Raw genomic sequence first — 111,582 nt, forward strand, 5'->3', positions numbered from 1 at the left:
GCTCCGAGCGGATACCCATGGAATAGCCGATGATCAGCATCCGCATCATCAGTTCTGGATCAATCGAGGGGCGACCTGTGGTGCTGTAAAAAGGCTTCAACTGCGCTCGAACGCTGTCCAGTTCGAGATGGCGGTCAATCCCGCGCAGCAGGTGTTCGGCGGGGACGTGGTCATCGATACAGAAATCGTAGAAGAGCTGCGCCGGAGCCGCCTGACATCCCATCATCGCTCAATCCTCCGCAAATCAATGCGGCGATTGAATCATGACAACGCAGCACCGACAACGCCGAGTTTTTCAACAGTATCGGCGCGAAGCGAACGACCGCTTTCGGCGCCGAAAGCTGAAGCAGGAACCTGATCTGTTGGCCGACTTGTGCGAGATACCCTCCACGTCGCACTAATTAGGAATTTGCGCGAACCAAGGACCTTACGGAGAAACGACGCCAAGCGTTTTATTGAAGAATGCTGCAATATCGGAATTCATGCTCTGATGGAGCGCGATACGATCGACCCCCTCATGATCGATACATAGGGCCGGCATCGCTCGGCCCAAGTCAGGCGAACATGGTGCTAAAAACGTGAAGTGTCCGGCATCGGGGATGACCTCCAACATAGTCTCTCCCTCCAGGTCACGTACCAACTCCGTCGCATTAGCGTCGGGGGACAGTTCTTCATCTTTGTCCCCAACAAAAATTAGAAATGGTGCTTTGATGAGCTCCAATTCGTCAGAAGAGAATACGACGCTCAGGGGTGCGAGCAGTACGAAAGACCGAATTCGTGGATCGGCGGTCGGCTTAAGTTCGGGATGATCGACCCTTATCTTTCCCCTCGCCTCACAAACATGATGGTCGCCTGGCCGCTTGCCGCAATAATCCTCAAGGCGACTAAGGGTCGGTTTAGCTCCAGCGAGGATCAAACCAGTGGTTCCTCCAGCCGAAAACCCGACAAACCCTATACGGTTGGCATCAATATGAGGTGCAAGCACATTGTCTTTGAGAGCCGACGTCAATGCAGCCGACCCCTGTAATGGCCGGCCGTAGATCGAACTCGAAGCACCAACTCGGCTTGTATCCTGAAAATTGTCGCCCGGATGTGTCACGCTTATAACGATGTACCCGTGCTGTGCGAGGGCAGAGGCAAGATCATGATGTCCCCACATGCTGCCCATGTTTCCATGCGACAACAGGATCAACGGATATCGACCCTCCCCAATTGAAGACGACTTCGACGCAGCAACCTGATAGGGGCCAATCTTGGTGACTTTCGAGCGATCGGAGCTGGGAAAGAACGCCACCGCTTCCATTGAAGCTTGGTCAACAGGATCGGCGACTTCAAGTTTTTTGATCCCCACCCCTACGCCTTCGGCATTTGCACTTGCACAGAAAACGAAAAAGAGCACCGCGGAGATGAAGTTCAGAAACATATTGCTTTATCCGAAAAGGGGAGGTCCTGACCAGCACGAGAGAACGACGAATGTCTATCGCGAACGTCCCGAAACTTGCAAAACCTTCCCGGGTGCGAAACAGGTAACCTGCCGTTCGGTCGAGGCTGCAACACCTTTAAACTAGAATCCCAGTGATGAAGCCGGTTGGCCATTTCGCTGAAGCGCCATTTGCAGTCACCGGCTAAAGCATTTCCATGATTTCGTCGCTGTCGATGACCCTAGCAAAATCGGACTCTAGATGTGCCATTGTAACGTCAAAAATCGTTCGAGCAGGCAAATCATAATCAGGCATGTCGAACCCTATGACGGCATCACGGGCAACGATCATTTCGAACCCAAGATCAGAACCGGCCCGAACGGTTGTGTTCACGCAGTAACCAGCAACCGCACCCGTTACAACGATTGTCCCAATGCGGTTTTCCCGCAAATATTTTTCCATTTCTGTGGACGCAAAGGCAGACGATGTGCTTTTGACGAAAATGGGATCGTCAGCAAAAGGCTGGAGGGCTGGCATGGCTTGTTGCGCCGGGCATCCTTTGTGCATCGGAGATGCAGGGTTCAGCTCGTGATGGTGAACATGGATCACCTTTTTACCGGCATCCCGGAATTTTTTAGCGAGGTCGGCGATCTTGGCGGCGGCATTGCCGTTCACGTGGTCACGCCCGGCGTCGAGGCGGTCTTGGATGAGCATTTGCATATCTATGACAATAAGAGCTTTTTCCAAAATTGTGATCCTGTGAGGCTTTCAGAACTATGGCGATGCCTACCACTCGTTGCGACGCCTGCAAAGGGCCATCTCTGAACCCTACAGAAACTCCCGAGTTTTAACAGGCATGTTAATTGACCTTCGCAACCTTCAACGTCAGCGAATGCGCGACAGTGCGTTCATATGCGCTGGGAGAATTGCGTGCTTCGCGAACGGAATCCGAAAACACCACCGTTATTATGGGCAAGGCCTCTTCCCAGGGCTTGTTTTTCGATTCAGGCAATGGCAGACCGAAATTCCGGCATCCAATTTAGGGAGAACACAATGCCGGATTCTACTACTCTTATCCTATTCGCCACCGCTGCGCTTGTTTTGACCGCTACGCCAGGCCCGGACATGTTGCTAATTGCGTCACGCAGCGTCAGCCAGAGCCGAATGGCTGGCCTCCTTACATATTTCGGAATAGCGGCTGGCACCTATTGTCATGCAGCTGCCGCAGCATTTGGCCTTGCTCAACTTCTTGAAACTGTTCCTGCGGCGTACGAGCTGGTGAGATGGGCTGGATGCGTCTACTTGCTCTATCTGGCAATCAAAACGCTGCGCGGCAAAGCATTGGCCGATCTTTCCACAAAGACTGTCGCAGCCATATCGCAGGTCCGCATTTTTCTAGAAGGTCTTGCGACTAATCTTCTTAACCCGAAAATGGCCCTTTTCGTTCTTGCGCTGTTTCCCCAGTTCACAGGACCGGAGAACGGATCTATCCTCATGCAAATGCTTGTCTTGGCGACCATCCTCAATGTTGTGGGGTTCGTCGTAAATGGAACAGTTATCCTGCTTGTCGCACAAGTAAGGGTCGGAGTGAAACTCGCTCCAAGGTTTGTTCGACTGCCCAACTATTTCCTCGCCACCGTGTTTGCTGCGCTCGCCTCGCGGCTGGCATTCGGCGGACGGGGCTAACCTGGACTCAAGGGCTATCTCGGATAGAGCGGCAGGCTAAGGACAGTCCGTGTAAAGCACGCTTGACACGGACTGATTGCTCGATATGTAAAGGAAGCTTTACAGGAGACCATCATGACCAGAACGCGTTTTTTCGTGGAATTCGGCGCCAGTATGACCTCGTATGTGGTCATATTAATCGCGTCGGTCTTTCTTCTTGGCAGCGGCACGGTGACGGGCCCATGGGCAACGATTGTTTCGCTAATCCCAATGTTGCCAGCGCTCTTCGTGGTGATTGTTGTAATGCGCCAACTAAGAGCATCCGACGAATTGCAGCAACGCATCCAACTGGAGGCTCTGTCGTTGGCCTTCGCCGGTACGGCATTAATCACCTTCAGCTACGGTTTTCTGGAAAATGTCGGATACCCAAAGCTATCGATGTTTTACGTTTGGCCGCTGATGGCGTCACTCTGGATCATCGGCTGCCTTCTCAGCAGCCGACGATTCAGATGAGAAACCGTTTAAGGGCCCTGCGTCTCGAAAAGGGTTGGTCGCAGGGGGAGCTGGCCACTCAGCTTGGTGTCTCCCGCCAGACCGTCAACGCGATTGAAAACGAACGATACGACCCGAGCCTGCCGCTCGCTTTCGTAATTGCAAAGCTCTTGGACAAGTCAATCGAAGAGATTTTCCAAGGGTGATACGTGTGATTGCCCCGAGCCTTATTGACCCTCGAGAAGTGTTCGAGCTGTCTAGGGGCGGTATGAACGGTCTCGTCGCTTCGGTAGCGGCGGCTTTTGCTGCCGATCCCTACTGCGGCGACGTTTTCGGGCCATACGTCGCGAGAGGCTGCTGACCTGCAATATTCTTCAAGACGGGGCGAGTAGGCGCCTGCCATATGGTTCGAAAACGTCGAGCCAGAGATATGACCCTACAGTTTCGCTACGCCCTGAAATCCGATCCTGATTTCCGCAACTTCGCTCTCCTTCGTTCGACAGGCCGTTGCAAATGCCGCGCCGCTTCAATCGCGCATTTCATGTAATGGCCAGGACAAATCAAGCATATCAACGTGTAATCAATGCACATTAAAATGTGGACGAAATGCTTTTAGTAAACTTACTTTCATCGATCAGCCGGCGATTTCGTTTCTCGGCTAAATCTCGCGATGTAAACGAACTAAACGACTACGAACTGGCAGATATCGGTGTCGAGCCCAGAGAGGCGTATGAGCATCGATGGGGTAATTTCCTATCTGGTGATCCCTACCGCCTCATACATAAGGAAAATCAGACGCATAAAAGGCGCTGATTTCCGCTTCAAATGTAAGATCACGTGACGAGATCAAGATGAGCCGATTCAAAGACAAACGTATCCTTATAACGGGTGGCACTAACGGTATGGGTCTCGCCGGAACTCGGCGTGTCATCGCCGAATGCTGGAGCTCGCGGCACTTTCTCCGCATCTCGTTCATGCAGCATCGGTTGTCGTAACATCATTGAGCTCGTCCTACGAAGGTGCGGCGGCAAAACCAAAGGGGCCGTGTTGCGATAGTAATATCATGGGCTACCGCGCTTGCACCACGGGGCATCCGGGTGAACACCCTAAATCCCCGGGCCGATTGAGACCAATTTACGCAGTTACCTCTTAGAAGACGCACGAAGACGTTTCGAGGCGTTCGTCATTGATCAGGTTGCTCTTGGCCGTGTTGGCACGGCCGGAGAGGCGGCCGCGTCGCGCTATTCCTTCTATCGTCGGACTCTTCCTACGTCGCAGGCAGCCAATATGCCGTCGATGGCGGGCTCATCATGCAGTGACGGTAGAAGATAAAAAACTGATCACCAACTAAGGTTGGAGTAGTTCATAGCGCGGCGGCACACCAACGCGGAGCTATGGTTTAAGTCGCCATTTAGCTCTAGTAGTCGGCCTGATGATACCAGGAAAATTCCAGATAGCCCGTTGTGGAATGAAAGGCGTTGCTGCGGTTTCGGCCGACACGTCCCATGCGTTTGGCCGACATACCCATGACCAATTCGGGATTGGCGTTATCCTGCGCGGTGCGCAGCAGTCGACGAGCGGTCGGGGCATGGTTGAAGCTGAGGCCGGCGATGTTATCACGGTTAATCCAGGCGAGGTGCATGACGGTTTACCCCTCGGACAGAAAGGGCGGGCATGGCGAATGCTTTATTTCGACCCTGCTATCATCGCTAGCCCTGTACGCGAGCTGACGGAAGGTCGCACGAGCAGCGCAGAGCTTTCATACCCCGCCATTCGCGAGCCAGCATCGGCGACATGTTTCCTTTCGCTCTTTCGTGCGATGACAGATATGGAGAGCGGCAACAGCGATATCGAAGTCCAGGAAAATCTGCTTCTGCTGCTTTCTCGCCTTATCGAACGGCGCGACCAAGAGCCACTGGGCGCACCTATAGCGGTTGACCTTGCGCGCGAGCGTATCAACGACGATCCGACCGCGCCGCTATCACTGCGCGAGTTAGCCGCAATCGGTGGGATCAGCCAGTTCCAACTTGTTCGTGGCTTCTCTAAGGTAACTGGCCTCACGCCGCACGCCTATCTTGTCCAGCGCAGGCTCCAACTAGCACGACGTATGATCGCGGATGGAGCGGCTCTTACTAATGCGGCGTTGGCATCCGGGTTCGCAGATCAGAGCCACATGACGCGGCTTTTCACCCGCACCTACGGCATATCGCCCGGCCTGTATGCTGCTGCCATCCGCTAACCTGCAATATTCTTCAAGACGGGGCGAGTAGGCGCCTGCCATATGGTTCGAAAACGTCGAGCCAGAGATATGACCCTACAGTTTCAGTACGCCCCTGAAATCCGATCCCGGTTTCCGCAACTACGCTCTCGCACGATTCTTGTCGACGGCATGGATGCGAGTACTGATCCTTCCGCCGAGATTGCTCACCTAAAAGCAATTGCCAACAAGAGGCTTGCCATCGCCAACGAAGGCGAGCTTCCCGAGATAAAGGCATGGCGACGTGCATTCGCTGAGATGGGCCTTAAGCCGACACAGTACCGCTGTGCCTCGGAGGCGCTGTTGAGGCGCTATCGGAAGGAAGGTACATTTCCCACACTTCATCCTCTCATTGACCTCTGCAACGCGGCCTCGCTCGCATTCGCTATTCCTGTCGCAGTGTTCGACAGAAGCAAGATCGTGGGCAAGATGACCGTTCGGCTCGCACACGGCAACGAAACCTATGAGACATTCTCCGGCGATATCGAGCATCCAGAACCTGGCGAAGTCATATTCGCTGACGAAGATGCCCGAGCCCATGCTCGCCGCTGGACGAACCGTCAAAGCGGTTGGTCGGCCGTTCGCGCAAATACTGCGCAGGCCATGATCGTCACAGAAGCCCTGCACGAAACTGGTCATGACGACATTGCTGCTCTCGTTTCCTTACTCCTTGTGGCAATGCCCACGCTTTGGCCAGCCGCTAAGGTGGCAGAAATGGAAGTCCTATGACATTGGAATTTGTGCTGACGTCGTTGGTAATTGCCGCATCACCCGGTACCGGCGCGATCTACACAGTAGCCGCAGGTCTTTCGGGTGGCCCGCGCGCCAGCCTCGTAGCCGCCCTCGGATGCACCTTTGGCATCGTCCCGCATATGCTGGCTGCGATCAGTGGCTTAGCTGCCCTGATGTACACAAGCGCGCTAGCCTTCCACATGCTCAAATATGTGGGAGTCGCCTATCTGCTTTACATGGCTTGGACAATGTTCAAAAATCGCGGAATTTTGAACTTAAACGATGAGTCCAGTGGCAAGAGCGTCCGGGAGGTAATCGTCTCTGCAATCCTTATCAACTTGCTAAACCCCAAGCTCTCGATCTTTTTCTTTGCGTTCTTGCCGCAATTCGTGCGGCCCGACGACGTGGCACCGATGCGCAGTATGTTGGTATTAAGCCTCGTCTTCATGGCGATGACCTTCGTGACCTTTGCTGCGTATGGAGCGTTCGCTGCTACCGTTCGGCAGCACGTTATCTCCAGTGTGTCCGTGCAGGGATGGATGCGGCGTGGATTTGCGGCGTCGTTTGCCGGTCTTGCCGCGCAGCTTGCATTCACTCAAAGATGACGTGCTAGTTTCTAAATTCGAGGCGACCGCTGAACAACCCATCAGGGCACCCCGCCTCGCTCATGACTTGGGACGATCCTACAGAGGTGTCTCCGAAATCGCCGCAGGTGCTGAACGCGATCTCGCCCCCTTATTGAGCGGGTCGATAAAGCTGGATCAATATCAGGATATTTTGCAATGCTGGAACAAATACGGGGAGAAATCGATCGTCTGGATGAGCAACTCGTCGAATTGCTCGCCAAGCGTCGTATGCTGGTCCATGCAGCAGGCATGGCCAAAACCCAGTTATCCGAGGTCGATGCACCAACTAGGGTTGAACGCGTCATAGATCGTGTAAGGACTCTGGCGGACGGCTTCGGCCTAGAACCAAGGGTTGCCGAAGCTACTTTTCGCGCGATGATAAGGGAATTCATCGAGGTAGAGCGAGAGCTGTTCGTGCGAAAAGCTTCGAACAGCGAGCAGTAGATGAGTGACATCGATAAGGGTAGAAGTTGATTGGTTTATCCTAACCAGCCCGATTAGGCTCGCTGCATTTTGAGAGAATAGTTTTCTTCGCAACTAAAATCCGTTACTGAACCGAACAATCGCTCGCCAACGGAGCAGATATTTAAATTAAAATTTACTCATTTAGGCCAGCATAAACCTACATGGTTTTGGGGGTTTCTATGCTGTCAATGAAGATCCGCACTCTTCTACCAGTGCTGTTTATTTCGCTGTTGTTGATGGTGATCGCGCTAGGTGCAATCGCTATCAACTCGCTCAGTAGTATCAACAAGCAGGTCTCGCTGCTTGGTGACACTCAGGCGAAGGCAACGGGCGTCATGTCAGCATCAAGGAAACGCTATCAGGGATCAACAGTATTTACTCCCAGCATCTGCTTTCCGTTTCTTTGGATGATTTGAAGCGTCTAGAGAGCGACCTTCAGCAGAGAATAGCCGCTGCCCAGTCGCTGGTCGCTGATTTCAAACGGATGCCGGCAGCTCTAGACGAGCAGCAGGCCCTGACCAGTCTCGATGAGAGCATGGCTAGGTTTCTTGCTGACGGGCAAAAATTCATTTCGATTTCCACCATTGGAGCCAAGACGACAGCGCTCGACCTTTACAACGGCCAGATGAAGGTCGGGCTGGCGCAGTCGGAAACGACCCTAAACGGGATGATCGAGCGTAATCGGAAAGCATCGGAGATCGCACTCCTGTCGGCCGGCACGGAATACCAGAACACGTTGATTCTGACTGGGTCTATGATCGCGGTTGCCTGCCTGATCGCGCTTGCAGCTTCAGTCGTTGCAGTCACACGCGTTGCGCGTCCTATCGCACGGTTGCAGGACAGCATGTCCATCCTTGCAGCGGGTAATAGCGATCACCAGGTACCATTCCGCGACCGTGGGGATGAAATCGGCGACATGGCAAGAGCTGTGGAGGTCTTCCGCGAAAACGCGATCGACCGTGAGCGGCTCGAACACCAGAGCGCTGCGGACCGCGATCTCACGGAAACAGAACGGCGGGAAAACGAGCAACGCAGAGCCATTCAAGCTGCGGACACGAAATTGGTTGTTGCGGAACTTGCGCGCGGTCTTGGCCGACTGGCGGACGGAGATGCGACAGTACGGATCGAGCGCCCCTTCAACGGAGAGTTCGACCCGATCCGGATCGATTTCAACGCGGCAGTCTCCAAGCTCGACGAAGCGCTCACTGTCGTGAGCCGCAATGCTCAAGTCATCAATTCTGGCTCCGAAGAAATTCGCTCCGCTGTAGATCAACTGTCCAAACGGACAGAGCAGCAGGCGGCGTCGGTTGAAGAAACCGCCGCTGCTCTGGAGGAGATTAGCACGACTATGCACGATGCTACGAAGCGAGCCGAAGAAGCCGGGGTTATTGTAGAAGCAACCCGGAAGGGCGCGGAACGATCAAGCGATATTGTACACAAGGCCGTGGAGGCGATGGGTTCGATTGAGCAATCGTCTGCTGAAATCAGCAACATCCTCGGTCTTATCGACGACATTGCATTCCAGACGAACCTCCTGGCGCTTAACGCAGGTGTAGAAGCTGCGCGCGCGGGTGAAGCGGGCAAAGGTTTTGCAGTTGTCGCTCAAGAGGTTCGCGAACTCGCGCAACGCTCAGCGCAGGCCGCAAAAGACATTAAGAGGCTTATCTCATCGTCCCAGCAACATGTCGAAGCCGGCGTGAGCCTTGTTGGCGACGCCGGTGAGGCCTTGAAAGGTATTGCGCGGGAAGTGGTTGGCATCAGCCATCACGTAACAGCGATCATCGAGGCCTCGCGCGAGCAATCCGTGGGCGTCCGTGAGGTGAGCAAAGCGATCAATTCAATTGACCATGGTACGCAGGAAAATGCCGCGATGGTCGAGGAATCCTCTGCCGCCACCCATGCATTGGCAGCAGAAGTTGAAAGCCTGTTCAGGCTCATCGGGCAATTTAAGACCGGTGCCGGGATGAGTGTCCACGCAGGTATGCCCCAACGGGTCATCCCGGTAAGCGGGCAGAAAATGAAACTACAACAGGCTTTCGTTGATCAGCCCCGTAGGGCTGCAGGTGCAGGGGGTTGGAGTGAATTTTAAACTCAACCCCGCCACCTTGGACAATGAGGGCACATCATGACCATGCGAATTCTTTTGGCAAGTTTGATAACGGCAGCCGTCGCAAGCCCGTCGATTGCTGAAACGCTCACAATCGCTACCGTAAACAACGGTGACATGATCCGCATGCAAAAGCTGTCTGCGGATTTCAGCAAGAAGCATCCTGATATCAAGCTGAATTGGGTGACGCTTGAGGAAGCAGATCTCAGACAACAGGTGACGATCGACATCGCCACCAAAGGTGGAAAGTTCGACGTTTTGACCATCGGGACTTACGAAGTCCCGATCTGGGCGAGCGAGGGCTGGTTGTTGCCTCTGGATGATCTCGGCTCCGAGTACGACGCTGAAGACATCCTGCCCGCGATACGAAACGGCCTCACCCACAAGCAGTCTCTTTTCGCCGTTCCGTTCTACGGTGAAAGCTCAATGGTCATGTACCGTCAGGACCTTATGGCTAAGGCGGGGCTTTCAATGCCCTCGGCGCCCACGTGGAAGTTCATCGAAGAAGCCGCGGTCAAAATGACAGACCGCGCAAACGGAGTGAACGGAATATGCCTGCGAGGAAAGGCCGGGTGGGGTGAGAACATGGCTTTCCTGACAGCCACAGCCAATTCGTTCGGGGCGCGGTGGTTTGATGAAAAGTGGCAGCCGCAGTTCGATCATCCGACATGGAAGCAGACGTTGAACTTCTACGTCGATTTGATGAAAAAGGCGGGCCCTGCCGCTCCGGAGAAAAACGGTTTCAACGAAAACCTCAGTCTGTTTCAAAACGGCAAATGTGGCATGTGGATCGATGCAACGGTCGCGGCGTCGTTCGTATCAGACCCCAAAAGCTCGAAAGTAGCAGACGACGTCGGCTTCGCTCTGGCTCCTGACAACGGCCTGGGCCGACGCGGCAACTGGCTTTGGGCATGGAATCTTGCCATTCCAGCCGGTACCGCCAAATCAGCTTCTGCCAAGGCGTTCCTGAAATGGGCAACAGACAAACAGTACGGGCATCTCGTTGCAAAAACAGATGGCTGGGCCAACGTCCCGCCCGGTACTCGCACATCGCTCTACGAAAATAAGGATTACCAGGTAGCAGCACCGTTCGCGAAGATGACCCTCGAAAGCATCAACGCGGCTGATCCGGTGAAACCCTCGGTAGATCCTGTACCTTATGTCGGCGTCCAGTTCGTCGCTATCCCAGAGTTTCAGGCGATTGGCGACGAGGTCGGACGACAGTTCGCAAAAGCGTTGGAAGGGTCCGTATCTGTAGATGAAGCTCTCACCGCGGCGCAGGTTGTATCGAAACGGGAAATGCTTAAGGCAGACTATATCAAGACCAGCTTTTAGCGATAGTTCATCGTCAGCATCTATCGACCAGGCCGAGCGCCTCGAAATCGCGGCTGAGCTTGCGACGGCCGCGTGAAGCTTGCCGAGGAAGAGGCAGCTTTCGAAGCGCTGATTGCCGTCGATCCGCCTTATTAGGAGCAGGGCCACGATTGACAGTTTGAGTAGCTTGACAATCTAGCGTTGCTGCTGAAATTTGCCGTGGGCTGGGATGATAACAGAAAGGAATAGATGAATGCGTAAATTGAAAATTGCTTTCGCTGTTGTAGCTTCGGTTTCCTTCGCGACTTCGGCTGTCGCGTCCGTTCCAAAACTTTCCGAAACACAGCAGCCATTTGCAAACGCCTTGAATAATTCCGCGCCTGTCCAGACAGCGTCGTTCGCCAATGGCTGCGACGATCCTAACTACGCCTGGTATGAGTACAGCGGTATCGAGGCCCTTACATGCCTCTTCTCCGGCCAGTGGACCTAACGCCAGTAAAAACCGAGCCGCCTTCAGGCGGCTCTCTTTGTTTTACGCGCTGGCCTTGATGCTCACCACGAACAAGCTATCCTTTTAGCGGCTTGGTTCGATCAAAACGCCTGCTTTCAACAGGCACGGAAAACGTGCTTCGCACTGATTAGAGCCGCGCCGGTCGCAGCCGATCGCGAGCCGGCGGCGAATTTCGACGAACTCGATCGATGCCCCGAATTTTTCCACCAAAGCCTTTCGATCATAGACGCCGTGTCGATCGCAACGACGGCAAACCATGTCGATCTTGTCAGCTCGATAGTCCTTCAGCCGGGGACGTGTCATTGCGCCATTCTCCATTCCGGCCAGCCGTGGTTGTGTCGCTGAATGCTCGCCATCCTGCCCGCCTCATCGCGCGGTCGGCCGCGGAAATTTGACCGCGTTGCCGCACTCGCTGCTGCGATGAGGCTGTTCTGGATTAAGGGATATGAAGCGACGTCGGTCGCCGACCTGACAGAGGCGATGGGGATCGGTGTCAAAAGCCTTTATGCTGCCTTCGGCTCGAAGGACGAGCTCTATGCCGAGGCGCTTAAATATTATTACACGACCTACGAGGGGCTGGTCTGGACCCGGTTCAGAAAGGCGTCGACCGCGAGGGAGGCTGCCCTCGCATTCCTCCAGGATTCCGCTATCGCCATGACCGGCGGAGACAGCGACTTACCGCGCGGGTGCATAGCAACACTTGCCGCTGTCGGCAGCGAAAGACACTCCAAACTGGCCGAATTCATGCGAGCGACTCGCTCAGGCGGCTTCGATCTCCTGAAGACGCGTTTCAACGCCGCGAAGAGCGACGGTGATTCTTGAGCCCGGGCAGAAGCAGGCTGCGGCTGGCAGGATCGCGGCCTCCGGTTTCCATTAGGAAGAGAGGAGCGAGAGGCGGAGGAGCGGAGTTAAAATTCCTCGTTGGCTGTCGGGAAAAAAATATCTCAACCGACTGAAAAAATGCCGGCGCACGCTGCATTAATTATTGACCGTTCGTTCTAAATATATTAACTAACCGATCGTTCTAATACGGCGGGTATAGGTTGCCCGGCAAATGACGAGTTAAACATGACCACGTTGGTGCAGCATTTTGGTTCTAGGGATTTTCGACGTTTTTCGCGAATCGTCGTGCTCGTGCTGTGCATCGGTCTTACCACCGAAGGCCAGGCCTGTTCGAGACTTGCCGAGATGAAGGATTCTGCCGAAATGATCCAAAATATCGAGCGTGAACACTTTGGCAAGCGCATGTTGTTGGTCGAACTTTATGGCACTACAACCTATGTTTTTGATAGTACACATGAAGTGGCAGGACCGGTCATGGCGGTCCTTCGGTCATTGGGATACGAACTTGTCTTGCCTGCGGGGGTTTCGATTCCTAGCGAGGGATTGTTGCCGATACCATCAGACGCTATGCGTACCGCGGATCCAGACCACGTGTTTCTCATGAATTTTTCCAACGACGAGGCGGCCGTCGAGCGGGTGATCGCCGACCTGGGCGCCTTCTCCGAAAATCGGGTCTACCGGATGAATTCGACCGTGGCAGAGGCCTTCTCCGACAGTTGGAATGCATGCCGGTTGGGGCCGATAGTCGCGGAGGCTATCGAGCGTTCCACGACGATGAAGGAGGCACTATGACACTGCATCCTGAGCTTGAACGGGCGAACAGCCGAGGACGTCCGCGGCAGTTCGACCCCGATGAGGCGCTCACCGCCGCCATGCGTGTGTTCTGGGAGCATGGTTATGCTGGCGCCAGTATCAGTATCCTCGTGAAAGCAATGGGCCTCAATAGAGGCAGTCTCTATGCCACCTTCGGCGATAAGGAGGCGTTGTTTCACAGGGTTATGGAGCTCTACGAGCGCGAAAAGACTGCCTACATGATGGATGCCCTTGATCAGCCTACGGCGCGCGGGGTGGCCGAGCGGCTTTTTCGCGGTACGCTTGCGCTGCAGACTAATTCCGATAATCCAAAGGGAAGCATGGGAATTGTCCATTCGGTCAGCCATGCGCCTGGAGATGAGGCAATCCGCACCTTCGTGATGGAGCGAAGCAATTTCTGGAGGGAAAAGCTGATCGACCGTATGATCGAGGCACAGCGCCAAGGTGATTTTCCCTCCACGATAGATGCGAAGAGTCTTGCTCTTTCCTTGAAAGCTTCGAGTGATGGCTTGCTCGTGGCTGCCGGAACTGGCGCTAGCGCCGCCGAACTGTCAGGCATTGTCTCAATTTTCTTAGCCACGTGGCCGGGAAAATGAGCCGGTAGAAGGCCGGCAGCGAACAAATAACTTTTTGATGAGCGGAGGCTACCGGTTTCCGCATGACTCCGCGATCCTAGTGGATCCCGGGCAAAACTCCTATGCTCTAAAGCTGGAAATCAAAATATGACCCAACGCTCCTTAGCGCCTGCAAAAGGCGGTGGAAGCCCTGCGCTTTCGATCCTCATACTTGGTCTTTCAGGCTTCGTGCTGGTGACCACAGAGTTCCTTATTATCGGCCTTATCCCGCAAGTGGCCCGCGAGTTTGCGATTACAACTTCACAAGCTGGCTGGTTGGTAAGTCTTTTCGCTTTTACCGTTATGATTTGCGGTCCGTTTCTCACAGCAAGGCTGGCGCATCTTGATAGAAAGAGGTTATTTCTTGCAATCTTGGTGATCTTTTCGGCGGCCAACCTGCTTGCCGCACTTGCGCCTAATATCTGGGTTCTCGCCATCGGTCGCTTTGTTCCGGCGTTAGCGCTTCCGGTTTTCTGGGGAACTGCAAGCGAAACCGCAGCGCAGCTTGTCGAGTCCCGCCACTCTGGTCGGGCAGTCGCGCGAGTGTATCTCGGCATCTCTGCTGCTCTCGTTCTGGGCGTTCCGCTTGGTACTGTCGCAGCAACGTCGATTGGTTGGCGCGGATCATTCATCATCCTTGCCGTGGCGTCGCTCCTGCTCACCGTGATGACGTGGCGTTTTATGCCGCACCTGTCCGGTGCCTCGCAAGCGGCCGGATCGCACGAAGAGCCGTCTCCCATTAAGGATCGAAATTTCCTTGCTCACGTCGGTCTCTCTGTCCTCGTGTTCATCGCGATGTTCACTGCCTACACGTTTTTGGCAGATCTGCTGGAGAACGTCGCAAGGATCGACCCAAGCTACATCGGTTGGTGGCTCATGGGCTTTGGCTTGATCGGGCTTTTGGGAAATTGGATAGGGGGTCTGGTGGCCGATCGAAACTCGCTTTTTGCAACGCTCATCTTCACTGTAATTTTGATCATCGCGATGCTTCTTTTTAATACAGCGGCGCAGAACAATTTGTTTCTTGGGGCTGTACTCGGGCTCTGGGGTATTTCCTACACTGCACTTTTCCCTGTCTGCCAAATCCGCGTGATGGAAGCAGGAAAGAAGGCGCAAGCCTTGGCGGCAACAGTCAATGTTTCGGCAGCAAATGCCGGGGCAGGGATCGGGGCGATCACAGGGGGTATGGTCATCGACCACCTGCATTTGTTGCAGCTTGGCCATGTGTCCGCTTTGATCGGCGCGGTAGCGATTGCTTACGCTTTACTGATCCTGCGAGCTAAAAAACCAGTTTGAGCTCCCCCATCAAAACGACTGCCTCCCGGTGAGGACTGGGTAAGCTGGTCGGCACGACTCCCCAAAAGAAACAGTCGGAGATAAACAATGCGCTCCACTTTTACTCTCAACATCAACGACGAGCGACGAACTGTCACCGCGCCACCGCGCATGCCCATGCTCTGGGTCTTGCGGGATCTGCTCGCTCTGACGGGGACCAAGTACGGCTGCGGCATCGCGCAATGCGGAGCATGCACCGTACACCTCGACGGAAAAGCACTCCGCTCATGCGTTTTGCCGGTTGGTGACGTGGGCGATGGCCATATCACAACCATCGAAGCGGTCGGCAGAACGGACAACGGCGAAAAGGTGCAACGCGCCTGGATGGAAATAGAGGTCGCTCAATGTGGCTACTGTCAGCCAGGTCAGATTATGGCGGCGGTGGCATTGCTTAATGAACGTCCAGCGCCCGCGGATTTTGAAATCGATGCTGCAATGTCGGGCAACTTGTGCCGCTGCGGAACATATCCGCGCATCCGTGAAGCGATCAAACTGGCCGCGACGGGGAAGACGGACGCGATGCGGACCCTGGTCATCGGTCCGTCCGCCGATTCTGAAGTGAAGGAGCCGTAGCATGTTGCGACGCGAGTTACTGAAGACAGGCGCCTTCTGTGTTGCCTTCTCACTGGCATCAAAAAATAGACAAGCGTTCGCGAAATCCGCGACACCCGCCGATGCCGGGAACGCCGCCTTTTCGCCGAACGCGTTCATTCAAGTTCTGCCTGATGGCCAAGTTCGCCTAACGATTCCGAACGTTGAAATGGGCCAAGGTATCTACACAAGTGAAGCCGCAATCCTCGCCGAGGAAATGGATCTCGGCCTTGATCAGGTCATCGTCGATCATGCGCCGGCCTCTCCTGAACGCTATACCATGCCGCTGCAGGCAACCCAGCTCACCGGGGGATCGACATCAATCCGCGGTTCGTGGGATGTTCTGCGGTCCGCCGGCGCAACAGCGCGTCTAATGCTCATAAACGCTGCAGCATCGCGTTGGAGCGTCAGGCCCGACAGTTGCGAAGCAAAGCGTGGCGTGATCACTCACATCGAATCTGGCCGGTCTTTAGACTACGCAATGCTCGTCGATGATGCGCAACGCCAAAGCGTTCCCGACGTCGTTCCACTGAAGGATCACCGCAGGTTTACGATCATCGGGAAACCATGGCAGCGCACGGACACGCGAGACAAGGTACTTGGAGCCACGCGGTTTGGCATCGACGCCCAGCCGCCGGGTCACAAATGCGCAGCTGTCATCATAAACCCGGTATGGCATGCAAGGCCGCGTTTGCAAAATGCTCCTCTTCCGGCCGGCGCCCACGAAATAGTCGCTCTCGACGACTGCCTCGCGGTCATTGCTGACGATTTCTGGACCGCAAGCGAAGTTGCGAGAACTTTGTCTGTCGAATGGGATTATGGACGTTGCACTCCATTCGATACCGCTCAGTTGCGCAAGGCGATGAACCATGCGGCCTCCAATGCGGAAGCGCTCACCGCGCGCCACGACGCTTCATGGTCCGGCAGGACGCCAGCAGAGTCTGCCGAGTATGAGTTTCCAGCCTTGGCGCATGCGGCGCTGGAACCGATGAATGCGACGGTGGCCTGCAGGAAAGACGAGCTTGAAATCTGGATCGGGACGCAAGCCCCTGGCAGGGTGCTCGATGCAGCCCATCGACTGACGGGCTTTCCGAAAGAGCGAATTCAGGTTCACAATCACTACCTCGGCGGGGGCTTCGGGCGCCGCGTTGAAACCGACCAGGTTGAGCAGGCCATTCGAATAGCGATGAAGGTTGATTATCCCGTCAAGGTGATTTGGTCCAGGGCGACTGACATCCGGCGTGACCTGCCTCGGCCGCCCTTCCTTGATCGGATTTCCGCCGCTCTTGATGATGACGGCTTCCCGATAGAGTGGACAGATCACATCACAGGATGTTCAATTTTCACTAGATTCGCGCCACAGTTCATGCGGGAGGATGGCGTCGATCCCGACACTGTAGATGGCGCAGACAATCTACCCTACTCCATTCCGTCCGTGCACGTGCGATGGACGCCGTTCGATATGCCGGACGAAAGACCGATAGGCTGGTGGCGCGGAGTGGGACCAACACACAATCTGTTCCGCGTCGAATGCTTCCTGGATGAGCTCGCCGATCATGCGGGCATCGACCCTTACCTGTACCGAGCTCGGCTTTTGCAGCACAGTCCGAGACTTCTGAAAGTGCTTCATCTTGCTGCTGAAAAAGCTGACTGGCACCGGCCGCTAGATCAAGGCTTTGGCCGGGGAATCGCTGTTGGCAAAGCATACGAGAGCTACGTATGTGCCGTCGTCGAAGTCGATGCCACTTCAACGTCGGAAATCCGTCTCACGCGTTGTGTCTGTGCAGTCGATTGCGGCGTCGTGATCAATCCAAACACAATCGTAGCGCAGATAGAAGGGGGGCTGATTTTCGGCTGGACGGCCGCGTTGTGGGGCGAGCTCACATACGCAGCCGGTGCGGTGGAGCAGAGCAATTTTCATGATTATCGTTTGATGCGGATGAACGAAGTTCCCTCAATCGCAGTGCATCTCGTGGAAAGCGATGAACACCCTAGCGGGGTTGGAGAACTGGGGACGGCGATCGCCTCACCGGCGCTGGCCAATGCCGTTTTTAACGCCACCGGCTTCCGCTGCAGACGGCTTCCCCTAGTACCCGCAATCGCTGAGCATGTGCAATCCAACTCCGGCGGGCTCAAGCAGCGGTTGGATAATCTCGTGTCGTCGTTCACTCGACAGGGAGGAGAGCCATGAAATCTTTCACGAAAATCACGGCATCCCTTTGTGTCGTCGCCGCGGTAGTTCCGATCGCCGTCGTAGCGAAGAATATGTTAAGTCGAGATCCAGAGATCTCTGCGCCTGACATTGCGCCTTCTTCTGAATTGATTGCAAGGGGAGAGTATCTTACGCGCCTGGCGGACTGCCAAGCTTGTCATCAAGTGAAAGGCGGTGAGCCGTTCACAGGCGGTCGCGCGTTCCAGCTTCCTTTTGGAACGTTGTACTCAACAAACATCACGCCCGACCCAGAGACTGGGATCGGAACGTGGAGCGATGATGACTTTGTAAGAGCCTTGCATCGTGGAGTTCGGCCTAACGGTGAAAATCTCTACCCTGCTTTTCCCTACACATCATACACAGCAATCAGCCGGGACGACGCAGTAGCCATCAAGTCGTACCTATTCACGCTGAAGCCGGTTCAAGCTCCGGCGAAGAAAAATGAGCTCTTATTTCCCTTCAATCAGCGTTGGGGACTTGCTCTTTGGAACGGGTTCTTCTTGACCGACCGTCGTTTCAAGCCGGACCCCGCATTGTCGTCAAAAGTGAATCGGGGTGATTACGTTGCCAATGCACTTGGCCATTGCGGAGAGTGCCACACACCCCGCACGCTGGCCTTTAATCTCAGCGATCGCATCTACGCCGGTGCAAGCCTGGAGGGCTGGAATGCCTACAACATCACGTCCCACAAAGAGTATGGGATCGGTGCCTGGTCAGATGAAGAGCTTAAGAGATATTTACTGGAAGGCCATGCACCGGGGCGGGGAACAGCAACCGGACCAATGGGGGAAGTGGTCGAGTACAGCCTTCGGCATCTGAAGGCAGACGACGCATCTGCACTGCTCTCTTACCTGCGCACGATACCTCCGCGACCAGAAGGTTTCGTCGCTAATGTAAAAGAGAGTTCTATGATGACCGCGGCATCAGGATCGCTACCAGTGGCAACCGACGTAATTGAGCCCGGCCAGCGCGTCTTCGAGCGCAATTGTGCGAGTTGCCATGGATGGAATGGTGGTGGGGTGCAGCAAAAGACGGCGGCGCTAAAAGGTCTACGAACGATTTACGATCCGTCAGCTGCGAACTTACTTCAGGTGATCCTTCATGGAACCGAGTCATCCGCGTTGCCTGGGCGGTCCACTCCTATGCCGCCGTTTGCATCTCTGAGCGATGGTGAGATTGCTGATCTTGTGAATTTCATGCGCCGTTACGTCGGCTCCGGGGGAAAGAAAATTGGTGCAGGAGATGTCGCAGACGCCCGCGAATATCAGCATTGATGATGGTGAACAATACCGGAACTGCGCCCGCAGGATCGTGAGACTTTCTCTTCGCTAGCCGCTGCACGAAAAGAGATTACTGTAGTTCTCTTGCTTGATGCCAAGATCGGCGCCATCCCGATTATATCGGGATGGTTTAACGATCCAAAGTGACTGCGACCTCCTTCATGCGCTAGGCGCGTTGCGCGCCTCGTTTTGATAGCGCCTGAACATTGAGATGATCCGTGGATGCGTCCCGTCGCGTACATTGGCGACGATCTCAACCAGGCGGCCCGTTCGACTTTCGCGCTTCACCCAGTCGCTGATCGTTTCTGCGCAAGTATGGTCGAGGTAGCCCAGATCTCGTCCAGCAAGCCTGATGTTGCGGTTTGCCGGTAAACCTTCCAGAGCAGTTAACAGAGCCGGCACATCCTTGCACGTTGCCGAACCGCCAAGCCGAACGGAAATGGTTTCTCCTTCTTCCGCGCTGTCGATTCGGAGCCTGTTGCGCAGATAGGGCAGCACTTCCATCAAGGAGAGTGCGAAGCCGAGACCGACTCCAACAAGGAGGTCCTGAGTTACCACTAAAGTCACCGTGACCAGCCAAATTGCCACAGGAAGCCAACCATGATGATCAAAGAGATGGCGCACGTGGTGCAGGCTGACCAGACGCCAACCGGTCACGAGCAAAACCGCTGCAAGCGCAGTTAGCGGTACCAGGCCGAGGAGCTGGGGCAAAAGCGCGACAAGCGCCAGCACCCAGACGCCGTGCATGATCGCCGACGCCCGCGTCTTTGCTCCCGCCTGGATGTTCGCCGACGAGCGGACGATAACACCTGTGATCGGCAAAGCGCCCAGCATCCCGCAAATACCGTTGCCCAAGCCCTGCGCGAATAACTCCTTGTTGAAGCGCGTACGAGGCCCCTCATGCATCCGGTCGACCGCGGCAGCTGACAGAAGCGTTTCTGCACTGGCGATAACTGCGATCACCAACACGGTGGCAAAAATGCCCGGCTCTGCCAGCCGTAGAAAATCAGCGACAGCCGGCGTGGAAATTCCTTCTGCAAGCGATGCCGGAAGTGTGACGCGAGCAATGGGCAGGTTCAGTGCAGCTGTGACGATTGTTCCGAAGGCGACGCCGATAAGAGCTCCGGGAAGAAGTCTTAGCGAGGCTGGCCGAAACTTCTCCCAAGCGACCATTGCGACAAGTGATGCAAGTCCAACTACCAGGGCCAGCGCCTGGTCGGTAATGCCGTTGCTCCAAAGGTTACCCACGCTGTCATTGATGGCCATGACATTTTCGATGCCTCCGGCAGCTGGTTTGGCATCCATTAGCACGTGAGCCTGGCCAAGGATGATCAGGATGCCGATCCCCGCCAGCATGCCATGAACCACGGCGGGAGAGATTGCTCGGAACCACGAGCCGATTTTGAGGAAGCCGGCAAGGACCTGCAATGCACCGGCCGCGACAAGAACAGGCCCAAGCGCTGCCACGCCATACTGCTCCACAAAACCAAATACGATCACGGCCAGGCCGGCGGCGGGCCCTGAAACCTGCAACGGGGAGCCGGCCAAGGAGCCGACGACGATCCCGCCAACGATGCCTGAGACAAGGCCCATCGCAACTGGCACCCCGGAGGCAATTGCGATGCCGAGGCAAAGGGGAATGGCAACGAGAAACACGACGATAGAAGCCGCAACGTCAGTGAGAGTGATAACTTTCATAGGTTTACTCCGCTGCAATTGCGTTTACGGATGGAACTACCTGCGCCACTCCGCGGCCAGAGACGGCAACCGGGAGCGGTTGGCCATCTTCGATCTCGGTAAACCGGCTTGAGACCCCGTCATAGACAAGGATGCTTCCGGTCTCGATATCAAAGAACCATCCGTGCAAGCTGACCTCGTTGCTGGCAAGCTTTGCCGCCACAGAAGGATGAGTGCGCAGATGATCGAGCTGCACGACGACATTCTCCATGGCAACAGCGCGAATACGGTCTTTCTCGGGGAGATCAGGCGGATATGCCTCGCAGACGATGGAGTGGGCAGCGTGGCTATGCTTGAGCCAGGCCGCAACGTTCGGCATTGGGCCGAGCAGTTCCGGATGGCAAAGACCCTTCATCGCCCCGCAGTCCGAATGGCCGCAAACGATGACATCGCTGACGCCCAGCGCCACAACGGCATATTCGATGGCCGAGGAAACTCCGCCGTTAGCAGTCTGGAATGGTGGCACGATATTGCCGGCATTGCGGCAGACGAAAAGCTCGCCCGGACCCGACTGTGTGATTGTCTCGGGCATAACGCGGCTGTCGGCACAAGAAATCATGAGAGCTTGAGGCCGCTGACCCTCATGTGCCAGTTTGCGATAGAGTGCGGAGTGTTCCGGGAAAACCGAGCCTCGAAACTGCGAGATGCCTTTAGATAGATTTGCCATTTTTCAAACCCTTGTTCCTGCCGGCTGATGGCGACGTCACACCGGCTCGTTGCTGGATGCGAGTTACTTCGCATCTGCGAGATCAACAGCGATGAATGAGAAAAATAGGGCACGACTACAGTTTTCTTTTTCGCCTGAATCACAATCATGAGAGGTGTTCGTGTGGTCGCGTCTGAACGTCATTGCATGCGCAAAGTGGCTTACAGGCTATCGCAGCTAGCCTGCCTAATGGATTGATTAGCAGTTGGTAATCGTGACGGTATCGGTGCGCAACAGTTCGCCCGCGCGCCTATGCTCGCACCGACTCCCGAACGAAGCGGGAATCTGCGATAGCAACCCAAACGAGTATAATGCAATGCAACATTGGGCCAGTCGGCTTGTCTTCGTTTTTTGCTTTGACTGGGTGCAGAAGGTAAAAATTTTGCTTGAGGGTCAGCGTGTACCGCCCTCCGTCGCAATGGTTGCCTACTATCTTTTCGGATGGCTAGAGCAGAAACTTCGCGCGGCGCTCAATCGGCAACCTCTCGAATAACAACATGCCTCTTATTGAGGCGAGGCGACATGCCTGAAGATGCAAAAATCTTGCCCGATTCTCTAAGAAGAGCGACAATAGCGATCCATAAGTCGCCGGGGAAGAGAGTTGGCGGACATCTTAAGTGACCTGATGGGGCGCGTTGCAGCTCATGCGTTCGTCCACTACCGCTTCGATTAGCTGATGCTCTCGGTTCACCTGTTCAGGCGACCAGGAAGTTCAGCGTCAGGCCCGTTCCGATAGCGGCGGCTAGGAGAAAGGCGTCGGTCAGGAGAGTTCGGACAATGCTGTTGCGCTCCGGTTGCAAGCGGCTCAGGTAGTCCTCTCGGAAATCATCCATAAGGGTTTCCTTTCAAGTTTCAGATCAATAACGAAGCGATGGCGGTTGGTGTTAATCGCTCCGTTTCAACAGACGGAACTTACCTTGAGGGCGTCGCACAAGTTTCTCAGTGTTGGGTCAAAACTGTAACCAAGTGTAGCAGTGAGGCGGTCGGCCGAGACAAAGTCCATGTCGATTCCACGAGCTTTGGCTGGCTTCCCATGTAACGACCTGTCGGCAACCAATTCACCGAACTTGTAAAAGATCCCGCCCGGTTCGAAACGAAAGATACAAGTGCCTACCGCCGGCCATTTCGAAAGCGGATACTCCGGAGGCATGATGGCTAGGGATATCATCTCACTTCAAAACCGGTCTCAAGTGCAAGGCGGCTCGTATCCGGAATAGCCCCATCCCTGCTATCAGATAAAGCCTTAACCAAGCGGCGCACGGTCATGCCAAGTTTCGATCGCGAAAGCACATGACAGCGAATGGAACAGGGAGCAATGTGGCGCGGGTCGAAGCCGCCGTGCGGCAGCGTAAGACTTGCGTGCCATCCCGATTGCTGTCTGCTCGACGGTGGCGATCGATTATTGGCTCCAGAATGTGTTCAACGCCCTTGCCATCTCATCGGGTCGCTGGATACCAATGTCGTGCGTCGAGCAGAACTACCTCGCGCGCCCGGATGTGACCCCGCCAATTCCGGCGGAACCGGCCGGTCCTTTAGGCCTTGAAGGATCAGCGTCGGTGCCGTAATGTTGGTGAGGCCCGGCTGCCATTCTCGACCGACATTCAGCGCCAAGCGGTAGAGCCGCAGGATACAATCGCCCATGCGGTCGTCCACGTCTGCGACGATCCGGTTGGCGTCGGCCGATGACGATCCGTCCTCAAGCAGACGTGTCCTCATCGCGGCCCTCCTTAACGTTACCAGCAGCGAGATCACAAATAACAGTTAGGTTACTTCGACGCAGCCGCGTTACGAGACCACCTCCTGCACCGGAGTGCGGGCAGTACCCACCTTTCGCAGGGGGCAATAACGGCTCGTAACGGTGACGGCACATGCCGGCTGCGTGGATAATAGAGCGCCAGCCCCGGTGTCGCCGGGCACCACTCGTCAAGCACAGTTACCAGCTGGCCGGACTCCATAGCGCTCGTAGTCGATCAGGTCGAGGCGGGCGATTTCATCAGGGCGGATGGCGACGGGGTCGATCCTGTGTTTCTCGATGAAACCCGGCGAGGCCACGGGGATCAGTTCTTCCTTCATCAACAGCGTCAGATTCCAGCGGGGGCCTCTACAATGTGGCTCTCGATCCAAGCTTCCTTGCTGAGCACTCGTCCCAGCCAGAAGCCGTCCAGTCCGGCCTCCTGGATCACTACCAGTGGGTAAAGTATGTTCTTTCGCCGAGCTTCCTGACGAAGCGCTGCAAAGCATGCGAACAAGCCGGCAATATCCCCTCCATTAACGGAGTGGCGGGACATCTTCTCGCTGCTTGGCATAGCGTACCGGATGCCGGGATCGATCCGTCAGCGCCTCCAGCCCGTCGTCCCTGTAGCGATTGAAGATATTGTAGCCGGTCTTGCGCGAGATGCCGAAATCCCGGCCAACCTCGCTCATCCCCCCGCCCTCCAGAAGCCGGGCGACAAAGCGTAGACGTTCCTCCATGACCGAAGTCTCTCTCCACGGCATCAACACCTCCCGCAAAGCGAAAAGAGTTACCCATGTCTCCGGTACGAAACGTCACCTATCTCTCAAGTCGGACAAACTCCCTAGTGACGTGCTTTTTGGTGTTGACCTGCCACTGAACTTTCATCCGGTGGCCGCCCGGTCCGAACCCTCGCTCCTAGTGCGTTGATGAAATGACACGTTGCATCGCGCTTTCCGTGTCGCTCCATGCGGCCTTGTCGGGCGCGAAACGGGCGCGCAGATAGGCAGCGAGATCCTTGATCTGCATCTCGTTCAGCGTCTCGCGAAACGCCGGCATCGACATGACCTCGGGAGCGTCGCGTCGCGTGCTTTCGGCAAGGATCGCCGGCGCCTCCACACCATTGAGGATGACCTGAAAGATATTGTCCGGCGTATTGGCATGCAGGTTGGTGTTGAGAGCCAGCGATGACAGGCCCGTGTTGCCTTGATGGCACGTGGCGCAGGCGCCGTTGAAGATGCGCTCGCCCTTCGGTGAGATGCGCGCGGCATTTGCCCTTGCCGCGTCGCTTGCGATGATTGCTGCCTCCTTTTGAGCCGCAGCCTCTTCTGGCCCCGTTGCGTCGTTCAGGCTGGCGAGATAGGTCGCCATCGCGCGGATGTCCTTATCGGGAAGGGGTCGCATGACTTGGACAACATGCGCCATCGGGCCGGCGGCGCTGCCATGGTCGCGCGAATGGCCGGTGCGCAGATAGTCGTAGAAGGCTTCCTCCGTCCACCCGACCGGTCCTTTGGCGAAGGTGTTGAGGGCCGGCGCGTCCCATCCATCTGCGAAACCACCCGAGAGGTGGGCCTTTCGACCTTTTTCGGCGCCAAGTGTGTTGCGCTCGGTATGGCAGGCCGAACAGTGGCCGAGCGTCTCGACAAGATAGGCGCCACGGTTCCATTCGGCCGTGCGTGCCTTCGCATAACGGAATGGTTCGTTCCTGAGGAAGAGCGTGTTCCAGCCGGCCATCATCGAGCGAATATTGTAGGGAAACCTCAGCGCCGTTTCCGGTGGCTTTTCCGCAACGGGGGCTTGCGTCATCATATAGGCATAGAGCGCCTGAAGATCGGCATCCTCGGCTCCGGCAAAGGACGTGTAGGGGTGGGCGGGGTACAGATGGTGGCCGTCACGGCTCACGCCCTCGCGCATCGCCCGCTCGAAGGCCGGGTAGGACCACGCTCCGATACCGTTTTCCACGTCGGGCGTGATGTTCGTTGCATAGACAGCACCAAACGGTGTGTCGAAACGGCGTCCGCCCGCAAAGGGTGTTCCGTCCGGACCAATGTGGCAGACATTGCAGGCGCCCGCCGCAGCGACAAGGCGCCCGCGTTCGATGGTGGCGTCGCTATAGACGTTGGTGTCCGGGCGCGAAATCGTCGCGATCGCCGGCCGCCATGGAGAGGACATCGTCACGATGCCGGAAACGGCGGCGACAGCACCCGCGGCGGACAGACCAGACTTCCACCAACGGCGTTTTTTCGCAGGCGTTTCCGGCGATGGCTCCTTCTTGTCGCCGTTCATGGCGGCCAGAACCAGTTCCGGCGTCAGGGGCAGTTCACGAAAGCGGATCCCGGTCGCGTCATAGACAGCATTGGCGATGGCGGACGCGCTCGGCACCGATGCGGATTCGCCGACACCAAGCGGTGGCTCGTCCTGCCGGGGAACCATCAGCACGTCTATGTCGGGAACCTCCGGGAAGGTGATCAGCGAGTAGCCACCCCATTCCTTTGACGTGACGGCTGTGGTCGAAAACTCAACCTTTTCCTTCAATACCCGGCTCGTCGACTGGATGACGTTGCCGTGGATCTGGTGGCGGACGCCATCCGGATTGATCATCATTCCGGAATCCTGTGCGCAGGTCACTTTCGTGACCGCGATCTCCCCGGTCTTGGTGTTCACCGCTACATCGGCAATCCAAGCCGCCCATGCGGCTGCCTTGCCGGGGAAGGGACCATGGATATAGACCGCGTAAGCAAATCCGCGCCCGTAAAGCAGGTCACCTTCGCCGCCGAGCGTTCCCCACGTCTTGTGCGGAACCCATTTTGCCCGTTCCGCCAACGCATTGACCAGATCGACCGCGCGCGGATCTGGAAGGTAGCGCAACCGGTATTCGATCGGATCGACGCCAGCCGCGGCCGCCAGTTCATCCACGTAACACTCATGCGCAAACGTATTCGGCATGGCGGAAACGCCTCGAAACCACGAGGCCCGGGCGATCGGTGGCATGTCGTGCACCGTCACGCGCAGATTGCTGTAGGCGTAAGGCGGGATCGCAGTGCGGTCGCCCATTTGCACGACATCTGAGACCGGCGGCACCTTGCCGGTCAGGATGAGAGGCAGTGTCGGTGCGAGATTGGAAGGGTAACGCGTCTCGAAGTCGTAAGCCGAGGGCCCGCCCTCCAGATCGAGGCCACCACGCACGTCCATGACCTGCGCTGCGCCCTTGGGCTCCCAGGCATGTTCTTGTTCGCGGCTCAACTGCACCCTGACGGGCGCCTTGACCGCACGCGAAAGCAGGGCGGCGTCGGCAGTGACGTCGTCGGCGCAGTTGCGGCCATAACATCCGGCGGCTTCCAGACGCTCCACCAGGATCATGTCTTCCGGAAGATCCAGCAACAGGGCGAGGTCGCGACGCATCGGAAAGGGATTCTGCGTGCCCGACCAGACGGTCAGCCCGTCGTCGCGGTAGTCCGCCACCGCGCAGGACGGGCCGATCGAGCCGTGCATTTGGTAGGGCCAGACGTAGGTCCTGTCCATCGAAACGGCGCTGCCGGCAAGCGCCAGATCGACATTGCCGCGGTCCGCGAGCTTGCGCGCCGTCGCGGGGTTGGCGCGTAGGGCAGCTTCCGGTGCGTTGAGATCCGGACGTTCCGGTGAATCGCGCCAGACGACCTTGAGACTTTTCGCAGCTTCGATGGCAATCTCCTCGCGCGTCGCGACGACGCCGATGAAATCGCCGATGGCAACGACGCCGATCAGCCCGTCGATTCCCGCAATCGAGCTTTCGTCGATGGAGATCAGGCTCTTGCCGACGTGCTCGCCGTGATCGAAACCGGCATAGGGTGGACGCACGACGCGGCCATGCAGCATGCCGGGCACCCGGACGTCATGCACATAGGTCCATCGTCCCGTCGCCTTTGCGGGAATATCGACCCGTGGACGCGAGGTCCCGACAAGCGTGTAGGCGGATGCCGGCTTCAGGGGGGCGTCGGTATCGATCGACAGGCGCATATGCTCGCCGCTGACGAGATCGGCGAAGGTCAGGCTCCAGTTCTCACCGGTGGAGGCGCGGACGACGCCATTGCCCACCAGCAGGCGGTTAAGCGCCACGCCGGTTCTGGCCGAAGCCTTCATGAGCAGGTGATGGAGCGCGGTGGCGGCCGCCAGTCGCAAGGGAACGGCGGCGATCTGGATCGTTTCGCTGGCGATGGTTGCACCCTGGTTGGGCGTGGCCGAGGTTGCGCCAAGCACCATGTCGACGTGTTCGAACGGAACGGAAAGCTCTTCCGCGACGATCTGTGCGAGCGAGGTGCGGATGCCCGTTCCGAGATCGACGTGACCGTTGAAGGCAGTGACGCGCCCATCTTTGCCGATGGCGATAAAAAGCTCGGCGTCGTCGCCCATCGTGGTGTCGGATACGATCAGCAAGGCGTCGTCAGCGGCCATGTAGGCGGATTTGGGAATTTCGCAGTGTGTGCTCATGACGAAACCTCCGTGGTATCGGCCGATGCCGACGAGGATGCGCGCTCCGCCTTGGCATAGACGGCGGCGCGGCGCGCTGCGGCCAGAATTTCCATATGGGTGCCGCATCGGCAGAGATGGTGGCGCAGTGCCTCGCGGATATCGCTCTCGTCCGGATCGCTGTTGCGATGAAGCAGTCCGACAATGGCGATGATCATGCCGTTGAGGCAATAGCCGCACTGCGCCGCCGCTTCCTCGATGAAGGCGCGCTGCACTGGGTGGAGGCTTCTCTCTGCCGAGAGACCTTCGAGTGTCGTCACCTGCCTGGTGCCGACTGCGCCAAGCGGAACCGTGCAGGAGCGAACGGCCCGGCCATCGACGAGAACAGCGCATGCGCCGCATTCACCGAGACCGCAGCCATATTTCGGGCCGTTCAGGGAAAGATCGTTGCGCAAGATGTAAAGGAGCGGTGTTTCCGGTTTTGCCTCGACGCGCCGGATGGCGTCGTTCACGATCAACGAAACGGAAACTGGCGGCGTCAAGACCGGGTCCCCCGCCCTGAGACCACAACGAAATTCCCGCTTCTAGAAATCGCACGGATCGTCACGGCGCGGCCATCCTGCAGTTGCCCGCATCTCATAACGATGCGACTGTCACCGACATCACGCATCAAGTGCCCCTTATTATTATATTAAAAGCGTATACGCTTCACATGGTGTTCTGACAAGTCGAAATTTTTTATTGCAAGCCGCTGGAAACGCGATAGTGTCGGATCTGGGGCTTGCGGGCGCGCCAAAAATTTGTAGAGTGTGATTGCTATTTACAGCGTATACGCTACAAATTGGTCACGCTTCCAGTTTCAAGAACAGCACGTCGAATGACGGATAGAGGGGTCGCAATGTCCAAGGGAACTGAAAAGATCGCGATCATTGGCGCAGGCCTCGGCGGCGCCGTGGCGGGCGCATTGCTCCAGCACGCCGGCTTCGACGTCGACGTCTATGAGCAGGCGCCGAGTTTTTCGCGTCTGGGCGCCGGCATCCATATGGGCCCGAACGTGCTGAAGATTTTCCAGCGCATCGGTGTCGACCAGAAGGTCGTCGATATCAGCAGCACGCCGACGCACTGGTTCAGTCGCGACGGCATCACCGGCGACTATCGCTCGCGTGTTCCGCTTGAAGGTTATGGCGCGACCTATTGCACTGTGCACCGCGGCGACCTGCAGGCGATCCAGTGCGACGCGCTTCAGCCGGGCACCCTGCATTTCGGCAAGAAACTCGCCCGCGTCGAAGACAATGGCAGCGATGTCCTGGTTGAGTTCGAGGACGGCACGTCGGTCCGTGCCGATATCGTCATCGGCGCCGACGGCATCAACTCCCGCGTTCGTGAAACCCTGCTCGGGGAGGAAAAGCCCAATTACAGCGGGTGGGTCGGCCATCGCGCACTGATCTACTCCGACAAGCTGAAGAGGTTCGATCTGACTTTCGAGGATTGCGTCAAGTGGTGGGGCCCGGACCGGCATATGATGGTCTACTACACGACGGCGCGTCGCGACGAGTATTACTACGTCACGGGTGTTCCGCATCCGGCCTGGGAGTTCGATTCCGCTTTCGTCGATAGCAGCCGCCAAGAGATGGCGGAAGCGTTCGAGGGCTATCACCCGATCGTCCAGGCGCTGATCGAGAGCACCGACACGGTGACGAAGTGGCCGCTCTTCAATCGCAATCCGCTGCCGTTGTGGGGCAAGGGGCGGCTGGTTCTACTCGGGGATGCCTGTCATCCGATGAAGCCGCATATGGCGCAGGGCGCGGCCATGGCCATTGAGGATGCCGCAATGCTGACCCGCTGCCTGCAGGAAACAGGCGTCAGCGATTTCGCCACGGCGTTCAAGCTGTATGAAGCCAACCGCCGCGATCGCGCAACACGGGTGCAGGCCGTTTCCAATGCCAATACCTTCCTGCTCGACCAGGAGGATCCGTCCTGGGTCTATGGCTACGATATCTATGCCGAGCCGCTGAAGAGCGAGCACGCGGCATGAGCGGGCAGGCACTCTACGGCGCCAACATTTCCGCCAACGGCATCCGCCAGCACTATTTGCGCTACGGTGGCAAAGGCCCTTCTGTCATACTGATCCCCGGCATCACCAGCCCGGCGATCACCTGGGGGTTCGTCGCCGAACGGCTGGCGGAGCGTTGCGACGTCTATGTGCTCGACGTGCGCGGCCGCGGCCTGTCGTCAACCGGCCCGGATCTTGACTACGGCCTGGATGCGATGGCGGCCGATGTCGTCGGTCTTGCTTCCGCTCTCGGGCTCTCGAAGCCAGCGCTCCTCGGTCATTCGATGGGCGCGCGCATCGCAATCCGCGCAGCAGTTTCAGCGCCTGCAGCGTTCTCGCGGCTGGCCCTGATCGATCCGCCGGTATCCGGTCCCGGTCGTCGTCCCTATCCGAGCAAGCTGCCCTGGTATGTCGACAGCATCCGCCTCGCTACACGCGGCACCGATGCCGATGGCATGAAGGCGTTTTGCCCGACCTGGACCGACGAACAATTGCAGTTGCGCGCCGAGTGGTTGCACACCTGCTATGAGCCGGCCATCGTCACGGCCTTCGAGGACTTCCACAGCGACGACATCTTTCCGGATCTGCCGAAACTGACGCAGCCCGCCATGCTGATGGTTGCCGGCCGCGGCGGGGTGATCGAGAAGGCGGATGAGGAGGAAGCGCGCTCGCTCTACCCGGCGCTGGAGATCGTCCGCGTGCCGAACGCCGGGCACATGATTCCCTGGGATGATTTCGACGGCTTCTTCGAGGCCCTTGGCGATTTTCTCTCCCGCTGATCGGCAGCGGCGGATCAACGGTCCGCCTCTGTTTCTTGACGTCGTTTTTTGCGCAGCAGAGGATTTCATCCGTGCAGACCTTGTATCGTATCGGCCAGATTGTCCCCAGTTCCAACACCACCATGGAGACGGAAATTCCGGCCATGCTGACGGCGCGGCAATCCATTCGCCCCGAGCGCTTTACGTTCCATTCCAGCCGCATGCGCATGAAGAAGGTCGTCAAGGAAGAACTGGCCGCGATGGATGCAGAATCGGATCGTTGCGCCATCGAGCTCTCCGATGCCCGCGTCGATGTGCTGGGCTATGCCTGCCTTGTTGCCATCATGGCGATGGGGCTTGGCTATCATCGCCAGTCCGAAAAGCGTTTGACCGGACGCACGATCGACGAAGGCGCGAACATTCCCGTCGTCACCAGCGCCGGCGCCCTCATCGAGGGACTAAAGGTGATGAAGGCGAAGAAGGTCGCCGTCGTCGCGCCGTATATGAAGCCGCTGACGGAACTCGTGGTCGATTACATCCGTGAAGAGGGCTTCGAAGTGATGGATTGGCGGGCGCTGGAAATTCCCGACAATCTGGATGTCGCCCGTCATGATCCGGAAAACCTGCCGGCAATCGTCCAGGCGCTCGACCTGAGCGATGTCGATGTTATCGTCCTGTCGGCCTGCGTGCAGATGCCCTCGCTGCCGGTGATTGCGAAGGTGGAGGCCATGACCGGAAAGCCGGTCCTGACGGCCGCGGTTGCAACGACCTATTGCATGTTGAAATCGTTGGGTCTGGAAGCCGTTTCGCCTGGCGCTGGGGCACTTCTGTCCGGCGCGTATTGAGGAGACGGCCATCATGCAAAGCGCGGAATCGAACTATCAGGGTGTCTGGGGCAATCGCATCGGTTTCGGCAAGAGCCCGGCGCTGCTCGTCATCGACTTCCTGAAAGCCTATACGATCGAAGGCGCGCCTCTCTATGCGCCCGGCGTGGTGGATGCGGTCACGCGGGCGCCCGCACTTATCCAGGCGGCGCGCAATGCCGGCATACCTGTCATCCATACCCGCATTCTGTATCTTGCTGAAAACTGCGTCGACGGCGGCATGTGGGTAACAAAATCACCCGTGATGAAGGCGATGGTCGAGGGCAATGTCCTGGCCGAGTTCTGCGACGAGGTCGAGCCTGCGAAGGGCGAACTCGTCATCGTCAAGCAGTATGCCAGTGCCTTCTTCGGAACCAGCCTCGCCTCGCAGTTACACGCACAGGGCATCGATACGGTGATCATGGCGGGCTGCTCGACCAGCGGCTGCATCCGGGCAAGTGCGGTGGATGCGGTTCAATATGGTTTTCGCGCCATCGTCGTGGGTGATTGCGTGGGCGACCGCCATCCCGATCCGCACAATGCCAATCTCTTCGACATCGACAGCAAATACGGCGATGTCGTCTCGCGTGAGGAGGCCATCGCCGAAATCGCCAAGGTCGCATCCGCCTGTCCGTAACGGGCCGAAAACTCCGCCTGCAATCAAAAAAGGGAACGAGCATGGATCAGTTCAGCTTTACGGAAATCTGCCTGCATCAACTGAAGATGTCGGGCGTGCATGAGGGCGAAAAACTCATCGTCCTGACACAGGGCAATGAACGCCTGGATTACGCCGACGCCTTCATGGCGGCAGGCATGCGCCTGGGCGCCAAGATGTACCACATGCGTTTGCCGCCGGTACCGCCGGCAGGGGCATGGGCGGTCGGCCAGACCGGTCTTGCAGCCATGCCCGACGCGGTGGAGGCGCTGAAGGCCGCCGACATGCTGATCGATTGCATCTTCCTGCTCTTCAGCCCGGAGCAGATGGCAATCCAGGCATCGGGCACGCGCATCCTGACTGCGGTGGAGCCGCCTGAAATCCTCGCCCGCATGCTGCCGACGAAGGAATTGCGCGAACGCGTCGAATTTGCCGGCGACCTCCTGTCCAAGGCGAAGGTGATGCGGATCACCTCCAAGCACGGCACGGATGTCACCTACAAGCTCAACACCTATCCGGCCATCACGGAATATGCGTGCACGGATGAGCCTGGCCGCTGGGATCACTGGCCGTCCGGCTTCGTGTTCACCGGAGGTGACGACGACGGCGTGGACGGCACGGTCGTCGTCGCGCCGGGCGATATCCTGTTGCCACAAAACATCTACGTGCGCGACCCGATCATCTACACGATCGAAAATGGCTGGATCACCGACATTCGCGGCGGTCTCGATGCCGAGCTGGTCAAGTCCTACATGGACGGTTTCAATGACCCGCGCGGCATGGGCATGAGCCATGTCGGCTGGGGCCTCAACCAGAATGCCAAGTGGCATCGCATGGTGCCCGGCGAATTCCCGGGCGGTATGGGCATGGAAGCGCGGTCGTTCTACGGCAACGTCATGTTCTCCACCGGCCCGAACAACGAACTCGGCGGGCCGAACGACACCGCATGCCATCTGGATATCCCGATGCGCAATTGCTCGCTGTTCCTGGACGATGAGCCGATGGTCCTTGACGGCGACATTGCGGTCAAGGAAATGCAGTTCAAGTTCAGCTGATCCATCGTCCGTCTCGATACGGGTCAATTTTCAAAATTGCTGCGGCTGCCGTCAGAGGAACCGCAGCATGTCGGACCGGTGCGTCCGCTGTCGAGAGATCCAAGGTGACGAAGATCACCACTTTCGGGGAACAGCGGCCACCATTTTTTCATAAAAGAGGGTAACCATGCAATCATCCATAACAGTTGAAGAAGGCATCAGGACGGCCGGCGTCGGTCGTTTCCAGAAGCGTCTGTTCGTCATTTTCGGCCTTGTCTGGGCGGCCGATGCCATGCAGGTTCTGGCCATCGGCTTCAGCGCGCCGTCGATTGCCGCCAGTTTCGGCGTGACCATTCCGCAGGCTTTGCAAACGGGCACGCTGTTTTTCTTCGGAATGCTGATCGGCGCCTTTGTTTTCGGCCGTCTGGCGGACCGCATCGGCCGCCGGCCGGTTCTGTTCATCGCCATCATTCTCGACGCAGTCTGCGGCGTGGCATCCGCCTTCGCACCGGATCTCCAATGGCTTCTTGTCGCGCGGTTCCTGACGGGGCTTGGCGTCGGCGGCACGCTTCCGGTCGATTATGCCATGATGGCGGAGTTCCTGCCGTCAGACCGCCGTGGCCGCTGGCTGGTTCTGCTCGAAGGCTTCTGGGCCGTCGGGACGGTCGCTCTTGCGCTTCTGGCGCTGGTGGCCGGGACGCAGGGCGGCGAAGCCTGGCGGACGATCTTCTTCGTCACCGGCGTTCCAGCGTTGATCGGCGTTGTCTTGCGCTTTTACGTTCCTGAATCGCCGCTCTACCTCAATCAGCAGGGGCGTTCTCATCAGGCGCGGGAAGTCTTGCAGAAGGTCGCAAAGGCGAATGGCAATACCGTGGAAATTCCGCCGCTCAAGTCGCAGCTACCGCAGAAGAAAAATATTGGGGCGCTTTTCTCAAGCGACCTTCGTCGCCGCACCGTCTTCCTGATGCTGGCTTGGATGCTGATCTCGGTCTCTTATTATGGCGTCTTTGTCTACCTGCCGGTCAAGCTCGCCGCCGACGGCTTCGGATTTGTCCGTGGTCAAGTCTTTCTCGTCATTCTTGCGATCGCCCAGCTCCCGGGTTATGCGCTTGCGGCCTACGGTGTCGAAAAATGGGGGCGGAAGCCGACATTGATTGGGTTCCTTCTGCTTAGTGCGATCGGCACGCTCGCCTACGGACTGGGGCAGACGGTAGAGATCATCGTGGCGGCGACCCTGCTGCTCAGCTTCGCTCTTCTGGGAACCTGGGGCGCCATCTATGCCTTTACGCCCGAGATCTACCCGACCACGCTTCGGGCCAGCGGCATGGGCATGGCCGGGTCGGTTGCCCGCTTCGGCGGCCTGCTGGCTCCCTCGATCGTGGCACCTTTGATGACCTCGAACTTCGGCATCGCGCTGGGGGCAATTTCAGGATTGCTGGTGGTCGCAGCGGTTAGCGTCTGGCTGATCAACGCGGAATCGAAAGACAAGGTGCTCGAGTAGGCATGTGTATATCGCCGCGCAGGTAATTCTGCGCGGCGAGTTCCGGGATTACGCGCAAAAGCGTTCGCGATGAGCCAAATTGCGTCCTGATCGTGTTGCGATTTGCCGCGTTTTGCACGAAGACAGGTCAGATGTCGGAACGAGAGCCACCATCATGGCTGATGAGAGAGACGGGCAGGAACAGGGAGTGGCGGAGCAATACAAGGTTACCGAGCAGGTAGGACATCTACTACGCAAGGCCTATCAGCGACACCTTTCCATATTTCAAAGCAATGCAAATGACCCTGACCTGACATCGGTACAGTTCGTAACCTTATGTGCCTTGCATGATCTTGGTCCAAGTTCTCAGGTCGAGCTCGTAAAGGCGACGTCCGTCGATCAGGCTACCATTCGAGGTATCGTCGAGCGTCTGAAGGCTCGTGGCCTCATCGATCTATCGAGGGATAAGATTGATGGGCGCAAGGTGATAATCTCCCTGCTGCCGAAGGGAGAAGCCGTTCTCCAGCAAATGTACCCGCAAGGGCATATCATCAGCGAGCAAACGATGAAGCGACTGAACCCCGCAGAACGGGTCGCGCTGTTGTTTCTCCTGCGCAAGATTGCAGACGAAGACGATCCGAAAGCCTGATTGCCGGTCCGAAGCACCGACCCTGCCGGCATTGTTCTTGCGCACTCTCGGAAAGCAAGCAGGCTGGCATATGGTCCGGTGGTTGATCGCCGTCAGCACGTGCAGCTTCTTTCCAGTCGCGGGTTGATCGTGCAAGATGCCCAGAGCCCCCATGCCAGTCGGACGGCAGTCATTTGCAGATGCGCCCGAAGCTTTACCTTCACCAGCGCTTGAGCGTCTTGATGCGCGACCGCAGGCCTGGGACGCGGGTTCTGCCGATGCTCCCAAGGCAAGACAGAGGGTCTTCACTAACCGATTTCCTCGTTTTTAAGGAGCTCCTTGGCCTCAATCTCTTTCTTCTGGCTATCTCATTCACGGCTGCCGTTCTGCTTGCAGCACGCAAGCCGCCACACCCGATCAACGATCGCTAATTGGTGGCGACAATTTCCGCGCATTAGCCGAGGGTACGGCGGTCGCTGGGTCTGTCAAGAGCGTCGCAGCGGTCAAGGTGATCATTGGGTGGTCAAAGACGGAATTCGGCGAACCGCAGCCAAGAAGTGGTGCAGTCCGCGCCGGATCCGCGCGTTCGAGTACCCAACCGACGCTAGTCCGCTGACTTGTTTACTCGTGGAAGCGACGGTCGCGTCGAAGTGACCTAGGATTTCCTAAACCTTGGCCGCTTGGTCAGAAATGGTAACGGACCGCGATCGAATGCCGAGGTATATAGGGCGGCGTATGAAGCGGACCGACGCGATCTCCAGCCCTTAGCTGGAAAACTGCCTGGCAGTTCGCCGACATTTGGAGGCTGGCAGGGAGGATGATCGCTCCAGATGGTGCCGATGTGACAGCCATGGACCAGGATTGCATGTTTTCGGCATCCGTCAGGACGATGCGTACCGCGACATGTTTTTCCCATTCGCGAAGCTTCTGCGTCTCCCACACATAGTCGATTGCCAGAGTACGGGTCTCGCCTGATATGAAAATCTCGGGCGCCAGGATCACTCCCGTGATCCAGGTTCCGCCGATCAACGCAACAGGGCCGGGACCGGACCGGCTCCACTTACCACGAATGCGATCGCTGCATTGGCGTTGCCGATCGCGAGAGGCGTACCTTTTGTGAGCTCGACGCGACGCGTCACTGTTTCCAGATCGCACGAGACGTCCTTGAGGATCACGAACCGGCCGCTATTGGCGCAGAACATCAGCTCGTCATCGGTCAGCAGGCGACGGTAGGGAGCCGGGCATTCGTAAAGGCCGAGCGGCATGTCGGCCGGCAGGCGGTCGAGAGGCCTCTTCAGGTCGTCGAGAAACTTCGTTCCACTGCTACGATCCTGCCGTCAAAAGGACTGGCTGCAGATGAGCCTCTTCAAAGTGTACTCAACTGAAGACATCCGCGACGTAACGAACCGCTTGGCGTTCTACCTCACTGGCCCAAGCGTCTGCCAGGTCCCGCGTTACGCCCATCGCTTCCTGATAGATGCGCACGAAGGTTTCGCGGGCGGCTGGGGCCATATGGATCCCATCGCCGCAAACGTAGACGTGGGCACCACGTCGAAACAGCTCGGCGACGGCCGCGCGGTCGTGCCAGATGGCGTCCTGGACATAGGTGATCCCGTCCTTGCTGCGGTCCGAGACGGCCATGCGACATGACACGACGCCCTCGGCTTCCCACCGTTCCAGCTCTTCGCGGTGAAGGAAGTCCATGTCGGGAGCGTGGACGCCGAAGAACAGCAGCGCAGATCCGATGGTCTCGCCCGCCGCCCTTCGCATCGCTCGCTCTTGAATAAAGCCTCGAAACGGCGCGATGCCGCTGCCGGCACACACCATGATGATTGGAACGCGCGGATCATCCGGAGGATGGAAGCCAGCCTGGCTCTGTCGGACCGCAACGCCAAGCGTATCGCCTTCCCGCAGCCCGGCCAGAAAGGTCGAGGCCACACCCCTGTATAGTCGATCGGCCCCAAAAGCCGGGACTTCGAGCACTGAGACGGTGAGCGCGCAGCGGCTTGGGTCAGCGAGCGGCGATGACGCAATGGAATACTGCCTTGCCCGCATGGGCGGCATCGCCGCGATGAACGCGCCGAGCGGCAGGTCCGCGGACCCGAACCGCTCGAGCAGGTCGAGCAGCGTCACCCGCCTTTCCAGCACCTCGACGGCGTGTATGTCCACCTCCGCCAGTCGCTCGGCCTCCCGGCGTTCGGGAGGGCACGGGATGGCGGCGGCGAGCGCCGCGATCTGTCCGCGCGTGGCGGGCTGCTGCAGCTCCAGATAGTCGGCAAACAGCGTCTCGGCGGTCACGGGTCGGTTGACCGGAAGTGCGGACCCGACGCCCGGCGCGCCGTGGACGATCAGCTCGGCGTCGGGCGCTAGCCGAAAGCGCGTAAGCGCTCGCTTGACGGTTTCCGGCGGGTTACTGGGCAGGACGGCCAGATAGTCGCCTGCACGATAGCTCATGCCCTCGGGCAGCGCGATTTCGATATGCCGTTTGGAACGCGCGCCGGGCTTGCTCATATCGACGAGCTCGCGATTGACCAGAACAGTGCCGCGCTTTAGCTCCTCAAGCTTGAGAACCTGTTCGCGAGATCCGCGCCGTACCTCCACGTCCAGAACGGGCTGAACCGGCGCCTCGATCTCACGACCCTCGGACGCGGCGAGCGCCGGCCAGACCTTCTCGTACCACCCTTCTAATTGGCCAAAGAGGTCACCGGCCGCATCGCCCTCGCCACGCGGAAGAAGCGCGGTGGCCCCGGCTGCGGCAAGGGCGGCGTCCACGCGTTTTGGGATCGCCTGGTAGGTGCGAGCCCATTGCCGATTGCCGCAACCGAATACAGCATAAGGCAAACCCTTGAGTTCGCCCTCGGGCAGGGCTTCGAGCCAACTGACGAAGCGCGCGGCATTGTCAGGCGGCCGACCTTCATAGGAGGCGGTAACGATGATCACCGGCCCGTTCTTTGGAAGACCGGCTGCATAATCGTCCATCGCCGCGGCCGTAGCCACATAGCCTTGAGTGCCCGCGTCAGCGGCTATCCTTTGCGCGAAAGCTTCGCATGTACCCGTATTGCTGCCGTAGAGGACAAGAAGCGGGCCGTTGGCGCCGACGAGCGCGGTTGGTTGCGGGGCGGATAGCGGGCGGGTAGGCGCGGATGGGACGCGACTGCGAACAGGGTGGGCGGGCACATCACGCCGACGCGCATGGATGTGTAGATCGGCCGGTTTGAGGGTCAGCGTCTCCTTGACCGCCAGCTTGTAGTCGCGATCTGCGAAACTGATGTCAAAGCGTTGCAACATCAGTGCCATCACCATCACCGCCTCCTGCATCGCGAAGCCGCGGCCGATACAGGATCGCTGCCCATTGCCGAAGGGCTTCCAGGCATTGGGCGGTAGCTTTGACGCCACCTCCGGCGCGAACCGCTCCGGCCGAAAATCGTAAGGGTTTTCCCAAACGTCGGGATCGCGATGGACCACGGGGGTCAGGATCAGCAGCAGGTCGTCCGGCGTCACCGCATAGCGCCCGCCGCCGATCGTCGTCGCCTCGCGTGCGTGGACCGCGAACGCCGGCGCAGTCGGCCAGAGCCTCAGCGTCTCTTGAAGGACCTGCTCGATATAAGTTAGTCGGCCGATGTCATCGACCGTCGGTGTCGCCCCCCCCAGGATCTCGTCGACATGCGCCCGCGCCTTCGCCAGTGTGTCGGGGTTCGACAGGAGGAGCCAGGTGGCGAAGCTCAATAGCCCACTGGTTGTCTCGTGCCCGGCGACCAGAAAGGTGATCATTTGATAGCCGATATTCTCGCGGCTGAGCGTCTCGCCTGTCTCCGGATCCTTGGCGGTCAGCATACGGTCGAGAAGGTCACCGTGCTCGCCCAGGCGCGGATCGCGAACGCGCTCCTCGATCAGCCGGTCGGCGACGTCGCGCAGGATCCCGGTGTCAGCCTCGAAGCGCCGCGCGCGCAGCAGGTTGAGCTTGCCGACGCCCGCAGGCAGGCGTGCGCGACGACCCGACTCTTCCAGCCCGCCCACCATCGCCGCCACGAAGGGATGCATTTCGTTCTGGTAGAAGCTATTGAACCGATAATCGAAAGCGCAGAGCGCGATCGTGTCCAGCGTCAACCGTGTCATGTTGTCCGCGACATCGATCGTGGCGCCGTCCCCGAAGCGCTCCCAGCGCACCATCAGCTGCTCGGCGATGTCGAGCATCCTCTCGTACATCGTGCGCAGGCCAAGCGGCCCGAAAGCCGGCATCAGAAGTCGGTGCGCCTTGCCCCAATTAGGCTCCTCATCATGAGCCGTGAACAGGCCGTCTCCGGCGACGGTACGGGCTTCCTGCAGCGGGCGGTGCAGCGCCTTCTGGAAGCGGGTCTCATCGCAAAGTTCATCGGTCAGTGCCTGACTGCCGACGATGATCATGCTGTTGCCAAGCGCCTCCATGCGGAACAACGTCCCATTGCGCTCGGCCATCCGCATCAGGCTCTGGACCGGTGCGTCAGGATCGATATCGGCGATGTTTCCGATCAGTGGCAATCCCTTTGCCTTGGGAATGATTTCGGACATGGCTTACCTCTCGACATGAGTTTGCCCAACGACCCGCGGCGAGGGCATGACTTCTTGCGCGGATATAGGAATATAGAAACGCAATGGAAACCGATTGGTTTCCCTATTCTTCGATTGTCACGAGGCTTTTGTTAGAGCTCGGCCGCGGGTCGATTGTGGCCTGACCCACTGAGGTTCTTCTCGGCGAAATCGTAAACCAACTGCGGCAGCGCCCGCAGGCGTTGGCAAGGGGCGAAATGCGAGGACGTTCATCGCGCGGCGGAATACCACACCTATCTCTTCGCAAAGACGCTCGAGGTCGAAGGATTATCGAGCAAATGCCGCGTCTACGTCTGCTACATACAAAGCCGCTTGAGGACCCAGCCTCTCATCTTGAGCGAATTGCCGCTTGACGAACCAGAACCGCCCTAGGTCCCGTCAGCAACAGGACCGGTAAGCTGGCCGATATACTCGCCGTCATAACTGAAACTGGCCTGTTTGCTTTCCCGGGGATTTACCCCAGTCGCCTAATACAATATTCGCTGCCACACCTGGTAATCGCAACGGCTCGCCCTTCGCGGTCTTCTTGTCACCCTTGGTATGTTCGGCAGCATGGCGGCGTGCAGAGGTGAGCGCGAATGCCATTGCGACCGTTATGTTCCTCGTCATCGTGACTTTGTTTCCTGTTCTCGTAGTCTATGTCCGACCGCGCGGATGACATTCACCACCCGAACTCCTCTCGAAACCTAATGGCCTCTCCGAAAGACGTCGACCCATGCTGTCTTAAAGGCTTTGAACAAGTCCGCGTCGTCAGAACCCATAAGGGTTCGGTTGAAGCATTTCGAAGGCAATGCGCGCTACTTCTCTGGGGGATATTGGCTTGCGGCAAAGCCGAACGTTTGTATGCCTCTCCAGCGCGATCAGAACCTCGGGTGCGGCCACAACAACAATCGGCAGCCGGCGAATGCCATTGAGGACGCTAGAGCAGCACTCGATATCGACACTGTCGGCATCGACGAGGACCAAGCAAATTTCCGGGTGCTCAATCAGCGCAATACCAGCTGCCGCGGGTGTCGGAGCAAACACCACTGGATAACCCAGCCCGTTAAGCATCAACTCGTAATCCAGAGCGTAATCAGAATCGCGCTCTACGACAAGGACGGGCGATCGCGGAGGCGTTAGAGGAAACTCCGTCATGCTGCTACTCCGTTGATGCTGGGATGACGGCAGCGCCGCCGGTCAGTTGAAAGGAACCCGGCTCGGTCAGCTTGCCCTCTCCAACCCGCCTCGCCATGAGTTCGCGGTAGAGAGGAGCAAGACCTTCGTACCGGTCGTGATTGAGCGGATCGATCGACGTACGCTCAGAGATGTCGATGATCTGCACCCCTTCCTGAACGGCTTGGCGGCGTACCACAGCGCTATCGACGGACAGCGAGCCCAACCTTGGCCTGTCTGTCGCGAGAAGCCTCGATATGTCTAGTGCACGGTCGTCCTTTGTGACGAGGATCACCGGAGCAATAGGCAGCTTTCCGATGGTTCTCATCTGCTGCCGGAACACCTCCTCGTCGATATCGGGTGCCGCCAGAACAAGCTGAAGTGGATGAAGAGCGGTATCGTGCCTGGCGATCTTCAGCTGGCGAACCGCCTCCGTCGCCAGATACGCGCCCATGCTGTGGCCAAGCAGGACGACGTCACCACGCCGACGCCCATTCGTGGTGTCGAGCAGGAGATCGGCGAGGTAGTCGCGCGAGTAGGTCACGGAATCCCGGTCAGCGCCGTATCCGGCGACCGTCCCCACGGAAGGCCAGGAGAACAGGACAGGTACAGCATCGGAGCCTGACGCTTCTTTCATTTGGGCTAGGCGATACAGAGATTCAGGGAAGTTATTGTTGAAGCCGTGGACATAGATGCCGATGCTGGGCATGGCGGCCTGGCCCTTGGTTGAAGCCCGTGCTGCGATCTCTTCTAGGAATTCTGAGCGCGTTAGTGGTTTTCGCTCCACGACCGAGAAGCCGGAGAGACTGTAGTCGATCTTCCCTGCTTTCGCTGCGGGTACTGCTACCCTGAATCTGGAATAGGTGAGCGAAAAAGACTTGTCCGCTGTATAGGTGACGCTGCTCGTCTGCTCTTTGACAGATCGCGTTGTCGCAACGAAGACGGTGACGATTCTCCCCGCCGGTTGGCCAGCTAAGCCAATCATGACGGCGGGTTGGTCAGGCTTTGAGGCGCAACCACCTAAGAAGACAAGGATAGACAGAAGCCAGGCAAATCTCGAATTGAATCGCATTTTTGTAGGGTTCCCAGGCTGCGATGAGTTGTCGGATCTGTAATTGAAAACGGCGGCGACGTAACAGATGGCGTCACGATCTATCAGGTCCGACCAGGCATGTGCCTCTTCCACGGAGACGCTGGGCGCACATCCTGTCTAAGGGCTTTAGAGGGCCTGATCTTTCGCCAGCCGCAGGCTCTGAATGGGAGCATTCGGATCAACCGAGGTCGCATAGCGCGAGAATAGAACGCCTTCAGCCTCGGGTATGGGATGAAGCCTGTCAAAGTGCTTTACTCTCCAACTACTCGTAAAATGGTGCGAAGCTCGACTGCTTTGCGGCGGTCTCAGCACTCGAATTGACCCAGTAGCCCATTCGGACTAACTGCAATGTGGGTGTAGATAGAGTGGAAACTCACCGGTTTCCAGACGCAGTTTCGTTTTTTTTGGAGGTAGTCGTGGAGGGGAGAGACGTAAGATCGAGGCTCATTGAAGCGGCGACAACTGAATTCCTTGCCCGTGGGTATGGGGAAGCAAATGTCGGACGGATCGCAACCGCGGCGGGGATCTCTAAAAAGACGGTCTACAAGTACGTTTCTTCTAAGGAAGATCTTCTGCGCGCTGTGATGCAGGATAAGATCGTCGCGACGCTGCCCGAAATCGGACCGCTCGACCTGAACGAGGCCCCTCGGAAGAGGCTCATTTCCCATTTGTCAGCTTTTGCCGAGCTCGCGTTCTCTTCGGACGGCGTAACGTCCTACCGGCTGTTCATGAGCGAAGGCTTCCGGTTCGAGGGGATGGCGAAGCTCTATGTAGGGTTCATCTCCTCTTTCGCCATCGAGCCGTTGGGCCGCGACCTTAGAGCATACGTCGACGCTGGCCGGCTTTCGCTGGAAGATCCTCACCTCGCTGCCAGAATGTTGGCGGCAATGGTCTTTGCCGATCCGATGCGTGATGCAAGTCTTGGTATAAGCGAGACACCAACCGCAGATGAAGTACGGACGCTGATCGAGACGGCCGTCACGATCTTCTTACTTGGCGCGCAATCCGGCGCGAAAGCGACAGCTGAAGGCATATAGCGATCATCTGCGTGTAAGCTGCTTATGCGCCTTCCGACATTTTAACCACGGGCCACCGGGTCTAAGCGTTAGATGCTAGCCTGTCGTTGAAGACGTGTTTTTGGCCACTACGACTTTAGGCGGCAAGTGGTGCCAATCGAGCGGCTACTCTGAATCTGCTGCATTCATGCCACCACCATCCGATCCGATGATGCTGATGACCGGACTGTAAGATTTCCGCGACGCACTAAGCGTGGCCGTCGATCTCCCTGTTCCAATATGAGGGGAACCGCTCCCTTTGACGGCCTTCCACGCTATCGGCAAGATTAGTGCAGCTCTGCTTCCACGTTAGCATGCGTAGCAATGTCGGTCAGCATAAGTCTATGGAGGGGACTTGAGTTGGTGATCCGTTGCCAAGCGGATGTGCTCCCGTAGCTGCGATGACCAAGCCTCGCCATATGTCCCGAATGCAATCTGCGCGAGCCGCAAGCGCTGTATATCCGATGTTCCCGCTGCTGGGAATGTATGCAGCACGTCGAGCAGATAGCGTTCGATGCTGTAGTCACGTTGGCAGCCCCGTGCCGCAAATATTTCCATGGCGACTCGCGCAGAACTTAGTGCATTCTCAGTGTTGACTAACTTGGCGTTCATCAACTCCGCATCACACTTCTCTCCCCTGTCGAGCATCGCCACAGCCTGATAGGCGATCATACGCGCTGTGCAGAGGCGCGATAACATCTCACCTACCATGGCAGCGATAGTTGGGAGCTTACTTAGAGGCGCCCCGCGGTGCTGACGCTCCTGGCAGAACCGAACCGTGTCATCGAAAATGGCCTGGTGGATGCCGAGTGCAACCGCTGTAAGGTTTGGCCGACCATAAAGAACGCTAGACGAATACGCAACGGAGAGTCCATCTCCCTCCCGACCCAAGCGGTTTTGCTCGGGTACCCGACAGTTATCGAATAGTAGCTCGCCGTAGCTGAAGCCGTGCATCCCGGCTTGATCCCCAAGCTGTCCTGCCGCAAAACCCGGTCGAGTTCGCTCGACTAGGAAAGCGCTTAAACCTCGAGCACCTTGACCAGTGCGCATCACAACGCCGTGAACGTCTCCAATGTGAGAGTTGCCGACGAAGCATTTATGGCCGTTAAGGATGTATTCATTGCTGTCTCGCTGCGCAGTGCTCTGCATGCCGAGCACGTCCCCGCCGCTGTCCCGTTCAGTCACGGCAATTGTGGGTAATGACGCCCCTTTGGCAAAGAGAGGAAGCCATTTCTGCTTCTGTTCCTCGCTTCCGAAGTGGACGACTTTTGCAACACCGAGCTGCGACGCCTGTACCACTGCCCCCAGCGCAGGCCCGCCGTATCGTTTAGGAATAGTGGCACCAATCCATCCTAAACTAGCGATATGTCTGGTTAGATCATCGATTAATTTAACGTTCCTGCCGAACGAGGATACCCATGGTCTTACATGCTGCTCCGCGAAGGTTCGTACTTCCTGGCGCAGTGATTCATGTATCTCGTTTTCGAAAATGCTCGTGTAGATCCTTCGGGCGGATGACAAGCCCATTCATTCCTAACAACGTCCTGACCCGGCGTATTGTAAAAAGGGACGGGGCGATCGTACGTAATTGACTTTATCCAGCTCTGTCATCGGGGTCGGAGACGAGCACTTGCAACTACTATTCTTCGCGATGATTTGCGGCGGGCCCGCCCTGCAGACTGACGTAATCATTAAATATTGCATTCACTCACCAGCTAAGTGTGGCGCCCTCATAATCAAGAAAGAAATGTCCATCAGGCCTTTCTGCTTGTATCACGTTTATGAGGCCAGTAGCGCTTTGCTCTGGAGTTAGAGGGGCATCCATGCCGCCCATGTCCGTCTGCACCCAGCCGGGATGAAGATTTAGAACCGTGATCCGCCGCTTTTCTGCAACCTCGAGGTAGAAATCTCGACTCAAAGAATTCAAAGCAGCTTTAGTGGCGCGATAAATTGGCATCGCACGCGTGTCATAACCATTCAGTGAGGCCATTGCGGAGCTCGTGAACGCTAAGATACCGTTCGGTCTCAAAAGATGCACAACTCGCTTAGCGAGTTTCACCGGTCCAATAGCATTAACGAAAAACAATTCCGACGATTCGTCCCTCGTGACGTCGGATGTTTCGACGCGAGGATTGCCGAGTGTTCCTGAGTTTACATGAATGAGATCAAATGAACAGCCGCTAAGCTCTTCAGCGAAATGTCCTACACTGAGTGGATCCCCTATATCAACATGCCTATGTGAGCGTGATGCATCTGTGAGCGTTCTTCCGCCTGTGCGGCTTGCTTCGGTAACGCTCCATCCCCTAAGTTTAAGCTGAGAGACGAGTTGCTTACCAATCCCTCGAGAGCCGCCAACAATCAGCGCAGCCTTTACGCGCGGATCTGATAGCATGAGTGTGCCTCCTTAGCCTTGCGCTGCATTCGCTTATTTCAAACCGTCCGGCGTACAGCTTCTACGGTATCGGTGTTCATACATGTTAAGCATCCCGCCGAAACAGGAAGATACTATACGGTATAGTATACAAGTCAGCTGTCAAGTGGTCCTATCAGGGATCGTTTTCGACCTTGGGGTTGCCCATACAAATAGATTGGCCCATGTCGACGGCAATTATCAGCGAGCGACTCGAGTCGCACGTCCAGCGGGCTGTTCCTCATGCGGCTGTGCGGTTCGAGACGCTCGATCTTGCAGATCTCTCCCCAATTGCCTCCTTCGCCCGATATATGAAGGACAGCATGGGAAGTCTGGACCTTTTGGTGAACAATGCCGGCATCATGGTGCCACCGAACCGACAGCAAACGCGAGACGGCTTCGAGCTGCAGTTCGGTACGAACGACCTCGGGCATTTTGCATTGACCGCTCATCTGATGCCACTGCTTTCAAAAGGGACGGATGCCCATGTCGTCACAGTGTCCAGCGTCGCAGCCCGCGGGGGAGATCAATTTCGACGACATCAATAGTGAAAAGCAATATCGTCCTGGAGGCGCCTACAGCCAGTCGAAACTTGCCTGCTTGATGTTTGCGCTCGAACTTCAGGAACGAAGCCGAGCCGCCGGGTGGGGTGTCTCAAGCATCGCAGCGCATCCCGGGATTTCTCGGACGGATCTGCTGCACAACGCGCCCGGACGTAAGAGCTTGCAGGATTTGGCACGAACTTTCCTCTGGTTTCTGTTTCAACCCGTCGCGCAAGGGGCGTTGCCGCAGCTACCCGCAGCAACGTCGAAGGAGGCAAAGCCAGGCGGCTATTATGGTCACGATCGCCTTGGCGAGATACGCGGACATCCGCAGCCGGGACGCATCCCGCCACAGGCTCTCGATCGTGTCGCTAGTAAGCGACTTTGGGACGTCTCTGAACGTATGACCGGTCTCTTGTGATCCGACTACGAGCGCTCGAAGGCCCAGAACCGAATCATCGTGAAGAAGGTCAACTTACGTATCCGTCAGGGTCGGCTTCGGCCTTCGCTGCCACGAAGGTTCGGAATGGATCTCATGGCGTCGTAATTTCCCTGGCTCGACGCAGGGATTTTCGCTCTGTCTCGGCTAATTCGAGCAGTAGCGAGTTCCGTGTGGTCCATCTCAAGCTGTTGGAAGAAAGGGCGAGAATTACATGGTTAGTGGTTGCAGCAGTGTATGGGCTACGATCATGCGGTTGACGCTAATCCACTCAGAAAAAACCGAACTGCAAGCCGAACCTGTTCGATATCTCTTTTGCCCCCTGAGACGGATGGGTGGTCTTGCGAGGGAATTCGAGCCTCCATCAAGGCGGCAACTCGTTGTGGGCCGGTCGCCATATTCAGCAGGTAGCTTGCGAGTACACCGGCAGACTGCAGCATGTCGCTTTCGTAAGATGAAGAGGTGACCTTGAACCGGGCTTCCAAAAACTCAGCGATCACTTGCTCCGCGCCGATGATGACTTTTTCGTGGAGCAATCGACCAAGCTCGGGCAGGCGGTCTGCTTCGCTCATGACAACCCGCTGTAGCAAGACAGGTCTTCGCCAAGTCGACAAATCGCTGAACTGATTGATGAATGTTACAAGCTCATGTTCTGGATCGCCGTCTGGATCGATTTTGGGAAGTTCACTCAGAAACCATTCAATCGCTTGCGAGATTGCTGCACGGAACAGAGCTTCCTTATTTCTGAAGTGCGAATAGACGGTCCGTTTTGTCGTTCCAGCAGCAAGAGCGACTTCGTCCATCGACGCGTTTTCGTAACCGCGTTCGGTGAAAACAACGAAAGCGTTGTGCAGTATGCGCACTTCCAATGGCAGGCCAGTCAAGTCTTTCATAACGAACTCCGATGATCCGCCTCTATGCATCACAATTAGCCCGCTTGACAACGGCGGCTCAGGTAAACTATACGGTATAGTATACATAGGAGCCGTCCGGGAGACAATGTGGAAAATGGCTCGGTTCGGGCCTCGTGGGCGGTGGTGCTCTCGGATCGTGAGGCAGTCCCGACATGGAGCTCGTACACGGCCCGGGAGGCTTTCTGGAGCCCGCGTCAACCGGTCTACGGACGGCGCAACCCGGCCGATGGCCCAGTGCTAGCGAAAGCAGATCTGCACAGAGCAAAAGGAGTATTTATGAGATCGTTGAACAGAGCCACCTTCCTTCGCACATTGCTTTTGACCTTGGCAGTGACAATCTGGATGCCATCGCTCGTCAGTGCCCAGCAGACTCCGGGTGCAGCAATACTAGGCACTTGGGCTACTCTGGACGGCCGTCTCGTGGTCGAATTTTACGATGCCGGGCCGGCTTACGCAGCGCGCTTTATATATGGCGATCTCATCGTCGAGGCAGACGGGAAAACGTTGAAGAAGGACCTTAAGAATCCTGACCCTTCTCTTCGGTCCCGATCACTAGCGGACGTAGACTTTGTTTCCGGACTCGTATGGGACGTCAGCGAACGTCGCTGGGAGAATGGTGTCGTATACCAAGCCAATGCCGGCCGCACGGGTTCTGCTCACGCAACGGTAGAAGGTGACACACTGAACCTGCGAGCTTATCGCGGACTGCCGGTCGCCGGGCGGACGATCGTGTTCAAACGTCGACCCGGGTGAATAGCTGCGCTCTGGGATCGGAACCGAGTTCCGCCATCTATCGCGGCTTAGCGAGCCGCGATGCCCGCTGATTGCGTTCAAACGATACGAGACTTCGAAGAAACGGAGAAGGACTAACAATGGAAATTGATCCCATTGGCGTGGTCATGCGATGGATTAGCATCTACGGCCTGATCGGACTATTCGTTGCCGCTCTTGCTGAACGCTTTGTGCCGGTAATCCCATCCTATGGACTACTTTTGTCTGTTGGAATCAGTGCATCGGACGGATCTTGGCCAATGCCTGCGGCCATAGCCGCTACATCGATCGGAAGTTTCTGCGGCTGCGCTGCATGCTTCTATTGCGTCCGAGCCTTGGGTAGCGAGCGCGCGATGCGCGTTCTGCTGTCGGCCAGTGGCTGGTTCGGGGTTTCAGCCGATCGGATCGAGAGCCTAATAGCGTCTTTTCAACGCAGCCAGACAATGCTGGCTTTCGGCATGCAACTGGTTCCGACAGTAAGACTATTCGCGCCCGTCTTGGCCGCCCTTCCACAAAGCCATCCGCAGAGATTCTTGCTCGCCTCGGCTGCAGGGATAATGACCTGGAATGGTCTGTTCGTCGGCATAGGTTTTGTTGCCTCGCATAAACTCGAAGAGGTCAACACAACGACGCTCGCATGCGCTGTTCTTGGATGCGTGCTTCTTGTGGAGTTTGTCGCCCTGAGGATCAGCCGGACGATTCATGCCAGCCGCAAAGAAGGAAGCGTGTCGTGCCAAAATTCCTGACGCAAGCGTGGAACTGCAAGGACCCGAGGTCTAAGGCGCTGGATCCTTCCACGTCCTCTAGTGCCGCTGAGGCCGTGAGTTTCTTTCAGGCATGGCTCCGAAACCCATTACGCATAGCTGCCATCGCGCCGTCGGGTTCCGCTCTTGCCGGTCTTATCACCGCAGAGATATCTGCGGAAACCGGTCCTGTTATCGAGCTCGGCCCCGGAACCGGATCATTTACCCGAGCGCTTATCTCCCGCGGCGTTTTGCAATCCGAACTCGCATTGATCGAGTTTGAACCCCGGCTTGCTACTTCTCTTCGTCTTCGTTACCCGCGAGCAACGGTTCTGCAGATGGATGCCTCGCGGTTATCTTCCATCAAGCTCTTTGACCAAAGGCCCGCAGGAGCGGTCGTCAGTGGTCTACCATTATTGTCGATGGCACCTCGTCAAACAACGAAAATTCTCGCGGCGTCTTTTTCAAAAATGCAGCCTGGTGGTGCATTCTACCAATTTACCTATGGCTTTCGGTGTCCCGTCCCGACAAAAGTATTGAACCGGCTCAACCTCAAAGCCGAACGGATCGGATGGGTTTTCTCCAACCTTCCTCCTGCCGCTGTGTATCGCCTAAGCAGACCGACAACCGACTCGGCGCTCGGGGCTTCATAAGTTTGGACGCGTGACGCCCAGCTGCCTCTCGCCAGATGAAAATCGGCGAGCGCGGAACGAAGAACGCAGCCGGGCCCACTAGAAGGCTCTAATCACATTATGAGAGGACCAATCGCCATGTCGTTTGTGCTTTCAGTCAATGACCAGGCCCATATCATCGAGGATGACGGTGAGACGCCGTTGCTGTGGGTACTCCGGGACAGGCTAAACCTGACCGGGACCAAATACGGTTGCGGCATCGCGCAATGTGGCGCCTGCACTGTCCATCTCGATGGCCAGCCCAAGCGTTCCTGCTCCATCCCGTTGAAGGCAGCAACCTCGTCGCAGATAACGACCATCGAAGGTGCCGAGGGCGAAGAGGTCACCGCCCTCCGGAATGCCTGGGGTGCTCATGACGTGCCACAGTGCGGTTTCTGTCAGTCCGGGCAAATCATGAGCGCGGTCGCTTTATTGCGTCAGAACCGGACCCCGACAGATACCGACATTGACCATGCGATGAGTGGCAACCTTTGCCGATGCGCGACCTACAACCGTATCCGCGCCGCCATTCACGATGCCGCTGCACAACTAGGTCAACCGGCATGATGGCGCGCTTGCCCACGCTCTGGACCTGGCGTCGCCGCCTGCGGGTCGGATTGCTCTGCCTACTTGCTTTGATAGCAGTGGTGGGGGCAAGCGGCCTCATTTACGCGCTGTACCCAGCAACCATGCCAGAGACCGGACCGCTCCATTCCAGGCTGCTTCCAGCAGAATTTGAACACTTGCGGTCGGTAGCAGATTTTAATGGAATTACCGATCCGGCCAGCCGATCCATCGCATTTTTTGAAGAAGCCGGCCGTGTAATTGAGCATCCCCGGTGCCTGAATTGTCATCCGCGTACCGACCGGCCCACGCAAACGGATGACATGCGACCTCACACGCCCTGGGTGACAAGAGGTGAAGATGGCGGCGGCGCGCCGACACTACGTTGTAGCACCTGCCATCAAGCGGAAAACTTTGCAGCCTCCGGCGTGCCTGGTAATCCGAAATGGAAACTTGCCCCCATTGAGATGGCCTGGCAGGGCCAGACACTCGGCAACATCTGCAGGCAACTTCTGGACCCGACGCGCTCGCATATGACGCGCGACGAGCTGCTGCACCATGTGATGGAAGATGAACTCGTTGGGTGGGCATGGCACCCGGGGGGCAATCGCCAGCCCGCGCCTGGTACTCAGCAGGAGTTTGGGGCGCTGATCAAGGCGTGGCTCGATACCGGCGCGGTTTGCCCTCAGTAAGAAGTCGCAACAGATACGGATATCAAGAGGAGACCGCCTGTGACAGATCCGGCTGCAAAGACCCCCCGCTTCTCGCTGACACGACGTCGGCTGATCCTTGGTGGATCGTTAATTGGCGGAGCGCTTGTCGTCGGCTACGTCGCTGCCAACCCGATGCAGGTTGCCGGTGCAGTCTTGCAAGGCGGCGGCGCCGATCCGGATCCAAGTGCGTTCGGACCTTTTATTCGCATCGCAGCTGATGGATGGGTAACAATCGTCAACAAGCAACAGGAGCTTGGCCAAGGGATCCACGCCGGGCTGGCCGCGATTGTCGCCGAAGAGCTGGATGCGGATTGGGATAAGGTTCGCGTCATCGACGCGCGCAGCAATTTTCGCGCTTACGGCGTGCAGATGACGGCGGGCTCGAATTCCATCGCCAGCAATTGGGACCTGATGCGAAATGCGGGCGCCGCGGCGCGCTCTATGTTTGTCGGCGCGGCAGCGCGGAGATGGGATGTCCCCGTTGCTGAGATCCATGTCCGAGACAGTGTTGTGTCTCATCCAGCCTCAAACACCGCGGCAACATTCGCCGAACTTCTTGCCGAGGCGTCCCGTGAGAAACCTCTGCAGTCCCCGGTGTTGAAACAGGTTCACGATTACAGGCTGATTGGTTCAGACAGAGTGCGTCGTAAGGACAATCTTCCAAAAAGCACAGGGGCGCAGATCTATACGCAGGACGTCCAGCGCCCGAACATGCTGGTCGCAGTGGTAGCCCACAGCCCCCGATTCGGGGGCAAGCTCGCCCAGTTCGATGCGTCGGACGCACTGAGCGTGAAGGGTGTCGTAGACGTTTTCGCGATCGAAACCGGCGTTGCAGTGTTGGCGGAAACAACCGTCGCGGCGATGCAGGGGCGTGCCGCCCTCCGCGCCGAATGGACCGACACCAACGCTGAGACGCGCTCCACGGACGATCTGGTGCAATACTTTCGAGACACTGCGGCGGGCGGCACGGACGTGGAGCCAAGCGAGTTTCAGACGATGGGGGAGGGATACGACTCGCCCTTCGATGGTGAAGTTGCCGAGTTTTCGTTCGACTTTCCGTATCTTGCACACGCCCCCATGGAAACCATGGACTGTGTCGCAGAGGTGAACGGATGGGACGTGTCGATTACATCGGGGGCACATCTGGCAACGATTGACCAGGTGCAGTCGGCTTTAACAGCGCGGACCGTACCGGGCAAGGTCGATATCGAAGTCTTACCCTCTGGTGGATCGTTCGGCCGTCGGGGTAACATGAGTTCGGACTACCTGGTCGAGTGTGTCCGTATTGCCAAACGGGTTGAAGGCCGGCCAATCAAGTTAATGTGGACGCGGGAAGATGAAATGGCATCCGGCTATTACCGCCCAATGTCGCATCATCGTGTCTGGGTTCAGCTGGGGTCGGACGGGTTTCCGACACGGTGGCGCGTTCACATTGTCTGCCAGTCATTGCTGCCTGTCGGGCCGAATTTTACTGCGACGGAAGGCATCGCCCATTCACCTTACTTCACAACTGCGTCGACGGTTGACGGCAAGATATTCACGCCCAAGTTCCCAGTTATCGTCGGTTTCTGGCGCTCCGTTGGCCATTCCCATACCGCAATGGTGATGGAGCACGTTATCGACCAGCTTGCCCGCCGCGCTGGTCGTGATCCGGCTGACTACCGACGTGTATTTTACGAAAAGGCAGCCGATTCTCGGCGGCTTGCAGTGATGGAGGAGCTATGTCGCAAAGCGGATTGGGGTAAGCCACTTGAAGCTGGCTGGGCGCGCGGTCTGGCAATCCACGAAGCGTTCGGGACCGTTGTTGGCCAGGTTGCCGAGGTTCGGATGATGGAAGAAAGACCGGTAGTGCGACGTGTGATCTCGGTCGTTGATTGCGGCATTCCCGTCTCGCCAGACCAGATCACGGCGCAAATGGAAGGTGGAATCGGGTTCGGGCTTTCCGCCGCTTTGTACGGGGAAGTGACTCTGCGAGAGGGGCTAGTCCAGGAAATCAACTTTCGTCACTACCCCATCTTACGTATGAACGAGATGCCAGCGGTCGAAACTCACATCATTCCTTCCGTCAACAAACCCACGGGAATGGGTGAGCCGGGTGTGGCACCGATCGCACCAGCGGTCGCAAACGCGGTGCTAGCATTAACGGGTAGGGCAACGGAACGGCTGCCATTCTTAAATCGAGCCGCTCGAAACAGTGCCGGTTTCTCACTGTAGACAGATCCGCTCCACTCATGTGCAGGATACAGAGTCGCGGCGACGATCCGCGCCTTTTCGTCATCCGACCAGTTACGCGGCTTGCGTCGTTTTCGCACGGGCTTGGTTGATCGCACTGAACAGGACCCGCCCTTTACCGCATAACCTCGAATTATTGCGCCCGACTACTCGCGGTTGCGAGTACTTAAAGCTACCCTAGGTATGCTTGACAGGGTGCAGCGGCTGCTCAAGGCAATCTGTCTTTGAAGCTTTCTCCACCTGGGATGAGCAGACCGATTCGCTGAACTGAGGTAAGGATTGACGATGGACCTGGTCGCGGAAAATGAAGAGCTCAAGCGCCGACTTGCACTGGCGGAGAATGCCCTTTGCGACCAAGGGGCCTTGGAGAGAGCTGCCGGCGCCTCCGACCAAAGGTACCGGACGCTCTTTGCCCGATCGACGAAGGTTTCTGCATCATCGAGGTGATCGGTGGCGAAAGCGGCGAGCCCCCGACTACCGCTTCCTTCAGGTCAATGCCTCATTCGAACGCCAGACTGGGCTCGTCGATGCCGTCGGCAAGCGGATGCGGGAACTGGCCCCTAACCACGAAGTGCATTAATTCGAGCGCCATTCGTGGATTGCCCAAAAGTTCGAGTGATGTGTCAAGCTTTGCGCGGCAGATTTCGTCGTAAGCTTTCTCCGCTGAGGTCGATGCGATGGGCGTTGTGGACGAGACGATCCAGGATGGCGTCGGCATAGGTGGGGTCACCGATGACAGACGGTGATACGCGTCTCTACTTGCTCGCGGGCAAAGCGATAGGGAACGGAGTAATAATGCCGTTCGATCTCGACGTGGTAATCCAACCCGGCACGCCGGATACGCCATTCGGCGAAGACATAGCGCTCGACAGGCAAGGGCCGCAGAGCCGGACGATCGAGTTCCTCGAACAATTGACGCCGCGTGCAATTGACCCGACGCAAGACCCTGATGTCGTTGAGGTCACGGAGCAATTCCATGATCGCCGCATTGACCTCACGTCGTCGTCCAACGGCCACGAAAGCCCTGCAGCCGTCGCCCGCCGCAGCGTCTCGCGCACCGTAGACGGCGCTGCCCCGACCCGAACCGCAATCGATTTATGGCCCAGTCCTTGCTCGGCCCGATATCTCAGTATCTCGCGGACACGCCGCATCTCCAGTCTCTCCGCAGGCATCCCGTTCCTTCCCCATCACCATCGACGGAAGGAACTTCACACCGGCAGAACACCCACGCCACACCCCATCCGAAGGGGGCGGCATCATCTCGGAACAAGGGGGCGACTAATTCTCGGAACTGGGGGGCGAGATCATTTCGGAATCAGGGGGCGGATTGCCTCGGAATTTGCACATGAACTGCCAGTCGACTGAGCTCCTCAAGGCCGGCCTGGATATGATCACGGTCCTCTCCACGGCCGTCTCTGTACATGAAGGGCCCGCAAGTCGGCTCTGCGTAGTAAGGGCGTATGTCAAAGAAGGTCTTCAGCCATCCGGTTCTTGTTAGCAAATAAAGGCTGAAGCCGACACCACTTATGTATCCCGAATCTCCCCACCATTTCCAACGCGCTGCACCTATAAGATGCCGTCCTTTGTGTCTGACGAGAACGCAGCTCTGTCCGTTTTCGGATCGTGGGCGAGCATGCGGACTAGAATTTATGGGCGCTGCGCGCCAGTCCCGCCGCCGCTCGTAGTGTGGTTCATAGCGTTGGAAATAGGAGGCTGGAAGCATAGGCGGAAAGAACGGTCGTTCGCGCGTCGATACGGCGGACCGCTCCCAACTTGTCCGCCATTGCGAGAGCTCGGGGAAGGCAAGGAGTTCTCTCGGATAAGGGCGGGCTTGCGTCTGGCCCGCTTCCAAGTAACCGTATGGAAGTGCTGCGCCCGGAAAGATTTCCCGGAACTCCGTGGGGAAGTCGAACGATTGCTGGAGGCTCTGGTACGTTCTTCCAGCGAACGCTCTGGCCAGTTTTTGCTGGATCCTTGCGGTTTTCAGGGGCGTGGAATTCGACTGGCTGAGCATTTCTGCCAGTTCCCTACAGCCATGCAAAAGTCGCTCGCCGTCGGCACTACTCGTTAGCGGGAGCAATATCTCCGCCAGATCTTCTGGATCTACAGCTAACGATGATGAACGCGCCGAGAGGCCGCGTTCTATTGCGAGCGCCGCCGATTTAAATGCAAATTCTGAGCGTAAAAAGTCCATGTGCGATTCCTGAACAATCGCGACTGGCAGAAGGCACCGTTGTCATGCCAGAACGCGAGTTCCGGAATTATGCGTAAGTCCGTTTCACGGATTTACCGTCCCCTTACGGGTGGTGCCGAGTTGGGCCGTGTCCCAGCTGACAAGATCAGCGAATCGGATGATACCGTCGTTCATGACAGACGACAACTGCCGTCGATTATCGCTTGGCTGTTCGTAGGTCCTAATTGTGCCCCTGATCCGAGTTGGATGGGCGTTAGCCGACCTCCTGGTAATGTGTTTTCAGGAAGCGATTGCTCTTCGTAAAGGTCGCTACAACGCTGCGCTCAAGCTCTTCGTACCAAACCTCGTCTCGACAATGCTGGACGCGGTCGAGATTGAGCGTAAGAATGTATTGCTGCCCGTCATCAAATGGTGCGCGGGTGAGAATAAATTCCAGGCTCTTTTGAAGCGTGTCGTCGTCGACGTCAAAGATGTTGTCGTGCACCAGAAGGCCCGGATGGCGGGCCTTGGTGAAGTCGTTGAGTAGCAGCGCGATGTCGTAAATGAAAACTTTTTCCCGCTCGACGCTATGGCTGCCGTCATCGTCAATGCGCAGGACGATCTCTACTACCTGTTTTTTCGTGGTTGTTCGGACTTCGAAAGAAGCTCTTCGGTTTCCTTGAATGAACTGATGGATGAGAAGGATGGTTTTCTCGAAGGAGCGTATCCTATCATCTGCGATCAGGATGCTTTCCTGAAGGCGAAGTTTCTCCTTCTCGATCTGGGTTTTTTTCGCCTGTTTCTCAACCAACAGCTGATCATACCGACTGAAGAAGCCCTTCAGCTGTCCGAGCTCGTCACTCTTGGCCTGAAACGAGGCGTACGTCTGGCGGAGGTTGCGGAGCTGGCCCTCCTGGTCGAGTACCGAAACAAGCTTCGCATAACGCCGGTCGAGTTCGGCCAGCTGCTTGTTGATGTCCCTGATCTCCACCTGCAGGACTTTCGACTTCTCATCAAGCAGATGACGTTGGAACTGCTCGATCTTGGCTTTGAAAGCCAAGACTTCGTCAAGCTCGCGAACAATGCTGGTGCCAAGGCCGCTGCGCATCTGGTCGTAGAAGTCCCGCACCTCATTGGTATCGATGTTTGGCTCCACGGCGATAGGCGCCAAGCTGGCAGAGCGCCGCGCAAGGACTTCCTTCCGGCTGCGCAGTTCGGCCATTCGATCCTCGATATCGAGGATCTCGCCTTTTACGATGTCATAAGCCGGCGAGTTTTCGAGAGCATCAATACCCTCGCGTATCGCCTCCACCTCCTCATCCAGCACGTTGAGATCCGACCTGGCTTCGTCGAGGTTCTTTTGGCGGACGAGTTGCACGCTGTCCTTGATGCGGCCCTCCTCAGTTCCGATTGCATCAAGCTCCTTCTGGATGTCCTTGATGACGCGATAAATTCCGAGATCTATTCCCAGCAACATCAGGTGCGGTGCATAATTATCCGGAATTCGGAACCTCGTATCGAAGCAGGAGACAATCGATTTGAACTCGGAGCGCTCATCGCGGATCAGCGGCCCCAAGATCTCGCGAAATCCCACTGGAGGGGTTTTGCCATCGGGGAACATGCGGCTGGTAAGGAATTGAGTAGCATCCTCGATCTTGGCAAAGTTGGTCTCCTGACCGTCCAGAACGATCCGAGGACGTTCTGAATGTTCAAGAGACCTTTTGATTGTGTAGCGTGAGCCGTTCATGCGGAAATCGACGCATATGAAGATGGACGGATCGAATGTTGCTTTAGGAATCTTGGCGACCCGGCTTTCGGATTTCCGCTTGAGCAAAGCAAAGTTTAACAACTCGATGCAAAGCGACTTGCCGACGCCGTTGTTTTTCGAACTGGTGTCATCACTCTCGCCAAGAATGACATTCACGCCGGCATCGAAGATGACGGGTTCAATTGTTGCTGGCTCTGTGTAGAGGCGGTCAATCTGCATCGCGAGCAATCAGGTATGGTTCTTCAAAGTCAAAGAGACCAGCGGCGTAAAGGAAGGTCAAACCGTAAAAGAACGAGTTGGACGAGAACCAGGCTTCTCGCTTGAAGTGATCTACAACGTCGAAGATGCTGATGCGGCTTTTGCCGGACTTTTTAACAAATCTGGCGATCTGGAAGCCGACCATGACAGGCGATTTGTCGAGGGCTTCATCCTTGAGGAATATATTAGCCATGGACTGCCCGCTTGTTGGGGAACACGTTGCAAGCGATCAGTTGGCCGATGAGGTAATAACGCACCGCACCCTCGTCAAATGCTATGTCGCTTGTGCCCAGCCGCCGGACTACCTTCTTAACCATCAGGTCAAGCGCAGCCTTTGGGTTGCCGCCGCATTCGTTTAACAGGCGGTCGCTCCAGTTCATAAGATGGACCTGGAGCTTGCGGATTTTACATGGCCGAGGTCGCTGTGCCGATTTACCTCGGCTAACGTTCTGCCATAGATCTCGTGAAGATTGACGTACTGGCTCTCCAGAAAATCCGCATGGTCTGCAAATCGGTCATGGATTTTCTGCTCAGGGTCGGGGTCTTCGCGGTTTTCGCCAGCCGACAGATCCCCATCCGCAGTGCTCAAAACCTCAATCACGCGCATGAGCGTATGAACTTCGTTCGACTCGCGCGGCACAGCGATGTGTAATTCATCGCGGAGCAGGTCGAAACAGCGCTTCAGCTTGTCGAGGGGCAGATCTGCGATTTTCCGTAGTAGTTCTTCGACGTCCCAGACATCATCGACAAGTGACATGGAGAAACCCGCATTACTCTCCAATGTTGATTCCCGGTATCGAAGCCTCTCGCCAATAATCAGAACGACGAGGCGGTCGTACTTTCTGTCGAGGCCGCCGTCTACGAAGCCGCGGTGCGTATGCTTGATTTTGGCAAGGTCAGGAGTAGATGTCACCTGTATCGCGATCCGCTGGTCTTCGTCAGCCAGGTCGACCGCGCTGGCGTTCTTTTCAATAATATTGATGTTCTTGAGATCGTACCCCAGCACCAGATTTAGGAAATCGCGAAAGAACGTCTCCGCATGGATGTTGATATCCTGCAGATTGAGACTGTTGAGCTGCGCGACGGACACCCGCAGATGCGTAAGATAGTGGTTGATACCACTTATGAGCATAGCGCGGTTCATGATGAGACTGCTTTCCTGTTTAAGTTGTCAGCCTATGCACTGATCCGATGGATGACCATCCCAAAGTATGGACGCCGTCACTGAAAAAGATGCGTGAGCCAAGAAGCAGAGTTCGAGCATAAACGCCTTCAAACCCGGGGCGGCATGATTGCCGCGTCGATGCGGCGGTGCATCAGAGACACCATTGAAAACAGGTCCTCCGCATCCTCTTTCGGCATCTGCCAGCGGATCCTTGGCGCGTGGGCTGTGGTGTTGCGAAACATGCTGAATGTCCCTTTTACAAGGCTTGAGAACCCACGTTGCTCGCCTTTCTGGCTTTCGCTCTTGAGTTCATTTATTGCCAGCATTGGTACGTCCCCGCTAAAGGCGCGATCGACAAGCACGGCGCCGTCGTCCGTTAGTCCCGTACGTTGCCGAATCTTGTCAGCGACACTTTTTACGGCCTCGAGAACAGCGTGGAAATAATTATCCGCAAGCAGTTCTTCGCGGCAAAACCAAAGCACATCAGGGTGAACGCCGCGGCTTGTCAGATCGGACCTCAACTCTAACGCTCGGCGTGTTGCTTGCGAAAGTGTCTCGGCGGCATCGACGGCGGCGAGCTCACCTGAAGCCTTCACAGCCAGCCCAGCAAATGCCAAGGCGCGGTTAAGATTGAGCCTCATCGGTTCGAAACGTTCCGGATCTCTGGCGAAGCGTTCAGGCTTCATCGCCTTGCGTATGAAGGCGATGATGTGGGTTCGCTGCTTACGACTGTTCTGGTCAGAGGCGAAGGCGTTGTACAGCCTGTGACGCTTTGTCATCTGTGGATCAGTATCAACTATTTTCACTGTTGCCAGCAGGTGACCGATTTCGGAGCCGGTCAGGCCGTAGTCGGTATCACCCAATGCATCAGCGATCGCCTGGAGTTGAGATTGCGTGAAGGTTTTCATGTGCACCCCATGAGCGCGGGGCGAACGCGATTGACAAGCACCGCCGTAGCCCAGGTCGAGAGTTCTGCATCGGTCGAGCGCGTGGCCATTTGCAATGCGATGTCGAGCCGGGCTGTGAGATAGATGCTGTCGACTTCCATCGCCGCGGCGATGAAGGAATCGCGAGCTTCCAAGGGCTCGGTCGATAGATATCTCAGCATCGATTGGGTGACAGCCTCTACGACGCCGGCGTCATGACATATGAATTGGCCTCCGCCTTCACCGTCATGAACCGGCAGGGATTCGGCGAGCATATCGTTGCGCGATTGCCGCAACACGAAATCCGCAGTGCCGACAAGCAACAAAGCCTGAGGATCGAGCCGGTGTTGGCCGCTTTCGGTCTCGACCGTTAAGCGGCGCGATGCCAATTGTGAGAGGATTTGCCATTCGAAGGCGTTACCAATGGATTCGCCGGGATCGTCTTCGGTGTCGATGGTGTGTTCTTCACCGTCGATCGTCAGGACCACAGAGCCGTCTTCCTGGGGGCGCAGCTCTAAATCGCCGACACCTTCGACCCAGCCTTGCAGGTGCTGGCCGGGATGTATCTGCTCTCTAAACGGCGTCATGTCGGCAAGTGCTCGAAACAACGGATACGGCAGGTCACGATTCACAGCGCCGAGATCCAAAAAAGCCTGAGCGGCAACGATGTCACCAAACAGAAAATTACTTGCAGCGCCGGCAAGCCACTCAGCTGCATCGACCGGATCATCTTCTACGCGCTCTCGTAATTCGATCGCCCAAAGTCGGGCCAATTCGCTTGCCAGCAGCTCGGGGAGGGTCACGTTCAGCATCGGCGTGTTCTCGGCCGTTATCGATGGATTGAGGTAACCGCTCCGGATTAACCATTCGGTATCAAACGTGGACAAACGGCCTTCGAGCGTTTCCCGTCGAACGAAGTAACGACCCATCAGCTGGAGAGCCATCGAGTATGGCTTTGATTGATCCTGGGCATCCAGAACAATAGCTTGAGCAATGCCACGGAATCGGCGCCTGAGTTCAGGGTCCTTAAAATCGGCTCGCGCCTGAGCTATGATTTCTAGTCCGGGAACGGCCGGAAAGATCGCAGCACCTTGTCGCTTCCGTTTCGCTCCAAGCACACGGGTTGCCATGGCCTGCAGGAGCCACGCACGGCGAAGGTCCGGACTGTGCTCTCCTCCATCCATTATACCCATGCCGAGTTCTGCGAGGGTGTTCAGCGCCATCTCGTATTCGCGATCGTCAAGGTCATCGACGTGAACAATCGCCGCGTGACGACCAATAACAGATTCGCGACGGCCATCCGAACTGCTCATCACGCGTCGCGTTGCGTCCTCATCCAGACCGGCAACCAATCGCAGGCGGTCGCCGAACCTGCTCGACAGCATGTCCTCGATCACTCGCACATCGTCACGGTCTTCCGGATCGAAGCGGTCTATGGCGAGTATCAGAGCCGGTCCATCTCCCCTAGAAATCTGACGCACTCAGTTTCGCGCCGCTTCTGGATCAACCGGCCAGTCGAGTGTGTCTGAAAGTAGGTCGGCAATCTTCCGAAATATCTCGCTTGCCCCGCAATCAAGGAACAATCCACCCGCATCTTGAGCATCCACGAGGCGGACAAGTTGCTCCAGGACGTTAGTCTTACCGGTGAGAGGAGGTCCAGAAACGATTACCAGTCGTGACGTTTGAAACTCGTTCACGACTTGCTCCGTCGCTCGGCGGAAAATCTTCAACGGGCCAAAGGGGCGGCGAGGGTAGTCAGTTGTCGCGGTTAACTCGCTTATGGCCGTCGCCGAAGCAACAGCAACAGCCCTCGTCCAAATCTGCGGGTCAGTTCCCATCAGGGTGGAAATCGCGTCGTCGCGGTCGCCTGCCGCGACCTTTCCCGCGGACTTCATCAAAGCTTCGAACGCCTTCTCGTCAGGACTTTCTGCTATGAAGGGCTGACCAGAGAAAGTTTCGATGATCTGCATTTGATCGCCATTGGTCGCGACGACTAAAGGCGCCATGACGGGCAACAAACGAGCATAGGACAGGCCCTGCTTGCCATCGTCGTCGGCCACCGAGATATCGGGTCTCTTCAGCTCCAGAATGGCCAGCGGCTTGCCATCCAGCACCAAAAGGATGTCGGCACGTCCTCGTTTGATCCAGCTTTCCCGTCCTTTGGCGGTGATCGTCGCATGCCCTAAGCGGATAGTAAATTCGATCTGATGTTGGATGGCCGCTGCGTTAAGGCGTGGAAATGCCTTCTCGATCGCTGCGGAGATAGCTGTTTCGAGATCGTATTCTGTCTGCTTTTTATCGGAATCGTCGCTCACGGATGCTCCAATATCTAAGCTACGTGCCGGCTAAGGCGTTCATGTTCAGCGATCAGGAAGGTCAAGTAGCTGCGGATTAGGTTGCAGTAGAGCCGTGCCTCATCAATCCCGAGCGCAAGGCCCTCTTTAAGGTCGACTCCGTGACGAACGCCGCCACCTGTCGGGGATGACAGATACCCGTGCAGCGTCATCATCCACTGAAGGATCTGCTCCTGGTGTCCCCGGCCGCGCTGACGCAGTTCCCAGATAATTTTGTTGAAGTATCGGCCCTGGATGGAACCGTCCAATATCTGTTCGCTGCGGAACGCCGTGGAGATCGTTTCCAGCAGCCAAAGGACCTCCTGAACAGCCTGGCGGCCGTTGCCGCCGCTAAGTGCGCGCTGCGACGCGTCAAGAGATTCGTTGATGAGCGCCTGCGCCTGAACGTCAAGCGACGGAGGTGAGTCCGGGACGAAGATGGGGATGTGGGCGCGTGTGGCGACCAGCATGGGAGGATCAAGCTGATAGCCGGCGTCAGCGTCAGCAAGGATACGATTGATCCGCCCGGCATCCGGTATCACCATCGCCGGATTACGTGCGCGAAGTTCTTGGCAAGCGTCCCAGAATGCTTCGATGAAAACGGGTGCGTTTTCGCCGGCGTGTAACATGTCTCGGTCGAGATCCTCCGAGGCGAACCGGTCGTTGGTGCTAGGCCAATATTCCGCACTGGCTGCTGCGCAAAAGCGAGCTTTGAAAAACTCGAGGATAGCCTTGCGCTGTCCTTGTCCACAAATACGATTGATGAGATCGCGAAATGCCTCTCGGGCGGCTGGTTCGATTGGGCCGGGACTATCAAACCGCCAATTGCCGTTGAACTGAAGCATCAGGACAGTCCTCCGATGTTTGACTGCAGCGCTTGGATCTCTCGCCGTTGCTCTGCATGTTTTTCTGGGTTCTGCGCCTTCAGCTTTTCGAGGTTGAGAACTTTCCAACGGACGGCCGGCAAATCAGCCGCTTGTGGCAACCCGATTGCTTCGAAATCTGGTTTGCCGTCGTGGAGTGAGAGCAGAAATCGCATGGCGTCGTCGTCGAGCCGCGCAAGAAGATCGGTCGTCAGTTGCTCTCTAGCGGCTTTCAGCTCATCGAGGCTGATGGGCTGCGTCGTCATCCCCTCGAACTCTTTAACGAATTCTTCTTCCAGCGCTGCAAGCGAAGGCCTGACCAGCTCATGGGGCGGCCGCCCGGAACTTGCAACGTAAATCAGGAAGGTTCGAAACAGCGCACCGGTCAGTCCCTCGTTTTCATAAAGCAGCTTAACATCGAACAGGTCGCGGGGATGTTGCCGGTCAACTGCTGCATGAAGCTTGCCGCCAAACAGGTCCTCGAAGGAGACGACTTGCATTTCGGCGAACCCGAACGCTTCTTCGACTTTCTCGCTCACCCGTCGTCGTTCCGGCGGATGAACGGTGCCCCTCGCGACAGGAGAGGTCTCCACCTTGATTTCGGCGTGGCCCTGCCGGACCAAGAGGCGGGTATCATTGTTGCCGCCGCCAGCGATTCTCTGAACGCTCGCACCTCGCAGATTACGCAAAAGGTCTTCGCGGATATGATCCAAAATACTGTCAATGTTTTTCAGAGTCGTTTCACGGTCTTCGATAGGCAGATAGGTCAGATCGATATCGACCGAGAGTCGCGGCATGTCGCGATAGAAGAGATTGATCGCCGTTCCACCCTTCAGGGCGAAGGCCTCGTGGCGGGCGATGAATGGAAGGGTCCGCACCAGAAGGTCGACTTGGCGCATGTACTGGTCACGGGCCATACGAGGCCTCCTTTGGCATCAGGTCATTCGGGACTGTGATGCGATAGATGGGGTGCAGCCGACCGCCCGGTGTCAGCGCCCGGTCGCCCTTGCCAAGATTGACGGAGGAGATGTCGATGTGCCGGCGCCAGGCATGATTGTGCTTGTCAGCAAACACGAAGAAGAGGCGTTTGGTTTTGACGCTTCGGCATAGGGTAAGGAGCTTCGTCAATAATCTAGGGCGCAGATTGGCAAGGCTCTCGAACGCCACGTCCACCTTGTGGAAGCTTTCGCCATTCGGGACTTCGTCTAGCATTTCAAGGATCGCGCGCTCGGGTGAGGACATCGGCATTGGCCAACGCCACGGGCTTTGTGCCAGCTCTGGATCCTCATCGTTGGAAAGGTCGAAATCCGCGTTTTCGACGCCGGTTGTCCCTTCACCGAACAGGACGTTACTCCTGGTCTTCACATCGGCGTCCGTCCGCAGCTTCGATAGCCATGTGGGGATATCTGATCCGTAGAGATAGAGGGCAAATTCGCCGCCGAACGAGAGGTAATGAGCATGTCCCCGCAAGGAGAGGGAACTTGCCCCTCCGACATGGAACTCATGCCGCATGAGCCAGACGGCTGAGAGCAGAGGTATCTTCCAGCCTCCGACAGCTTCCGGGTTGATGTCTGAGGAGAATGGGCGGCGGTACACGCCTGACGTGACCGGCTCAAGCCACCCCTGCTTGAGATAGCCTGACACGGATTGTCGCGAGATAGCATGGCGGGCCATCCACCTCGAGTCCACCAGGAAGCCGGGTGGAACTTGTTGAAGAAGGCGCTTTAACTTGCTCTCTGGTTGTCCATTCATGTTAGACATTGTGTCGCAAGATCAAAGCATAGGCAAGCTTTACCAGACGCCGAATATGTCAATCAAAAATTGACTTTTATAAATCGTTGCAAAGCCGGTCATGATTTAGATGCTCACAAACAGAAGAGCTGCATTGGCCGGATCGTTGGGGCTGGGGAAGGGAGCTTGGCCAGTCGCACGAGGTGTATCACCGACGGTCAGATCCCCCAGAGTTGAGCTTCTAGAAATTGTCGTCCAACAACCAAGGAGAATTGGTAGGGCCGACAGGCCCTAAAAACTGCGCAACAAAAAAGGCCGGGGCGAATTCGCACCGACCTTCTCATGTCGCTCCTCATACCAGTGCCAGTACGTCCGTGGTCAAAAGCAGAAAGCGACTTCGGCTATCGCGAACATCCCTTAGGACACTCACCAGCGATGCCTGTGCACTGTAGATAGCCACTGATTGTGTTCGTTTCAAGTTCGCTCCGTTAACACCAGAGAACTTTGAAGCAGCGCATATCAAGATGCCGCTCTTGAGATTGCCGCCCGCATAACTATTTCGAGTCGAAACCTCGACCTGGAGCATCGAGATGGAAGAAGATATCCTACGCCTCTTCGCAGACGCCGACATTGAGATCCTGCCGCCGGAGACCGTTTCGGCCGATCTGGCGACGCCTCCATGCGCCTGTTGCGGACGGCCCGCGTCGACCGAGGAAGACTGTTACGGGATCTGCGAGGAATGTCTGTTGCCATGATCGTCTCGGCATGAGCTTCACGCCGGGGCATATTTACTTGGAGGTGGTGACCCTTGATCGCTCTCCTGCGACGAGAGCATCTACCAACGCCTTGGCTCGATCCAGGCAAACAAGCGGCCCTTCGACTACTGTCGAGCGAGGCTGCTTCTCCTGGAGGTCAATTACTCGGTTGCTTCCCGGGCCGGTGATCACCGCGAAATGCGAACTTGGACTGTAGATCGCGACACGATATCCTTTGTATTCATGCACCGTGGCTGGCATCGGCCGGCTCCTGCCGAATTGCGCGTGGCGAACGACGTCGCGATGAGATCGGTTCGCTGTGCAGTTCAAATGTCCTTGGCGACGAAAGGACCGTCGCCTCCGTCACCCAGACCTTGCCATCGATGTCTTCACCCCGGCGGATCGCAGCTGCGGCCAGGTCACGATAATACTCGGCAAAACGGACGAGCCGTCGAAGCGACATTTCCGGCGGGGATGCCGTGGCCTTGATGGCTTCGCACGTGACGATCACAAGCCAGACGGATGCACCGTCGGTCACCGCCATCTGACCGTTCTCGAAATACAGGAAGGGTGCGGGGTCGCAGAGCTGGATTTCGCGGTCGTTCGACATCATCCCGCCTTCCTGCTTTTGAGTTCGTCGGCGACGCTCTTCCGCAGGGCGTCCATGATGTTGATGACGTTGGAGGCCGGGGCTTCCTTCGCCTTCGCGGTCTTCTTTTTCGGCTTTAGAGCCTTCTTCTTCTCCTCGATCAGCTTGAGAAGGTTTTCCTGGATCGGATCGCTGACCATGTCGGGTGACCAGCGTTTTATCTTCTTCTTGATCAGTTGCTGCACAAGCGGCACGAGATCGGGATCGGCCTCGTCGTCGATGTCCTCGAAGTACGCCTCCTCGGGCCGAACCTCGTCGCCGAAACGCAGGGACCACAGGACGATACCTTCGTCACGCGGTTCCAGCACGACCGCCTTCTCGCGTCGGCCGACGACGAGCTTCGATATGCCGACGACCTTGTCGGCCTCCATCGCATCCCGGATGACGGCGAACGCTTCGTTGCCGACTGCGTCGTCCGGCATGAGATAGTGCGGCTTCTCCAGGTAGACCCACTCGATGGATTCTGCCGGGGCGAACTTCTCGATATCGATGGTTTTCACGGTGTCCAGAGCGACCGCATCAAGGTCGTCTTCCGTCAGGATCACATAGTCGTTTTCGCCACGGGCGTAGCCCTTGGCCTCGTTACCGTCTTTCACGGGTTTGCCAGTCACGGAGTCAATGTACTGCGAGACGACCCGATTCCCGGTCTCCTTGTTGAGCGTGTGGAACCGCACCTTCTCGGATTCCGACGTCGCCGGGCTCATGTTCACCGGGCAGGTCACGAGCGAAAGCTTGAGATAGCCCTTCCAGTAGGGACGCGCCATGATTGACCTTCTAGCTCGCCTTGCGCTGCGGGGCCGCCTTCGGAGCGGCGGACTTCGCGGCAGCCCCGCGCGCGGCGCGCTGACAACCCATGCCCTTGTTGGCATTGGCCGCAGTGCGTTCCGGTTTGCCTTCGACGGCCTTCGTCAGGCCAGCACTCTCGCGAAGCGCCGCCAACAGGTCGTTCGGTTTCGATACCTCGACCTTCTTCGGCTTCGGCAGCGATCGCCCTTCGATCTTCGCCTTCACCAACTCGGCGAGGGCGGCTTCGTATCGATCGTCGAACGTGGCCGGATCGAACTCGCCCTTCTTCGTGCCGATGATATGCTTGGCGAGATCCAGCATCTCCCCCGCGATCTTCAGCTTGGGCATTCCCTCGAAGGCCTTTTTCGAAGATCGGACCTCATAGTCGTAGTTCAAGGTCGTGGCGATCAGGCCTTTGCCATGAGGCCGGATGAGGACGGTGCGCATGCGCCGGAACAGAACGGTCCTTGCGATCGCCGCGACCTTTGACTTCCGCATTCCGTCGCGCAACGCGACAAAGGCGTCGCCACCCATTTTGTCGGGCGTCAGGTAGTAGGGCTTGTCGAAATAGACATCATCGACGTCAGAGCAGGGAATGAACGCTTCGATCTCGAGAGTCTTATTCGATTCCGGGATTGTGGCGGCGACCTCGTCCGGATCGATGATGATGTATTGACCGTTTTCGATCTCGAAGCCCCTGGTCTGCAGCTCCTTTGGCACAGGATCTTCGGTTTCACCGTCGATGAAGACGCGGTTGACGCGGTTGCCCGTAGCCTTGTTGATCGTGTTGAAGGTGATCCGGTCGGACGTGCTGGCGGCCGTGTAGAGTGCCGCCCCGCAAGAGACTTCGCCGAACTTGATGAAGCCCTTCCACTGGGCCCTGTGTTCACTCGCCATACCCGTTACTCCCGAATCACTACTGCCGAATCAAGTTCTGGCGGAGTGATTCGTTCCGACTCGAAACGAATCATTTTTCAATGGCTTAGTGGCGTTTGTTGCCATTTTGATTCCGGGTGTACCGGCAGGCGCCTACGGAGGATGGGATCGTCGAGGCGTACCGCGAGGAACAACGCGATTCATCAAACGTTTAGGGGCAGGATCACGTAGCCAGCAAGGAGATATCGACATGGCGACCACGACACGCGGCCGGGCGCAGGACAGAGCGAAGGTCGCAGGCGGACAGGATCATGAGGTCCGATACGAAGCGAAGAAGGAAGGCGTCTCGAAAGGTGAAGTGAAAGACGCTGTCAAAAAGGTCGGCAAGAGCCGCAAGAAGGTCGAAGCGGATCTAAAAGGTTGATGGATCAAACCCTCGATAAAAGCGTCGCGAGCTCAGCGGTCGACGCTCGCGCAGGATCAATTCCGCCACGCGGCGACCGTCAGCGGGCGGAAGTCGAGATCAGCTTCACGGAGAACGCGCGTTTGCGCGCAAGCGTCGATGTCTCCAGCGGCGGCCTGCTTTCGATCGCCGCGCTCGTCTCCAGCAAACTTCTATCAACGGCTGTTCTCGTCCACGTCGCCACGCGCGACGCCCGGTCGAAAAGCCTCTGGCGGTGACGAAGCCTCGCTTGGAGGCGATCTTGAAGATCGTCGTCGCAATCCACATCTAGCGACTGCCACCCGGAACCAACGATAGCCGCGCCGCGAAATGATTTTCGCGTGGGCGCGGCCGTTCGGGTGAACGAGGGCGCTCCCCATGACGGGTCGAGCGCCCTCGGCATGTCCGACCCCTGAGAGCGGGAGTAATTGTCCGACAAATCCCTGATCATCTTCCTGCATGGCATCGGTGCGACCGGTGCGCAACTCATGCCGCTGGCTTCATCCTGGCGCGCCAGCCTTCCGGGCACCCGTTTCGTAGCGCCGGATGCCCCGATGCATCATCGCTATGGGCACCAGTGGTTCAGCACGGAGGGCAATCCACTCGATCCGGAGCGTATCAAAAGTGCCAGAGAAGCATTCGACGGACTCGTGAGCGACGTTGTCCGGCGCGAAGGGTTAGCGGATGCCCATGATCGGATCGCCTTCGTCGGCGTTTCGCAAGGCTCGATCATGGCACTCGACGCGGTCGCCTCCGGTCGCTGGAAGGTTGGCGCGCTGGTCGCCTTCTCCGGCCTGCTTCCCCCGCAGCCGGTTTCGCCTGCGAGCAACAGTACGCCGGTGCTTCTGGTCCACGGAGAGAACGATACCACCATCCCTCCCATGGCCTCGCGGCTCGCGGCCGCGCAGCTCGGAACGGCCGGCTTCAACGTCGAGCGGGGCACTGGACACACGATTTCCAGCACCGGCGCTCAAAAGGCGCTGTCTTTTCTGAAGAAGACCCTGCTGTAGTCGAAACTCGACAGCGGGCGGATCGTTCTTCTTCCATGACCGATGACAACCAGGAACAGGCCGAGGCAGACCGCCCACCGCAGGAGACGGTTTCCTTTACGTTCGACCGGATGACCGTCGCGCGTTTCAGGGAGACCTTCCCATATGCCAGGTGGAGCGATCGCCTTCAGGCCTGGACGGTGCCCGGCAAGACGGCTCGCAAGCGCATCGACCGGTGGCTCGCGACGGAAGCCGACCGCCGGAAACCCTACGAGGAGGAGCGCGGCCGCGATGCCTTCGAGTTCGAGCCGATCCTGAGCCCGTACCTGCAAGTGTTCGACGGCGGTTTTCGCATAAGGACGCCGTATTCCAGAACGGTTGTCGATGAGCTCCGGCAGGTGCCATTCGCGCGATGGAACGGTGACGACAAAGTCTGGGAAATCCCGTTCGCTTCATACGATGATCTTCAGCACCGTTGGGAAACGATCTAGGAAGCCGCGAAACGGTCAGAGCCCGAAGAACGCCGGAAGCGAGCCGAGGCCCGCAGAGGGACAGAGGAGGAAGCCAAAGCCAAACGACGAACGGCCGAACGAAGGAAACGCAGACTGCCGGTGTCGAGCGACGACCTCCCACCACTTGGCCGGTCGGTGGCCACAGCAGCGTATGGGATCGTCGTCATCACCGATGTGTCGGGCGAGATCGTCGATCCGGAGCAGGTCGCGGAACATCATCCGGCCGCGACTGAAGAGCATGTGTGGGCCGGGTGGAGACCCTCTACCCTTGATGAGCTCGTCCATACCTGGCCGGCAAGGTCAGAGCCTGGGGAATACGAGAGGCTTCGGGGATGGTGGAACCCGACACTCGACGAGCTCCGAGAAGCAAGAAGGGCCGCCAAATCCCGCGAACGACGGAAATCGGAGTCCGCAGGTACCGCGCGCCGCGGCGATGGGTCCAACGATTCTGCTTCAGGGCATGGAGATTGAGCGCCAGTCGATGTCGTGAGAGCGACTGCGCTCTCCGCAGACGGCAAACGAACCATCGTGGCGGCATGGGCTTCGGGTTTCTATGCGATCGATTCAAAGCCAGCGTTCCGTCATACTCCCGGAACATCGGAACCGGTATCCATCGACGAGATTCAGGCTGCCTTCAGAGAACTTGATCGGCGTTACGGTTCTTAGTTATCGGCGATCTTACGCGGCCTGTTTCATCGACTTCGCCATGCGTTTAATCGCCTGCTCCAGCGACCTTTGCCCGTCGCAATAGTCCTGCCAGGCGCCGGTTTTCGCCAGCAGCGCCGGCACGGTGCGGATGGTAAAGCGTTTCGGATCGAGATCCGTCTTCACCTGGCTCCAGGTGAGCGGCATCGATACGGTGGCGCCCGGACGGGCACGCGGCGACAGTGGGGCGACGGCAGTCGCCATCCGATCGTTGCGGAGGTAGTCGAGGAAGATCCGGCCGTTGCGCTGGTTCTTGGCCATCTTGATCAGATAAAGCTCAGGGTTCTCGCGTGCCATCTGCAGGCAGACATCGTGTGCGAACGCTTTCGCCTCCGGCCAGCTCAACTTCTTCCCCTTCGCTACCGCCAGCGGCGTGACGACATGCAGGCCCTTGCCACCAGTGGTCTTGCAGAAACTGACGAGGCCGAGTTCCTCCAGCCGGTCGCGCATTTCCCGGGCGGCTTCGACCACAGTGGAGAAGGGTACGTCCGGACCCGGATCAAGGTCGAAGACAAGACGACCGGGCACTTCCGGTTCGTTGGGCTCGCAATTCCACGGATGCAGTTCGACGCCGCCGATCTGAGCGATGGCGGCAAGGCCCTCAATGCGATCAATCTGCAGATAGGGTTTCTTGTCGCCGAATACCTTGACCAGCTCGAGCAGGTTCGACGTTCCCGGCATCGCGTGCCGTTGGAAGAACTGCTCGCCGCCGATACCGTCCGGCGTCCGAATAATCGAGCATGGCCGCTCCTTGATATGGTCGATCAGCCATGGGCCGACAGCTTCATGATAGCGTGCGAGATCTTCCTTGGTCACCGGCTCTCCGTCATTGGCATCGGGCCAGAGCGGCTTGTCCGGACTGGAGATCATCACGCCCATCACCTCGGCCTTGGCGTTCTTGCCGCGGGCCGGCCTTGATGGCCTTGTCACGGTCGGCGTCGGGGTGCCGGTCTTTGTCGGCGATGCTGGCTTTTCCGCCTCGACCTCGGCTGCAGGCTTGTCTTCGCGCAATCCCTTGAAGGCCGCCTGACGCACCAGCCCATCCGCTGTCCAGCCGGCGAACTGGATCTCGGCGACCAGCTCCGGCTTCACCCAGACGACGTTGGGATCCTACGCGGCACTTGGACTTCGCCCAGGTCTCGGTGCGGCCCGATTGATAGGGCGCTTGGGCCTGCTTTGAGACGATGCCTTCCAGCGAGAGCTTGCACGCCGACTTCAGGACGGCGTCGCCACCGGTCTCGAAATGCTCGACGAAACGCAGGCGTGGACCCTCGCCGGCATCATCCAGCAATTTCTGCAGCCGTTCCTTCCGCTTGGTCAGCGGCAGTTGCCGCAGGTCTTCATCGCCCTGAAACAGCAGGTCGAAAGCAAAGTAGACCAGCGCGTCGGTCTTTCCTTCCGACAGTGCCGCCTGAAGTGCTGCGAAGTCCGGCGCACCGTTCTCGTCGAGGGCGCAGATCTCGCCGTCGATCATGGCATCCGGCAAACTAGCGGCCGACGTTGCGATCGCCGGATATTTTGCCGTCCAGTCGAGACCTTTGCGAGTTTTGAGTTTCACCTCGCCGTTCTCGATGCGCGCCTGGATGCGATAGCCGTCGAACTTGATCTCGTGGATCCATCCCTCGGCCGAGGGCGGGCGTTCAAGCGTTTCGCACAGCTGCGGCGCGATGAAGTCGGGCATTGCGGACTTCGCCGGCTTCGCGGCTTTGGCTGGGGCGGATTTCCTTCTGGTTTTGGTTTCGGCTTTGCGTTCTTCAGCAGCAAGCCCGTGGCTGCTGTCCCAAACGGCATTGGCCTGAACGTCGCCACTCTGGACCATGAACGGCTTTGGCTTCCGGCCCTTTCCGGCGGCGATTGCTTCCATGATTCGGCCGGAAGCCACCGACGTTGCGTTGTCCTCGAGGACAGCCGCGCCATTTTCCTCGACCGAGAATTCGTCATGATGTTTGATCAGCAGCCAGTTGGTGCGCTTGCCGCCGTCACGGTCGTTACGCATCCGAACCAGCACAAAGCTGCCGTGAAGGCGCTCGCCTTCCAGTGTGAACTTAAAATCGCCTTTGGCGAGAGCCTGCTCGGGCGTCTTATTGCCCTCGGGCTCCCAATAACCCCGGTCCCAGAGCATGACGGTTCCGCCGCCATACTGTCCCTTGGGGATCGTCCCTTCGAAGTCGCCGTAGTCCAGCGGGTGGTCCTCGACCTCGACCGCCAACCGCTTGTCGTGCGGATCCAGTGACGGCCCCTTGGTCACCGCCCAGGACTTGAAGACTCCATCGAGCTCGAGCCGCAGGTCGTAATGCAGCCGGGTTGCGTCATGCTTCTGGATGACGAAGCGCCTGCGGTTCGAGGCCTTCAGCTTCGCCGAGCCACTCGGCTCCTGCGTCTTCTGAAAATCGCGCTTCTGCTTGTAGGTCGAGAGCTTGTCGTTGGCCATGGCAGTCCCCGATACAAATCCGCCTCCTGTCACGTCCGGTCGACACAGTACGCGACTCAGGACGCAAAAGCGACAGATTGTCGTTTTGTTCCAGGAGTTGGGCAGGAGGGGCGGGTAGCAGGGCCATTGGCTCTGAATAATCGACGTGGCACCGCCGGAATTGATATGCGCTGTCGGTATAACTGTACTGCAGCAAAGTCTATTAATAGGCGGCCCGAACGCGTATGATGTGCCTATCGAAGCGATGCACCTCCTCCCGCGTCGGTTCGATATGCAGACGTCCTACTCCTCCTCCCAAGGACGTTTGCTGGAATAGCAACACTCCTCCTCCCAGTTGCTGTTCGGTTATTTCGAAAAGCCTGCCGCGCCTCCTCCCGCGGCAGGCTTTTTCGTATTATGGGTGGAATAAGTCCGCTGCCACGGATCCAGCACTTGGAAACATTAAGTGTGCCTTCACCTGCGAGTTTAATTTGTGCTCAGCAATTTGCGCCATTAAAACAACCGCTTAATCCGATCGAACCTCACACAATTAACAGGGTCGGTGGTTCGTACCTCATCAAGAGCTAAACCCATCCGGATGGGCCTGCCATCCGATTCATCATGAAAGGCCGTACCAGGCTCCACGACCCGCACCGTGCAGGACAAGGTGCCCTTGATCTACGAGTGCCTTGAGATGATCCTTGATTGTGTGACGGCTCGCATTTGTAATCTTGGCAGCCTCCGCGACCGTGATCCGTCCATGCTCGCGCGCCAACTCAAGCAATGTGACGGATAGTTCCGGCATGTCGGCGAGGATGATGCGCTCGCGCTCCATTTTCTTCTCAAGTCGGGTCTTTTGCCGATGTAGGGCTCTTAAAAAGAACTCGATCCAAGGATTCCAGTCGGGCTCTGCACTTCGGATAGTTCCCTGCGTACGCCGGAGAGAGATGTAATAGCTCTCCTTGCTTTGCTCGATGATGCTTTCGAGCGAGCTATATGGGACGTAAGCATACCCGGCCCGCAGAAGCAGCAAGGTGGTCAGAATACGCGAAAGGCGGCCATTGCCATCCTGGAACGGATGAATTTCGAGGAATACGACAACGAAGATCGCGACCACTAAAAGTGGATGGAGCTGCTTTTCTCGCCCTTGCTCGTCCAGCCAGGCGAGCAGTTCTTCCATTCGACGCGGCGTATCGAACGGCGATGCCGTTTCGAAAACGATGCCGAGGCTCTCGCCTTGTTCGTTGAACGCTTCCACGTTGTTGGAGAGATTTTTGTAGGCGCCGCGATGCCGCTCGTCCTTGGTCGAATGTGCAAGAAGGTCGCGGTGGAGCTGACGGATATGGTTCTCGGTAAACGAGATGGCTTCGTAAGCACTGAAGATGGTCTCCATCACTTCAGCGTATCCGGCAACCTCTTGTTCGTCGCGCGTCGTAAACGAACCCAGGCGAATGTTTGCCAGAAGCTTTTCAACCTCTCTGTCGGTGAGGCGTGCCCCTTCGATACGTGTAGAGGAACCGACGCTCTCGATCGTGGCGACCCGACGGAGGCTGGACAGTCGCTCCGGTGCAATGCGGCCAATCGCACGCCATGCACCTTTGAATTCGTCGATCTCGGCGATCAGAGACAGGATTTCGGGTGTAATCCGGAGGGCACCCGTATTCAGAAATTCCATTTCCTCATCCATTCCCATCCAATTTTATCGCCACAGTCATGCACCATTTCCTCATCCAATTCCATCCACTTTCGATGGGTTAGTTTGCAAGGTAAAGCAGTTTGATCGCTGGCTAGTTTCCGCTGACGTGGAACAACAGTGGGGTCTTAGGTCCCGATCCTTTCAAGGCGTTAGATTCCACATCCGCACCGATGCAGGCGCCTTGTTCAACCCACATTTTCGGCCTGAGGATGGTTTTATTATTCGACGCGTGCCCATCCCATGCTACGAAACGTGGGCGAGCAAATCCGCAACCGAATCAATCACTAGCTTTGGCCGGAACGGGTAGCGTGCAATTTCTGCTCTATCGGCAATGCCACTGAGGACGAGCACGGTGTGCAAGCCTGCTTCGATGCCGGCAACGATGTCCGTATCCATGCGATCGCCTATCATGCCGGTACCTTCTGAATGCACGCCGAGTTTGTTGAGTGCAGAACGGAACATCATAGGGTTTGGCTTGCCGACTATATAAGGCTCGCGGCTTGTCGCACGCGTGATCAGTGCGGCGACGGCGCCCGTTGCGGGAAGAGCGCCTTCGGCGCTCGGTCCTGTGGCATCAGGATTTGTAGCGATAAACCGGGCACCCATATTGATCAAACGAATGGCTTTGGTGATTGCCTCGAACGAGTAGGAACGGGTTTCGCCAAGCACGACATAGTCGGGATCGGTGTCGGTCATGATGAAGCCCGCCTCGTGGATGGCAGTGGTCAGCCCGGCTTCTCCGATAACAAATGCTTTGCCGGCAGGGGTCTGGTCCTTAAGAAAAGCAGCCGTTGCCAACGCCGAGGTCCAGATGCGCTCTTCCGGCACCTCCAGTCCACTGTTGTGCAACCGGGCACTAAGATCGCGAGGCGTATAGATCGAATTGTTGGTCAGGACCAGGAACGGTGTATCGGTCGCTCGCCAGTGCTGTATGAGTTCGACCGCGCCTGGGATTGCATTGTTTTCATGCACCAGTACGCCGTCCATATCGGTCAACCAGGATTTTATATTATGTCTGCTCACCTTCAGAGAGCCTCCTCGGTTTTAACTTCGAAACGGGATAATTTCGCCGTTCCGAACGCAGTTGTAAGTGCCACGTCGGTTGCGTCACGGCCGGTCGCCATCAGAATTCGGCCGATGCGCGGCGTATTATGTCTGGCATCGACTGTATGCCAATGGCCCCCCAAATAAACTTCGAACCAGGCACTAAAATCCATCGGATTCGGGTCCTTTGGCACGCCAATATCGGCGAGATATCCGGTGCAGTAACGGGCTGGTATATTCATGCATCGGCACAGCGTTATGGCGAGGTGGGCGAAGTCACGGCAAACGCCCACGCGGTCCGTATATCCACCAAAAGCCGTCCGAAGGGGATCAGCCTTCGTATAATCAAACTTGATATGGCCGTGCGCGAAATCGAGAATTGCCTTCACTCGTGGCCAGCCGAACGGGGTGGAAGAAAATTGCGCCCACGCAAAGTCAGCTAGGTGGTCGGTATCGCAGTAGCGGCTGCCAAGTAGATAGACCAAGACGTCGTCGGGTAGATCCTTGATCTCGTGTTGGTAAGCATTCTGTGGAATGGGATCCCGCAGACCGCCGTCATAGATCTCGAACTCAGTCGATATTGTCGTAAGCCCGGCTGGCGCAACAATTCGGCTACAGGCATTGCCGAAGCCATCGATATATCCCCATGCCTCGATCGGTCGGTCGAAATTCAATGTCTGCTCGGTCAAAAGATCCGCGCGCCGGGACGGATGAATATTCAGGACGAGCAACATTGGGGTTGGTCGTTCGCACTCATATCCAAGATGAAAGCCGGCTCTTATTTTCATCATGAAGTTCCTTCGCGCCGGCGAATCGCCGTGAGACTTGGTTGTGCGGCAAACGCTCGGGTGAGCAATGCGTTCCGATCAGCTGATCTCAGCTAAAATACGATCGTCCGTGGTGACATTGACTTGGACGGACATGCCTTGGTAGTCAGCGGCTGTTCCGTCGTAACTTCCCCACAGAGGCATCGCTTGCTTCGGATCGCGCGCCACGCCAACACGGATGAGATCACGGTTGCCGACGATACCATTGGTCGGGTCAAACTCCGCCCAACCTGCGCCGGGCAAATAAATCTGGCACCACGCATGGGTGGAACCGCCGCCGAGTGTCGTCGATCCGTCACGGTCTGGAACGTAAATATAGCCGGTAACGAATCTTGCCGCGAACCCAAGTGATCTGGCGGCCTCCATCATCAGAAGCGCAAAATCGCGGCATGTCCCTCGACGAAGCCTCAGTGTCTCTATCGGCGCTTGCGTTCCATGCTCGTATCGTCGGGCATTGACGAAACCCTCATGGATAGCGTAGCACATCGTCATCAATAGATGACCAGTGTCGGTGGACTGTCCGATCCGCACGAATTGCCGCGCCCATTTGCTGACCTGCTCATCCGGGTCTGCATAGTGGCGTTGGATGGTTCGCTCTAGGTCAAGCGCTTCGTCTGCGTCGTATGAAAAAGGATAGGTCAGAGCCGCCTCGTCAATCTGCAGATCGATTGCGACGTGAGGCGTATGGTCAAGCCGAATAACGGTTTCGAAACGAAGCTCATCCGCGGGCTGCGCAAAGCCGATCACCGCGACACAATTTCCGAACACGTCGTGGATCCAGCGAATGTATTTTGGTTCCGGGTCAATCAGGAGACGGGAACTGAGCAATGTCTGATCGAAACTGTCTCTTGGTCTGAAGAGCAGCTTGTGGTCTCCGAACTCAACCGGCCGCTTATAGCGATAAGACGTGATGTGTCGGACGGAAAATATAGTCATCGATCACCGATGCGGTTTGTGAGGTCCAGGCCGAGTTAACACCTTTAACACTCACAGAGAGCAGATGCATCGTTGTATCGCCCCTAACAGCTTCATGACCTCGCCGAACAGATCGAGTGATTGCTGGCTCACATCGACTGGCGGGTGATCGTTGTCGCTGTTCTTGCGCTTGTTCTGCTTCGCCCGTTGTTGGGTTGGATATCCTTGATAGGATCAGGACATCCTCACGGCGTGGCGATGATTATCGCTGTCGGCATCAGCGGTCTTGGGCCGATCCGCCTGCAATCCGCAAAACTATTATTGACAGATTAGTCCATAATTGCTAGTTGTCGCGGCATGGCGAGACCTAGAGAGTTTGACCGCGACGCGGCATTAGAAAGAGCAATGCAGGTGTTTTGGGCGAAAGGGTTCGCTTCAACGTCCACCGATGATCTGCGTGAAGCGATGGGCATTGGCAGGCAGAGCCTATATGGCGCGTTTGGCGATAAGCGGACCCTCTACCTTGAAGCATTTGATGCCTACCTGCGGCGGATAGGCTCGGCTCATTTGAGCAGGCTTTCCTACGGCAGCCCGGTTGAAGGAATAGAAAATCTCTTGGCGGGGCTGGCGCCAGAAGATGATCGGGAACGCGAGCTGGGCTGCATGGGCGTAGGATCAGTGAGTGAATTCGGAACAACGGATCCAGACCTCAACCTTCGTCGCAAGGTATTGGGAGAATTACTCATTAGACATGTCGCGCGGAGGATTGTGGAAGGCCAAGAGCGCGGTGAGCTTGCTAGCAAGCTCGATCCCGACGAGACCGCCGCCTTCGTTCTCATGGCAATGACGGGATTGCAGATTGCCGCGCGTGGCGGCGCATCGGCAAAGGAGTTAAAATCGATGGCGCGGTTCGTGACCTGTCGACTGATGCCCTAAGACCCGCTTCCTAATCGAAGCGGGTATTTTTTCGATCAATTATGGACTGATGTGTCAAAAATTGAGAAACTTATGACACTCAACGAACGCAGGACCGCTCTCATCTTCGGAGGCGCGCGCGGAATTAGTGCCGCGTCGGCACGCAAACTTGCCGAGGACGGCTTCGACGTTGCCTTTACCTATGTGTCGCGGCCGGACAGGGCCTCCGAACTCGTTTCGGAGATCGAAGCTGGTGGACAACGTGCCATCGCGATCCAGGCAGACAGTGCTGACCCACAGGCCATTGAAGCAGCGGTACGCACGACTGTGGAAAAGCTGGGCGCAATCGATACCGTCGTTGTGAATGCTGGCATTCTACGCACTAACATGGTCGGCGAAGTTTCGCTTGAGGAGCTCGATCTCATGATCGATGTCAATATCCGTGGCGTGTTTCTCGCGATCCAGGCTGCGGCGGCGAAAATGAAGGATGGCGGCCGCATCATTACGATCGGCTCCAATACCGCCGAGCGGACCGGTATGCAGGGAGCAAGCGTATACCAGTTTACCAAGGCGGCTGTCGCGGCGATGATCAAAGGCTTGGCGCTTGATCTGGCACCGCGACACATCACCGTAAACAATGTGCAGCCCGGCCCGACGGATACTGACATGAACGCAGGCGCTTTGGAGTACCTGTCCGGGCGTAGCCCCATGAAGCGCGTTGCTCATCCCTCCGAAATTGCGGAGCTCGTATCCTATCTCGCTGGCCCTGGCTCATCCTACATGACCGGTTCCAGCTTGACGATAGATGGCGGCTGGGTGCTCTAGTGCGCGACACCCGATGATGAAGGCGATGCAGCCATATACGTGATGGCCGCATCGCCATGCTTGCCAGAGCCTCTTAGTCTGCTGAGGCATCTGCAAGCTCTGGGGAACCGTCACAGGGTTTAAGGCTTTCTAGCTGGTGTTTTGATGTGCGGTCGCGCGCTTGGAGAATTGGGATGTATCATTTGGGTCGCGTCATCGATCATATTCATCTTCGGGTCTCCGATCTCGAGGCCAGCCGTAGGTTCTATCGCGCGATCTGTGATGCGCTTCATCTTGAAGGCGTGTTTGAACATGGGCCAGATCACTTTGTGATTGATGAAATCTATGTGGATGCTGCCAGTGATTACGTGTCGCGAATCCACCTGGCGTTTCAGGCTCGCTCACGAGAGGACGTGGACGCGTTTCACCGGCTGGCGCTCGAAGCCGGAGGCCGTTCCAACGGTGCGCCCGGTCTGAGGCCATACCACGACAGATACTATGCAGCCTTTGTGTTCGATCCAGATGGGAACAATATTGAAGCCGTCTGTGATGCCCCAAGTTTCCGCAGCGCAGCTTCCGTCGTGGTCGAACGAACCTAATCGGTAAACGACCAACAGCGAGTAGCCAAATGGCATGGCTCGGTTAATCGACACGCTCTGCCCGGAATTTCCTTACTCGGGCAGCCGAGCCACACGTTTTGTCCGAACACCACCGCCGGTGACCGCCGCGGGACTGATCCAGAAATAGCCAGCCGCAGTTTCTTCCCTGACATACCCGAACTGGACGGCGCTGCTGCCGCGATATCAGGAGATCCACTGCTAGAGCGGCGATCCGATCTGCAATCGCAGTCATCGACATGGCAGATGCATCACTCCAGGTAACGCCGCCCTTGCCGTATTCCAGCCGCCTTTGCAGGGCTGCGCGTCGAAAAAACTCGCTCAGTTGGTCGAGATCGTTTTGATCACAGTGTGTCTCTCGGGCCTCCGCACTGAATATTCTGTGCAAGGCTTCTCTCAGGTTCTTGGCATCCTCGAGTTTGGCGCCTGCCAAAGCCGGACTGTCTGCCGCGTGCTCTAGCAAGAGATTGCGCTCCGATGGATCCAATAAACCAAGGCGAAGAGCCCAACCGACCAGATCCCCAAACGACGTCAGAAAGTCTGGACCCCACCTCTCGCCGCGACTGTCAACGGTATTGACGAAGTCGAGCGCTGTATGGCCACCGAGCAGACTGGTGTCGGCGATTGTTTTGAACGTCTCCATAGCGCCAATATCGTATCGGGGAACGATTTGAGCAAGGGTGTGTTGTAACGGTATAAAATGCTTTTAAGCGTTACACGCGAGGGTGCACGATGTTTGCCGGTTTAGACAAGAACAACGTCCGATTCCTTATGCTTTGCCTCATTTGGGGGAGTACGTGGATTGCTACGAAAGCTGGTATCGAGGTCGTGCCGCCGCTGGTTTTTGCGGGAACACGCTTTACCGCGGCAGGTGCCTTGCTCCTCATTTATGCTCTGACAAACGGCGCAGGAGCCGTTGTTCGGAGCGAGGACTTTATTCGGCTTTTCGCGGTGAGCATCTTTATAATTACCCTATGCTACGGGCCGCTGTTCTGGGGCATGCAGTATATTGATACAGGCACAGCAGCGGTCTTGGAAATGTCACTGACCCCGATTGCCCTTCTGTGCTTTGCCCTGTTGCTGCGTGAAGAGGCTTTGGGTGTGAGGCGCATCATCGCGATAGGGTTGGGGGTCGCCGGCCTAATCGTCCTATTCTGGCCATCCACGACAGTTGCTGCATTGCCTAAGCCGGAGGCCTTTCCCGGCGCAAGCTTGGTAGGTGGCATGGCGGTGGCGTCGGCTGCATTCACCTACGGCTACGGATCGGTCCTGGCCCGCCCACTTCTTCGTGCTTATCCAGCATTATTGATCGCAGGGATCACGACCTTCGTGGGGGGACTGGGCCTTGTCGTCGTGGCGGTGATATTTGAGACCGGTGCTATGACGGCGCTTTCAGGAGATTGGGGATCTATCGCCTGGATGAGCTGGTTTTTCCTTGTCGTCTTCGGCTCGCTGATTGGTTACACCAGCTACATGCGCCTCCTAAGAGATGTCGGAGCTTCAAGGGCAGGCAGCTATGCGTTTGTCTCGCCTGTCATCGCCGTGGGGCTTGGAGCGATGTTGTTTGCCGAGGAGGTTACACTGCTAGATATCATTGGCATCATAGTGATGCTCAGCGGCGCCTATCTCGCTATGGCGGATGCACCAAGGCACCGTAAATACACTGCCAGAGGTGATGCGTGATTGTGTCCACTGCCGCAGAAGAACTGGAACTACTGTCGCGCACGGGGTACACCGCGCTGGCTACACCGGCTGATCATCAGACGGAGGCAGCGTGGCTGATTCAAGGCGAACCGACCGCATAGCGGCTTGTAAAAGTTCTTCGCGATCGTGCGTGCCCCTATTATAAAGTCTGGCGACCGCTGCGGTCAGCCTGCCGATCGCGGCCGGATCCCGCACGACGCCTTGAGCGCGCGCGACCTCCTTGACGACACTCGCACAAAAGCGCGCATCTTCTTTCGAGATCGGTGCTGGCACCTTTTATCTCCCCAAGATGGCCCACCCCACGAATGGGGCAGGCCACAGCTTATTTAGAAGTCCATGCCCGGGCCAGCGGGGAGGGCGGGGGCGGCGTCCTTCTTCGGCTTTTCGGCGATCATCGCTTCCGTCGTGACCAGTAGGCCGGCAACAGAGGCCGCATCCTGCAGGGCGGTGCGAACGACCTTGGCCGGGTCGATCACGCCCTGCGCGTAGAGATCGCCGTACTCGCCGGTCTGGGCGTTCCATCCGAACGACAGATCGGTCTTTTCCCGGAGCTTGCCAACGATAATCGAGCCTTCGGCGCCGGCATTCTCAGCGATCTGACGCACAGGTGCCTCGATCGCCCGGCGGACGATGTCGATGCCAACCCGCTGATCGTCATTGGCAGTCGGGAGACCATCCAGCGCCTTGACAGCACGCAGCAATGCTACGCCACCACCAGGCAGAATGCCTTCTTCGACGGCTGCGCGCGTTGCGTGAAGGGCGTCATCGACGCGGTCCTTCTTCTCCTTCACCTCGACTTCGGTCGAGCCGCCGACGCGGATGACGGCGACACCGCCAGCAAGTTTGGCCAGGCGTTCCTGCAGCTTCTCGCGGTCGTAGTCGGAGGTCGTTTCCTCGATCTGGGCGCGGATCTGGGCCACACGTCCGTCGATCTCGGCCTTGGAACCGACGCCGTCGATGATCGTCGTATTCTCCTTCTCGATCGCCACTTTCTTGGCGCGGCCGAGCATGTTCAGCGTAACGTTTTCCAGCTTGATACCGACGTCTTCGGAGATGACAGTTCCACCCGTGAGGATGGCGATGTCTTCGAGCATAGCCTTGCGGCGATCGCCGAAGCCCGGAGCCTTGACAGCCGCAATTTTAAGGCCGCCGCGCAGCTTGTTGACGACGAGTGTTGCGAGGGCTTCGCCTTCGACATCCTCGGCGATGATCAGCAGAGGCTTGCCGGACTTCACCACGGCTTCCAGCACCGGCAGCAAAGACTGAAGGTTGGAGAGCTTTTTCTCATGGATGAGGATATATGGCTCTTCGAGCTCGACCCGCATCTTGTCCTGATTGGTCACGAAGTAGGGCGACAGATAACCCCGGTCGAACTGCATACCTTCGACGACTTCCAGCTCGGTCTCGGCGGTTTTGGCTTCCTCGACGGTAATGACACCTTCGTTGCCGACCTTCTCCATCGCTTCGGCCAGATACTTGCCGATCTCCTCGTCGCCATTGGCCGAGATGGTGCCGACCTGAGCGATCTCCGAATTGCTGGTGATCTTGCGAGCGTTGGTCTTTAGCTCCTTGACGACAGCATCGACGGCGATATCGATGCCACGCTTCAGGTCCATCGGGTTCATTCCCGACGCAACCGCCTTGGCGCCTTCCTTAACGATTGCCTGGGCAAGCACAGTTGCCGTGGTGGTGCCGTCGCCGGCGAGATCGTTGGTCTTCGATGCCACTTCGCGCAGCATCTGTGCGCCCATGTTCTCGAACTTGTCTTCCAGTTCGATTTCCTTGGCGACGGAGACGCCGTCCTTGGTGATGCGTGGCGCGCCGAACGACTTGTCGATGACGACGTTGCGGCCCTTGGGACCAAGCGTAACTTTTACCGCATTGGCGAGAACATCGACGCCACGCAGCATGCGTTCACGGGCATCGGTGTTGAATTTGACTTCTTTCGCAGCCATTTGTTCACTCCTTCAATAGGCAGCTTTTTGACTGATGGGCGGCAGTGCGTGATTACGCAACCTGCTTCTGCTCGGCCTGGGCTTCGATAATGCCCAGGACGTCGCTTTCCTTCATGATCAGCAGGTCTTCGCCGTTGATCTTGATTTCGGTGCCTGACCATTTGCCAAACAGAATGCGATCGCCCGCCTTGACGTCGAGCGCTTGGACCTGACCGGCTTCGTTGCGCGCGCCAGGACCGACGGCGACGACCTCGCCCTCGGAAGGCTTTTCCTTGGCAGTGTCAGGGATGATGATCCCGCCTTTGGTCTTATCCTGGGATTCAACCCGGCGAACGAGAATGCGATCGTGAAGTGGTCGGAACGACATGTTTTCCTCCATTGGACAAAAAAGATGACGCAAAATCCCCTGCCGGACCGGGTGACCAATCCGGGCGGGTGCGAACCTCGTCTGAGCGTTCGCGGGCAAAATCTATTTTCGAGATTTTTTGATTTCAAGAGGGTCGGCGAGAAAAATTAGCACTCAGTCATGGCGGCTGCTAAAACACTGCAATCGTTCGGTAAATTCGCCAAGAATAATGGTTCCATCTTGAAGCCGCTCATAATTTGGGTCACCTTAGCGTTGTCACGAAACGGAGATGAAGCATGCAATTCTCATCGGATCTGGAGCGTCAACTCAACGGCTACGGTCTCACCACCGCGCATATCCTCTATCGCATTCCCGATTACGAATCTGTCCTGCAAACCTACGTTTGGCAGCAGTACGATCTCGCACCGGACTTTCCAGAAATGCGCAAATTCCTTGACTTCTGGCGCGACAGCCTTGACGGACCGCTGCACTCCGTCCGCTATACACACCAGCGTCTGATCGGGCCTAACGAATGGCGACGGGTCGATGGCGAGTTCAAGCTTCACTGAACTCTTGATTTTGATATTTCCGCTTCCTAGCTGATCGACCGCCGAGGCGTTGACCTCGGTGTGAGCGCCGATTGCGTATGGAGTGACACCTTCATGGAAGAGAATATCAACATCATCAACAGCGCTGGTATCGATGAACGCGAAGAGATCATCGTCGATTTCGCCCGATGGCTTGAAGCAGCGTCGCAGGACGCACTGGTTTATGGCGAAGATCGCTTTGCCATGATGTCAGCCAGCATGGCGGAAGCGATGCGGGTCAATGCCGACGAGCTTGCTCGCGATAATCCTTAAAAGACAAAACGTGTGCTGCAGCAGGCCAGCGCGATGATGGCGCAGTTCGAGGCTGCCTATCCTCACCGGGTCATCAGTCGATCTGTTCACTGAGGATGATGAGGCAGACTTCGTCTCGGGCCGTGGTCGAAGCCGTGTAATTCGGCGGCGAGAATGCGAGCGACAAGATCGAAATCAGCTGAGCCTACTTGAGGCAAAATTTTTCGCGCCGCGGATCTTGCATCCAGAATTCTCAAAAACCAAATCGTTTGCCGCCAGCTGCTGAACATAGAGCTGGCCTTGCTGGAAGCGCCGTCTTTCGGCGCTTCTGTACCCATGTTGCTTCAAGGAGGATATGGCTATGGCAACATCTTACGACTACGCACCGCTGTTCCGCTCGAGCGTCGGATTCGATCGGGTCTTCAATCTTCTCGAAAACGCCCAGCGCGCCCGCTCGATCAGCGACTGGCCGCCCTATGACATCGTCAAGACCGGCGACGACAGCTACCGCATCTCGATCGCAGTCGCAGGCTTTGCACAGGATGATCTCGACATCACCTTCCAGTCCAACCTGCTTACGGTCACCGGCAAGAAGCAGGAGGCCTCTGCCGACGCCTACCTGCATCGCGGGATCGCTGGGCGCCCGTTCGAGCATCGGTTCGAGCTTGCCGACCATGTGCGGGTGAACGGCGCGAATCTGAGCAATGGTCTCCTGTCCATCGATCTTGTTCGTGAAATCCCGGAAGCCCTGAAGCCCAGGAAGATTTCGATCCAGAGCAACCCTGCTCTAACTTCGGCCGCTCCGGCTCAGATCGAAGCACATAAGGCGGCTTGATCGTTAAGTTCATCCACTAGGTCAGGGGTGCCATTGCGGTGGCGCCCGTCAACATTCCGGGTTGGAAAGGAGAGAGCGATGAAACCCGATATGTTCAGACAACCTGTCACCATTCTTGTCGGCTTGGGCTTCCCTGCGGAGGTTCGTGGCGTGCTAGATGCATACCGACACCTGGTCGAATGGCCGGTATCGTTCAGAGACGCGGCGCATTCGGTTGCCCTGAAAGCGTGTCGGGCGGCGCTTCACGGGGAAATCGAAGCAGAGACGGCACGCGGATTCTTCGCAGCATTTGCGGCGAAGCATGATCTGCTGGCTCCCGAAACGCCAGCGATTGCTGCCTCTCACATGCGACGCGACCGCGATCCCCACGTGCAATGAGGCGATGCCATGGAAAACGCCATCTTGCAGCAGGCGATCGACTGTGCAGTCACCATGGGCCCTGCCGTATTGATGCCAGGCATACAACTCCGGCGGCCGATCGATGTCTTGAGAACCCCATCTCTGTCGGTCGATGACAAGCGCGCCATCCTTGCTGCGTGGGCATCCGACTTCTATGCGGTTGATTCAAAGCCGGCTTTTCGACAATTGCCAGGGATGAATGAGGCCGTCTCAATCGACGAGATTCAGTCTGCGCTCAAAGAACTGGACGGGCTGCATCATTCGTAGAGGGGGCCCCCACGGGTGTTCCAGGTCGCGGACGCGTCCGAATTTCGAGCGACCCGCGACCGTTCTTGCTGGTGGTGGCTTATTCAGCGCTCTATGAATTCAGCACATTGGCCGTTACCGTTTATTTCGGCGCTGGCGTTCAACCCTTGCGCGCAGTCGAGGGCTGTCAAAAACTAATCGTTGACGGAACGTTACAATTCGCATACTGGTGCGTCATCGATCTTTTGCTTGCCGAGCTTTGTCTACCGCGTGATTGGCACCGCGCTTTAAGCGAACTTCTCTTTCAAAAATAGTTTTTCATCCGCGTCGCACGAGCTTCGCGGTTCCTCACTCTATGCTTTGAAAGGGTTCATCATGACCACTGGCACAGTAAAATGGTTCAATTCCACTAAAGGCTTCGGCTTTATCCAGCCTGACAACGGCGGCGCTGACGCCTTCGTTCATATTTCCGCTGTCGAGCGCGCCGGAATGCGCGAGCTGGTCGAAGGCCAGAAGATTGGCTTTGAACTCGAGCGCGACAACAAGTCGGGCAAGATGTCGGCCTGCAATCTGCAGAACGCTTAATCGGTATCTGCTTCCCTTTGACCACGGATGTACTGGCATCGCCGGAAGCAATTATCAGTTTAAGGCCAGGCTATTCGCCTGGCCTTTTTCGTTTGGCCTCACAGCCAAGATCCAGGATATTTAATGACAGAGACTTATAGTAAATCCCGCCAGCTGGCCGAGACCGCCTTCGGCAATCTCCAGACCGAATTTTTCGCCAAGAACAATGCGGCGGAAGAGCTCGAATCCGTGGCCCAGGCGCGCGATGCCAAGACGTTTAGGCTGCGCGAAGCTCGCCTCGCCAAGGAACAAGCCGACCGGCTGTCTGCAACATCTGCGCTGCTTGCCAAACGATCCAAGGCCGGCTGATCATCCCAAGTACGAATATCAGGACAAAAATTTGAGACACGCCAGAAACAATGAACTTACCGACCGACGCTCTGCTGCTGCGGACGCCAAGACAGCTCTTCTCACAGCCTACCAAGCTGCCCAAGCTGCAAAGACGGCGGCTGAGCCGTCACAGGCCACCAGACAGGCCGAGCTCCCTTGTTGAAGCGCGCGAGGCGCCCCGTGCGGAACGGGATCGACTGAAGCATGAGGAGCGTAACCGGGTCGAGACCCTTGCGGCTCAGGAACAGGCGGCCGTCGAGGCAGCAGCTGCTGCCGAGATCGAGGCGCGACAGGCGGCCGAGAATGCCTGGATATCACGGGTCGTTCAAGATGAGGCCGCTCGCAAGGTTGAATGCGACAGACGTTATGCCGCCCCGCAAGGCTCGGCAGGCTTGACGTCCACGCACCCACCCTCGGCTGGATGGGTCCGTAAATCAGGGCATGACCTGGTCATGCCCGAACTTACTCATTCCTCAGGAGCCAACCATGGCAGCGGACACGAACGAACTTCAGGCAATAGACACAGCTTGGCAAATCGCAATCCAGGAAATCCTGCGCATGGTCATTCGGGACATGTACCGCGCCGGCGGAGAGGAACATTTCAAGGAGCAGATCGCGCGCATCGAAGAGGCCGCGGTCGACAGCATCCATACTGATCTCCGGCTTCGGGGAACCACCGAATGGACCGAGGTGCTCGTCAAGGAACGGGCGAGCAATTTCGTCACCACGCTGCTCACCTCCTTTACCTTCGACCGCGCCTAAGTGACGAACTGTCATCGGCCACCAGTCGTTGGGTGAGTACGATGTTTGATTGAACTTCTTATGGCCCGGGAGGTTGACCTGTCAGGCGTCCGCCTAAATCAACCTATCGAATCCGTAGCAATACAAGCGGTCTTACGTGCAAGAGCACAGCGCAGAACGGCTCGCAGCTATCGTCGAGTGTTCCTTCGACGCGATCATCAGTAAGAATCTTACCGGCACGATCGTCAGCTGAAATAAGGCGGCCGAACGCATGTTCGGTTATGCGGAAACCGAGGCGGTCGGAAAGTCGCTCTATCTGATCATTCCCGATGATAAACGGGATGTAGAGGCGGACATCCTGCGCCGGCTGAAGATGGGCGAGGGGATCGAACCCTTCCAGACGACGCGCTGCCACCGAGACGGCCGGAAGGTCCCGATCTCGATTACCATCTCTCCAATCAAAAGCCGTGGCGGCGAACTCGTCGGCGCGTCGAGCACCCGTGAGGGAACACAGGCTTCGGTCACTGTTTCCGGCCGGGCGCGATTTAGCGCTGCGGAAGGCATCCGCACCGCTGTCGCATATGGGCCTCGCGGTCGCGTCCGACTGGATGTTTGCGCCGGAACTGGCAGACGGTACGGTGCGGCGCGTCCTTGAAGACTGGGAACTTCCACGGATCAATCTCTGGGCGGTCTTCCCGACCGGCAGGTTGGCAAGCGCGAAAGCGCGCGCTTTCGCCGGCTTCGCAGGATCGATCGTTACCGCGCAAAGCGTGTGACCGAGAATGACGGACGTCCTGTCCTTCAGCAACAACAGGTCGGTGGTTCGATACGGTTCAAGACCCTAACTAACCCGTTCTTCCCAGCAAGAGGGTTTGAAGAAGCAAGCCAAGCGACAACGAGCCGTCTCTCTCTCGGTTTCCTAGCCTGCCGTCCGCGTACAAGGACTCTGTCATTGAACGCAATGACCGAGATAAGACTGAACGAACGAACGGTTCTGTCGTGCGCATTGTCCTAAGCAAAGTCCCCGATTCGGCCTGCTCGAAAGACGATCTCGGGTTCTCCCTCTTCGCCCACAACTGGATCGCCTCGGCGTTTCCATACAGCGACGCCCGCGTGCCGGGTGGCAAAATCCTTAGCTTCCTCAATGGCGGCATCCTCGGTCGCGGCAGGGCGAGGATCGAATGCTGGCACCGGTTGGCCGCGGTCGTCGAGATCGAATGCAAGTAGATAGGTTGATATAAAGGTTCCGGGCATTCAGAGTGCTCCTTGATAGGGGAGGAACGTCCTGCGACATTCCCAACTCGCCCGCTAAGCTACGTGTTATCCGCCAATCGCTGCTGTCGGTTGACATCGGACAGCGCGTTCTGCTGATCGAGGAGGTATCGCTCCACGTCTCCACCACAAGCCTCCTTGATCTCGGCCACCGTGAACCCTTCTGCTTCTGCAGACTCCACCAAGGTTTTCACCTGATCGCGAAAGTCTGCCTTGTTCTCATGCAGGCCCGGGTCGTGAATGATTTCCTGTACGCGATCGTCCAGCCAATCGGTGATACCAACCATTTTTCAGGTTCCTTTCAGCCAATGCTTCAGTTTGCTGCCGGAGTGCGGCACTCGTCTTCCTCTCGAGTGGTCAAGGTGCCAAGCATTCTTCACAAATGCCGCAGCCGTCTTCGTCCATGGCGGAGTTGGGACGCTGGCGACAGCAGCAAAGGCAAATGGCCATGTCGTGTTGAGTGGCGTGCTGCGGAGGCAAAATCTCAATGTCAGCATCCGAAAACATCTCGGTTATTCCATCTTCCATCCCGATGCTCCCAAAGCGAAGATCGCGACTCGAAATAGGACCGGATTTTCAGCGAACAAGATGATTTCAGAGAGCTGGAAAAATTTTCGAGCGGGGTCTTGAACGACAAAATCCCAAAAACCAAATCGGTCAGCGCCGACGGCCCAATCAGGGGGGCGGCTAACCGAGGAGGCGGATTTAAACGCTTCCTTCCATGTTGCTTTACGGAGGATATGGGTATGAGAACTGAATTTGATTTTGCCCCGCTCTATCGTTCGAGCATCGGCTTCGATCGCGTGTTCAAGCTGCTCAGCAATACGCAGCGTCTCAACGCAATCGAGACCTGGCCGGCCTATGACATCGTCAAGACTGGTGAAGACGACTACCGCATCACGATGGCGGTGGCAGGCTTTGGCGAAGGCGATCTCGATATCACTCAGGAGCGCAATGTCCTGGTGATCAAAGGCGGGAAGGCTGAAGAGCTGCAGGGCGAATATCTCCACCGCGGCATCGCCGGTCGTTCTTTCGAGCGCAAGTTTGAGCTTGCAGATCATGTGAGGGTGGAAGGGGCCGATCTGAAGAATGGCCTGCTGACGATTGCCTTGAAGCGCGAGGTGCCCGAAGCGATGAAGCCGCGCAAGATCGAAATCGGCGTCGCTCCGGCCACTAGCGAACCGCTCCGGCTCGAAGCCGAACGCAACGTCGCTTGACCCGAACACCCAAGAAAAATTAGCGCTTGCTATCAGCCGGCCCGATCGAGGGCCGGCTTCAGTCATCAGTCGGTATCGAGCAAACGAAGGAGGTCGGTATGTTGCTCGCTCAATTTGACAAGCCCGTCTACGCACAGCGCCGGTATTTCGTGCAGGAGATCACCGGACTGGATGACGTGTTCGATTTTCTCGACGAATGGCCCGTGGAGAAGCGCACTCTCGCTTACGAGACCCTTGTTCGATACTGTCGTGAAGCGGCAAACGGGCATTGGCCGATCGACGCAGCCAGGGAGAACTTTCGAATTTTTCTGAAGCAGAACGATAAGCTAGCCGAGCTCGAAGATGTCCCGCCTCATCTACGGCGTGATACAAGCGCGAAGATTGGCGAGGCGTAACAGCCAGAAAAGCTGCGACGTTTCAAAGCTAGCGGCCGGCGTAGATCCTGTGCATTGTCTCTGCGGCGGCCTTTTCGACCGGGATTTCGAAGAAGATCTCCGGATTGCTTGCCAAAGCCTGAAACGTTCGCTCGATCAAGTCGTCTTTCTGTGGCCCTGCGAGATGGTAGCGCGCCGCGTAGCGGCCCAGCAGCGTTCTCAGTATGCGCTTGTCGCTCGTGGAAAGACCCCGGCTCTTGTTATCCATGTCTTCCTCCCTGATTTCACCGGTCTCGAAGGTCGACCCTTATTGGGGCCCTCGGTTATTCCGATAAGGCCCACGATAATTTCGGAGGTGTCTGACATCAACGAGCCGGCGCAGATGTAGGCTGCCGTGGGCGACAATGCTGGCCGGCACCTTGATTATCATACCCTAAAACACGCCTAACGCCGTGAAGCTCTTGTCTTTGGAGGAAAGATGGTAGCGGAACCGTATACGGCCGATGATCCCGAAACCCGCCTGGCGTTGTTCGACTTTGCCTTCGAGAATGCTCCGATCGGGATCGCTCTGGTCGATCTTGAGGGACACATCATTCGTGGCAATGCTGCCTTTGCCAAGTTGCTGTCGCTTCCCCTCGAAAAGGTGCTGGGAACGCATTTCAGGGACTTTACCCATCCAGAGGATATCGAGGCGGACCTCATCCTGTTTCAGCAGGTTCTGCAGGGAAGGCGGGACGGCTATACGATCGAGAAGCGTTACCTACGCCCATTTGGCGAGATCGTTCACGTCCTGATCCATGTTGCCGCGATGCGCGATGCTGCGGGCAAGGTCGTGCGCTTCATATCGCAGATCGACGATATCACCCGCCACAAGGAGCATGTACGCGCGAATTGCAATGGTCGATCCCTGGACGACATGTACTTTCGCGGAGCTTCGACTTTAGCCTGGCGCGGGCCTGCCTCAACTCTTCCCACGGCAGGTTTGTTCGTTTCAGATCATGTCTTTCGGGAGCACACAGTTTTCTTCAGGTCAATAGTTGCCAGTATGAGTAAACGTTTGGGGGCCGAGGAGGGCAGGGCGTCGAGTTGCTGCAGAAGATAATAGAGGTTGGCGACACCCCAGTGTTCTACGATCTGGCCGTTGCGAATGCGCATGGCATCGACAGTTTCGAACTTGATCTGGCGGCCCGTTGGCGCGATCCCAAGGACGACGCCCCGGTGCATGCCGTGATAGGTCTTGAAGGTCGTCACGATGTCGCCGTCGACCGCTTGCCAGTGAATTTCGGCGTGGAAGTCCGGGAAGGCTTCTCGCAGCGCGTGGTAAAGACGACGCGCTCCTTCCTTATCTGGCGTCCCGCCTGGCTGCGGTGTGTGGTCCAAAAAGTCGTCGGCGAAAAGCTCGTCAAAAAGTTCGAAGTTGCCGCCAGACTGCACTTCGAGTGTGTTGCGGCGGACGATTGCTTTCAATGCTTCAGCTTGGTCTGACATGGGATTTTCCTTTCAAGGTTCGGTGTCAGAGTTCAAAACCACCGATCGTCATGCCGCCGTCGACGGTCAGCATGTGTCCGGTGACATAGGAGGCGGCGTCGGAGGCAAGCCATATTGCCGCGGCCGCGATTTCCTCCGGCCTGCCTCCGCGTTTGGCGGGAATGGCGTTTTGAGCGAGTGCGGCAAAGGCGGGGTTCTGTTGGCTGTTTGCCACAACCATCGGCGTTTCAGTCCAGCCGGGCGCAATCGCGTTGACGCGGATGCCGTGTGCTGCGTTCTCCATTGCGACAACCCGGGTCAGGCCTTGCACCCCGTGCTTTGAAGCAGCGTAGGCACTCATGCCTCCCGGTCCCGTCAAAGCGGCGACGGAAGCCGTGTTCACGATAGAGCCACCACCACTGCGCTTGATCAGCGGGATCTGGTACTTCATCCCGAGAAAGACACTCTGCAGATTGACGGCGATGACCCGCTGAAAGTCTTCCAATGGATAATCTTCAATCCGTTTTGCAGGGCCGGTTATCCCGGCATTGTTGAAGGCCGCGTCGAGCCGACCGGATGCGGCATCGATCTGTTCGATCCATCCGACAGCCTGAAGCTCGCTCGCGACATCGAGCTCGGTCGTGAACGCCCGGCCATCGTCGGCGCGGATGAGCTCTGCCGTTTGGGTGAGACCCTCGGCATCGCGATCAGCCAGATGCACTGTCGCGCCGTCGCGAGCGAGCCCAAGTGCTATCGCCCGACCGATCCCAGAGCCTGCACCGGTGACCGCGACGACCTTGTTTGAGAAAAGCGAGGACATGACTTCTCCTTGCCAGCCGATCGCAATCGGCTGGTCTGGTTGGAGCTGAATTTTAAGAGTGAGTTAGGCGGGTTTAGTTGCGGGCAGCGACGAGAGCAGCTGCAGTGCGGGCGACGATTTCGCCCTGATGGAAGGCACCGGCGAGATCGATCTGCGAAGGCTGGCGCGACCCGTCGCCACCGGCAACTGTTGTTGCCCCATAAGGAGCGCCACCGACAATCTCTTCGCTGCTCATCTGGCCCTGGTGGCTATAGGGCAGGCCGACGATGATCATGCCAAAGTGCATGAGGTTGGTGATGATCGAGAACAGGGTGGTTTCCTGGCCGCCGTGCTGGGTGCCCGTCGAGGCGAACGCTGCGCCCACTTTGCCGTTGAGAGCGCCCCGTGCCCACAGGCCACCGGCCTGGTCGAGGAAGGCCGCCATCTGCGACGACATCCGCCCGAAGCGTGTGCCGGTATCTGAAATTCACCGACGAAGGGGTCTTCAACTACTTCGCAGCCGACCTGCCTCGCGACGAACAGGAACTGATCGCAGCGACACAGGGAGCGTTTGGCGTCAAGGCGATCGCGACCCCACTGACCCAGGCCGCATGGCACACTGTTCCCTCTTTCGAGGTCGTCTCGACCGATGACAAGGTGATCCCGCCCCAGCTCCAGCGAGATCAGGTCAAGCGCCTCAAGGCGACAGCCATCGAGGTGGCTGCCAGTCATGTCGTCATGCTGTCTCACCCGGACGTAGTGGCGAAGCTGATCATCGAGGCTGCGAAGTAACTCCAAAGCCATGGTGGGCCGTTTTCGTCTCGGTCCACCATGTCCATCAATCTGCTTCTCGCCTTGGAGATCCGCGATGACGCATATTCTTTCCACCCGCCCGTTGGCCCACTATCGTCTTCGGGTTGTTCAGGCTGATGCTGCCACGGCAGACGTTCCGGCAGCACTCACCCGCCCGGCGCTTTCGTTCGCCACCACTGTCGCTGCGATCGTGCTGGTCGCCATCGATCTTCGTCCGGGGATCGTTTCGATCGGACCGCTGCTGCCCCATATCCGCCAGGAGTTTGGGATGTCCAACGCCGAGGCATCCCTGCTGACAGCCATTCCTGCAATGCTGATGGGTTTGCTTGCGTTTCCCACTCCTTGGCTCGCCCACCGATTTGGCCGCGACAGGGTCATTCTGACCGCGCTGATCGTCTTGATGTTGACGACGATCCTGCGCGCCTTCTCCGGCTCGGTCCTCATGCTTCTGGCTTCCACTGTGGGAGTAGGAGCGGGGATTGCGATCGCAGGTGCATTAATCCCAGGCTTCGCAAAGAAGAGTTTTCCGAAGCAGGCAGCGGTTCTGATGGGGATCTACGCATCGTCACTGGGCCTTGGAAGTACGCTTGCCGCCGACCTGACCGAACCGCTTGCAAATCTGAGCGGCGGCTGGAGGTTCGCTGACGGCATCCTTGCAATTCCTTCCCTCACGGCCATAGCCGCTTGGATCATGGTCTCTGCTGCTGAAGGTAGAACACGGGCGCTCGTCAACGAAACGTCAACATCGGCGCGGCGCCGTCTTCCTATAGCCAATCCTGTTGCGTGGCTGATTGCCCTCTACTTTGCTGCCAACAACATCCTGTTCTTCGGGTTCGTGTCGTGGACAGCGCCAATATTCGGTGAATTGGGCATGAGTGCCACCGCTGCGGGGCTTCTGTTGGCAGGCTTCACTGCTGCCTTCATGGTCGCCAATCCATTGGCCGGCTTGATCAGCCGCAATGATGACCGTCGCATCGTGATCGCCCTGTTCGCGGCATTGGCCCTTGTCGGCGCGGCAGCCGTCGCGATTTCGCCAAACCTCCTGCCGTTTTTCTTCATTCCGATGATTGTTTTCGGTGTGGGCGGATCATTCACGCTCGCAATGATCCTGCCCCTCGACAACGCGGCGGATGCCCACGACGCCAATGGCTGGACGGCGTTCGTCATGGGGATTGGCTATTTTGCCGGGGCGCTTGGCCCGCTGCTGCTGGGGATCCTTCGTGACACCACTGGCGACTTCAGGCTCCCTCTCTGGGTACTCGCTGCTGTGGCACTGCTGATGTTCGCTCTCTCACCCTTCCTGCTGCCGCATCACCACCGTCGCGCACAAGCATAACATTCTCCCCAAATAGCTGGCCTAAGCCCGCATCAAACGGCTGCCTCGCGGGTGGCGATAACCTCACCAAACTCAAGGAAAAGATCATGATTGAAAGCGAAGTCGTTCTCATCACTGGCGGCAGCACAGGCATTGGAGCGGAGGTCGCCAGAACTCTGGCGGCAAAGGGCGCAAAGGTTGCGATCGCGGCAAGGCGCGAAGACAAGCTCGATGCGGTCCGTACCGAAATCGCAGCGCAGGGCGGTGACATCCGGGCGTACGTGATGGACGTTACCGACAAGCATCAGGTCAAGGCTGTCGTCGACGCGGTGGTTCAAGACTTCGGCCGCCTCGATGTGATCATAAACAATGCGGGCATCATGCCGATCCGGCCAATGTCTGAAGTCAACACGGACGAGTGGGACGCGATGATCGACGTGAACATCAAGGGCACCCTCTACGGGATCGCCGCCGCCTTGCCCATGTTCCTCGCGCAGCAGAGCGGCCACATCATCAATCTTAGCTCTGTCGCAGGCATCAAAGTCTTTGCGCCGGGCGGTACCGTCTATTCCGGCACGAAGTTTGCGGTCAGCGCGATCTCAGAGGGGCTGCGCATGGAAGTCGGAAATGCCGTTCGTGTCACCTCGATTGAACCGGGCGCCGTTGAGAGCGATTTGAAGCTGGGGACGACGGGCACCGCGCGCGATACGGTGCACGGCTTCTACGAACAGGCCATCCCGGCATCGTCCGTCGCGCGTGCCATTGCCTTTGCAATCGAGCAACCCGATGACGTCGATATCAATGCGATTGTGATCCGTCCCACAGTGCAGGAATTCTAGTCAGCTGGGGCTTGGGCGATCAATTCTCGTCCGAGCCTCACCTTCAATCCCGGAAGTCGACAGGAGGGCGTCACGGATATTAGGCGTCCCGTAAGCACCTAGATGAAACACTGTAAGTTGTCACAACTGTTATCCCGCACACGGTTGAAATAGGGAGTCGACGGTTCGTATCGGTTCAAGAGCAAGTCAGTTGCGTCGGCGGTGACGCTGCGATCCTCATGAGCCGAAGCCATCAATCAGATCCTAACTGGCAGTCAACGCTGATTCCTGGGCCAAGGGTCTTGCTGGAGCAATGGTACTCCTGGTGATGCGGGCCTAAAATATCCCATGAAACAATAACCTCGTTGTGGAGTTACTCGCTCAGCATTTGAATGAGGTTGCATGTGCCAGATAGCCCAGTCCATGGCGACAAGCCTACGGCCGCTGCTCCACAGGGGATTCGTGATTACAAGGAGCTATCCGCCGCTGCATTTGAGAGAACGCGTATGCCGCTTGTCCTCACTGATGCCCGCCATCCCGATCACCCGATCATTCTTGCCAACAAGGCGTTTCTCAATCTGACGGGGTATGAGAGTAGAGAGGTACTTGGACGCAACTGCAGGTTTCTGCAGGGAGAGAATACGGATCGAACTGTTGTCGACCAACTTCGATATGCGATAGCCAGTGAGCTTGAGGCTACGGTCGACATTCTGAACTATAAGAAAGACGGAACGGCGTTCTGGAACGAGTTGCATATCAGCCCGATCAGAGATGACGATCAGCAGCTTGCCTACTACTTCGCCTCTCAGCTGGATGTGACTGATTTCCGGAAGATGAAGGAACTCGAGGCCTCCGAGCGTCGGTTGTTCATGGAGGTTGATCATCGAGCGCGAAATGCCCTCGCGATTGTGGAAAGCATTGTGCGTCTAAGCCGAGCAACTGAGCCGGCGGCTTATGCCATTGCGGTGCAGCGCCGCGTTCATGCGATTTCAACGGCGCACACTCTCCTTTCCGAAGCAGGTTGGGTTGCTGTCGACCTTCGTAGACTGATCCTGGCGCAGGTTCCGGATCCCCAGCAGAATGTCTGTGAATTCAAAGGGCCTGTCCTTTTTATTACGCCGGACGCCGTGCAGCCTCTCTCTCTCGCTTTCCATGAACTGGCAACCAACGCGCTGACGCATGGGACGGCGGCCGTCGGTAGGGGGTCTGTTGCCGTCGCATGGGACATTCAGCCGGGTGGCAGCGTCAAAATTACTTGGGCCGAGGAAACCCAACATTTCCGCGGCGATAAACCCAATGAAGGGTTCGGCACCAAGATTGTACGAACTCTCGTCGAACGACAACTTCATGGGCAGGTGGCCTGGAACTGGCGTGACAGTGGACTTCGTATCGATATCCACATTCCCCAAAAATTGACCCGCAGCTCGTGAGCCGTTGTCGCAGTCGCTGAAGGGTTGTTGCGACCGACACTTTGACTGTTCAGTAGTCACTAGCCGGTTAAGACGCCTACCAGCCTATTGTCGTGATCCCGCGGTGTGTGTTCAACAGCCGAAACTTCTCGCATCACCTCAAAATATCATGAGCGCTTGTGGAACTATGGCTGCCCGCGGCGGTTCGCACCGCGATGAAAGGTGAACCAATGACCGATAAAAAGCCTGACGCGGAAAGCGATGCCGGCAGAACTGGCGAGAACGCTGACGAAAATCGCAAAAAACTCGCAGAGGAGGCGAAGAAGGGCATAGATAAGGCAATGGGCAGAAAGCCACCCTCATCCTCTTAGTATCGAGATGGGTATCAACCGTCCGGCAAAGTTATTTGTCCAAGGCTATGCATACCTGAAACTAACAGCTCTGCTCAAATTTGCCCTCGTGATTGGTGGACAAGAAGGTCTCATGGTCGATGAAAGTTCGAAAATGCTGTTACGTGCTGCTGCGGCCCACATACGACGGCAAGAGATACTGGCTTTTCGATCAGCGCTCTCCGTCCATCTCGCTTCAATACGGCAAGCGAAGACAAAATATTACACTGGTGTTGAAGATGACGACTTTTGCGCCGGCCATGCCTAGCCGTCTGCGCAGTTACGAAACCGTCACGCCAACCGTCGCGGATATCTGAAACAAATTAGATGATAGGGATCTCAAATGCTGGTCAAGGCAATCCTTTTCGATATCGATGGGATCGTGTCCCATGGAGTGGTGTAGCTGGATTTCATAGCCATCGGTGATTTCCGGTAGGGTCGGGTTGCTTAGAGCCAACCTGAGGGACACCACCGATGACCGACGACATGATGAACCTGCGCTCACTCGTTGAGAAGAGCGCCGACGCCGATTTGCTGCGCGAGATGATCGGCTTTGCTGCCGAGAAGCTGATGGCGCTGGAGGTCGGCACGAAGACCGGTGCGGGCTATGGCGAGAAGAATGGCTTCCGACTTGCCCAGCGCAACGGCTACCGCGACCGGGACTGGGAGACACGGGCGGGCACCGTCGAGCTGCGTATTCCCAAGCTTCGTACTGGCAGCTATTTCCCGAGCTTCCTGGAGCCGCGCCGGATGGCGGAGAAGGCTCTGACGGCTGTCATTCAGGAGGCTTACATCCAGGGTGTTTCGACCCGCTCGGTTGACGACCTCGTTAAGGCCATGGGCATGTCGGGCATTTCCAAGAGCCAGGTCTCCCGGCTGTGCGAGGAGATCGACGAGAAGGTGAAGGCCTTTCTCGACCGGCCTATCGAAGGCGAATGGCCCTACCTCTGGATTGACGCGACGTATTTGAAGGTCCGGCGTGGCGGGCGCATCGTCTCTGTTGCTGTCATCATTGCCGTCGGCGTCAACACCGACGGCCGACGCGAAGTGCTCGGCATGGAGATCGGCACGTCCGAGGCCGAGGCGATCTGGACCGAGTTTCTTCGAAAGCTGACCAGGCGGGGTCTGCGTGGCGTCAAACTCGCCATCTCAGATGCGGATGAGGGCATCAAAGCCGCAGTATCGAAGGTGCTCTGCGCCACCTGGCAGCGCTGCAGGGTCCATTTCATGCGCAATGCTTTGGCCCATGCTGGAAAGAGCGGACGGCGCGTCGTCTCCGCCTTCATTGCCACGGCTTTCGCTCAGGACACGCCGGAGGCGGCAAGCACTCAGTGGCGCAACGTCGCCGACCAGATCAGGCCAAAGGTCCCGAAGCTCGCCAGTCTCATGGACAACGCTGAACAAGACGTACTCGCTTACATGACCTTTCCCAAGCAGCATTGGGCCAAACTTCACTCGACCAACCCCATCGAGCGACTGAACGGCGAGATCAAGCGGCGGACCGAGGTCGTCGGCATCTTCCCCAACGACGACGCTATCGTGCGCCTGGTCGGTGCGCTGCTGCTGGAACACAACGATGAATGGGCCGTCCAGCGATCTCGCTATATGACACTGGAAACCATCGCCACGATGAGCGATGATCCACTCATCAGCCTGCCAGCAGCAAGCTGATACTCATCCGGCCCTCTGGGATGAGCCGTGGTCGTCTAAGCTACACCACGTCCTGGGACATGATCATCGATGGCACGCTCGTGGACAGCAACGACCTGCACGTGCTTGCCTGGCGCGAGGCATTTGAGAGCATCGGAATAACCTTCTCAGAACCGGAAATTCATGCTCAGATCGGCAAGGGTGCCGATATGCTGATACCCGCGCTCGTGCCGGACCTTGATGCCGCGACATGTCAGGAACTGGGAAAGTTGCAGGGCGAGATTTTCCGTCGCAAGTATCGCGCGTCTGTCAAACCGTTCCGGCACGCTTTCGAGCTGCTTGCACATTCCAGTGAGTGTCAGCAGCAGGTCGTGCTGGCCTCTTCGGCTTCGCAGGATGATCTCAGTCACTATATGGAAGAACTGAATATCAGGGAGCTCGTGGCCGCCACGACAAGTGGCGGCGAAGTGGAAAACACCAAACCGTCTCCCGATATCTTTTCGACCGCGCTGGCAAAATTGAAGGGTGTTACGGCCGAGGAAGTGATGGTGGTGGGGGATTCTCCCTACGACGTCGAGGCGGCCCGCAAAATTGGCATTTCCACAGTGGCGTTGCGGTCCGGAGGGTTTGCGGATGAGCTCCTGCGGAATGCTGGCGCGATTGCCATTTACGATGCCGTCGCTGCGCTGTTGTCGGATTACGCCAACTCCCCACTGGGTCATCATAGCGACTGACCGCTCTTGCCCTGTGGGACAGCGAGAAGCACGGTGAGTGAACTATCGGAAGACGAGATCGCTGTGCGCCGCATCCGACGAGCCGAGCGCCGTCAAAAACAGCGCGATGCCAATGTCACGCGCGCAGCCAGAATGCACGAACTTCGCATATCGCGGCCCACGCTCGAACCAGTGGCGTCTGACCCGGTATCCGGATGCGTCCATATCGGCTGCTCCGGGTGGTATTACTGGCATTGGAAAGGGGCCATGTATCCCTCCGACGTGCCATCGAGCCAATGGTTTTCGATCTACCAGGGCCGTTTCAAAACGGTCGAGCTGAACGCGCCGTTCTATTCCTGGCCGACAGTGGGTGCGGTTAAGACGTGGATCCGCCAGGGCGATCCGGGATTCATTTACTCGATCAAGGTCTGTGAGCTCATCACCCACATCAAGCGTTTCGATGAAACGGAAACCTTGATCCGGGATTTTGGTTACATCGCGGATATGCTCGGGCCTCAGATGGGGTGTTTCCTGTTCCAACTCCCACCTAGCGTCCGATATTCAGCCGAAACTCTTCACTCGATCCTTTCTCAGCTTGATCCGCGGCGTCGCAATGTCGTGGAATTTCGTCATAAAAGTTGGTGGAATGCGACGGTGTACGAAGCTTTCTCGTCCGTGGGTGTAATATTCTGCTCTTGCAGTGGCCCGAGGTTACCGGACGAACTCGTAAAGACCGCCGATGACATCTATGTCCGCTTTCACGGTGTGAGCCAGTGGTATCGTCACGACTACAGTGATCAAGAACTGCAGGTCTGGGCCGACCGAATTTTGAGCTCGTCTGCGAAAACCGTCTGGGTGTATCTCAACAATGATCGCGACGGCCATTCCATCAGGAACGCGCAACGCCTTGCGGAGATGTTAAACGAGAAAGCAGGATAGAGAAGTCAGTCATCGCTGATCGAGGGCAGATGGAGTTCGACCTCGCGGCGCTGCTTCGCCTCCATCGGCTCAACCTTGATATCCCAGAATTCCGAAGCCTCCTTGGGTTCGTCCTCCCATAGCCGCGTGTTGACGATGTTGTCGTCGACCTTAGCTCGCCGTTTGCCGCCTAGCCGGAGATATTCCTCGGCCAATTTCAGAGACGGAGTCTTTTCCTCCTCCCCGCCGTCCGCAGTTTCTGGCGCTTCGATAGCTGCAAGAACGGCGGCAAGCCTGTCGTGTTGTGGTCCCCTCGGCTCTTGCGCCAAGAATGAATCGACAGTGCTTCGTATTTCATGCCCACCCGACGCAGGATTTCCTCGATGTAGAACAAAAGCTTCACTGCTCTGCTCGTTACGTCCGAGGAACCATCGGTCACCGTTGGAACTCGTGGCAAATTCTTTCAGATTTTCCACTGCTATCATCCTTTCTCGGAACGTCGGGCTTCAGGCGGCAACGCTGGTGGCGCACCTGTCTGTTGTGCCCGAGCTTCTTTCAAAGATATTAGTCGTTGTGCCCTCTCGTCCCACAAGACGAGTTTCACGCAGGCAAGGCTGTCACGAAGGCTGATCCGGCCCACATTCGCCAGTTCGGGGTAATCCCGTAGAATTTCGGGTAATCTGTAGAAGGGCACTTTGCTCGACAGATGGTGGATATGATGCATTCCGATGTTTCCAGTGATCCATCGCAGTGGCGCGGGGAGATTGTAGTAGGACGCTCCATGCATAGCTGCGTAAGGGAAATTCCAATCCGGCGGCCTCGACCAGTGCGTATCCTCGAACTGATGCTGAACGTAAAAAAGCCAGACACCGGCGGAACTGGCAATCAACACGATTGGCAGATGAACCAAGAGGAAAGGTACAAGTCCCACCGCCCAGATCAGCACGACAGCGAGCGCTGCAACAACGGCGTTCGTGGCGAGTGTCGACACCCAGGGAAGGGCGCCTGAGCGCATCAGTCCGAAAGGTAATCTTTGTTTGAACAGAAACAGGAATGCCGGGCCGAGACCGAACATTACGGCAGGATGCCGATAGATCCGATAACCGACCTTTCCCCGTGCAGACAGGGAATGATATTCGCGAACAGTGAGGGTCGTAATATCGCCAACCCCGCGTTCGTCGAGATTGCCGGCCGAGGCGTGGTGCTCGGCGTGGGCTCGACGCCAGTAATCGTAAGGTGTCAACGTCAGGACGCCGATCGCTCTTCCGGTCCAGTCGTCCCAGCGACGACGACCGAAGAGGGAGCCATGCCCGCAGTCGTGTTGGAGCATGAAAAGCCTCAGCAGAAATCCGGCCGCCGGCACGATTAGAACCAGGCCTGGCCAGAACTCAAAATAGACGGCAAACCAAGTGCCGAGCCAAAGCAGCAGGAACGGTACGACTGTTACTGCAAGCTCGTAGACGCTGCGACGAACATCCGGCTGTCGATATTTCGCGAGGATCTTCAGCCAAGCTTTTTCGTTTGAGCCTGACTGTAGATCTGATGTGCCAGTCGCGCTCATTATTAAATTGCCTCAGTTTGTGGATGAAATTCCGTTTAGCGCGCAAGACTTTACGCGGTGCGAAGGATGGTGCGGTCCAATTACGATACGAAACGATGCCAGTGTTACATCCCGTCTCGTGTTCGCATGCGGCATGCGCGAAGCCCCGTAACGGCTTGCGGCGGTATTGGGGAGAGAAGGTAGCTCTCGCTCCCGCTCATGATGACTGCTAGCCGCGAGAATTCTGCTCGTTTGGCTCGGCGGGATCGTAGTTCAGATCGAAATTCTTCTCAGGCTTTTTCCCAGGTGGGTCACGATGAACTGTCGCATCTTCCGAACCCGTGATCACGGTAGGTTTTGCACTGTGAACGCCGGTCGCTTTACGGTCTGCCTGCGAGGGCGCGTACTGGCCCTTGGCATCGTCTTCTGGGTTGCTCATATTTCCATCTCCTCGTTAGAGACGTCGAACATCCCATTGGTTCACGAGTTCCGCGGCTTGAGAAAATATCTTTGCCCGATCACAGGTCGTGAACTCCGGGGGGCGAAAGCGGATGAAACCGTGTTTCGATATCTACCTCAACAGTGTCCGCGAAGCGCTCATATCGTTTCGAATGGTTGTTGCCGCAATCGCCGCCTGCCCCATGGCGCTGGCTATCTGATCAAGGCCGGGCACCACATCTCCGGCAGCATAAAGCCCAGCAACGGTCGTCCTTTGATGAGAGTCGACCTGAATGCAGCCTGCATCGGTGAGGCTAGCGTCTAGAGTTTTGGCCAACTGAGATTGCGCCATCGATCCCATTGCCGCGTATATCGACGAAAACGGCAGCTTTCGACCTGACACTTCAGCGACTATCCTGTCGGCCTCGATTTCAAGCATACTGATCGGTCCGATCACATGTCTAACTTTATAGGCAACTAGTCTCGAAAGCTGCTCGTCGGATAGGAGATGGTTCTCCTCCGGTGAGATCAATGTGACGTGCTGAGTGTAGCTTCGAAGGAAGGTCGCCTCAGCGAAACCGTTCTCTCCGGTACCGATGACGCCAACAACCGTGTCAGTCACTTCGTATCCATCGCAGACGGGGCAGTATCGGAGCAATCCTCGCGACAAAGCTTCCTTGTGAAGGCTTTCCGCCATGGCCGGCCTGTGGTTTACAACACCCGTCGCCAAGAGAACCGATTGCGCATGGACAAGTCTTCCGCCGGCTAAGGCCGAGAAGCCAGAAGGACCGGCCGTGAGGGAGGTAACGTTTCCTACCCGAAACTCCGCGCCATAGCGTGATGCCTGGCTGCGCATTATGATGACCAGGTCGCTGCCGGCGATCCCGTCGGGATAACCTGCGTGATTATGTGTCATCGGAATAGACATGGCGCGTCCCTGGCCACGATCAATGACAAGGACACGCAAGTGAAAACGCGCGAGATAGATTGCGGCGGTAAGACCGGCTGGTCCCCCGCCGATGACCAGGCAATCATACATCATGAACCGCGGCTCATGCTGTTAGAACCACTTTTATGCAGTTATCCTTCTTATCCCGGAAGGTTTCGTAGAGGGCTGGACCGTCCTCAAGTTTGGCACGGTGGGTTATAATAAAACTCGGATCGATCTCGCCTTCCTCGATGCGCCGTAGGAGATCGAGCGAGTAACGATTGACATGCGTCTGCCCGGTTCGAATGGTCAGCCCTTTGTTCATTGCTGCTCCAAAGGGAATTTTGTCTAGAAACCCACCATAAACCCCAGGGACCGAGACGACACCACCCGGACGGCATGCCATGATCGCGGCGCGCAGAGCGTGAGGGCGATCGGTCCCAAGCAGTGTCGCGGCTTTTACCTTATCGATCACGGCGTCGAAAGATGCGGTGGCATGGGATTCAGCGCCGACAGCGTCGATGCACTTGTCGGCGCCGTGACCGCCGGTCAATTCCTTGATCCTGTCTGGGATGGTCGCATCCTCATCGTCGAAATTGATGATCTCGGCGCCAGCTTCCTGAGCCATTGCGAGTCGCTCGGGGACATTGTCGATCGCAATCACGCGAGCGGCACCTTGCATTAGAGCACTCTTGATGCAGAACTGACCCACGGGTCCGCAGCCCCAGATGGCAACGATATCTGACGGTTCGATTTCGCAGTTGGCTGCCGCCATCCAACCTGTCGGAAAGATATCGCCAAGGAATAAAGCCTGCTCGTCGCTCATACCGTTTGGAATGATAATCGGCGAGACATCGGCATAGGGAACGCGGACGTACTCCGCCTGGCCGCCGGGATATGCGCCTGTAAGATGGGAATAACCAAAGAGGCCGGCCGTTGGATATCCGAAGGCCTTCGTAGCATTGTCGGCGTTTCGATTGGTCCGTTCGCAAACCGACCAGTTGCCTTTCAAGCACTGCTGGCATTCGCCGCAGCAGATCGTGAAAGGTACAACGACGCGATCGCCGACCTTGAGCTTTTTGTTGTCCCGACCGACATCGACAACTTCACCCATGAATTCGTGGCCAAGTATGTCGCCTTTTTCCATAAATGGAATGTATCCGTCCATGAGATGGAGATCCGAGCCGCAAATCGCACAAGCAGTCATCTTGATGATGACATCTCGGCCATCCTCGATTTTGGGATCTGGGACGCTGTCGCAGCGTATATCGCCCTTACCGTGCCAGCAAAGTGCCTTCATTTGAATGTCTCCTTTTGAACATTGGGTCAACGGCGCCCAATGCGCGGATTTACGGGTGGGTACGAGAGTGCGACCAAGTGAATGGTGGAGTTTGGCAAACGGAGACCCGGCGGGAAGTCGGGGATGTGCCAAATGATCGGCGCCATCTGCAGAACCATGCTTCGCATCGAAAGCAGCTATTAGACGCCTGCGATGTGACGCTTGTCGTCGGTTCTTAAAATGCCTCTCGTGCCGGAAACCCCACCAAACCATGACGCGGCAGCACCGAGTGCCAAGGCAAGGAAGCCAAGGATTGCGCCTGTTGCTACCGTCGTGGCAGCGATATCGGCGGCCTCCGTGGCCTGCTTTTTGGCCGCTTCAATGTTGTCGTGGTAGGTCTTCTCATACTGTTCGACTTGTAGTCTGGCCTGATCCACAGGGATACCTTGGGCGCGTGAGACTGCATCGGCAGCGCGTGTCCGGGCGTCCTCAGCCGCTGCTTGATCCCCCGTCATGGCCGCCTGGACAGCAGCAACTGCTGCGTCTTGCAGGGCCTTGGGATCATTTCCTGTCGATCCGCGGACCTGCCGTACTATTCCGGCCATCGGATCGGTTGCGCTGGAAATCGCCGGGGCACTTGCTGCCACAGCGGTCGCAGCCGTTTGTCCGGCTCCGCTGATAACGCTCGAAAGCCCTGAAAACGCGCCGCCGATCAAAGCGCCAATTGACGTGGTCAACATGAATAAGACGACGAGCGTGGTCACAGCCCAGGTCGTCAGACCATGGAAACCACCGGTCGACTTGTCGGGTCGCCCCGATATCCTGCTGGCTATATAGCCACCAATGAAGGCTGAAACGATCCCCGCAAGCACGAACCAAATGCCCCCTGCTATCGAAGAGGTAGACGCTTCCGGGTTATCGGAGGTGGTCGGGTCGAGTACGGCAGCACCGATACCAACGCCCAGGAGGTTAAGCAAGAACTGGGCGGCGAGAGCGATCGCAACACCAGCGAGAACCGCTCCCCAAGATATTTTATACAACGCTACGCCAGAGGCGAAGCCGCTATCGCTATCACGGGCTGGAATAGGAACTGTCATAGGAATTCTCCTGGATCGCTATCGATATTCGGAGCTCGCTAACATGCAGCCAAGGAAGGAGTTCCATGCCCTCGAAATCAAGTTTGATATTGAGCGAACGCACTTCAGAAAAAAGAGAGGCCGCCGTGCGGCGGCCTCTGATCAGTGAGGTCGGAAGAGTATCTAAGCGACTTTCTTGGCACCCTTGGGATTGGCTGAGGCCTCCCCCAATTGGGTAAGCAGCTCGTCGGTCTTCAATTCTTCCTGCAGATTGGCATCCAGCAGCGGGACTGCGTCCGCGAGGCCCAGCTGATTGGCCCAGCTTTTCAACGTGCCATAGCGCGCGATTTCGTAGTGCTCGACGGCTTGCGCCGATGCGATCAATCCTGCGTCAAGGGCGGGCGATCCCTTGAATTCTTCCATGATCTCCTCGCCTTCAGACAGAATACCCTGGATCGCCTCGCAAGTCTTGCCACGCGCGGGCTTGCCGATTAGTTCAAAAACCTGCTGGAGGCGTTCGATTTGACCTTCTGTCTGGTCTTTGTGGGTCAGAAAAGCTTGCTTGCCCTCAGTGGATTGGGCGGCACGTGCCATCTTGGGCAATGCCTTCAAGATCTGCTTCTCGGCAAAATAGATATCCTTGAGCGTATCAAGGAACAGATCGTCCAAACTCTTCTCTGCCATCATAGGCTCCATTGTTGCTAGGGTTGAAATTGCGGCCATCGAACACGTAGCCGCGTAATAAGTTCCACCGCTTTGAGCGCGATTATTTGTTATCGGTCAAACCGTGAACCTTGATCGCATGTGTCCTCAACGTCCCAAGCGTTGCTGTCGCAAAGTTTTTAATAGGACCGTCAGGGCCATCCTTGACATACGAGGTAAACATGGCGACAGCCTCCTCGTGGGCCGCGACCTGGGTTGCCAGATACGCTTGGTCGAAATCCACATCTGACGCCGCTTCGAGGGCGGCGAGCTTGTCGGTGTTTTCCTGTGTCAGGCCCGTTGGGAGCTCGATTTTCTCGGCCTCGACAGCCGATTTCAAATCCGTAGAAGACTTGGTGTGATCCATCACCATGTCGCGGGCAAACCGTTTGGCGGCATCATCCTTGCCACGCGCGATGGCGACTTTGGCCGCTTCGATTTCGAACATGTCGGACTGCGCAGCCTTTTGAGCGAACGCTGTGCTCGCAGCGTCCTGAGCATAGGCCGGAAGCATGCTAGAGGTTGTGAAGGAGTATGTGATGGCGAAAGCAGCTATCATTGGTATACGGGGGTAATGCATCATTCAATCCTTATCAGCAGTGACAGTCGGAACCGGGCACGATGGTTAGTTGAAGTCGGGAGACATCGTGTCTCCGCGGTACTCCGCGAGGTCGCTCACAAACCCAATCTCCTTCAGAGCGGCGACGATTTCTCATGACGACTTGGGCTGCCATTTCGCGCCCGAGGCGACCCACTGTTCCTCCACCCCAACGCCGAGACGACGAACAGTCCTTGCGGCGGATACGGCAGGTTCCTTATCTGCTAGAATGGGACCTGCCCGAGTTCTAGCCGGTACAGCCCCTTGCAAGGGGCATATGGCGCACCTTAGTTCTGGAACCTTTGTACCGCCTTTACATAGTTAATACAGATCGAGATTTCTGATCAGTCGAGCGTCACGGTCGGTCGCGCCAGAAATTGAGGGAGAGCATTCGTTGTCGAACGCGTTTGTCAGGAAATTGGACCGATTTGAGCAGCTAACCCCAGATGATAGGGCGTGGCTTCTTGAGATTTCCGTCAGAGCAAAGCAGGTCAGTGCAGATTGCGACCTCATTCGTGAAGGCGACAACCCTGAAAATGTGTTGGTAGTCATCGACGGATTTGCAATGCGGTACAAGCTGACTTCCAACGGTCGGAGACAGATATTTGCCTATCTCATACCTGGCGATTTTTGTGATCTACATGTTGCTTTACTGAAGAAGATGGACCACAGCATAGGCACCCTCAGCCCTTGCCGCGTCGCTCACTTCACGCCCGCAATGATCGTTGAACTGACGGAGCGCAGTCCTTCTCTGACGCGCGCCCTGTGGATGTGTTCGCTTGTCGATGGGGCTACGCTTCGAGAATGGCTGGTAAATCTCGGCCAGAGATCAGCTCCTCATAGGATCTCTCATTTATTCTGTGAGCTTCACGAGAGAATGCTGGCCGTCGGTCTAACTGACGATGGTTCGTTTGAATTGCCGCTCACGCAATCGGAATTGAGCGACACCATGGGCCTTTCAATTGTGCATGTTAACAGAAGCTTGAAAGAGCTGAGAGAAGCAGGACTTGTCACACTTCGAAATGAGAGGATCATCATTCCGGACGTCGCGGTTCTCAAGGACTACGCCGAGTTCGATGCAAGCTACCTTCATCTGAAATGGCCACTACAAGGTGCCAGGAACTCCTCTTAGCCTATTCGACAACCTAAAGACCGTGGCGGTCTATTGAGAAGTTCACGCCAAAAACGATCGTTGCGTCGAGATCAGTTACGACCATCTGCCAAGCTTGACCTTTCCAGCTGTGCTGGCCGTCACTCAGCATCTGCCCAGCGGCTCGAATCGCTTCAGTGCGCATCTGGTCCAAGTTCGTAAGTTCAAGGCCGATTTCATCAATGACCGCTTTGCCGTTAAGAATGTGAAAAAAGTATCGCGGCATATGGCTAGGCTCCCGTGCTATGGCGGGAGCGCATTGTCTCTCTGTCACGAGCTGGCCAACAAGGTGCGGGTGATGCGATGATTAGATATGCGAACCCCGGCGGACACTAGCACATATGATAGGTCGGGCAGAATACGGGGCAAGAATCATGTGGCGCCACTCGTTTGCTGCGCGAGCACTAGTCGAGCCCGGTTCACCCGGCTTTTGATAGTGCCGACTGGGCATCCACATCTCTTAGCCGCAGCCTCGTAACTGTCGCCGTCGACAAGAACCGCATCAAATGCCCCTCGGTGCTCGGGCGAAAGGTTTGCGACAGCCCTGTTGAATTCCTGCATCCGGATTGCCCATTCCTGCGCGGGAGGAACAGACGATTGTAGCGAGACACAATCTTCACGACCGGGCGCTTCTCTCACGCTTCGTTGGTAGCGAGTGCAGAACGAGTTGCGAAGGATCGTAAACAGCCACGATCTGATGCGGGTGCCCGGCTGGAACTTGTCGAGATTGGCGAGGCCGCGCAGGAGTGTTTCCTGGACGAGATCATCGACGTCGTTGGGATTGTTCGAGAAGCGTTTCGCAAAATTCCGGATTTCAGGAATGAGCCTGATCATGTCGGCGCGTATAACATCGTTTGTATTACGATCCATTGGAACCACCTCCACGGGTTGCGCCGTCCTGGACAGGAAGGGATCCGGGCTGTGCTAGAGCGGACGCCTTTGGTGTGCTTGTGCGATGAGCCTCCCGGCCCTCATCGCGGCGTTTGCCTACAAGGCTGCACGTCAGTTCGCTGAGGCGGTCAGGGTCTACAAGGCCTCGGCCGTAGAAATGCAACACCGCCCTTGCAAGAAATACAGGGTCGACATCCGCGCAAATCGGACGAGTCACGGCCACTCGATACGCGGCCGCCATTGCCCGGATATCCGAGGGGTAAAAGACCGTTGGAAATAATTCGGGATTTGCCTGCACTGATCGCTCCTCCTGTTCGGCCTTGCGGTCGGTACAACTCAGCGTATATTCTCCTATTGGCCGCTCAATTACATATGTTAATGCTTTGTCACTTTATGCTGAGCGAGAAGCGCAGCCATAATCGCCGCGATCGCCTCGCGCTCGCGTGACATGCAGAAGCCGCTAGTTTGTGCCTTCCCTGTCTGCGATCCCGCAAAGATGGCCGGGATTCCCAGCGCATCCAATTGATCGGTAAGGAGGATGAGCGCGTCAATGTCCAGGTCTAGGTCGATTATCGCGCCCACGACTAAGGCAACTGCTACAGGAGAGATCTGACTAATAGACAGAACGGGACCAATCAGTTCGACTCCTGCTTCCCGCCACGCATAGACCGTTTCGCGGTCAACGAACGTGTTCGGGCCAATTGTCAGGATGAGCAATTTTTCCACAAATTCCGCTTTCTTCGTTTCGAATGCGATGGTCTCGCGGATTTGCAGTTTCGCGGTAAACTCAGAGTCCGTCCGAGAGTTCATTATGACCGTGCGATGCGTCTGGTCAGCGTCATGATGGATGCAGCATAGAGGAAGGCTTCGGCGGACTTTATCGTCGCCTCCGGGGTTTTTCCACAGTCGCCGATTTCGACTGATCCAGGCGAAGAAGCGTTCTACGACCCAGCGCTTGGGATGAACGGCAAAGCCGACCTGATCCTTGGGCTTGCGGACGATCTCGACATCGACAAGCGTCGCATTCTGCGGCCTGTCGCCTGAATATCCCATGTCGGCGAACGCCTTCTCCACGAAGGGAAAGGACCTGCGGGATACCCGCAGAACAGGAATCGCTCCGTCGCGGTCCTGAATGTCGGCAGGCTGAGGATCGAGAATAAGTGCACGGCCATCCATGTCCACCATTGCTTGCCGTTTGCGGCCCTTGATCTTCTTGCCTGCATCATAGCCGCGCGGGCCACCGCTCTCGGTGGTCTTGAGGCTCTGGCTGTCCAGAACAGCGGCGCTCGGCGAGGCCTGCCGTCCGATCCGCTCGCGATCCATTGTGACGAGGCGACGGTTGATCCGTGTGAACAGCCCAGTATCGCGCCATCGGCAGAAATAACCAAACACGGTGCTCTTGGGCGGCAGGTCTTTCGGGATAAGCCGCCAGGGGATGCCGCCGCGCAAAACATAGAAGATGGCATTGACGATCTCACGCACAGGCCAAACTGGCTTGCGACCTCTGCGCGCGGGCGGAGGAAACAGCGGCGAGAGCACCTCCCATTCGCTGTCCGTCAGATCGGTTTCATATCGGGGTTGTTTGCGACTCTACTGCCGCCGGGTGGTCGGGTTCCACATGGCTCTTCCATTCTGGCTTTAAACACCATCTTGGAATCATCATCGACCCGATCACTCAACTCAATTCTCGGACAGCCTCTCAGGCGTTGCGGTTATTTTCTTGGTTACCGAGGAGTCGGTGGTCTGACCCGTCTGTCCAAGCCGAGGATTCTGAACAAGAGATCTCAGGAGAGTTCCTGCATTATTTCTTTAAGTCCTTTCTTTTCCGACCGGAGACGAGACTTGTCGGCCATTCGGAGAGCTGTCCAGGATAAACGGACGTTCGCGATGCTATTTTGCCGCCAGGCCCATATGCATGGGATGCCAACGCACGCTTTTTTGGTGCAATTTGACGAGATGCAGGCGCGCGTTCGCCGATCGTCAATGGTTGCCCACCCTTCCTTTTTCTTTTTGGCGCTAGGGAACTCGATCCACGTCGCCTTGTTCGTTGGCTTCATCCAACCAAGAAGGAACAGCACATGTTCATGAGAGTAGACCAGCTGCAGGCCAACCTGCCAGCTCCAGCACGCGCGGACCCAAATGCCGCCGCCGCTCTACAGGAGCTCCTCGGCGGTAAGTACGGAGAAATGTCCACGCTCGGAAACTACATGTTCCAAAGCTTCAATTTCCGCAGCAAGGAAAAGCTCAAGCCGTTTTATAGCCTCGTCGCCAGCATTACGGCGGAGGAGCTTGGCCACGTCGAGCTCGTTAGCAATGGCGTTGCCATGCTCAATAATGGTCCGGACATTCCGGGCGGTGACGAAGGCGATGGAGGCGATATCTCTGGCGC

Annotated in this window: 116 protein-coding genes and 13 pseudogenes (1 of these 129 only partly in view); 67 read left to right on the top strand and 62 right to left on the bottom strand. The window is 57.2% G+C overall.

Going from position 1 to position 111,582, the window contains the following annotated elements; all coding sequences use genetic code 11:
• From BM216_RS29005 to BM216_RS29015, 3 genes are all read right to left on the bottom strand, one after another.
• On the bottom strand, positions 1-226 hold a 226-nt coding region (locus BM216_RS29005; RefSeq protein ID WP_143102897.1), incomplete at its 3' end, for a transposase.
• 201 nt (positions 227-427) lie between these two features.
• The gene (locus BM216_RS29010) at positions 428-1,423 is read right to left on the bottom strand and encodes an alpha/beta hydrolase family protein (RefSeq protein WP_093003190.1); all 996 of its coding nucleotides are present in this window, start codon (positions 1,421-1,423) and stop codon (positions 428-430) included.
• Positions 1,424-1,625: 202 nt separating this feature from the next.
• Positions 1,626-2,168 carry an isochorismatase family protein gene (locus BM216_RS29015; protein WP_093003192.1) on the bottom strand — a complete coding sequence of 181 codons (543 nt, stop codon included), beginning with the start codon at positions 2,166-2,168 and terminating at the stop codon, positions 1,626-1,628.
• 306 nt (positions 2,169-2,474) lie between these two features.
• On the opposite strand from BM216_RS29015, the gene BM216_RS29020 reads away from it, so the two are divergent.
• The 11 genes from BM216_RS29020 (at position 2,475) to BM216_RS29070 (ending at position 11,569) form a co-directional block, all read left to right on the top strand.
• Positions 2,475-3,107, top strand: coding sequence for a LysE family translocator (locus tag BM216_RS29020; protein WP_093003194.1), 633 nt, complete (start codon positions 2,475-2,477; stop codon positions 3,105-3,107).
• Positions 3,108-3,221: 114 nt separating this feature from the next.
• A complete protein-coding gene (locus BM216_RS29025; protein ID WP_093003196.1) occupies positions 3,222-3,599 on the top strand; it encodes a hypothetical protein in 378 nt (125 codons plus the stop codon).
• Positions 3,596-3,784, top strand: a complete 189-nt coding sequence (locus tag BM216_RS29030; protein ID WP_093003198.1) for a helix-turn-helix transcriptional regulator — start codon at positions 3,596-3,598, stop codon at positions 3,782-3,784. The genes BM216_RS29025 and BM216_RS29030 overlap by 4 nt, the downstream gene beginning before the upstream one ends.
• 1,226 nt (positions 3,785-5,010) lie before the next feature.
• On the top strand, positions 5,011-5,817 hold the full coding sequence (locus BM216_RS29040) for an AraC family transcriptional regulator (RefSeq protein ID WP_093003200.1): 807 nt from the start codon (positions 5,011-5,013) through the stop codon (positions 5,815-5,817).
• 69 nt (positions 5,818-5,886) lie between these two features.
• Entirely contained in the window at positions 5,887-6,564 is a 678-nt protein-coding gene (locus BM216_RS29045) for a B3/B4 domain-containing protein (protein ID WP_093003202.1), read from the top strand.
• Complete coding sequence (locus BM216_RS29050) at positions 6,561-7,172, top strand: LysE family translocator (protein ID WP_093003204.1); 612 nt, start codon at positions 6,561-6,563, stop codon at positions 7,170-7,172. Before BM216_RS29045 ends, BM216_RS29050 begins: the two co-directional genes overlap by 4 nt.
• A 177-nt stretch (positions 7,173-7,349) precedes the next feature.
• The gene (locus tag BM216_RS29055) at positions 7,350-7,637 is read left to right on the top strand and encodes a chorismate mutase (RefSeq protein ID WP_093003206.1); all 288 of its coding nucleotides are present in this window, start codon (positions 7,350-7,352) and stop codon (positions 7,635-7,637) included.
• A 200-nt stretch (positions 7,638-7,837) separates the two neighbouring features.
• The gene (locus BM216_RS33755) at positions 7,838-8,074 is read left to right on the top strand and encodes a hypothetical protein (protein ID WP_143102898.1); all 237 of its coding nucleotides are present in this window, start codon (positions 7,838-7,840) and stop codon (positions 8,072-8,074) included.
• Entirely contained in the window at positions 8,062-9,747 is a 1,686-nt protein-coding gene (locus BM216_RS34500) for a methyl-accepting chemotaxis protein (RefSeq protein ID WP_093003208.1), read from the top strand. The genes BM216_RS33755 and BM216_RS34500 overlap by 13 nt, the downstream gene beginning before the upstream one ends.
• A 36-nt stretch (positions 9,748-9,783) precedes the next feature.
• Positions 9,784-11,100: an ABC transporter substrate-binding protein gene (locus BM216_RS29065; RefSeq protein WP_093003210.1), complete on the top strand. Its 1,317-nt coding sequence runs from the start codon at positions 9,784-9,786 to the stop codon at positions 11,098-11,100.
• A gap of 232 nt (positions 11,101-11,332) precedes the next feature.
• The gene (locus BM216_RS29070; RefSeq protein ID WP_093003212.1) at positions 11,333-11,569 is read left to right on the top strand and encodes a hypothetical protein; all 237 of its coding nucleotides are present in this window, start codon (positions 11,333-11,335) and stop codon (positions 11,567-11,569) included.
• 84 nt (positions 11,570-11,653) lie between these two features.
• Here the strand turns inward: BM216_RS29070 and BM216_RS29075 are convergent, their stop codons facing one another.
• Positions 11,654-11,908, bottom strand: a complete 255-nt coding sequence (locus tag BM216_RS29075) for a hypothetical protein (protein ID WP_093003214.1) — start codon at positions 11,906-11,908, stop codon at positions 11,654-11,656.
• 27 nt (positions 11,909-11,935) lie between these two features.
• Here BM216_RS29075 and BM216_RS29080 point away from each other — a divergent pair.
• From BM216_RS29080 to BM216_RS29110, 7 genes and pseudogenes are all read left to right on the top strand, one after another.
• Positions 11,936-12,406 (top strand): annotated as a pseudogene (locus tag BM216_RS29080) (helix-turn-helix domain-containing protein); the annotation flags it as partial.
• A 252-nt stretch (positions 12,407-12,658) separates the two neighbouring features.
• On the top strand, positions 12,659-13,225 hold the full coding sequence (locus BM216_RS29085) for a TroA family protein (protein WP_093003218.1): 567 nt from the start codon (positions 12,659-12,661) through the stop codon (positions 13,223-13,225).
• Entirely contained in the window at positions 13,222-13,842 is a 621-nt protein-coding gene (locus tag BM216_RS29090) for a TetR/AcrR family transcriptional regulator (protein ID WP_177230963.1), read from the top strand. The genes BM216_RS29085 and BM216_RS29090 overlap by 4 nt, the downstream gene beginning before the upstream one ends.
• A 126-nt stretch (positions 13,843-13,968) precedes the next feature.
• Positions 13,969-15,156 carry an MFS transporter gene (locus tag BM216_RS29095; protein WP_093003222.1) on the top strand — a complete coding sequence of 396 codons (1,188 nt, stop codon included), beginning with the start codon at positions 13,969-13,971 and terminating at the stop codon, positions 15,154-15,156.
• 87 nt (positions 15,157-15,243) lie between these two features.
• On the top strand, positions 15,244-15,768 hold the full coding sequence (locus tag BM216_RS29100; RefSeq protein WP_093003224.1) for a (2Fe-2S)-binding protein: 525 nt from the start codon (positions 15,244-15,246) through the stop codon (positions 15,766-15,768).
• Position 15,769: 1 nt separating this feature from the next.
• Positions 15,770-17,977, top strand: a complete 2,208-nt coding sequence (locus BM216_RS29105; RefSeq protein ID WP_093003226.1) for a xanthine dehydrogenase family protein molybdopterin-binding subunit — start codon at positions 15,770-15,772, stop codon at positions 17,975-17,977.
• Positions 17,974-19,272 (top strand): c-type cytochrome, encoded by a 1,299-nt coding sequence (locus tag BM216_RS29110; RefSeq protein ID WP_210217081.1) that lies wholly within the window; start codon positions 17,974-17,976, stop codon positions 19,270-19,272. Before BM216_RS29105 ends, BM216_RS29110 begins: the two co-directional genes overlap by 4 nt.
• 165 nt (positions 19,273-19,437) lie before the next feature.
• Here the strand turns inward: BM216_RS29110 and BM216_RS29115 are convergent, their stop codons facing one another.
• The 9 genes and pseudogenes from BM216_RS29115 to BM216_RS29150 form a co-directional block, all read right to left on the bottom strand.
• Positions 19,438-20,976, bottom strand: coding sequence for a SulP family inorganic anion transporter (locus BM216_RS29115; protein ID WP_093003228.1), 1,539 nt, complete (start codon positions 20,974-20,976; stop codon positions 19,438-19,440).
• 4 nt (positions 20,977-20,980) lie between these two features.
• A complete protein-coding gene (locus BM216_RS29120; protein WP_093003230.1) occupies positions 20,981-21,682 on the bottom strand; it encodes a carbonic anhydrase in 702 nt (233 codons plus the stop codon).
• Between the two features lie 734 nt (positions 21,683-22,416).
• Complete coding sequence (locus BM216_RS34295; protein WP_177230964.1) at positions 22,417-22,554, bottom strand: hypothetical protein; 138 nt, start codon at positions 22,552-22,554, stop codon at positions 22,417-22,419.
• 586 nt (positions 22,555-23,140) lie between these two features.
• On the bottom strand, positions 23,141-23,437 hold the full coding sequence (locus tag BM216_RS33760) for a hypothetical protein (protein WP_143102900.1): 297 nt from the start codon (positions 23,435-23,437) through the stop codon (positions 23,141-23,143).
• Positions 23,438-23,487: 50 nt separating this feature from the next.
• Positions 23,488-23,676: pseudogene (locus BM216_RS34840) on the bottom strand (hypothetical protein); the annotation flags it as partial.
• A complete protein-coding gene (locus BM216_RS34300; protein WP_177230965.1) occupies positions 23,645-23,794 on the bottom strand; it encodes a hypothetical protein in 150 nt (49 codons plus the stop codon). The pseudogene BM216_RS34840 and the gene BM216_RS34300, both read right to left, overlap by 32 nt.
• Positions 23,795-24,022: 228 nt before the next feature.
• Positions 24,023-24,217 (bottom strand): annotated as a pseudogene (locus tag BM216_RS29140) (helix-turn-helix domain-containing protein); the annotation flags it as partial.
• A gap of 154 nt (positions 24,218-24,371) precedes the next feature.
• Complete coding sequence (locus BM216_RS29145; protein ID WP_093003236.1) at positions 24,372-27,920, bottom strand: molybdopterin cofactor-binding domain-containing protein; 3,549 nt, start codon at positions 27,918-27,920, stop codon at positions 24,372-24,374.
• Complete coding sequence (locus tag BM216_RS29150; RefSeq protein WP_093003238.1) at positions 27,917-28,441, bottom strand: (2Fe-2S)-binding protein; 525 nt, start codon at positions 28,439-28,441, stop codon at positions 27,917-27,919. The genes BM216_RS29145 and BM216_RS29150 overlap by 4 nt, the downstream gene beginning before the upstream one ends.
• A 356-nt stretch (positions 28,442-28,797) precedes the next feature.
• Between BM216_RS29150 and BM216_RS29155 the strand changes: the two genes are divergently transcribed.
• From BM216_RS29155 to BM216_RS29185, 7 genes are all read left to right on the top strand, one after another.
• Complete coding sequence (locus BM216_RS29155; protein ID WP_093003240.1) at positions 28,798-29,934, top strand: FAD-dependent monooxygenase; 1,137 nt, start codon at positions 28,798-28,800, stop codon at positions 29,932-29,934.
• The gene (locus BM216_RS29160; RefSeq protein WP_093003242.1) at positions 29,931-30,731 is read left to right on the top strand and encodes an alpha/beta fold hydrolase; all 801 of its coding nucleotides are present in this window, start codon (positions 29,931-29,933) and stop codon (positions 30,729-30,731) included. The genes BM216_RS29155 and BM216_RS29160 overlap by 4 nt, the downstream gene beginning before the upstream one ends.
• 71 nt (positions 30,732-30,802) lie before the next feature.
• Positions 30,803-31,555 carry a maleate cis-trans isomerase family protein gene (locus BM216_RS29165; RefSeq protein WP_093003244.1) on the top strand — a complete coding sequence of 251 codons (753 nt, stop codon included), beginning with the start codon at positions 30,803-30,805 and terminating at the stop codon, positions 31,553-31,555.
• A 13-nt stretch (positions 31,556-31,568) separates the two neighbouring features.
• Positions 31,569-32,210 (top strand): N-carbamoylsarcosine amidohydrolase, encoded by a 642-nt coding sequence (locus BM216_RS29170; RefSeq protein ID WP_093003246.1) that lies wholly within the window; start codon positions 31,569-31,571, stop codon positions 32,208-32,210.
• A 41-nt stretch (positions 32,211-32,251) separates the two neighbouring features.
• Positions 32,252-33,283 (top strand): 2,5-dihydroxypyridine 5,6-dioxygenase NicX family protein, encoded by a 1,032-nt coding sequence (locus BM216_RS29175; RefSeq protein WP_093003248.1) that lies wholly within the window; start codon positions 32,252-32,254, stop codon positions 33,281-33,283.
• A gap of 166 nt (positions 33,284-33,449) precedes the next feature.
• The gene (locus BM216_RS29180) at positions 33,450-34,763 is read left to right on the top strand and encodes an MFS transporter (RefSeq protein WP_093003250.1); all 1,314 of its coding nucleotides are present in this window, start codon (positions 33,450-33,452) and stop codon (positions 34,761-34,763) included.
• Positions 34,764-34,917: 154 nt separating this feature from the next.
• A complete protein-coding gene (locus BM216_RS29185) occupies positions 34,918-35,391 on the top strand; it encodes a MarR family winged helix-turn-helix transcriptional regulator (protein ID WP_093003252.1) in 474 nt (157 codons plus the stop codon).
• A gap of 663 nt (positions 35,392-36,054) precedes the next feature.
• Here the strand turns inward: BM216_RS29185 and BM216_RS29195 are convergent.
• The 6 genes and pseudogenes from BM216_RS29195 to BM216_RS29220 all read right to left on the bottom strand — a co-directional run bounded on the left by BM216_RS29195 (position 36,055) and on the right by BM216_RS29220 (position 42,184).
• The gene (locus BM216_RS29195; RefSeq protein WP_143102901.1) at positions 36,055-36,372 is read right to left on the bottom strand and encodes a hypothetical protein; all 318 of its coding nucleotides are present in this window, start codon (positions 36,370-36,372) and stop codon (positions 36,055-36,057) included.
• A gap of 65 nt (positions 36,373-36,437) precedes the next feature.
• Positions 36,438-36,680: pseudogene (locus BM216_RS29200) on the bottom strand (dihydrodipicolinate synthase family protein); the annotation flags it as partial.
• 67 nt (positions 36,681-36,747) lie between these two features.
• Complete coding sequence (locus BM216_RS29205; protein WP_093003258.1) at positions 36,748-39,918, bottom strand: bifunctional cytochrome P450/NADPH--P450 reductase; 3,171 nt, start codon at positions 39,916-39,918, stop codon at positions 36,748-36,750.
• Between the two features lie 456 nt (positions 39,919-40,374).
• Positions 40,375-40,542, bottom strand: coding sequence for a hypothetical protein (locus tag BM216_RS34305; RefSeq protein ID WP_177230966.1), 168 nt, complete (start codon positions 40,540-40,542; stop codon positions 40,375-40,377).
• 165 nt (positions 40,543-40,707) lie between these two features.
• Entirely contained in the window at positions 40,708-41,094 is a 387-nt protein-coding gene (locus BM216_RS29215; protein ID WP_093003262.1) for a response regulator, read from the bottom strand.
• A gap of 4 nt (positions 41,095-41,098) precedes the next feature.
• Positions 41,099-42,184 carry an alpha/beta hydrolase gene (locus BM216_RS29220; protein WP_093003264.1) on the bottom strand — a complete coding sequence of 362 codons (1,086 nt, stop codon included), beginning with the start codon at positions 42,182-42,184 and terminating at the stop codon, positions 41,099-41,101.
• Between the two features lie 437 nt (positions 42,185-42,621).
• Between BM216_RS29220 and BM216_RS29225 the strand changes: the two genes are divergently transcribed.
• Positions 42,622-43,242 (top strand): TetR/AcrR family transcriptional regulator, encoded by a 621-nt coding sequence (locus BM216_RS29225; RefSeq protein ID WP_143102902.1) that lies wholly within the window; start codon positions 42,622-42,624, stop codon positions 43,240-43,242.
• A gap of 360 nt (positions 43,243-43,602) precedes the next feature.
• Here the strand turns inward: BM216_RS29225 and BM216_RS29230 are convergent, their stop codons facing one another.
• Both BM216_RS29230 and BM216_RS29235 read right to left on the bottom strand, forming a co-directional pair.
• Positions 43,603-44,781, bottom strand: coding sequence for an acyl-CoA dehydrogenase family protein (locus tag BM216_RS29230; protein ID WP_210217082.1), 1,179 nt, complete (start codon positions 44,779-44,781; stop codon positions 43,603-43,605).
• A gap of 187 nt (positions 44,782-44,968) precedes the next feature.
• Positions 44,969-45,652, bottom strand: coding sequence for an SDR family NAD(P)-dependent oxidoreductase (locus BM216_RS29235; protein WP_093003270.1), 684 nt, complete (start codon positions 45,650-45,652; stop codon positions 44,969-44,971).
• Positions 45,653-45,855: 203 nt separating this feature from the next.
• Here BM216_RS29235 and BM216_RS34845 point away from each other — a divergent pair, with 203 nt between their 5' ends.
• On the top strand, positions 45,856-46,218 hold the full coding sequence (locus tag BM216_RS34845; RefSeq protein ID WP_244530384.1) for an SDR family NAD(P)-dependent oxidoreductase: 363 nt from the start codon (positions 45,856-45,858) through the stop codon (positions 46,216-46,218).
• A 681-nt stretch (positions 46,219-46,899) separates the two neighbouring features.
• On the opposite strand, the gene BM216_RS29245 is transcribed toward BM216_RS34845, so the two are convergent.
• Complete coding sequence (locus BM216_RS29245; protein WP_177230967.1) at positions 46,900-47,544, bottom strand: TetR/AcrR family transcriptional regulator; 645 nt, start codon at positions 47,542-47,544, stop codon at positions 46,900-46,902.
• A 363-nt stretch (positions 47,545-47,907) separates the two neighbouring features.
• Between BM216_RS29245 and BM216_RS29250 the strand changes: the two genes are divergently transcribed.
• The 6 genes from BM216_RS29250 (at position 47,908) to BM216_RS29275 (ending at position 53,241) form a co-directional block, all read left to right on the top strand.
• Entirely contained in the window at positions 47,908-48,318 is a 411-nt protein-coding gene (locus BM216_RS29250; RefSeq protein ID WP_244530393.1) for a DUF2147 domain-containing protein, read from the top strand.
• 119 nt (positions 48,319-48,437) lie between these two features.
• Positions 48,438-49,082: a DedA family protein gene (locus BM216_RS29255; protein WP_093003276.1), complete on the top strand. Its 645-nt coding sequence runs from the start codon at positions 48,438-48,440 to the stop codon at positions 49,080-49,082.
• Positions 49,067-49,732: a class I SAM-dependent methyltransferase gene (locus BM216_RS29260; protein WP_244530385.1), complete on the top strand. Its 666-nt coding sequence runs from the start codon at positions 49,067-49,069 to the stop codon at positions 49,730-49,732. The genes BM216_RS29255 and BM216_RS29260 overlap by 16 nt, the downstream gene beginning before the upstream one ends.
• Before the next feature lie 117 nt (positions 49,733-49,849).
• Positions 49,850-50,317: a (2Fe-2S)-binding protein gene (locus BM216_RS29265; RefSeq protein WP_093003278.1), complete on the top strand. Its 468-nt coding sequence runs from the start codon at positions 49,850-49,852 to the stop codon at positions 50,315-50,317.
• Positions 50,314-51,006, top strand: a complete 693-nt coding sequence (locus BM216_RS29270; RefSeq protein WP_093003280.1) for an Isoquinoline 1-oxidoreductase subunit — start codon at positions 50,314-50,316, stop codon at positions 51,004-51,006. The genes BM216_RS29265 and BM216_RS29270 overlap by 4 nt, the downstream gene beginning before the upstream one ends.
• Positions 51,007-51,045: 39 nt before the next feature.
• Positions 51,046-53,241: a xanthine dehydrogenase family protein molybdopterin-binding subunit gene (locus BM216_RS29275; protein ID WP_244530386.1), complete on the top strand. Its 2,196-nt coding sequence runs from the start codon at positions 51,046-51,048 to the stop codon at positions 53,239-53,241.
• Positions 53,242-53,882: 641 nt separating this feature from the next.
• Here the strand turns inward: BM216_RS29275 and BM216_RS29280 are convergent.
• The 15 genes and pseudogenes from BM216_RS29280 to BM216_RS29350 form a co-directional block, all read right to left on the bottom strand.
• A pseudogene (locus tag BM216_RS29280) lies at positions 53,883-53,996 on the bottom strand (ATP-binding protein); the annotation flags it as partial.
• A 4-nt stretch (positions 53,997-54,000) separates the two neighbouring features.
• A pseudogene (locus tag BM216_RS34850) lies at positions 54,001-54,255 on the bottom strand (IS21 family transposase); the annotation flags it as partial.
• A gap of 1,451 nt (positions 54,256-55,706) precedes the next feature.
• Complete coding sequence (locus BM216_RS29290; protein ID WP_093003282.1) at positions 55,707-57,419, bottom strand: DUF2326 domain-containing protein; 1,713 nt, start codon at positions 57,417-57,419, stop codon at positions 55,707-55,709.
• The gene (locus BM216_RS29295) at positions 57,409-57,651 is read right to left on the bottom strand and encodes a hypothetical protein (RefSeq protein WP_093003284.1); all 243 of its coding nucleotides are present in this window, start codon (positions 57,649-57,651) and stop codon (positions 57,409-57,411) included. Before BM216_RS29295 ends, BM216_RS29290 begins: the two co-directional genes overlap by 11 nt.
• Entirely contained in the window at positions 57,644-57,838 is a 195-nt protein-coding gene (locus BM216_RS29300; RefSeq protein WP_093003286.1) for a hypothetical protein, read from the bottom strand. The genes BM216_RS29295 and BM216_RS29300 overlap by 8 nt, the downstream gene beginning before the upstream one ends.
• Positions 57,835-58,602, bottom strand: a complete 768-nt coding sequence (locus BM216_RS29305) for an SMEK domain-containing protein (protein WP_244530387.1) — start codon at positions 58,600-58,602, stop codon at positions 57,835-57,837. Before BM216_RS29305 ends, BM216_RS29300 begins: the two co-directional genes overlap by 4 nt.
• A gap of 128 nt (positions 58,603-58,730) precedes the next feature.
• Complete coding sequence (locus BM216_RS29310) at positions 58,731-59,531, bottom strand: TIGR02391 family protein (RefSeq protein WP_093003402.1); 801 nt, start codon at positions 59,529-59,531, stop codon at positions 58,731-58,733.
• Positions 59,528-61,030, bottom strand: a complete 1,503-nt coding sequence (locus BM216_RS29315) for a hypothetical protein (RefSeq protein ID WP_093003288.1) — start codon at positions 61,028-61,030, stop codon at positions 59,528-59,530. Before BM216_RS29315 ends, BM216_RS29310 begins: the two co-directional genes overlap by 4 nt.
• Positions 61,031-61,864, bottom strand: coding sequence for a type I restriction endonuclease (locus tag BM216_RS29320; RefSeq protein ID WP_177230968.1), 834 nt, complete (start codon positions 61,862-61,864; stop codon positions 61,031-61,033).
• A gap of 14 nt (positions 61,865-61,878) precedes the next feature.
• Complete coding sequence (locus tag BM216_RS29325; RefSeq protein WP_093003292.1) at positions 61,879-62,727, bottom strand: hypothetical protein; 849 nt, start codon at positions 62,725-62,727, stop codon at positions 61,879-61,881.
• Positions 62,727-63,662 (bottom strand): nucleotidyl transferase AbiEii/AbiGii toxin family protein, encoded by a 936-nt coding sequence (locus BM216_RS29330; protein ID WP_093003294.1) that lies wholly within the window; start codon positions 63,660-63,662, stop codon positions 62,727-62,729. The genes BM216_RS29325 and BM216_RS29330 overlap by 1 nt, the downstream gene beginning before the upstream one ends.
• Entirely contained in the window at positions 63,652-64,506 is an 855-nt protein-coding gene (locus BM216_RS29335; protein ID WP_348272027.1) for a type IV toxin-antitoxin system AbiEi family antitoxin domain-containing protein, read from the bottom strand. Before BM216_RS29335 ends, BM216_RS29330 begins: the two co-directional genes overlap by 11 nt.
• 966 nt (positions 64,507-65,472) lie before the next feature.
• Complete coding sequence (locus BM216_RS29340) at positions 65,473-65,844, bottom strand: hypothetical protein (protein WP_093003296.1); 372 nt, start codon at positions 65,842-65,844, stop codon at positions 65,473-65,475.
• Positions 65,841-66,647: a non-homologous end joining protein Ku gene (locus tag BM216_RS29345; RefSeq protein ID WP_093003406.1), complete on the bottom strand. Its 807-nt coding sequence runs from the start codon at positions 66,645-66,647 to the stop codon at positions 65,841-65,843. Before BM216_RS29345 ends, BM216_RS29340 begins: the two co-directional genes overlap by 4 nt.
• A gap of 7 nt (positions 66,648-66,654) precedes the next feature.
• Positions 66,655-67,563, bottom strand: a complete 909-nt coding sequence (locus BM216_RS29350) for a non-homologous end joining protein Ku (RefSeq protein ID WP_093003298.1) — start codon at positions 67,561-67,563, stop codon at positions 66,655-66,657.
• A 229-nt stretch (positions 67,564-67,792) separates the two neighbouring features.
• Between BM216_RS29350 and BM216_RS29355 the strand changes: the two genes are divergently transcribed.
• The 5 genes and pseudogenes from BM216_RS29355 to BM216_RS34855 all read left to right on the top strand — a co-directional run bounded on the left by BM216_RS29355 (position 67,793) and on the right by BM216_RS34855 (position 70,151).
• Complete coding sequence (locus tag BM216_RS29355; RefSeq protein WP_093003300.1) at positions 67,793-67,966, top strand: DUF3606 domain-containing protein; 174 nt, start codon at positions 67,793-67,795, stop codon at positions 67,964-67,966.
• Positions 67,966-68,223 carry a hypothetical protein gene (locus BM216_RS29360; protein ID WP_093003302.1) on the top strand — a complete coding sequence of 86 codons (258 nt, stop codon included), beginning with the start codon at positions 67,966-67,968 and terminating at the stop codon, positions 68,221-68,223. The genes BM216_RS29355 and BM216_RS29360 overlap by 1 nt, the downstream gene beginning before the upstream one ends.
• A gap of 189 nt (positions 68,224-68,412) precedes the next feature.
• Positions 68,413-68,994 (top strand): alpha/beta hydrolase, encoded by a 582-nt coding sequence (locus BM216_RS29365; RefSeq protein ID WP_093003304.1) that lies wholly within the window; start codon positions 68,413-68,415, stop codon positions 68,992-68,994.
• A gap of 35 nt (positions 68,995-69,029) precedes the next feature.
• Positions 69,030-69,464, top strand: a complete 435-nt coding sequence (locus BM216_RS35230) for a hypothetical protein (protein ID WP_348272028.1) — start codon at positions 69,030-69,032, stop codon at positions 69,462-69,464.
• A 454-nt stretch (positions 69,465-69,918) separates the two neighbouring features.
• Positions 69,919-70,151 (top strand): annotated as a pseudogene (locus tag BM216_RS34855) (hypothetical protein).
• Positions 70,152-70,163: 12 nt separating this feature from the next.
• Here BM216_RS34855 and ligD read toward each other — a convergent pair.
• The 5 genes and pseudogenes from ligD to BM216_RS29400 form a co-directional block, all read right to left on the bottom strand.
• Positions 70,164-72,621 (bottom strand): annotated as a pseudogene (gene ligD, locus BM216_RS29380) (DNA ligase D).
• A 598-nt stretch (positions 72,622-73,219) separates the two neighbouring features.
• Positions 73,220-74,275 carry a Fic family protein gene (locus BM216_RS29385; protein ID WP_244530388.1) on the bottom strand — a complete coding sequence of 352 codons (1,056 nt, stop codon included), beginning with the start codon at positions 74,273-74,275 and terminating at the stop codon, positions 73,220-73,222.
• 264 nt (positions 74,276-74,539) lie between these two features.
• Positions 74,540-75,319, bottom strand: coding sequence for an HAD-IIA family hydrolase (locus tag BM216_RS29390; protein WP_244530389.1), 780 nt, complete (start codon positions 75,317-75,319; stop codon positions 74,540-74,542).
• A 2-nt stretch (positions 75,320-75,321) separates the two neighbouring features.
• A complete protein-coding gene (locus tag BM216_RS29395; RefSeq protein WP_093003408.1) occupies positions 75,322-76,128 on the bottom strand; it encodes a transglutaminase-like domain-containing protein in 807 nt (268 codons plus the stop codon).
• A 78-nt stretch (positions 76,129-76,206) separates the two neighbouring features.
• A complete protein-coding gene (locus tag BM216_RS29400; RefSeq protein ID WP_093003310.1) occupies positions 76,207-77,103 on the bottom strand; it encodes a transglutaminase family protein in 897 nt (298 codons plus the stop codon).
• A gap of 336 nt (positions 77,104-77,439) precedes the next feature.
• On the opposite strand from BM216_RS29400, the gene BM216_RS29405 reads away from it, so the two are divergent.
• The 3 genes from BM216_RS29405 to BM216_RS29415 all read left to right on the top strand — a co-directional run bounded on the left by BM216_RS29405 (position 77,440) and on the right by BM216_RS29415 (position 79,400).
• Positions 77,440-78,018: a TetR/AcrR family transcriptional regulator gene (locus BM216_RS29405; RefSeq protein WP_093003312.1), complete on the top strand. Its 579-nt coding sequence runs from the start codon at positions 77,440-77,442 to the stop codon at positions 78,016-78,018.
• Positions 78,019-78,090: 72 nt separating this feature from the next.
• The gene (locus tag BM216_RS29410; protein WP_093003314.1) at positions 78,091-78,822 is read left to right on the top strand and encodes an SDR family NAD(P)-dependent oxidoreductase; all 732 of its coding nucleotides are present in this window, start codon (positions 78,091-78,093) and stop codon (positions 78,820-78,822) included.
• Positions 78,823-78,995: 173 nt separating this feature from the next.
• Positions 78,996-79,400: a VOC family protein gene (locus BM216_RS29415; protein WP_093003316.1), complete on the top strand. Its 405-nt coding sequence runs from the start codon at positions 78,996-78,998 to the stop codon at positions 79,398-79,400.
• Positions 79,401-79,443: 43 nt separating this feature from the next.
• On the opposite strand, the gene BM216_RS29420 is transcribed toward BM216_RS29415, so the two are convergent.
• Positions 79,444-80,061 carry a CGNR zinc finger domain-containing protein gene (locus BM216_RS29420; protein ID WP_093003318.1) on the bottom strand — a complete coding sequence of 206 codons (618 nt, stop codon included), beginning with the start codon at positions 80,059-80,061 and terminating at the stop codon, positions 79,444-79,446.
• 89 nt (positions 80,062-80,150) lie between these two features.
• Between BM216_RS29420 and BM216_RS29425 the strand changes: the two genes are divergently transcribed.
• On the top strand, positions 80,151-81,101 hold the full coding sequence (locus tag BM216_RS29425) for a DMT family transporter (RefSeq protein WP_093003320.1): 951 nt from the start codon (positions 80,151-80,153) through the stop codon (positions 81,099-81,101).
• 347 nt (positions 81,102-81,448) lie between these two features.
• Here the strand turns inward: BM216_RS29425 and groL are convergent, their stop codons facing one another.
• Complete coding sequence (groL, locus tag BM216_RS29435) at positions 81,449-83,077, bottom strand: chaperonin GroEL (RefSeq protein ID WP_093003324.1); 1,629 nt, start codon at positions 83,075-83,077, stop codon at positions 81,449-81,451.
• A 52-nt stretch (positions 83,078-83,129) separates the two neighbouring features.
• Entirely contained in the window at positions 83,130-83,444 is a 315-nt protein-coding gene (locus BM216_RS29440; RefSeq protein ID WP_093003326.1) for a co-chaperone GroES, read from the bottom strand.
• 275 nt (positions 83,445-83,719) lie between these two features.
• On the opposite strand from BM216_RS29440, the gene BM216_RS29445 reads away from it, so the two are divergent.
• The 12 genes and pseudogenes from BM216_RS29445 to BM216_RS34315 all read left to right on the top strand — a co-directional run bounded on the left by BM216_RS29445 (position 83,720) and on the right by BM216_RS34315 (position 88,664).
• Positions 83,720-83,992, top strand: coding sequence for an usg protein (locus tag BM216_RS29445; RefSeq protein ID WP_093003328.1), 273 nt, complete (start codon positions 83,720-83,722; stop codon positions 83,990-83,992).
• 93 nt (positions 83,993-84,085) lie between these two features.
• Positions 84,086-84,376, top strand: a pseudogene (locus BM216_RS29450) (hypothetical protein).
• Positions 84,377-84,623: 247 nt separating this feature from the next.
• Positions 84,624-85,097, top strand: a complete 474-nt coding sequence (locus tag BM216_RS29455) for an Hsp20 family protein (protein ID WP_093003330.1) — start codon at positions 84,624-84,626, stop codon at positions 85,095-85,097.
• A 78-nt stretch (positions 85,098-85,175) separates the two neighbouring features.
• The gene (locus BM216_RS29460) at positions 85,176-85,475 is read left to right on the top strand and encodes a DUF982 domain-containing protein (RefSeq protein ID WP_093003332.1); all 300 of its coding nucleotides are present in this window, start codon (positions 85,176-85,178) and stop codon (positions 85,473-85,475) included.
• A 9-nt stretch (positions 85,476-85,484) separates the two neighbouring features.
• Positions 85,485-85,763 (top strand): hypothetical protein, encoded by a 279-nt coding sequence (locus tag BM216_RS29465; protein WP_093003334.1) that lies wholly within the window; start codon positions 85,485-85,487, stop codon positions 85,761-85,763.
• A 354-nt stretch (positions 85,764-86,117) separates the two neighbouring features.
• Positions 86,118-86,327, top strand: coding sequence for a cold-shock protein (locus tag BM216_RS29470; protein ID WP_037135461.1), 210 nt, complete (start codon positions 86,118-86,120; stop codon positions 86,325-86,327).
• Positions 86,328-86,450: 123 nt separating this feature from the next.
• Positions 86,451-86,675 carry a hypothetical protein gene (locus tag BM216_RS29475; RefSeq protein ID WP_093003338.1) on the top strand — a complete coding sequence of 75 codons (225 nt, stop codon included), beginning with the start codon at positions 86,451-86,453 and terminating at the stop codon, positions 86,673-86,675.
• A 31-nt stretch (positions 86,676-86,706) separates the two neighbouring features.
• A pseudogene (locus BM216_RS34860) lies at positions 86,707-87,092 on the top strand (DUF6481 family protein).
• A gap of 90 nt (positions 87,093-87,182) precedes the next feature.
• Positions 87,183-87,458: a hypothetical protein gene (locus tag BM216_RS29485; protein WP_093003340.1), complete on the top strand. Its 276-nt coding sequence runs from the start codon at positions 87,183-87,185 to the stop codon at positions 87,456-87,458.
• Positions 87,459-87,708: 250 nt separating this feature from the next.
• A pseudogene (locus BM216_RS34865) lies at positions 87,709-87,876 on the top strand (PAS domain-containing protein); the annotation flags it as partial.
• 51 nt (positions 87,877-87,927) lie between these two features.
• Positions 87,928-88,213: pseudogene (locus BM216_RS34505) on the top strand (LysR substrate-binding domain-containing protein); the annotation flags it as partial.
• 223 nt (positions 88,214-88,436) lie between these two features.
• Positions 88,437-88,664, top strand: a complete 228-nt coding sequence (locus BM216_RS34315; protein ID WP_177230969.1) for a hypothetical protein — start codon at positions 88,437-88,439, stop codon at positions 88,662-88,664.
• A gap of 86 nt (positions 88,665-88,750) precedes the next feature.
• Here the strand turns inward: BM216_RS34315 and BM216_RS29505 are convergent, their stop codons facing one another.
• On the bottom strand, positions 88,751-88,996 hold the full coding sequence (locus BM216_RS29505) for a hypothetical protein (RefSeq protein WP_093003344.1): 246 nt from the start codon (positions 88,994-88,996) through the stop codon (positions 88,751-88,753).
• Positions 88,997-89,455: 459 nt separating this feature from the next.
• Here BM216_RS29505 and BM216_RS29510 point away from each other — a divergent pair, with 459 nt between their 5' ends.
• Complete coding sequence (locus BM216_RS29510; protein ID WP_093003346.1) at positions 89,456-89,926, top strand: Hsp20 family protein; 471 nt, start codon at positions 89,456-89,458, stop codon at positions 89,924-89,926.
• A gap of 98 nt (positions 89,927-90,024) precedes the next feature.
• Positions 90,025-90,321, top strand: a complete 297-nt coding sequence (locus BM216_RS29515) for a DUF982 domain-containing protein (RefSeq protein ID WP_093003348.1) — start codon at positions 90,025-90,027, stop codon at positions 90,319-90,321.
• A 28-nt stretch (positions 90,322-90,349) separates the two neighbouring features.
• Here the strand turns inward: BM216_RS29515 and BM216_RS29520 are convergent, their stop codons facing one another.
• The gene (locus BM216_RS29520) at positions 90,350-90,568 is read right to left on the bottom strand and encodes a hypothetical protein (protein WP_093003350.1); all 219 of its coding nucleotides are present in this window, start codon (positions 90,566-90,568) and stop codon (positions 90,350-90,352) included.
• Between the two features lie 210 nt (positions 90,569-90,778).
• Between BM216_RS29520 and BM216_RS29525 the strand changes: the two genes are divergently transcribed.
• A complete protein-coding gene (locus BM216_RS29525; protein ID WP_093003352.1) occupies positions 90,779-91,402 on the top strand; it encodes a PAS domain S-box protein in 624 nt (207 codons plus the stop codon).
• Here the strand turns inward: BM216_RS29525 and BM216_RS29530 are convergent.
• The 3 genes and pseudogenes from BM216_RS29530 to wrbA form a co-directional block, all read right to left on the bottom strand.
• A complete protein-coding gene (locus tag BM216_RS29530) occupies positions 91,297-91,788 on the bottom strand; it encodes an ester cyclase (protein ID WP_093003354.1) in 492 nt (163 codons plus the stop codon). The genes BM216_RS29525 and BM216_RS29530 overlap by 106 nt on opposite strands.
• Before the next feature lie 25 nt (positions 91,789-91,813).
• Positions 91,814-92,587 carry an SDR family NAD(P)-dependent oxidoreductase gene (locus BM216_RS29535; protein ID WP_093003356.1) on the bottom strand — a complete coding sequence of 258 codons (774 nt, stop codon included), beginning with the start codon at positions 92,585-92,587 and terminating at the stop codon, positions 91,814-91,816.
• Between the two features lie 73 nt (positions 92,588-92,660).
• Positions 92,661-93,044: pseudogene (wrbA, locus tag BM216_RS29540) on the bottom strand (NAD(P)H:quinone oxidoreductase); the annotation flags it as partial.
• Between wrbA and BM216_RS29545 the strand changes: the two are divergent.
• From BM216_RS29545 to BM216_RS29575, 8 genes are all read left to right on the top strand, one after another.
• A complete protein-coding gene (locus tag BM216_RS29545; RefSeq protein ID WP_093003358.1) occupies positions 93,035-93,358 on the top strand; it encodes an alpha/beta fold hydrolase in 324 nt (107 codons plus the stop codon). The pseudogene wrbA and the gene BM216_RS29545 overlap by 10 nt on opposite strands.
• Positions 93,359-93,434: 76 nt before the next feature.
• The gene (locus BM216_RS29550) at positions 93,435-94,715 is read left to right on the top strand and encodes an MFS transporter (protein ID WP_093003360.1); all 1,281 of its coding nucleotides are present in this window, start codon (positions 93,435-93,437) and stop codon (positions 94,713-94,715) included.
• 86 nt (positions 94,716-94,801) lie between these two features.
• Positions 94,802-95,533 carry an SDR family oxidoreductase gene (locus tag BM216_RS29555; protein WP_093003362.1) on the top strand — a complete coding sequence of 244 codons (732 nt, stop codon included), beginning with the start codon at positions 94,802-94,804 and terminating at the stop codon, positions 95,531-95,533.
• A 371-nt stretch (positions 95,534-95,904) separates the two neighbouring features.
• Positions 95,905-96,942 (top strand): blue-light-activated histidine kinase, encoded by a 1,038-nt coding sequence (locus tag BM216_RS29560; RefSeq protein ID WP_093003364.1) that lies wholly within the window; start codon positions 95,905-95,907, stop codon positions 96,940-96,942.
• Between the two features lie 209 nt (positions 96,943-97,151).
• Entirely contained in the window at positions 97,152-97,292 is a 141-nt protein-coding gene (locus tag BM216_RS34320; RefSeq protein WP_177230970.1) for a hypothetical protein, read from the top strand.
• A 492-nt stretch (positions 97,293-97,784) separates the two neighbouring features.
• Positions 97,785-98,981, top strand: coding sequence for an IS256 family transposase (locus BM216_RS29565; RefSeq protein ID WP_093003366.1), 1,197 nt, complete (start codon positions 97,785-97,787; stop codon positions 98,979-98,981).
• Between the two features lie 59 nt (positions 98,982-99,040).
• Positions 99,041-99,694: an HAD family hydrolase gene (locus tag BM216_RS29570; protein WP_177230971.1), complete on the top strand. Its 654-nt coding sequence runs from the start codon at positions 99,041-99,043 to the stop codon at positions 99,692-99,694.
• Between the two features lie 33 nt (positions 99,695-99,727).
• Positions 99,728-100,612 carry a DUF72 domain-containing protein gene (locus BM216_RS29575; RefSeq protein WP_093003370.1) on the top strand — a complete coding sequence of 295 codons (885 nt, stop codon included), beginning with the start codon at positions 99,728-99,730 and terminating at the stop codon, positions 100,610-100,612.
• A 5-nt stretch (positions 100,613-100,617) separates the two neighbouring features.
• Here the strand turns inward: BM216_RS29575 and BM216_RS34870 are convergent, their stop codons facing one another.
• From BM216_RS34870 to BM216_RS29615, 8 genes are all read right to left on the bottom strand, one after another.
• Positions 100,618-101,067: a hypothetical protein gene (locus BM216_RS34870; protein WP_244530390.1), complete on the bottom strand. Its 450-nt coding sequence runs from the start codon at positions 101,065-101,067 to the stop codon at positions 100,618-100,620.
• 5 nt (positions 101,068-101,072) lie between these two features.
• On the bottom strand, positions 101,073-102,152 hold the full coding sequence (locus tag BM216_RS29585; protein WP_093003372.1) for a fatty acid desaturase: 1,080 nt from the start codon (positions 102,150-102,152) through the stop codon (positions 101,073-101,075).
• Between the two features lie 208 nt (positions 102,153-102,360).
• Positions 102,361-102,570: a hypothetical protein gene (locus BM216_RS29590; protein WP_093003374.1), complete on the bottom strand. Its 210-nt coding sequence runs from the start codon at positions 102,568-102,570 to the stop codon at positions 102,361-102,363.
• Between the two features lie 132 nt (positions 102,571-102,702).
• Complete coding sequence (locus tag BM216_RS29595; RefSeq protein ID WP_348272029.1) at positions 102,703-103,611, bottom strand: NAD(P)/FAD-dependent oxidoreductase; 909 nt, start codon at positions 103,609-103,611, stop codon at positions 102,703-102,705.
• Between the two features lie 10 nt (positions 103,612-103,621).
• Positions 103,622-104,797, bottom strand: a complete 1,176-nt coding sequence (locus tag BM216_RS29600) for a zinc-dependent alcohol dehydrogenase (protein WP_093003376.1) — start codon at positions 104,795-104,797, stop codon at positions 103,622-103,624.
• 179 nt (positions 104,798-104,976) lie between these two features.
• Positions 104,977-105,873, bottom strand: a complete 897-nt coding sequence (locus tag BM216_RS29605) for a PhnA-like protein (protein WP_093003378.1) — start codon at positions 105,871-105,873, stop codon at positions 104,977-104,979.
• Between the two features lie 162 nt (positions 105,874-106,035).
• Positions 106,036-106,536: a YciE/YciF ferroxidase family protein gene (locus tag BM216_RS29610; protein ID WP_093003380.1), complete on the bottom strand. Its 501-nt coding sequence runs from the start codon at positions 106,534-106,536 to the stop codon at positions 106,036-106,038.
• Between the two features lie 82 nt (positions 106,537-106,618).
• Positions 106,619-107,137, bottom strand: a complete 519-nt coding sequence (locus BM216_RS29615; RefSeq protein ID WP_093003382.1) for a DUF4142 domain-containing protein — start codon at positions 107,135-107,137, stop codon at positions 106,619-106,621.
• A gap of 409 nt (positions 107,138-107,546) precedes the next feature.
• On the opposite strand from BM216_RS29615, the gene BM216_RS29620 reads away from it, so the two are divergent.
• Positions 107,547-108,284 carry a Crp/Fnr family transcriptional regulator gene (locus BM216_RS29620; protein ID WP_093003384.1) on the top strand — a complete coding sequence of 246 codons (738 nt, stop codon included), beginning with the start codon at positions 107,547-107,549 and terminating at the stop codon, positions 108,282-108,284.
• 13 nt (positions 108,285-108,297) lie between these two features.
• Here the strand turns inward: BM216_RS29620 and BM216_RS29625 are convergent, their stop codons facing one another.
• The 4 genes from BM216_RS29625 to BM216_RS29640 form a co-directional block, all read right to left on the bottom strand.
• Positions 108,298-108,528 carry a DUF6894 family protein gene (locus tag BM216_RS29625; RefSeq protein WP_093003386.1) on the bottom strand — a complete coding sequence of 77 codons (231 nt, stop codon included), beginning with the start codon at positions 108,526-108,528 and terminating at the stop codon, positions 108,298-108,300.
• A 146-nt stretch (positions 108,529-108,674) separates the two neighbouring features.
• Positions 108,675-109,172, bottom strand: a complete 498-nt coding sequence (locus BM216_RS29630; protein WP_210217083.1) for a sigma-70 family RNA polymerase sigma factor — start codon at positions 109,170-109,172, stop codon at positions 108,675-108,677.
• 396 nt (positions 109,173-109,568) lie between these two features.
• Positions 109,569-110,003, bottom strand: a complete 435-nt coding sequence (locus BM216_RS29635) for a hypothetical protein (protein ID WP_093003388.1) — start codon at positions 110,001-110,003, stop codon at positions 109,569-109,571.
• Positions 110,003-110,753 (bottom strand): IS5 family transposase gene (locus BM216_RS29640; RefSeq protein WP_143102903.1). Its coding sequence is split into 2 segments (ribosomal slippage): positions 110,003-110,095 and positions 110,097-110,753, totalling 750 coding nucleotides; the frame shifts between segments, so codons are not numbered across the junction. The genes BM216_RS29635 and BM216_RS29640 overlap by 1 nt, the downstream gene beginning before the upstream one ends.
• 518 nt (positions 110,754-111,271) lie before the next feature.
• On the opposite strand from BM216_RS29640, the gene BM216_RS29645 reads away from it, so the two are divergent.
• Positions 111,272-111,582 carry the start of a manganese catalase family protein gene (locus BM216_RS29645; RefSeq protein WP_093003390.1) on the top strand. Its footprint extends 616 nt past the window's final position, so the window shows 311 of its 927 coding nt (coding positions 1-311); it begins with the start codon at positions 111,272-111,274; its stop codon lies beyond the right edge, outside the window.

Source organism: Rhizobium sp. NFR07, assembly GCF_900111905.1.
Taxonomy (GTDB): Bacteria; Pseudomonadota; Alphaproteobacteria; order Rhizobiales; family Rhizobiaceae; genus Neorhizobium.

What these genes read in the sequence shown, in the direction of transcription:
- BM216_RS29085 (WP_093003218.1), top strand. Translation starts at nt 12,659, where the DNA reads ATGACCACGTTGGTGCAGCATTTTGGTTCTAGGGATTTTCGACGTTTT.
- groL (WP_093003324.1), bottom strand. Translation starts at nt 83,077, where the DNA reads ATGGCTGCGAAAGAAGTCAAATTCAACACCGATGCCCGTGAACGCATG.
- BM216_RS34845 (WP_244530384.1), top strand. Translation starts at nt 45,856, where the DNA reads ATGTCGACGGCAATTATCAGCGAGCGACTCGAGTCGCACGTCCAGCGG.
- BM216_RS29220 (WP_093003264.1), bottom strand. Translation starts at nt 42,184, where the DNA reads ATGCGATTCAATTCGAGATTTGCCTGGCTTCTGTCTATCCTTGTCTTC.
- BM216_RS29415 (WP_093003316.1), top strand. Translation starts at nt 78,996, where the DNA reads ATGTATCATTTGGGTCGCGTCATCGATCATATTCATCTTCGGGTCTCC.
- BM216_RS29145 (WP_093003236.1), bottom strand. Translation starts at nt 27,920, where the DNA reads ATGAGCACACACTGCGAAATTCCCAAATCCGCCTACATGGCCGCTGAC.
- BM216_RS29510 (WP_093003346.1), top strand. Translation starts at nt 89,456, where the DNA reads ATGAGAACTGAATTTGATTTTGCCCCGCTCTATCGTTCGAGCATCGGC.
- BM216_RS29535 (WP_093003356.1), bottom strand. Translation starts at nt 92,587, where the DNA reads ATGTCCTCGCTTTTCTCAAACAAGGTCGTCGCGGTCACCGGTGCAGGC.
- BM216_RS29025 (WP_093003196.1), top strand. Translation starts at nt 3,222, where the DNA reads ATGACCAGAACGCGTTTTTTCGTGGAATTCGGCGCCAGTATGACCTCG.
- BM216_RS34320 (WP_177230970.1), top strand. Translation starts at nt 97,152, where the DNA reads ATGACCGATAAAAAGCCTGACGCGGAAAGCGATGCCGGCAGAACTGGC.
- BM216_RS29115 (WP_093003228.1), bottom strand. Translation starts at nt 20,976, where the DNA reads ATGAAAGTTATCACTCTCACTGACGTTGCGGCTTCTATCGTCGTGTTT.
- BM216_RS29155 (WP_093003240.1), top strand. Translation starts at nt 28,798, where the DNA reads ATGTCCAAGGGAACTGAAAAGATCGCGATCATTGGCGCAGGCCTCGGC.
- BM216_RS29395 (WP_093003408.1), bottom strand. Translation starts at nt 76,128, where the DNA reads ATGAAAATAAGAGCCGGCTTTCATCTTGGATATGAGTGCGAACGACCA.
- BM216_RS29445 (WP_093003328.1), top strand. Translation starts at nt 83,720, where the DNA reads ATGCAATTCTCATCGGATCTGGAGCGTCAACTCAACGGCTACGGTCTC.
- BM216_RS29120 (WP_093003230.1), bottom strand. Translation starts at nt 21,682, where the DNA reads ATGGCAAATCTATCTAAAGGCATCTCGCAGTTTCGAGGCTCGGTTTTC.
- BM216_RS29300 (WP_093003286.1), bottom strand. Translation starts at nt 57,838, where the DNA reads ATGAACTGGAGCGACCGCCTGTTAAACGAATGCGGCGGCAACCCAAAG.
- BM216_RS29455 (WP_093003330.1), top strand. Translation starts at nt 84,624, where the DNA reads ATGGCAACATCTTACGACTACGCACCGCTGTTCCGCTCGAGCGTCGGA.
- BM216_RS29465 (WP_093003334.1), top strand. Translation starts at nt 85,485, where the DNA reads ATGGAAAACGCCATCTTGCAGCAGGCGATCGACTGTGCAGTCACCATG.
- BM216_RS29440 (WP_093003326.1), bottom strand. Translation starts at nt 83,444, where the DNA reads ATGTCGTTCCGACCACTTCACGATCGCATTCTCGTTCGCCGGGTTGAA.
- BM216_RS29265 (WP_093003278.1), top strand. Translation starts at nt 49,850, where the DNA reads ATGTCGTTTGTGCTTTCAGTCAATGACCAGGCCCATATCATCGAGGAT.
- BM216_RS29350 (WP_093003298.1), bottom strand. Translation starts at nt 67,563, where the DNA reads ATGGCGAGTGAACACAGGGCCCAGTGGAAGGGCTTCATCAAGTTCGGC.
- BM216_RS29270 (WP_093003280.1), top strand. Translation starts at nt 50,314, where the DNA reads ATGATGGCGCGCTTGCCCACGCTCTGGACCTGGCGTCGCCGCCTGCGG.
- BM216_RS29055 (WP_093003206.1), top strand. Translation starts at nt 7,350, where the DNA reads ATGCTGGAACAAATACGGGGAGAAATCGATCGTCTGGATGAGCAACTC.
- BM216_RS29330 (WP_093003294.1), bottom strand. Translation starts at nt 63,662, where the DNA reads ATGGCCCGTGACCAGTACATGCGCCAAGTCGACCTTCTGGTGCGGACC.
- BM216_RS35230 (WP_348272028.1), top strand. Translation starts at nt 69,030, where the DNA reads ATGACCGATGACAACCAGGAACAGGCCGAGGCAGACCGCCCACCGCAG.
- BM216_RS33755 (WP_143102898.1), top strand. Translation starts at nt 7,838, where the DNA reads ATGCTGTCAATGAAGATCCGCACTCTTCTACCAGTGCTGTTTATTTCG.
- BM216_RS29180 (WP_093003250.1), top strand. Translation starts at nt 33,450, where the DNA reads ATGCAATCATCCATAACAGTTGAAGAAGGCATCAGGACGGCCGGCGTC.
- BM216_RS34295 (WP_177230964.1), bottom strand. Translation starts at nt 22,554, where the DNA reads ATGGATGATTTCCGAGAGGACTACCTGAGCCGCTTGCAACCGGAGCGC.
- BM216_RS29310 (WP_093003402.1), bottom strand. Translation starts at nt 59,531, where the DNA reads ATGAAAACCTTCACGCAATCTCAACTCCAGGCGATCGCTGATGCATTG.
- BM216_RS29075 (WP_093003214.1), bottom strand. Translation starts at nt 11,908, where the DNA reads ATGGAGAATGGCGCAATGACACGTCCCCGGCTGAAGGACTATCGAGCT.
- BM216_RS29565 (WP_093003366.1), top strand. Translation starts at nt 97,785, where the DNA reads ATGACCGACGACATGATGAACCTGCGCTCACTCGTTGAGAAGAGCGCC.
- BM216_RS29425 (WP_093003320.1), top strand. Translation starts at nt 80,151, where the DNA reads ATGTTTGCCGGTTTAGACAAGAACAACGTCCGATTCCTTATGCTTTGC.
- BM216_RS29010 (WP_093003190.1), bottom strand. Translation starts at nt 1,423, where the DNA reads ATGTTTCTGAACTTCATCTCCGCGGTGCTCTTTTTCGTTTTCTGTGCA.
- BM216_RS29290 (WP_093003282.1), bottom strand. Translation starts at nt 57,419, where the DNA reads ATGCAGATTGACCGCCTCTACACAGAGCCAGCAACAATTGAACCCGTC.
- BM216_RS29215 (WP_093003262.1), bottom strand. Translation starts at nt 41,094, where the DNA reads ATGACGGAGTTTCCTCTAACGCCTCCGCGATCGCCCGTCCTTGTCGTA.
- BM216_RS29020 (WP_093003194.1), top strand. Translation starts at nt 2,475, where the DNA reads ATGCCGGATTCTACTACTCTTATCCTATTCGCCACCGCTGCGCTTGTT.
- BM216_RS29600 (WP_093003376.1), bottom strand. Translation starts at nt 104,797, where the DNA reads ATGAAGGCACTTTGCTGGCACGGTAAGGGCGATATACGCTGCGACAGC.
- BM216_RS29515 (WP_093003348.1), top strand. Translation starts at nt 90,025, where the DNA reads ATGTTGCTCGCTCAATTTGACAAGCCCGTCTACGCACAGCGCCGGTAT.
- BM216_RS29110 (WP_210217081.1), top strand. Translation starts at nt 17,974, where the DNA reads ATGAAATCTTTCACGAAAATCACGGCATCCCTTTGTGTCGTCGCCGCG.
- BM216_RS29385 (WP_244530388.1), bottom strand. Translation starts at nt 74,275, where the DNA reads ATGGAATTTCTGAATACGGGTGCCCTCCGGATTACACCCGAAATCCTG.
- BM216_RS29185 (WP_093003252.1), top strand. Translation starts at nt 34,918, where the DNA reads ATGGCTGATGAGAGAGACGGGCAGGAACAGGGAGTGGCGGAGCAATAC.
- BM216_RS29100 (WP_093003224.1), top strand. Translation starts at nt 15,244, where the DNA reads ATGCGCTCCACTTTTACTCTCAACATCAACGACGAGCGACGAACTGTC.
- BM216_RS29305 (WP_244530387.1), bottom strand. Translation starts at nt 58,602, where the DNA reads ATGAACCGCGCTATGCTCATAAGTGGTATCAACCACTATCTTACGCAT.
- BM216_RS29335 (WP_348272027.1), bottom strand. Translation starts at nt 64,506, where the DNA reads ATGTCTAACATGAATGGACAACCAGAGAGCAAGTTAAAGCGCCTTCTT.
- BM216_RS29420 (WP_093003318.1), bottom strand. Translation starts at nt 80,061, where the DNA reads ATGGAGACGTTCAAAACAATCGCCGACACCAGTCTGCTCGGTGGCCAT.
- BM216_RS29065 (WP_093003210.1), top strand. Translation starts at nt 9,784, where the DNA reads ATGACCATGCGAATTCTTTTGGCAAGTTTGATAACGGCAGCCGTCGCA.
- BM216_RS29550 (WP_093003360.1), top strand. Translation starts at nt 93,435, where the DNA reads ATGACGCATATTCTTTCCACCCGCCCGTTGGCCCACTATCGTCTTCGG.
- BM216_RS29625 (WP_093003386.1), bottom strand. Translation starts at nt 108,528, where the DNA reads ATGCCGCGATACTTTTTTCACATTCTTAACGGCAAAGCGGTCATTGAT.
- BM216_RS33760 (WP_143102900.1), bottom strand. Translation starts at nt 23,437, where the DNA reads ATGAGGACACGTCTGCTTGAGGACGGATCGTCATCGGCCGACGCCAAC.
- BM216_RS29045 (WP_093003202.1), top strand. Translation starts at nt 5,887, where the DNA reads ATGACCCTACAGTTTCAGTACGCCCCTGAAATCCGATCCCGGTTTCCG.
- BM216_RS29525 (WP_093003352.1), top strand. Translation starts at nt 90,779, where the DNA reads ATGGTAGCGGAACCGTATACGGCCGATGATCCCGAAACCCGCCTGGCG.
- BM216_RS29355 (WP_093003300.1), top strand. Translation starts at nt 67,793, where the DNA reads ATGGCGACCACGACACGCGGCCGGGCGCAGGACAGAGCGAAGGTCGCA.
- BM216_RS29595 (WP_348272029.1), bottom strand. Translation starts at nt 103,611, where the DNA reads ATGATGTATGATTGCCTGGTCATCGGCGGGGGACCAGCCGGTCTTACC.
- BM216_RS29050 (WP_093003204.1), top strand. Translation starts at nt 6,561, where the DNA reads ATGACATTGGAATTTGTGCTGACGTCGTTGGTAATTGCCGCATCACCC.
- BM216_RS29505 (WP_093003344.1), bottom strand. Translation starts at nt 88,996, where the DNA reads ATGGTTGGTATCACCGATTGGCTGGACGATCGCGTACAGGAAATCATT.
- BM216_RS29340 (WP_093003296.1), bottom strand. Translation starts at nt 65,844, where the DNA reads ATGATGTCGAACGACCGCGAAATCCAGCTCTGCGACCCCGCACCCTTC.
- BM216_RS29030 (WP_093003198.1), top strand. Translation starts at nt 3,596, where the DNA reads ATGAGAAACCGTTTAAGGGCCCTGCGTCTCGAAAAGGGTTGGTCGCAG.
- BM216_RS29410 (WP_093003314.1), top strand. Translation starts at nt 78,091, where the DNA reads ATGACACTCAACGAACGCAGGACCGCTCTCATCTTCGGAGGCGCGCGC.
- BM216_RS29105 (WP_093003226.1), top strand. Translation starts at nt 15,770, where the DNA reads ATGTTGCGACGCGAGTTACTGAAGACAGGCGCCTTCTGTGTTGCCTTC.
- BM216_RS29630 (WP_210217083.1), bottom strand. Translation starts at nt 109,172, where the DNA reads ATGGATCGTAATACAAACGATGTTATACGCGCCGACATGATCAGGCTC.
- BM216_RS29555 (WP_093003362.1), top strand. Translation starts at nt 94,802, where the DNA reads ATGATTGAAAGCGAAGTCGTTCTCATCACTGGCGGCAGCACAGGCATT.
- BM216_RS29605 (WP_093003378.1), bottom strand. Translation starts at nt 105,873, where the DNA reads ATGACAGTTCCTATTCCAGCCCGTGATAGCGATAGCGGCTTCGCCTCT.
- BM216_RS34300 (WP_177230965.1), bottom strand. Translation starts at nt 23,794, where the DNA reads ATGAAGGAAGAACTGATCCCCGTGGCCTCGCCGGGTTTCATCGAGAAA.
- BM216_RS29160 (WP_093003242.1), top strand. Translation starts at nt 29,931, where the DNA reads ATGAGCGGGCAGGCACTCTACGGCGCCAACATTTCCGCCAACGGCATC.
- BM216_RS29090 (WP_177230963.1), top strand. Translation starts at nt 13,222, where the DNA reads ATGACACTGCATCCTGAGCTTGAACGGGCGAACAGCCGAGGACGTCCG.
- BM216_RS29570 (WP_177230971.1), top strand. Translation starts at nt 99,041, where the DNA reads ATGATCATCGATGGCACGCTCGTGGACAGCAACGACCTGCACGTGCTT.
- BM216_RS29325 (WP_093003292.1), bottom strand. Translation starts at nt 62,727, where the DNA reads ATGCTTCAGTTCAACGGCAATTGGCGGTTTGATAGTCCCGGCCCAATC.
- BM216_RS29295 (WP_093003284.1), bottom strand. Translation starts at nt 57,651, where the DNA reads ATGGCTAATATATTCCTCAAGGATGAAGCCCTCGACAAATCGCCTGTC.
- BM216_RS29590 (WP_093003374.1), bottom strand. Translation starts at nt 102,570, where the DNA reads ATGAGCAACCCAGAAGACGATGCCAAGGGCCAGTACGCGCCCTCGCAG.
- BM216_RS29235 (WP_093003270.1), bottom strand. Translation starts at nt 45,652, where the DNA reads ATGCTATCAGATCCGCGCGTAAAGGCTGCGCTGATTGTTGGCGGCTCT.
- BM216_RS29485 (WP_093003340.1), top strand. Translation starts at nt 87,183, where the DNA reads ATGGCAGCGGACACGAACGAACTTCAGGCAATAGACACAGCTTGGCAA.
- BM216_RS29255 (WP_093003276.1), top strand. Translation starts at nt 48,438, where the DNA reads ATGGAAATTGATCCCATTGGCGTGGTCATGCGATGGATTAGCATCTAC.
- BM216_RS29245 (WP_177230967.1), bottom strand. Translation starts at nt 47,544, where the DNA reads ATGAAAGACTTGACTGGCCTGCCATTGGAAGTGCGCATACTGCACAAC.
- BM216_RS29475 (WP_093003338.1), top strand. Translation starts at nt 86,451, where the DNA reads ATGACAGAGACTTATAGTAAATCCCGCCAGCTGGCCGAGACCGCCTTC.
- BM216_RS29040 (WP_093003200.1), top strand. Translation starts at nt 5,011, where the DNA reads ATGATACCAGGAAAATTCCAGATAGCCCGTTGTGGAATGAAAGGCGTT.
- BM216_RS29250 (WP_244530393.1), top strand. Translation starts at nt 47,908, where the DNA reads ATGCCATCGCTCGTCAGTGCCCAGCAGACTCCGGGTGCAGCAATACTA.
- BM216_RS29635 (WP_093003388.1), bottom strand. Translation starts at nt 110,003, where the DNA reads ATGAACTCTCGGACGGACTCTGAGTTTACCGCGAAACTGCAAATCCGC.
- BM216_RS29170 (WP_093003246.1), top strand. Translation starts at nt 31,569, where the DNA reads ATGCAAAGCGCGGAATCGAACTATCAGGGTGTCTGGGGCAATCGCATC.
- BM216_RS29470 (WP_037135461.1), top strand. Translation starts at nt 86,118, where the DNA reads ATGACCACTGGCACAGTAAAATGGTTCAATTCCACTAAAGGCTTCGGC.
- BM216_RS29400 (WP_093003310.1), bottom strand. Translation starts at nt 77,103, where the DNA reads ATGACTATATTTTCCGTCCGACACATCACGTCTTATCGCTATAAGCGG.
- BM216_RS34305 (WP_177230966.1), bottom strand. Translation starts at nt 40,542, where the DNA reads ATGGCATTCGCGCTCACCTCTGCACGCCGCCATGCTGCCGAACATACC.
- BM216_RS29175 (WP_093003248.1), top strand. Translation starts at nt 32,252, where the DNA reads ATGGATCAGTTCAGCTTTACGGAAATCTGCCTGCATCAACTGAAGATG.
- BM216_RS29360 (WP_093003302.1), top strand. Translation starts at nt 67,966, where the DNA reads ATGGATCAAACCCTCGATAAAAGCGTCGCGAGCTCAGCGGTCGACGCT.
- BM216_RS29070 (WP_093003212.1), top strand. Translation starts at nt 11,333, where the DNA reads ATGCGTAAATTGAAAATTGCTTTCGCTGTTGTAGCTTCGGTTTCCTTC.
- BM216_RS29205 (WP_093003258.1), bottom strand. Translation starts at nt 39,918, where the DNA reads ATGTCCGAAATCATTCCCAAGGCAAAGGGATTGCCACTGATCGGAAAC.
- BM216_RS29460 (WP_093003332.1), top strand. Translation starts at nt 85,176, where the DNA reads ATGAAACCCGATATGTTCAGACAACCTGTCACCATTCTTGTCGGCTTG.
- BM216_RS29615 (WP_093003382.1), bottom strand. Translation starts at nt 107,137, where the DNA reads ATGATGCATTACCCCCGTATACCAATGATAGCTGCTTTCGCCATCACA.
- BM216_RS29560 (WP_093003364.1), top strand. Translation starts at nt 95,905, where the DNA reads ATGAGGTTGCATGTGCCAGATAGCCCAGTCCATGGCGACAAGCCTACG.
- BM216_RS29585 (WP_093003372.1), bottom strand. Translation starts at nt 102,152, where the DNA reads ATGAGCGCGACTGGCACATCAGATCTACAGTCAGGCTCAAACGAAAAA.
- BM216_RS29530 (WP_093003354.1), bottom strand. Translation starts at nt 91,788, where the DNA reads ATGTCAGACCAAGCTGAAGCATTGAAAGCAATCGTCCGCCGCAACACA.
- BM216_RS29520 (WP_093003350.1), bottom strand. Translation starts at nt 90,568, where the DNA reads ATGGATAACAAGAGCCGGGGTCTTTCCACGAGCGACAAGCGCATACTG.
- BM216_RS29610 (WP_093003380.1), bottom strand. Translation starts at nt 106,536, where the DNA reads ATGGCAGAGAAGAGTTTGGACGATCTGTTCCTTGATACGCTCAAGGAT.
- BM216_RS29405 (WP_093003312.1), top strand. Translation starts at nt 77,440, where the DNA reads ATGGCGAGACCTAGAGAGTTTGACCGCGACGCGGCATTAGAAAGAGCA.
- BM216_RS29095 (WP_093003222.1), top strand. Translation starts at nt 13,969, where the DNA reads ATGACCCAACGCTCCTTAGCGCCTGCAAAAGGCGGTGGAAGCCCTGCG.